This window comes from Comamonas composti DSM 21721 (assembly GCF_000429845.1).
GTDB lineage: Bacteria > Pseudomonadota > Gammaproteobacteria > Burkholderiales > Burkholderiaceae_C > Comamonas > Comamonas composti.
This window is the reverse complement of sequence record NZ_KE386972.1, coordinates 165,220-251,975: the sequence shown is the minus strand read 5'-3', so window position 1 is coordinate 251,975 and position 86,756 is coordinate 165,220. Positions and strand designations below refer to the sequence as shown.

63 protein-coding genes are annotated in these 86,756 nt (G+C 64.9%); 35 read left to right on the top strand and 28 right to left on the bottom strand.

What is annotated here, in order from left to right; genetic code table 11:
* On the top strand, positions 1-2,569 hold a 2,569-nt coding region (locus G486_RS0119735; RefSeq protein ID WP_027017083.1), incomplete at its 5' end, for an Ig-like domain-containing protein.
* Between the two features lie 328 nt (positions 2,570-2,897).
* Here G486_RS0119735 and G486_RS22935 read toward each other — a convergent pair.
* From G486_RS22935 to G486_RS22920, 7 genes are all read right to left on the bottom strand, one after another.
* The gene (locus G486_RS22935; protein WP_027017082.1) at positions 2,898-3,683 is read right to left on the bottom strand and encodes a LapD/MoxY N-terminal periplasmic domain-containing protein; all 786 of its coding nucleotides are present in this window, start codon (positions 3,681-3,683) and stop codon (positions 2,898-2,900) included.
* Positions 3,680-4,378 carry a transglutaminase-like cysteine peptidase gene (locus tag G486_RS0119725; protein WP_027017081.1) on the bottom strand — a complete coding sequence of 233 codons (699 nt, stop codon included), beginning with the start codon at positions 4,376-4,378 and terminating at the stop codon, positions 3,680-3,682. Before G486_RS0119725 ends, G486_RS22935 begins: the two co-directional genes overlap by 4 nt.
* Positions 4,379-5,149: 771 nt before the next feature.
* Positions 5,150-5,839, bottom strand: coding sequence for a response regulator transcription factor (locus G486_RS22930; protein WP_051303701.1), 690 nt, complete (start codon positions 5,837-5,839; stop codon positions 5,150-5,152).
* A 30-nt stretch (positions 5,840-5,869) separates the two neighbouring features.
* Complete coding sequence (locus G486_RS0119715) at positions 5,870-7,213, bottom strand: HlyD family type I secretion periplasmic adaptor subunit (RefSeq protein ID WP_051303692.1); 1,344 nt, start codon at positions 7,211-7,213, stop codon at positions 5,870-5,872.
* Between the two features lie 110 nt (positions 7,214-7,323).
* Positions 7,324-9,564 (bottom strand): type I secretion system permease/ATPase, encoded by a 2,241-nt coding sequence (locus G486_RS22925; RefSeq protein WP_084455457.1) that lies wholly within the window; start codon positions 9,562-9,564, stop codon positions 7,324-7,326.
* An 8-nt stretch (positions 9,565-9,572) separates the two neighbouring features.
* Positions 9,573-9,815 carry a hypothetical protein gene (locus tag G486_RS0119705; RefSeq protein ID WP_051303691.1) on the bottom strand — a complete coding sequence of 81 codons (243 nt, stop codon included), beginning with the start codon at positions 9,813-9,815 and terminating at the stop codon, positions 9,573-9,575.
* A gap of 42 nt (positions 9,816-9,857) precedes the next feature.
* Complete coding sequence (locus tag G486_RS22920) at positions 9,858-11,300, bottom strand: TolC family outer membrane protein (RefSeq protein ID WP_245587376.1); 1,443 nt, start codon at positions 11,298-11,300, stop codon at positions 9,858-9,860.
* Between the two features lie 616 nt (positions 11,301-11,916).
* On the opposite strand from G486_RS22920, the gene mnmA reads away from it, so the two are divergent.
* From mnmA to G486_RS0119650, 9 genes are all read left to right on the top strand, one after another.
* Positions 11,917-13,035, top strand: a complete 1,119-nt coding sequence (gene mnmA / locus G486_RS0119695) for a tRNA 2-thiouridine(34) synthase MnmA (protein ID WP_027017078.1) — start codon at positions 11,917-11,919, stop codon at positions 13,033-13,035.
* Between the two features lie 686 nt (positions 13,036-13,721).
* The gene (gene bcsD / locus G486_RS0119685) at positions 13,722-14,108 is read left to right on the top strand and encodes a cellulose biosynthesis protein BcsD (RefSeq protein WP_245587375.1); all 387 of its coding nucleotides are present in this window, start codon (positions 13,722-13,724) and stop codon (positions 14,106-14,108) included.
* Between the two features lie 34 nt (positions 14,109-14,142).
* Positions 14,143-14,739, top strand: a complete 597-nt coding sequence (gene bcsP / locus G486_RS0119680; protein ID WP_169728628.1) for a cellulose biosynthesis protein BcsP — start codon at positions 14,143-14,145, stop codon at positions 14,737-14,739.
* A complete protein-coding gene (bcsQ, locus tag G486_RS0119675) occupies positions 14,736-15,518 on the top strand; it encodes a cellulose biosynthesis protein BcsQ (RefSeq protein WP_027017075.1) in 783 nt (260 codons plus the stop codon). The genes bcsP and bcsQ overlap by 4 nt, the downstream gene beginning before the upstream one ends.
* An 8-nt stretch (positions 15,519-15,526) precedes the next feature.
* Positions 15,527-17,725 (top strand): UDP-forming cellulose synthase catalytic subunit, encoded by a 2,199-nt coding sequence (bcsA, locus tag G486_RS22915; RefSeq protein WP_051303689.1) that lies wholly within the window; start codon positions 15,527-15,529, stop codon positions 17,723-17,725.
* A 37-nt stretch (positions 17,726-17,762) separates the two neighbouring features.
* On the top strand, positions 17,763-20,078 hold the full coding sequence (bcsB, locus tag G486_RS0119665; protein WP_245587374.1) for a cellulose biosynthesis cyclic di-GMP-binding regulatory protein BcsB: 2,316 nt from the start codon (positions 17,763-17,765) through the stop codon (positions 20,076-20,078).
* Between the two features lie 27 nt (positions 20,079-20,105).
* Positions 20,106-21,320 carry a cellulose synthase complex periplasmic endoglucanase BcsZ gene (bcsZ, locus tag G486_RS0119660; protein WP_034388522.1) on the top strand — a complete coding sequence of 405 codons (1,215 nt, stop codon included), beginning with the start codon at positions 20,106-20,108 and terminating at the stop codon, positions 21,318-21,320.
* Entirely contained in the window at positions 21,290-25,594 is a 4,305-nt protein-coding gene (locus G486_RS0119655; RefSeq protein ID WP_027017072.1) for a cellulose biosynthesis protein BcsC, read from the top strand. Before bcsZ ends, G486_RS0119655 begins: the two co-directional genes overlap by 31 nt.
* 15 nt (positions 25,595-25,609) lie before the next feature.
* Positions 25,610-27,295: a hypothetical protein gene (locus G486_RS0119650; protein ID WP_034388520.1), complete on the top strand. Its 1,686-nt coding sequence runs from the start codon at positions 25,610-25,612 to the stop codon at positions 27,293-27,295.
* A gap of 124 nt (positions 27,296-27,419) precedes the next feature.
* On the opposite strand, the gene G486_RS0119645 is transcribed toward G486_RS0119650, so the two are convergent.
* Positions 27,420-28,259 carry an IclR family transcriptional regulator domain-containing protein gene (locus G486_RS0119645; protein WP_245587373.1) on the bottom strand — a complete coding sequence of 280 codons (840 nt, stop codon included), beginning with the start codon at positions 28,257-28,259 and terminating at the stop codon, positions 27,420-27,422.
* A 47-nt stretch (positions 28,260-28,306) separates the two neighbouring features.
* Here G486_RS0119645 and G486_RS0119640 point away from each other — a divergent pair, with 47 nt between their 5' ends.
* The 8 genes from G486_RS0119640 to G486_RS0119605 are packed head-to-tail and all read left to right on the top strand — an operon-like array spanning position 28,307 to position 37,194.
* A complete protein-coding gene (locus tag G486_RS0119640) occupies positions 28,307-29,275 on the top strand; it encodes a Bug family tripartite tricarboxylate transporter substrate binding protein (protein ID WP_027017069.1) in 969 nt (322 codons plus the stop codon).
* Positions 29,276-29,283: 8 nt separating this feature from the next.
* Positions 29,284-30,531, top strand: coding sequence for an aromatic ring-hydroxylating dioxygenase subunit alpha (locus G486_RS0119635; RefSeq protein ID WP_027017068.1), 1,248 nt, complete (start codon positions 29,284-29,286; stop codon positions 30,529-30,531).
* On the top strand, positions 30,528-30,992 hold the full coding sequence (locus G486_RS0119630) for an aromatic-ring-hydroxylating dioxygenase subunit beta (protein ID WP_027017067.1): 465 nt from the start codon (positions 30,528-30,530) through the stop codon (positions 30,990-30,992). Before G486_RS0119635 ends, G486_RS0119630 begins: the two co-directional genes overlap by 4 nt.
* Complete coding sequence (locus tag G486_RS0119625; RefSeq protein WP_027017066.1) at positions 30,989-31,948, top strand: PdxA family dehydrogenase; 960 nt, start codon at positions 30,989-30,991, stop codon at positions 31,946-31,948. The genes G486_RS0119630 and G486_RS0119625 overlap by 4 nt, the downstream gene beginning before the upstream one ends.
* A complete protein-coding gene (locus tag G486_RS0119620; protein ID WP_027017065.1) occupies positions 31,945-32,961 on the top strand; it encodes a 2Fe-2S iron-sulfur cluster-binding protein in 1,017 nt (338 codons plus the stop codon). Before G486_RS0119625 ends, G486_RS0119620 begins: the two co-directional genes overlap by 4 nt.
* 19 nt (positions 32,962-32,980) lie before the next feature.
* Positions 32,981-34,729 (top strand): thiamine pyrophosphate-requiring protein, encoded by a 1,749-nt coding sequence (locus G486_RS22910; RefSeq protein ID WP_084455455.1) that lies wholly within the window; start codon positions 32,981-32,983, stop codon positions 34,727-34,729.
* Positions 34,726-36,189 carry a benzaldehyde dehydrogenase gene (locus G486_RS0119610; protein ID WP_051303687.1) on the top strand — a complete coding sequence of 488 codons (1,464 nt, stop codon included), beginning with the start codon at positions 34,726-34,728 and terminating at the stop codon, positions 36,187-36,189. The genes G486_RS22910 and G486_RS0119610 overlap by 4 nt, the downstream gene beginning before the upstream one ends.
* 33 nt (positions 36,190-36,222) lie before the next feature.
* Positions 36,223-37,194 (top strand): Bug family tripartite tricarboxylate transporter substrate binding protein, encoded by a 972-nt coding sequence (locus G486_RS0119605; RefSeq protein ID WP_027017063.1) that lies wholly within the window; start codon positions 36,223-36,225, stop codon positions 37,192-37,194.
* A 475-nt stretch (positions 37,195-37,669) separates the two neighbouring features.
* On the opposite strand, the gene ssb is transcribed toward G486_RS0119605, so the two are convergent.
* Both ssb and G486_RS0119590 read right to left on the bottom strand, forming a co-directional pair.
* Complete coding sequence (gene ssb / locus G486_RS0119595) at positions 37,670-38,227, bottom strand: single-stranded DNA-binding protein (protein ID WP_027017061.1); 558 nt, start codon at positions 38,225-38,227, stop codon at positions 37,670-37,672.
* 103 nt (positions 38,228-38,330) lie between these two features.
* Positions 38,331-39,506 carry an MFS transporter gene (locus G486_RS0119590; RefSeq protein WP_027017060.1) on the bottom strand — a complete coding sequence of 392 codons (1,176 nt, stop codon included), beginning with the start codon at positions 39,504-39,506 and terminating at the stop codon, positions 38,331-38,333.
* A 154-nt stretch (positions 39,507-39,660) separates the two neighbouring features.
* Between G486_RS0119590 and uvrA the strand changes: the two genes are divergently transcribed.
* Positions 39,661-42,717 (top strand): excinuclease ABC subunit UvrA, encoded by a 3,057-nt coding sequence (gene uvrA, locus G486_RS0119585; RefSeq protein ID WP_027017059.1) that lies wholly within the window; start codon positions 39,661-39,663, stop codon positions 42,715-42,717.
* A 227-nt stretch (positions 42,718-42,944) separates the two neighbouring features.
* Here uvrA and G486_RS0119580 read toward each other — a convergent pair whose 3' ends face one another.
* The 13 genes from G486_RS0119580 to G486_RS0119520 form a co-directional block, all read right to left on the bottom strand.
* Positions 42,945-44,324, bottom strand: a complete 1,380-nt coding sequence (locus tag G486_RS0119580) for an LLM class flavin-dependent oxidoreductase (RefSeq protein WP_027017058.1) — start codon at positions 44,322-44,324, stop codon at positions 42,945-42,947.
* An 11-nt stretch (positions 44,325-44,335) separates the two neighbouring features.
* Positions 44,336-45,592, bottom strand: coding sequence for an acyl-CoA dehydrogenase family protein (locus tag G486_RS0119575; RefSeq protein WP_034388517.1), 1,257 nt, complete (start codon positions 45,590-45,592; stop codon positions 44,336-44,338).
* Between the two features lie 28 nt (positions 45,593-45,620).
* The gene (locus G486_RS0119570; RefSeq protein ID WP_027017056.1) at positions 45,621-47,300 is read right to left on the bottom strand and encodes a dipeptide ABC transporter ATP-binding protein; all 1,680 of its coding nucleotides are present in this window, start codon (positions 47,298-47,300) and stop codon (positions 45,621-45,623) included.
* Positions 47,297-48,166, bottom strand: coding sequence for an ABC transporter permease (locus G486_RS22905; RefSeq protein ID WP_084455468.1), 870 nt, complete (start codon positions 48,164-48,166; stop codon positions 47,297-47,299). The genes G486_RS0119570 and G486_RS22905 overlap by 4 nt, the downstream gene beginning before the upstream one ends.
* A 122-nt stretch (positions 48,167-48,288) precedes the next feature.
* Entirely contained in the window at positions 48,289-49,299 is a 1,011-nt protein-coding gene (locus G486_RS0119560; RefSeq protein WP_027017055.1) for an ABC transporter permease, read from the bottom strand.
* 166 nt (positions 49,300-49,465) lie between these two features.
* Positions 49,466-51,100 carry an ABC transporter substrate-binding protein gene (locus G486_RS22900; protein ID WP_051303686.1) on the bottom strand — a complete coding sequence of 545 codons (1,635 nt, stop codon included), beginning with the start codon at positions 51,098-51,100 and terminating at the stop codon, positions 49,466-49,468.
* 293 nt (positions 51,101-51,393) lie between these two features.
* On the bottom strand, positions 51,394-54,150 hold the full coding sequence (locus G486_RS0119550) for a nitrate reductase (RefSeq protein ID WP_027017054.1): 2,757 nt from the start codon (positions 54,148-54,150) through the stop codon (positions 51,394-51,396).
* A 10-nt stretch (positions 54,151-54,160) separates the two neighbouring features.
* Entirely contained in the window at positions 54,161-55,393 is a 1,233-nt protein-coding gene (locus G486_RS22895) for an NAD(P)/FAD-dependent oxidoreductase (protein ID WP_051303685.1), read from the bottom strand.
* Positions 55,390-55,725 carry a nitrite reductase small subunit NirD gene (gene nirD / locus G486_RS0119540; RefSeq protein ID WP_027017053.1) on the bottom strand — a complete coding sequence of 112 codons (336 nt, stop codon included), beginning with the start codon at positions 55,723-55,725 and terminating at the stop codon, positions 55,390-55,392. The genes G486_RS22895 and nirD overlap by 4 nt, the downstream gene beginning before the upstream one ends.
* A gap of 46 nt (positions 55,726-55,771) precedes the next feature.
* Positions 55,772-58,303, bottom strand: coding sequence for a nitrite reductase large subunit NirB (nirB, locus tag G486_RS0119535; protein WP_027017052.1), 2,532 nt, complete (start codon positions 58,301-58,303; stop codon positions 55,772-55,774).
* Between the two features lie 7 nt (positions 58,304-58,310).
* Positions 58,311-59,621, bottom strand: coding sequence for an MFS transporter (locus G486_RS0119530; RefSeq protein ID WP_027017051.1), 1,311 nt, complete (start codon positions 59,619-59,621; stop codon positions 58,311-58,313).
* Between the two features lie 288 nt (positions 59,622-59,909).
* The gene (locus G486_RS0119525) at positions 59,910-61,670 is read right to left on the bottom strand and encodes an MFS transporter (RefSeq protein WP_051303684.1); all 1,761 of its coding nucleotides are present in this window, start codon (positions 61,668-61,670) and stop codon (positions 59,910-59,912) included.
* 102 nt (positions 61,671-61,772) lie between these two features.
* Positions 61,773-62,255, bottom strand: coding sequence for an Lrp/AsnC family transcriptional regulator (locus tag G486_RS0119520; RefSeq protein WP_027017049.1), 483 nt, complete (start codon positions 62,253-62,255; stop codon positions 61,773-61,775).
* A gap of 337 nt (positions 62,256-62,592) precedes the next feature.
* Here G486_RS0119520 and G486_RS0119515 point away from each other — a divergent pair, with 337 nt between their 5' ends.
* From G486_RS0119515 to G486_RS0119495, 5 genes are all read left to right on the top strand, one after another.
* Complete coding sequence (locus G486_RS0119515) at positions 62,593-66,159, top strand: indolepyruvate ferredoxin oxidoreductase family protein (protein WP_027017048.1); 3,567 nt, start codon at positions 62,593-62,595, stop codon at positions 66,157-66,159.
* Positions 66,160-66,385: 226 nt separating this feature from the next.
* Entirely contained in the window at positions 66,386-66,718 is a 333-nt protein-coding gene (yajC, locus tag G486_RS0119510) for a preprotein translocase subunit YajC (RefSeq protein WP_027017047.1), read from the top strand.
* A gap of 85 nt (positions 66,719-66,803) precedes the next feature.
* Positions 66,804-68,702 carry a protein translocase subunit SecD gene (secD, locus tag G486_RS0119505; RefSeq protein WP_027017046.1) on the top strand — a complete coding sequence of 633 codons (1,899 nt, stop codon included), beginning with the start codon at positions 66,804-66,806 and terminating at the stop codon, positions 68,700-68,702.
* Between the two features lie 11 nt (positions 68,703-68,713).
* Positions 68,714-69,667 carry a protein translocase subunit SecF gene (gene secF, locus G486_RS0119500; RefSeq protein WP_027017045.1) on the top strand — a complete coding sequence of 318 codons (954 nt, stop codon included), beginning with the start codon at positions 68,714-68,716 and terminating at the stop codon, positions 69,665-69,667.
* 171 nt (positions 69,668-69,838) lie between these two features.
* On the top strand, positions 69,839-72,217 hold the full coding sequence (locus tag G486_RS0119495; protein ID WP_027017044.1) for a DUF1631 family protein: 2,379 nt from the start codon (positions 69,839-69,841) through the stop codon (positions 72,215-72,217).
* Here G486_RS0119495 and dprA read toward each other — a convergent pair.
* Both dprA and G486_RS0119485 read right to left on the bottom strand, forming a co-directional pair.
* Positions 72,214-73,437 carry a DNA-processing protein DprA gene (dprA, locus tag G486_RS0119490; protein ID WP_034388513.1) on the bottom strand — a complete coding sequence of 408 codons (1,224 nt, stop codon included), beginning with the start codon at positions 73,435-73,437 and terminating at the stop codon, positions 72,214-72,216. The two genes, G486_RS0119495 and dprA, sit on opposite strands and share 4 nt — an antisense overlap.
* Positions 73,438-73,604: 167 nt before the next feature.
* Positions 73,605-74,786: a LysM peptidoglycan-binding domain-containing protein gene (locus G486_RS0119485; protein WP_027017042.1), complete on the bottom strand. Its 1,182-nt coding sequence runs from the start codon at positions 74,784-74,786 to the stop codon at positions 73,605-73,607.
* A 195-nt stretch (positions 74,787-74,981) separates the two neighbouring features.
* On the opposite strand from G486_RS0119485, the gene def reads away from it, so the two are divergent.
* The 7 genes from def to G486_RS22890 all read left to right on the top strand — a co-directional run bounded on the left by def (position 74,982) and on the right by G486_RS22890 (position 80,657).
* Complete coding sequence (gene def, locus G486_RS0119480) at positions 74,982-75,494, top strand: peptide deformylase (protein WP_027017041.1); 513 nt, start codon at positions 74,982-74,984, stop codon at positions 75,492-75,494.
* Positions 75,495-75,503: 9 nt separating this feature from the next.
* Complete coding sequence (locus G486_RS0119475; protein WP_051303683.1) at positions 75,504-76,022, top strand: protein kinase family protein; 519 nt, start codon at positions 75,504-75,506, stop codon at positions 76,020-76,022.
* A 245-nt stretch (positions 76,023-76,267) separates the two neighbouring features.
* Positions 76,268-77,227: a methionyl-tRNA formyltransferase gene (gene fmt, locus G486_RS0119470; RefSeq protein ID WP_027017039.1), complete on the top strand. Its 960-nt coding sequence runs from the start codon at positions 76,268-76,270 to the stop codon at positions 77,225-77,227.
* Positions 77,224-78,054 (top strand): AzlC family ABC transporter permease, encoded by an 831-nt coding sequence (locus G486_RS0119465; RefSeq protein WP_027017038.1) that lies wholly within the window; start codon positions 77,224-77,226, stop codon positions 78,052-78,054. The genes fmt and G486_RS0119465 overlap by 4 nt, the downstream gene beginning before the upstream one ends.
* Positions 78,054-78,386: an AzlD domain-containing protein gene (locus G486_RS0119460; RefSeq protein WP_027017037.1), complete on the top strand. Its 333-nt coding sequence runs from the start codon at positions 78,054-78,056 to the stop codon at positions 78,384-78,386. Before G486_RS0119465 ends, G486_RS0119460 begins: the two co-directional genes overlap by 1 nt.
* A 328-nt stretch (positions 78,387-78,714) precedes the next feature.
* On the top strand, positions 78,715-79,908 hold the full coding sequence (locus tag G486_RS0119455; protein WP_027017036.1) for a phosphoglycerate kinase: 1,194 nt from the start codon (positions 78,715-78,717) through the stop codon (positions 79,906-79,908).
* Between the two features lie 152 nt (positions 79,909-80,060).
* Positions 80,061-80,657 (top strand): dihydrofolate reductase family protein, encoded by a 597-nt coding sequence (locus G486_RS22890; RefSeq protein WP_156920103.1) that lies wholly within the window; start codon positions 80,061-80,063, stop codon positions 80,655-80,657.
* Positions 80,658-80,811: 154 nt separating this feature from the next.
* On the opposite strand, the gene G486_RS0119445 is transcribed toward G486_RS22890, so the two are convergent.
* Positions 80,812-81,693 carry a DMT family transporter gene (locus G486_RS0119445; RefSeq protein WP_027017035.1) on the bottom strand — a complete coding sequence of 294 codons (882 nt, stop codon included), beginning with the start codon at positions 81,691-81,693 and terminating at the stop codon, positions 80,812-80,814.
* Positions 81,694-81,799: 106 nt separating this feature from the next.
* On the opposite strand from G486_RS0119445, the gene pyrF reads away from it, so the two are divergent.
* The 4 genes from pyrF to G486_RS0119425 all read left to right on the top strand — a co-directional run bounded on the left by pyrF (position 81,800) and on the right by G486_RS0119425 (position 85,765).
* Positions 81,800-82,624 carry an orotidine-5'-phosphate decarboxylase gene (pyrF, locus tag G486_RS0119440; protein WP_027017034.1) on the top strand — a complete coding sequence of 275 codons (825 nt, stop codon included), beginning with the start codon at positions 81,800-81,802 and terminating at the stop codon, positions 82,622-82,624.
* 13 nt (positions 82,625-82,637) lie between these two features.
* Positions 82,638-83,531, top strand: a complete 894-nt coding sequence (locus G486_RS0119435; RefSeq protein WP_027017033.1) for a LysR substrate-binding domain-containing protein — start codon at positions 82,638-82,640, stop codon at positions 83,529-83,531.
* A gap of 123 nt (positions 83,532-83,654) precedes the next feature.
* A complete protein-coding gene (locus G486_RS0119430; protein ID WP_027017032.1) occupies positions 83,655-84,638 on the top strand; it encodes a Bug family tripartite tricarboxylate transporter substrate binding protein in 984 nt (327 codons plus the stop codon).
* Between the two features lie 140 nt (positions 84,639-84,778).
* Positions 84,779-85,765 (top strand): M14 family metallopeptidase, encoded by a 987-nt coding sequence (locus G486_RS0119425; protein WP_027017031.1) that lies wholly within the window; start codon positions 84,779-84,781, stop codon positions 85,763-85,765.
* Between the two features lie 72 nt (positions 85,766-85,837).
* Here G486_RS0119425 and G486_RS22885 read toward each other — a convergent pair whose 3' ends face one another.
* Together G486_RS22885 and G486_RS22880 are read right to left on the bottom strand one after the other, a co-directional pair.
* Positions 85,838-86,260: a hypothetical protein gene (locus G486_RS22885; protein WP_051303682.1), complete on the bottom strand. Its 423-nt coding sequence runs from the start codon at positions 86,258-86,260 to the stop codon at positions 85,838-85,840.
* A complete protein-coding gene (locus G486_RS22880; RefSeq protein WP_034388508.1) occupies positions 86,257-86,640 on the bottom strand; it encodes a nuclear transport factor 2 family protein in 384 nt (127 codons plus the stop codon). Before G486_RS22880 ends, G486_RS22885 begins: the two co-directional genes overlap by 4 nt.
* Between the last annotated feature and the right edge of the window lie 116 nt (positions 86,641-86,756).

Here is an 86,756-nt window from a genome sequence, read left to right as displayed (position 1 = left end):
CGACCTGGCGGGCAAGACCTCGAGCAACGACCTGGTGATCCAGATCATCGACACGGCGCCGGTGGCCAACCCGGACGACAACGAGATCACGGAGAACACGGCCTCGGTGAGCGGCAACGTGATCACGGGCCAGGGCGGCACGGGCGGCAAGGACGACCTGGGCGCCGATGATGCCAAGGTGACGGGCGTGCAGGCCGACACGGCAACAGGCCACGTGGCCAACGGCGGCGTGGGTGTGGCGGTGCAGGGCCAGTACGGCACCATCACGCTGCAGGCCGACGGCAGCTACGTGTACGCGCTGGACAACACGCTGCGGGCGGTCAAGGCGCTCAACGACGGCGACACGCTGCTGGACGTGTTCAGCTACACGCTGACCGATGCGGATGGCGACCAGTCGACGACCACGGTCAAGATCACCATCCAGGGCAAGACCGATGCTCCCTTGATTTTTGCAAGCATGGAGGATGATGGGCCGGTCACTGGACAGTTCTCTTATACGGGACTGGATGCAGTCACGCCTTATGCCATCAGCCAGCAGCCAGGCCATGGTTCGGTCACGGTCGATGCCAGTGGCAACTGGATCTATACGCCACATGCCGACTACAACGGACAGGACAGCTTTGTGGTGGCCATCAAGGATGCGTCTGGCAAGACAACAACCGAGGTCATCACCATCAATCTGGCTCCCGAGCAGGATGCGTTCGATGACGTTGGCAGCATCGTGGGTACGAAGCCGCTAGTGATCGATGTGTTGGCCAATGACTTTTTTGAGGGAACAGGAAAGGTTGTCACCCATATCGATGGCCTGGCCATTGTGGCTGGAGGTGCAGCGATTGCCGTGGAGCATGGCAAGGTCATGCTGGGCACAGACGGAAAACTGACTTTTGTGGCCGATGCCGGTTATGAAGGGGCGGTTCACTTTACCTATACCGCGAAGACGGATCTGGGCACGCCGGAGACGGCTCATGTGAATATCGATGTGAATCCGGCTCTTTATGCCAGAGAGGACTCCATTGAAATTTATGAGAGCTCTATTACCACCAAGGCAGACATTGTGCTGACCATCGATGTCTCTACCAGCATGCTAGGCTGGGTGCCGTTTGAGGGCGATTGGATCACACGCATGGATATGTTAAGAAAGGCTGTCAAAGACTTGTTTGAATCGGATGGCGTGAATTCCGTGCGTCTTTATACGTTCGGCTCGGATGCGGTCTTCCACTCGTCTACCGAGAATAGTGGCTGGTTCACGGATCTGGACGAGGCCATGAATTTCATTGATGCTTTGCTCATTGATGGAGCGACTTTGTATAGCGAGGCGATTAATGAAATCATTAATACCTATGCACCTCCTCCCGCTGGTGGGGATCATCTGATTTCTGTTTTTCTGACCGATGGAGATCCTAATGAGGGATGGGGCGTCAATACCGAATTAGAGGAAAAGTGGATTGAATTCCTGGAGAGCAAGGGCTTCGATGGGTCCTATGCTGTCGGTATAGGCTCTCAGCTGGTTCCCGAAAGCAAGGATAATCTTGAGCCCATTTCATGGACCCCTGGAGAGACTGCAGGGTCGATTATTGACGGGGCCGATGACGATAAAACCATCTTGGTGGAAGATGACTATCAAAAACTGGTGGATACGCTGACAAATATTCTCCGAAAGGGAAATAGTGCCACCGGCAATGCAACTACCAATGACTCAGGTGGTTTTGTCGGATGGGATCCTTCGGGCTGGAAAATTGCTTCGATTGAATATCGGGCTGAAGATGGCAGTCTCCAGACATTCGTGTTTTCTGGGGCGCAGGCATCGACGACGATCGATGTCTATACCAACTCCGGGCTGCTCATCGGTAATTTCACTATTTCCGGTGACGGATCCTATGTTTTCAAGGGCCTTGATGGATTCAATACACAGCAGGACGTTTCGGCAGTCATGCATTACACAGCCAGGGATGCAGATGGGGATACGTTCCGTACGGACCTGACGCTCACGGTCAAGGAAGGCGCTCCCCCTGCATTCGCAGCCATGAGCAGTGAGACCGAGGGCAGCATGACCGATGGCTCTGTCGAGGCCGCGGCAGTCGCATCAACGGAGCATGACGATAGCGGTGCGAGTGTGACAGCTGCGAGCCTGGCCCACGAAGTGCGGGGCACTCCTGGTGATGATCTTCTGATCGGCACGGACGAGGATGACTTGTTCATCTGGAATCATGGTGATGAAGGTACCGTGGATGCCCCGGCCAAGGATGTGGTGCTGAACTTCGGCATGGGCTCTGGCGATCAGGCAGGCAAGGACACCTTGGTTCTGGATGACCTGCTGGAAGGCGAGGAGTTGGTGGATGACTTGAGTGTCTATCTGCATCTGGAAAAGAGCAGTGATGGCGTGGATACGCTGATCAAGGTTTCCACGGACGGCAAGCTGGGTGCCGATGGCAGCAACTTCAATCAGGAAATCACCCTCAAGGGGGTCGATCTGGTTGGCGATGCGCAGATCGGCACAGCGGCTGATCAGAATGTCTTGATCCAGCAGTTGATCAATCAGGGCAAGCTGACGATGGACGGCCATCATTGATGAGTGCAGCCCGATAGCGGGCTGGCTGCAATAGGGCACAAGGCGCCTGCATTCCTGGAGGAGTGCAGGCGTCTTTTCTTTGCAGAGAGTGCGGATCGGATGGACCTGGTGTGGGCATACAGCGCAATCGCATCTCAAAGCCCATGCCATCACAGTCTTCCCCCGGTGGGGGAAGGGGCCATACCGGCAAGCGCTCAGGCCGAGGATTCAGATGCAACCGCCTTGTGTGCACATAGAGTCTGCTCTCTTATAGATAGCGTGAACCGCTTGTCTATATTGGGCTTGATATCGTTTTGACTTGATTTCTAGTGATGTCTGTAGCAGGCCGTCAGCTTGGTGTTGCCGGCGTTGCTTGGGGCACCTGCATTTCCGTGGCCGCAGTCGTTCGGATGAACTGCCCTCGACCATGGAGGCTTTCATGCACGCGTTTTCGGGTGTCGTCGATGGTCTGGGCCAGAGAGTCCTGCTCCGTCAGACGTACATAGGCACAAGCAGGTGTCTGGTTACCGATTGCCTGGATCTGCTCCAGGACTTCTTCGTGCAGCAGGCGCTGAAACCAGCGCAGCAGCGATGCGGCAAAAACCGCCCAGAGCACGCCGGCTCCCAGTGAGAACAGGCTCATATAGATGCTGCTGTGCCAGAGAGCATTGCTGGCATGGCTGTTGTCTACTGCCACCGAGAGCCGACCGGTCTGATGCCAGCCATTGCTGATGGAGCGTTCGGCCCAGGGGCGAGTCAGCGGCAGCAGCTGTGAAAACCATTGAGGTACCTGTCTTGCGGGCCGGGCTTGTTCGCGGACGAAGAGGGCGGTGCCGTCGGGGGAGATGAGGCGTATATGGAGAAACTGCCCGCTATCGAACAAGGCCAGCATCAGCAATTCGCGGGTGACGGGGTCCTGGTTCGAGGGCTGAGACAGTGAGAGTGCCAATGACGAAGCAGCGTTTTCGCTGCCCAGCCGCAGTTGCGCATCGAGGTATTGCCGCGCCGCGTTGATGCCTAAAGCCAGGCTGCCGACCAGCAGGCCCAGCATGGCCAGGCTCACACCAAGCAAAAGCCGCGTAAGCAGCGACATGCGATTTTCGCGGAGGCTGGTGCGATGCGGTGCGGTGTTCATGGCATGAATCCTTCTTTGCGCATGCGCTCCACAAGTCCGCGCCAGCGGCTGATGCGCTCCACAGGAGGAGTCTGGTTGGCACCCGTCACATAAATACCCAGCTTGTTGAAGCTGAACACGGGCGTGAGATCCTGGCGCTGACTTGCGGGCAAGGTGTCGCCCATCAGGCTGTCCAGAATGAGCGGGTCGGCATCCGGTGTTTCGTAGAAGCCGAGCACCATGTGGGCCGTGCTGCTGCCCAGGCCGCTCTGATGTGCGCGCACATAAATGAGGCGCAGCTTCTCTGCTGGCATACCCAGGCGTATCAGGGAGAAATATTTGCCGATCACGAAGTCCTCACAGTCACCGGCACGCTTGCCCAGGCTTTCGAGCGGTGTCGCCCAGTGATCGATCTCTCCCCAGACGACAGAATCGCTTGAGCTCAGCATGATCTCGTTCCAGAAAGTGTTGACCGTTTGCAGCTGTAGCTGTTCTGACTGCTTCGCCCCTTGGTTCAGCATGCCCAGCCACGAATCAAGTGCCTGTACGCCCCGGGAGCCGTATTGCACCTGCATGAATTGCTGTAATTTGGCCGTGTCGAATCCCAGGGGGCTGCTGCATCCCGAGATGGGCAGCGGCCACAAGAGCAGCCATGCCACCGTGGTCAGCAGTGCATGCAAAAAAGCCGGTATTCCTAAAGAGGAGGACTGCTTCATGGTGCCGACGTACTCCCTGCGTGACTCGATGGGGCCTGTGCGCGCCCTCCTATCTCAAGCGACTGTGCGGTCGGGGTACATGCGGACAATAGAGCGCGTTATCCGCGATCAATGGGTCACAGGCACTTGCCTTCCACACCTAGGGATCGGCTTGCTCTCGCAGAACTGCATGGCTGGACGAGCTTGCTGCTGATTTCCGGAGAATGTTTTGCAATATGTGCGAGACAGGTGTGGGCTGTGGAGTGCCGGGTTTGCAGGTAGGGGGGAGCAAGCCGGCATGCAGGCTGAAGTGCGAGCGCTGTCTGTTGCGCGAGGCTCGATTCGTCCATGCAGGGCAAGCGCATCTCAAAATCGATGCCATCAAACCTGTGGTTTGCTGGGAGGTGTTGGCCGTTCTTAGATGCAATCGCCCGGCGAGCTCAAATCTGAAGTGCAACACCTTTCAGAATTGAGGCCGCCTAGCCAGAACAGGCACAGGCTGCCCGGGCTGGCACATGGCCCGGGCGTGGACTTTGACGGATGGCGCTGGCCAGGACGGTGGGCTTGAGAAGGCTGCCATCCCCGGTCACCGGCCAGACCTGACACGCTGCGGATTCGGCAGACCGTTCCCGGTGCACTGCCTGCGGCAAAACGCGCTGCCTGAGCGTATCAGCCGTTTTGATGAAAGACGGGAAGCCTTGGCCCTTCAGGCCTGGCGATCGCTGCGAGACCGGCGCCTGTTGAAGGCCTCACCTGAATAAGGGTGCCAGGCGATCTCGGGTGAGGCAGTGCTCAGCGGTCTTCCAGTGCAGGGGACTTGCGCGGGGCACTGGCGCCAGTGCTGCGCGGCGAATCATGGGCTATGCCATGTATCTTGAGCGCCAGCATGAGGCGGTCACTGACCTCGAGTTTTTCAAAAATCGCGGAAAGATGTGCACGCACCGTGCGTTCGCTGATGCCCAGGCGCTCGGCAATATCAGGGTTGCTGTTGCCCAGGGAGGCAAGGCGTGCGACTTCCTGCTCACGCGGGCTCAGGCTTTCGATCCAGCTTTGTGGCTCGGGTGGTGGCAAGCGGCTGTCGACGTCCTGCAGCAGGCGCTGCAACAGGCTGCGGCCCAGCCAGATGCTGCCCGCGCCGATGTTCTGGAGAACGGTGCTCAGTGATTCGGCCGATGCATAGGCGTGTGCGTAACCGCTGGCCCCCCGGGCCAGTGCTTGGCGGCCTTCGGAATCATTGGGCCGTGCATTGAGGACCAGCACTTTCATGCCCTGCAGCAACGGAGTCCATATGGCGTCATCCCAACTGGGCAGGCGTGGCAAGGCCGCATCAAGCATGACCAACTGGCGGGACTGCAAGGCCCAGCGCTGCAGGTCCTGCAGGTTCTGGCCACGGGTTGCCTGCCAGCGCGCAGAGCTCAGCTGCTGCCAGTGCTGCCAGAGGCTGGTGTTCTGCGTCACCATCAGTACCGGATGTGCTTGCATGGCGTATTCCTTCATTGTTGTTGTGTGATCTCAGCGCTCGATGAATGCATTGGATTTGGCTCGCAATATGGGTTTGAGCAGGTATTGCATCAGCGTGCGCTGGCCGGTGAGGACGTGGACCTCGGCTTGCATGCCCGGAATGACGGGGCGGCTGTCATCACCGACGTGGGCGCGTTCGGTACGAACCTTGACGATGTAGAAGGTGTTGCCACGCTCATCGGTGATGGTGCTGGCCCCGATCTGCTCGACCTTGCCGACCAGTCCACCGTAGATGGCGAAATCGTAGGCCGTGAACTTGACCTCGGCTTTCTGGCCAAAATGCAAGAAGCCTATGTCGCGGGGGCTGACCTGGACTTCGAGCAGCAAGCTGTCGTCGCTGGGCACGATGTCGAGAATGTCCTTGCCTGGCTGTACGACTCCGCCCACGGTATTGACCAGCAGATTGTTGATGGTTCCGCGCACGGGTGAGCGCACTTCGGCAAGCTTGACACGGTCGGCCAGAGCACGCTGGCCCTGCTCCAGCGTGGAGAGCTTGGTGCGTGTCTCGGAGAGCTCGGCACTCGCCTGGTTGCGAATCGTGAGCTCGGACTCGCGGATCTTGCGATCGGCTTCCGAGATCGCAGCGCGGATACGCTCCATCTGCGCACCGGCTGACCGGGCTTCGCCACAGAAGCGGGCCACATCGCGTTGCAGACGCAGCAGGTCGACTTCGGACACTGCTCCTGTCTTGAGCAAAGGGCGGGTGACATTGAGCTCGTCGTTGGTGAGGCTGCAACTGGCCGCTGCCTGGTCGCGCTGGGCCTGTGTGGCGCGTAGCTCCTGCTGCCTTTGCCCCAGCTGGTCGCGGGCGATGCTGACCGTGGTGTTGAGCTCCTGCGTGCGGGACTCCCAGACTCGGCGCTCCATGCCCACAGCGTCGGGAGCGGCCTTGACCAGCTCATCGGAAACGTGAAACGGCTGGCCCGTGGCCAAGGCTTCCAGGCGCGCTGCCTTGGCCTGCAGCGATAGTGACTCGGCCTTGTTTTCACCAAGAGAGGCGCTATAGCGTGTGGGGTCGATGCGCAGCAGGACCTGGCCTTGCTGGACGGTCTCCCCCGGCCGGGTGAGGATTTCCTCGACGATGCCTCCATCCAGGCTTTGCACCACCTGAATCTGGCGCGAGGGAACTACCTTGCCCTGGCCGCGCACGACTTCGTCGATACGGCCCAGACTGGCCCAGGTGATGAGCACGATCACCGTGAGCAACGAGGCCCAGAGCAAAAGGCGCGAGCCGCGGGCCTGCTGCTGGCCGACAGCCCATTGCGCATCGGCAGCGAGATCTGCGGGGTCATGCGTGCCTACGGCAGACTCGCCGTAAAGCAGCCAGCTTTCCATGCGCCGAAAATACTGGCGGATGCGACTTGGCTTGCGCCGAGGCTTGGGGGCTTGCTGTTTTTGCGAGGCTTGCTCAGGCGAAGACTTTGGGGGGGGGCTGACGGTGTCGTTCATGCCTGGCCTTTCAGGCTTGCGATCTGCCCTTGCTTGAGAGCCAGGATGACCTGTTCCTTGGGCCCATCGGCGACGATGGTGCCGTTATCTATGACGATGAGCCGTTCGACGAGTTCGAGCAGTGCCATGCGATGGGTGACGAGCAGCATGGTCTTTCCCGGGCTGGCCTGCAAAAGGCGGCGCCTGAGCTGGGTTTCGCTCTGATTGTCAAGGTTGCTGCTGGGCTCATCGAGCAGCAGGATGGTCGGGTCGTTGATCAGCGCACGGGCCACAGCAATCGATTGGCGCTGGCCTCCGGAGAGTGATTCTCCGCGCTCGCCAATGGCCATGTCATACCCCTGAGGGTGACGGGCTGCAAATTCGTCCACGCCTGCGATGCGCGCTGCATGCAACATGTCGGCTTCGGTCGCATAGGGGGCACCGATCAGCAGGTTCTGTTTGAGGCTTCCAAGAAACAGCAAGGGGTCCTGAGGGACATGGCCTATGGCGCGGCGCAGGTCGGTGGGAGCGATCTGTCGGGTGTCCACACCATCGATGAGGATGGCCCCCTTGCTTGGTTGGTAGAGGCCCAGAACCAGCTTTTCGAGCGTGCTCTTGCCCGAGCCTATGCGGCCTATGATGCCGACACGCTCGCCGGCCTTGACAGAAAAAGAGATGCCGTTGAGCGCAGCTTGCTGGCTTCCCGGATAGCTGAAGACGACCTGCTGGAATTCGATGGCTCCCTGGAGCTGCGGACGGGCGATGAAGTCTTGCCCGGCAGGATGCTCGACTGGCATGTTCATGTAGCCGTCTATGGAGCCCAGCGAAGTGCGAGCGCTGTGGAACTGCATCATCAGGCCGGCAACCTGGCCCAGCGGCGCAAGGCAGCGGCCGGCGATCATGGAGGCGGCGATGATGCCGCCCATGGACATGGCCTGGGCCTGCACCTGATAGACGCCGATGATGACGACGGCCACGGTCGTCAATTGCTGCATGGTCTGCACGAAGTTGACGGTCGCCGATGAGGTGAGCTTGGTCTTGCCCCCGATGTAGGCCAGGAACTGGGTGGAGCTTTCCCAGCGGCGCTGAACACCGCTTTGTGCGTTGAGGGTCTTGACGGCTTCGAGATTGGTCAACGACTCGACCAGTAGCGCATTGCGCTGGGCAGATGCCTGAAAGCTGAGCATGGTCAGGCGTTCGAGCTTGGCCTGGGCCACGAAGGAGACGGCAAGCACGATGACAATCGCGCAGATCGTGGGAATCAGCAGCCAGGGCGAGATCCAGGCCAGCACGGCGAGGAAAAGAAGTACAAAGGGCAGGTCCACCAGCGTCGTCAGACTGGCCGAGGCGATGAAGTCGCGCACGGACTCGAAGGAGCGCAGGTTGGCTGCAAACGAACCGACCGAGGCGGGGCGGCCTTCCATGCGCAGGTCAAGCACGCGCTCCATGATCTGCGCCGAGAGCTTGACGTCGATGCGCTTGCCTGCCGTGTCGACCACATAGGCGCGGGCCGTGGTGAGCAGGTAGTTGAAGCCCAGCACCAGCAGCATGCCCAAGGAGAGCACCCACAGGGTCTCGACGGCGTTGTTGGGTACAACCCGGTCATAGACATTCATGTTGAACAGCGGAATGGCCAGGGCAAAGAGGTTGATCAAAACGGCAGCGAGCAAGGCATCGCGATACAGGCGCCAGTTGCTGAGCACCACGGCCCAGAACCAATGGCTGCTGCGCGGGGAGGGAGCTGGCGAAGCCTCTACATTGGGCTCGGCCTGGAACTGAGGGCGTATGAAGCACAGCAGGCCTGCATATTGCTCCTGCAGTTGCTCCTGCGGCACGGTGACCGGGCTGCCAGCCTCGGGGTAGTGCACAAGAAAGCTCCCACCGGGCTGTTGCTGCAGCAACAGGCAGGCCCGGTTGCCCTTGAGCAGGACAAGAATCGGAAACAGTTCTTGAGGCAGGTTGTCGAGATGGCGCTGCACGATGCGCGTCGTGTAGTGCGCGCGCGTGGCAGCACGTTCCAGAAGCGAGGGCGTGAGCCGATTGTTGACCAGTGGCAAGCCATTGCTCAGGGCCTGGGCGGTCAGAGGGCGGCCGTGCAGGCGGGTCAGCTCGATCAGGCAGGCCAGCAAGGGGTCATCGTGCGTGGTATGCGGCGGTATGCGCCATTGCTTGGATGAGGCCTGCTTGTTGTCGGGTAGGGTTCGGGGTGTATCGGTATCCAGCGGCTTTGTGGGTAGGGCGGATTCCAGCGTCTGCATGGCAAGGCTCAGATAAGAGGGAGGTCATCGTCCAGGGGATCAAGGGCGTTTTGCAGTCGCTGGCGCTCATGTTTGCGCTGCTGGAGCTTGTTCAGCGCAGGCAGGGGGAGATCGGTGGGCCGTAGGCTGCCGTTGGCAAGCAGGGCATCGATCAGGTCCTCAAGAACGCGGGTGAAGTCAACGTCCAGCGCGCGCAGCTTGTGCTTCGGCAGGGAAGCCAAAGGCTCTTGCTGGGGTTGACGGTCGATCATGAGGACTTTTCTCGGATACGGGTCTGCAACAGACCCGCCGGTTTACTTGGCTTCGGCCTTGAGCACGGGGCTCAGGTTGCTGGTGTCCGGCACGTAGGCGCTCTGGCAGTCACGCAATGCATCTTCGGGCATGACCAGGGAGGACTGCTCCTCGGGGAGATCGCCAGCGTGAGGCTGGGCAATACCCAGGGCGGTCAGCACCTGACCAGACTGCATGAGCCACTGGTATTCGCTCTTTTTCAGGTCGTACTGAGCGTGAACGAGGGCACGGCGTGCATCGAACAGCTCGTTCTCCGTATTCAGCAGGTCGAGCAGCGTGCGCTGACCAATCTGGAACTGCTGCTGATAGGCTTGGCGGACCTTGGCAGTGGACTGGACATGCTCCCGCAGGAAAGGCATTTGTCCGCGCAGACGCAGGATATTGCCCCAGGCAATCGACAGCTCTTGCTGGACATTGCGGCAGGTGTAGTCACGCACGTCGCGTGCTGCATCGGCCTGGGCCAGGGTCTGACGGACACGGGCCTCGTCTGCGCCACCGCGGAAGAGGTTGTAGGTCAGCAGCAACTGGGCGCTGGTGTTTTGTATGTCGCGCAGCTGTGCGTCGGGATAGGAACGGTCCCGGCCAGTGCTCACGACCAGATCCAGCCGAGGCTTGTGGGCGGCTTGGGCAACTTCCTTGCCGGCTTGTGCGGCTTGGACCAGGGCCTGCTTGGCCAGTATGGAGGCGTTCTGGCGCACCGATTCATTGAAATTCTGAACCGTGCCGGGAGATGGCAGCTTGCCGCCGATATCCGGTACGGGGTCCAGCGTTGCCGCAGGCGGGGAGCCCGCCAGGCGGCGATAACGCTGTGTCACCGCATTCAGATTGTTGCTCTCCGTCATTACATTGGTCTGGGCCAGGGACAGACGGCCGCTGGCCTGTTCCAGGTCCACGCCACGGCCCACGCCGGACTGCGAGCGTTCGCGCAGCAGCTTGAGCGTGTTCTCGTGCATGACGAAGTTCTCGCGCGCCAGGCGCTCCGTTTCGCGGTAGCGCTGGACGTCCAGATAGGCGCCGGCAACGTCGTGGGCCAAGCTGTCGGTGGCTGCCACGAGGTCGTAGTACTTGGCCAGTTTGTCAAATCCCGACTGCTTGACGCTGTTCGACGTGGCGAATCCGTCGTAGAGCATTTGCCGCAGGCTGAGATTCCAGCCGGGGCGGGTCCAGTCATAAGAGGATGCGCCAGGGACATTGCTGCGCCATTCCTGACCAATCCAGCCCTGGGCCGTGACCTGTGGGCGCCAACCGCCGCGCGCGATGTTCTGGCCTTCCAGAGACGATGTGAAGTCGTGGAAGCGGGCCTGGATTTCGGGGTGGGAGCCGACGGCTTTTTCCACCACCTGCAGGAGATTGCTGCCGGGCGCCGTACTGGCTGAGGTGGGCGTTTGCTGTGTTTCGGAGGTCTGGGCGATGGCTGCTGCAGCCAGTGACGATGCGCCGATCATTGAGACCCATCGTGCAATTTGTCTTGGTTTCATTCTTGGCAAGGTCTGTTAGTCCAATCGCCAGTCAATATGAGAGACCTATCAAGAACTGATCGGGACGCGGCACTGACATGGGCTTGAAGCCGTTGGACGTGGAGGAGGAATCGCCCTTAAAGGCGTGTTGAGGACTGCTGGTTACCAGTGCGGCAGCAGATATGGGCTCTGCTTGACTTGAGGTTTCGTATCTGTTTGCAATTTCTGCCTAGCTTGAAGAAAGCCTCCGTTTCTTGAAAACATGTATCTATTTGTGTTAAGAATTGCCGATTGAGTCAAAATGTATCAAATTGCTGTTCGAGAAAACGCATTTTTTTGATGAAAACTATCAAAGAATGTCAATCGATAGAAAAATTTGCATTCAGTGTTTTTACGAGGCCTCACCGTGCAACTTCGCGCAGAAAGCTTTAGATCGTGAACACGCTCTTAGGAGATCAGGATTTGCTGATCTGGTTGATCAATGCTTTTGCCGGTTGGAAATGCATTGAGTGCGGGCCCCCCCAGAGGCCGCAGGCCCGGGGGTCTTGCTGAGGAAATCCTTACATCCGCAAAATCATGAAGGGACTGGGATAATTCCCGGCCTATGACAAAACACCGCGTCGTCGTGGGTCTGTCGGGCGGTGTGGACTCCGCCGTCACGGCCCATCTTCTCAAGCAGCAAGGCCATGAAGTGGTCGGCATCTTCATGAAGAACTGGGAGGATGACGACGACAGCGAGTACTGCTCCTCCAACGTCGATTTCGTCGACGCTGCTGCCGTGGCCGATGTGGTGGGCATAGAGATCGAGCATGTGAATTTCGCGGCCGAGTACAAGGATCGGGTGTTCGCCGAATTTCTGCGCGAGTACCAGGCCGGACGCACGCCCAACCCTGATGTGCTGTGCAATGCCGAGATCAAGTTCAAGGCTTTCCTGGACCATGCAATGCGCCTGGGGGCCGAGAAAATTGCCACAGGCCATTACGCGCGTGTGCGCCAGAGCCCTTCTTCCCGGTTGTTCGAGTTGCTCAAGGGGCTGGATCCTGCCAAGGATCAGAGCTATTTCCTGCATAGGCTCAACCAAGCCCAGCTATCCAAGTCCATGTTTCCTGTGGGTGAACTCAGAAAGACCCAGGTGCGTCAGATCGCCGAGGAAATCGGTTTGCCCAACGCCAGAAAAAAGGACTCCACAGGCATTTGCTTCATAGGCGAGCGACCATTCCGGGATTTTCTCAACCGCTACATCAGCAAGGAGCCTGGCCCCATTCTTGATGAGCGCAACCGCAAGCTCGGTAGCCATCAAGGCTTGAGCTTTTACACACTGGGCCAGCGCTCTGGCTTGGGAATTGGTGGTATCAAGGAAAAGGGTGCCCAGCGCGGGGGCGGAGAGCATGAGCCCTGGTTTGTGGCACGCAAGGAACTTGATAAAAACGTGCTGCGCGTGGTCCAGGGGCATGATCATCCCTGGCTGCTTTCGCAGGCGCTGATCGCAGATCAGGCCAGTTGGGTCTCGGGTCAAGCGCCCGATCCTGCGCGTATCTATGGCTCCAAGACCCGCTATCGTCAGTCAGACTCTGTCACTCATATCGACCAGGTGACGGCGAGCAGCTTCCGTCTGGACTTCCCCGAGGCCCAATGGGCGGTCACGCCAGGTCAGTCGGCCGTGCTCTACGACGGCGATGTCTGCCTGGGCGGGGGCATTATTGCCACGGTCAATTCTGCATAGGCGTCTCTGTCCGGGCGCATCAGAGGCGCATGCTCTTGTAAAGGGCTGGGCCTGACTTTCCGGTGCCGCAATGCGCGTGGAGCGTGCTGCTCCCCCTGTAAGAGCGTGTTCACGATCTCGACGCAGGCGCGTTGGAGCGCAAGCGGAATGAGTTCGAGTCGATGGCCCTTGCTTGCACAGGAGTGCAAGCAAGGGCCAGCGCCGAGAAATCGCCCGATTTCGCAAAGACACTGGCGCGCTGCGAGGAGATCTTGAACACGCTCTAAGTGCGGCTCCCTTTATCGTTGGTTTCTCACACTCCCGCCTGGGCAGCAAATGTCGGCGGGCTTTTATGCCTTGTGTGCGCAAAGCCCATGCTGAGTCGCATCACGTCCAGTGCATCCGGTATGCGTACCAACAACGGTAGCGCGCAGATCACCGGCGCCCTGTAACTCAAGCGCCGTGCCTTGACCAGATGCCAAAGACAGGGTTGGTTGTTATTGGCAATTGTTTGCAATTGTGATCAAATCACAACTTAGTTAAATTTTATTAAATTTCGTATTTGATTGAATTGTTTGCGGTTTGAACTGGTTTTGTGTGGTGGAGATATGAATCAAGCAGTGACCCAAGATGAGCCATCTATCGCTGGACTTGCTCACGTGCAGCAGCGGCAGTGTGTTCGTCAGTGGCTTGGCTTTCTGAGTGCCTTGAGCGCAGAGTTTGCCGAGGTTCTGCCTGAGACCCAGTTGCAGGAGCTCATGGCCCGTATCGGCACGCGCTTTGCTCTTGCGAATGCGCTGCCTTCCTCGGATACCGCAGCCGGGCTTCAAGATGCCATGAACCAGCTCTGGAGAGGCCTCGACTGGGGCTATGTGCAGCTAGAGCAAAGCGCGGACGGCCTGGAGATCACACATCACTACTCTCCGTTGGCCGCAGCCTTTGGTCAGGGCCATATGGAATGGGCTACAGGCTTTTTGCAAGGGGCGTACCAGCAGTGGTTTGAGATGGCCGGAGCCGCAGGGCTTGAGGTCCGGATCACCCAATCTGGCGATGCCTGGGGATCGGCCGGATTTTTGCTGTCGCCTGCCGCCTGAGTCGCGGCTCTGGGCGCTGATAGGAGTGGAAGTCATGCAGCAAGCAGACGATATCGTTGGTCTTTATCAGGAGTTTGGTGGTCAGGCCAACTCCTATCGCGAGCTTGCGCGCACCCAGGATGTGGCCAGTGCACGTGCACGCTGGCCGTTGATCTCGACCCTGGCGGCGCGCGCCGAAATGAACGATGTGCCAGCGGTTCAGCCGGGCGAGGATGTGAGAAGTCTCTCATCGACCTGGCATGCTGCGGTGATTCAGTCATCGGAGCTGATTCCCGAGCCTGCTGAGCCAGAGTTTTCACCGGCGTTGCCCATGCCTGCAATGGCGCCAGCCGTAGTCCTGAGCGGGCCTGCTCCTTCAGAGCCTGAGGCCGCTCCTGCCGATCAGGCGGTGCAGGCCGCGCCCGCAAGCACTGGCATGCGGGCTGAAGTCCAGAGCCCGGCCGAGGCTGTCTCAGTCAAGGCCCGCAAGCCAGCCAAAGGCCTCGAGGGAACTTCACCGCTGGCAATGCTGATCAAGCGCGATGATGCTACCGAGCCGCAAGAGGCGGAAAAGCCTCAAGAGTCTCAATCAGGACCTCTGCATTTGAGCCAGTTGTTCTCTCAATTGCTGGGGGCTGGGACGCGCCCATGAATATCCTGACCATCGCCTCAGCCAAAGGAGGCGTAGGCAAAACCACGCTGACGGAGAACCTGGCCGTGGCGCTCGCCCCTCGCTTGGGCCGAACGGTGCTGGCTGTGGACCTGGATCCTCAGAATTCGCTGGGACTGCACTTTGGCATGGATCCCATGGAGTGGGGTGGCCTGTCGCGTGCAAGTCTCTCCGGTCAGGATTGGCATGAGCTTTGTTTCGAGCGCCAGCCCGGGCTTTATGTACTGCCGTTCGGCGTACTCAGCGAGAACGACAGAGAGCGCCTGGAAGCGGAAATCGCAGCCGATCCCCACTGGTTGCAAGATCATTTGCGCGCGCTGAAATTGCCCGAGGATGCGCTGGTGCTGCTGGATACGCCGCCCGGCCCCTCTGTTTATGGGCGCCAGGCGTTGAGCCTCACGCACTGGCTGGTGGTCGTGACGCTGGCCGATGCGGCCTCCTATGCGACGGCTCCGCTGATGCAGCGCCTCGTTCATTCATACTGCCTGCCACGTGCCGATTTTCGGGGCGTGTTCCATGTGCTCAATCAGGTCGATCTTTCGCGCACCTTGTCGGCCGACATGCTGCGCGTGGTGCAGGCTGAGGCAGGAAAGTCGTTTGCGGGCGCGATCCACATGGATCAGGCCATTCCCGATGCGCTGGGCCTGGGCATGTATGTGCTCAATCACGCACCGCACAGTCTTGCTGCACATGATCTTGGCAGCTGCGCGGACTTTTTGAGCGCCCAGATACGAGCCGCTTCGGCGACTCCAAGCACCTGAGTCACATCATGAATCGCTCTGCCTCCAAGACCGCTGATACCGGCCTGGGCCAACGTCTGCGTTTGCAGATGAACCGGCTGGCCGACAGTCCCGTGTGGAGCCTGGGCTGGTTCCGGGTTGTGGCCGTGATACTGGCGGCTGTATTGCTGGCCGTGGTGATCAGCGTGCCCTTCGATCTTGAGGGGCAGTTCATCTTTTCGGCGGGGCTGTTCGTTCTGGCCATGGTGCTCAATCGCCGCACGCCGGGGCGCTGGGCCACGCTGGTGCTGATCGTGCTGTCGATCACCGTGTCCTCCCGCTACATGTACTGGCGTGCGACCGAGACCATAGGCTTTGACAACCTCGTGGACGGCCTGTTTGGATTTGGTCTGTTTCTGGCCGAAATCTATGCCTTCATGGTGCTGCTGATCGGCTACTTTCAGACGGCTTGGCCTCTGCAGCGTCGCCCCGTGCCCATGCCTGAGGATGTCGGAGCCTGGCCCACGGTCGATGTCTTCATTCCCACCTACAACGAGCCCATGGAAGTGGTCAAGCAGACCATCTTCTCGGCCATGCACATGGACTGGCCGGCTGACAAGATCAGGGTGTTCGTGCTTGACGACGGGCGCCGCGAGGAGTTCCGCGCGCTGTGCGCCGAGATCGGCGTGGGCTATCTCACGCGCGACAACAATGCCCATGCCAAGGCCGGCAACATCAATGAGGCCCTGGCCGTGACCGACGGTGAATATGTGGCGATTTTCGACTGCGACCACATTCCCACGCGCTCCTTTCTGCAGATCTGCATGGGCTGGTTCCTGCGCGACCCCAAGCTGGCCATGCTGCAGACGCCGCACACCTTCTTCTCGCCCGACCCGTTCGAGAAGAACCTCGATACCTTCCACATCACGCCCAACGAAGGCGAACTGTTCTATGGCGTGGTCCAGGACGGCAACGATCTGTGGAATGCCTCGTTCTTCTGCGGCTCCTGCGCGATCATCAAGCGCGGGCCCTTGCTCGAGGTCGGCGGTGTTGCGGTCGAGACCGTGACCGAGGATGCGCATACCGCTCTCAAGCTTGGCCGCCACGGCTACAACACGGCCTATCTGCACCTGCCCCAGGCTGCTGGCCTGGCCACGGAAAGCCTGTCGGGCCACGTGGGCCAGCGCATACGCTGGGCGCGGGGCATGGCGCAGATCTGCCGCGTGGACAATCCCTTGCTGGGGCGTGGCCTGTCGCTGGGCCAGCGCCTGTGCTATTTCAACGCCATGCTGCATTTCTTCTATGGATTGCCGCGCCTGGTGTTTTTGACGGCACCTCTGGCCTATCTGCTGTTCAGTGCGAATGTGTTCCAGGCATCGGCGCTGATGATTGCAGCCTATGCCCTGCCCCATCTGATGCATGCCAACCTCACCAATTCGCGCATGCAGGGCAAGTTCCGCTATTCGTTCTGGAACGAAGTCTACGAATCGGTGCTGGCCTGGTACATCATGCGGCCCGTGCTCATGGCCGTGATCAACCCCAAGCTGGGAAAGTTCAACGTGACGGCCAAGGGCGGCGTGATCGAGCAGGCCTATTTCGACTGGTCGATCGCACGGCCCTACCTCGTGCTGCTGATCATCAACCTGTTCGGCATGGGCGTGGGCATCTGGCGACTGTTCTCGGGCTCGCTGCTCGAAGACGAAGCCGTGACCCTGCTCATGAACATGATCTGGACGATCTACAACATCATCCTCATCAGCGCCAGCCTGGCCGTGGCCAGCGAGACGCGCCAGGTTCGCAGCACGCCTCGCGTCAAGGCCGTCATGCCGGCTGCCCTGCGCTTTGCCGATGGTCGCACCCTGATGTGCGAGACCGAGGATTTCTCCCAGGGCGGCCTGGGCCTGCGCATTCCGGAGTCCGAGCCGCTGGCTCAGGGGACGGCAGTCCAGGTGTCCTTGTTCAGCTCGGGTCGCGAGGGCAGTTTCCCGGCGCAGGTGACTTTTTGTGCTGCAGGCCGGCTGGGTTTGCGCCTGGATGAGCTGAGCCTGCAGCAGCAGTCGGATCTTGCGCGTATGACATTCGCGCGTGCCGACGCCTGGGTTGCCGACTGGGGCAATCGGGAGCAGGACCGCCCTCTTGCATCGCTGGGCAGCGTGACGCGCATAGGCTTGCGCGGTCTGCGCCAGGTGACGCGCAATTTGTTCAACATCGCGTTGGGACGCCGGCAGCCAGCAACCGACAAGAGCTAGTGCCCCGAGTTTGACTTCTTTGAGGAACGCCTGATTCATGTTCGTAGACAGCCAAATGACGCGCCGTGTGCCATCCGCTTTTTCGCGCCTGGCCCTGGCCTGTGTTGCAGGGGCTCTGCTGAGTGCTGCTCCTGGCCAGCAGGGAGCACTTGCCGCGCCAGCCTCCGTATCCGATGCACAAGCCCCGGCTGTTGCTGGAGCGCGCAATTACAGCGTGAGCTTTCGCCAGCTGGGCGCAGCCTATCCCTTGGAGCTGCATGGCGTACAGGGCACGGGCGGCGTGAAGTTCGGCGTGCGCAATGACGAAGTGGTCACGGCTGCGCGCCTGCACTTGAACTATGCGTATTCTCCGGCCCTGATCAGCCAGCTCTCGCACTTGCGTGTTCTGGTCAACGAGCAGGTCGTGGCCACGATTCCCGTGCCCAACGAGCACGGCGGGCGCAGCCTGCAGACCGTGGTCGACATTCCCACGCGCGTGATCTCGGAGTTCAACCGGCTCAACATACAGCTCATAGGCCACTACACCATGGAGTGCGAGGATCCTGCGCACTCCAGCCTCTGGGCGAACATCGGCAACGACAGCCGGCTGGAGCTCAGCGTGAAGTCGCTGGCCTTGAGCAATGACCTGGCCTTTCTGCCCGAGCCCTTCTTCGACCGGCGCGATGCCCGCCACCTGACCCTGCCCATCGTGTTTGCACGCAGTCCCGATGCGAGCCAGCTCGAGGCTGCGGGTACGCTATCGTCCTGGTTTGGTTCTCTGGCGGGCTTTCGGGGTGCGGATTTTCCTGCTGCCGTGGGCCAGATCCCGGAGCGCGGCCATGCCATCGTGCTGCTGCAGGGCAACGACAAGCTCGCTGGCGTGAGCGCTTCGTCCTCGAACGGGCCGTCGATCAGCGTCGTCGACCACCCCAGCGATCCCGGCAGCAAGCTGCTGCTGATCTCGGGCCGCGATAATCAGGAGCTCAAGCTTGCGGCCACGGCCCTGGCCGTGGGCCGGCCTGCGCTGTCCGGTCCCTCGGCGACGATTGCGCAGCTCACGCAGATCAAGCCGCGTCAGCCTTATGACGCACCCAACTGGCTGTCCAGCGAGCGAGCCGTGAAGTTTGGCGAGCTCGTCGAGCCCGAGATGCTCAACGTGTCCGGCTATTCGCCAGATCTGATCCGGGTCAACTTCCGCATGCCTCCCGATCTGTTCGGCTGGCGCAGCCCTGGCGTGCCCGTGCAGCTCAAGTACCGCTATTCGGCGCGGCCCGTGACCGACAAATCCTCGCTGAACATCAGCGTCAACGAGAGCTTTCTGCGTGGCCTGCCGCTGCGCGCCGAAGATGCAGGCGCCTCGGGCCTGCTGGAGCGGACCAAGCACATGCTCAAGCCGAAAAGCAGCGACCTGCTGCCGGCCGAGGAGTTCTTTCACATACCGCTGTTCAAGCTGCCTGCGCGCAACCAGCTGCAGTTCCATTACTACTATGACCTGATCAAGCAGGGGGCTTGCAAGGACGTGGTGCTGGACAATGTGCGCGGCACTGTGGAGCCCGACTCCACCATAGATATCTCGGGCTTTCCCCATTTCATGGCCATGCCCGATCTCGCGGCCTTCAGCAACAGCGGCTTTCCGTTCAGTCGCATGGCCGATCTGTCCGAGTCTGCCGTCATTCTTCCCGAGCGTCCCGAGGCCGGCGACTACTCGGCCTACCTGTCCCTCATGGGCCTCATGGGGAATGTCACGGGCTACCCGGCCCATGGAGTCACCGTGGCCCTGGGAGGGCAGCAAATCGATGCCCTGGCCGACAAGGATCTGCTGGTCATCGGTTCAAGTGCCAATCAGCCGCTGCTCAAGCAATGGGCCGACAACCTGCCGTTCAGCCTCTCGCCAGAGGCCAAGCGCTTCAAGCTCTCGGACTATGCCTCGCGCCTGATCCGCTGGTGGGAGCCCGAGCCGCGCAACCATGTCCATGCTGGCGGCAGCGAACTGATCTTTTCTAGCAACAGCAACGATGCCGTGATCGCAGGCTTTGAATCTCCGCTGCGCAGCGGGCGCAGCGTGGTCCTGCTGGCCAGCAATCAACCTGCGGGGCTGCAGCATGCGGTGGCGGCGTTGCTCGATGCCGACCGTGTGAAGGACGTGCAGGGCAGCCTCAGCGTGGTGCGTGGCTCCAAGGTCGACAGCCTGCTTGCCGAGCAAAGCTATTTTCTCGGTCGCCTCGGCCCGCTGACCTATCTGCAGTGGTGGCTGTCGCGCCATCCGCTGGCCACGGTCCTGCTGGGTGTGGCCCTGGCGGCCATCAGTGCCTTGCTGCTGTACATCGTTTTGAGGGCCCGGGCTCGCAGGCGTTTGCAGGCGCAAAAGGCCTGAGCGTTTGACGCCGGGATCTGTTCGGTCATGGAGCTTGTTGTCGGCACCAGGTATCTTTCGCATACGGCGCGTCTGGGCGCTCTGCTGCTGGGGCTCTGGCTGGGCCAGGCAGCGGCGGCCGGGCCTGCGGCCTGCAGCCAGGCTCAGTGGCCGCTTTGGGAGCGCTTTGCCCAGCGCTTCATCCAGGCCGATGGCCGGGTCATAGATTTCAGCGTGGCAGAGCAGCACTCCACTTCTGAAGGCCAGTCCTATGCCATGTTTTTCGCGCTGATCGCGCGTGATCAGGAGCGCTTCGACCGGCTCTGGGCCTGGAGCCTCAAGAACCTCGCCGATGGCGATGGCAAACGTCTGCCGGCCTGGCAATGGGGCAAGCGCAAGAATGGCTCCTGGGGGGTGCTGGATCCAAATCCCGCCTCGGATGCCAACCTCTGGTTCGCCTACAGCCTGCTTGAGGCAGGCCGGCTCTGGAAGGTGAAGCGTTACACCGACCAGGCTCATGGGCTGCTGAACCTGGTGGCCAGCCAGGAGGTTGCCGATGTGCCCGGGCTCGGACCTACGCTGCTGCCTGCAGCCAAAGGCTTTGTGTTGGAGGAGCGCGTCTGGCGCCTCAACCCCAGCTATGTTCCCGTGCCCTTGCTGCGGGCCTTCGAGCGCGAGCAGCCCAAGGGGCCATGGAGCAAGGTGCTCGCCAGCTTTGCGCAAATGCTCGAACAGGGCACGCCCAAGGGGTTTGCGCCGGACTGGCTGGGCTATGAAAAGCCAAAGAGCCCGCAGGACCGGGGCATGTTCATGGTCGATCCCGTCAAGGGCGATCTGGGCAGCTACGACGCAATCCGCAACTACCTCTGGGCTGGCATGACCGCGCCTTCGGACAAGCTGGCAGCTTTGCTCAAGCGTCGCCTCTCGGGCATGGAAAAGGTGCTCGAGATCGCCGATCTGCCGCCCGAGAAAGTTCATACCTCCATAGGCGTGACCGAAGGCATGGGGCCGGTGGGCTTCTCGGCGGCGCTGCTGCCCTATCTGAGCAGCCGCAAGGCCGGAGCTTCGTTGCAGACCCAGCAGTCCCGGGTACAGGCCCGGCTGATAGATGCTGCCGCCAACCCTGCCCCTGTTTACTACGACCAGGTTCTGGGCCTTTTCGGCACCGGCTGGATGGAACAACGCTACCAATTCCTGCCCACGGGCAGACTGCAATTACGTTGGGAGAAAGCATGCCCCGCAAACCCCGCCACAGTGCGCTGATCCTGAGCCTGCTGGCATCGCTGACCAGTCCTGCGCTGCAGGCCCAGGACCTGTCTTCGGCGCTGATCGAGCAGGGCCAGTACTGGCAGTCGCGCGGCGATGCGCAACGTGCAGCCGAGGCCTGGAACAAACTGCTGCGCGTGGACCCGGCCCAGCCCGATGCCTTGAACGGTCTGGCCCGTGCCGCGCTCATGAGCAAGGACTACGAAGCGGCCGAGCGCTATCTGGACCAGCTGCGACGCGCTCACCCCGGCCATCGCCATGTGGCCCGCCTGCAGCAGGATCTGGCTCTGCAGCGCAATGGCACACAGATTCAGAGCGCGCGCGATCTGGCCAAGGCCGGCCGCAGCGAGCAGGCCGTGCAAAGCTATCAGTCGGCGCTTGCGGACCGCGAGCCCACGGGGCCGCTGGCCATCGAGTACTACCAGACTCTGGGCGGCACGGCTGGTGGCTGGGATGCGGCCCGCCGTGGCCTGGAGCGGTTGGCCAAGGAGTCGCCCGAGGATGCCAAGATCTCGCTGGCCCTGGCTCAGCATCTGACCTACCGCGAAGCCACGCGCCGCGAAGGCATTGGCCAACTGGCGCGCCTGGCATCGAACCCCGATGTGGGCAAGGCCGCAACGGACAGTTGGCGCAAGGCCCTGGCCTGGACCGGCAGCCGTGCCTCGGATGCCCCGCTGTACCAGGCCTTCTTGCGCCAGAACCCGGGCGACGCGGCTGTGCAGGCGCGCCTGAAGGAAATCGAGGTGCGCCAGCGCCAGGAGCGTGTCGCGGCCACGGCCGTCACGCGCGACCCCTTGCGCCAGCGCAGCCAGGAGGGCTTCAAGGCCCTGGACGACGGCGACCTGGATCTGGCCGAGGCGCAGTTCCGCAGCGTGCTCGATGCCAGACCTGGCGATGTCGATGCCCTGGGCGGCATGGGCGTGCTGCGCCTGCGCCAGGAGGAATTTTCCCAGGCGCGCAATTACCTCGAGCGAGCGAGCAAGACTTCGCCCGCGCGCTGGAAGCAGGCCTTGCACAGCGCGACCTACTGGTCCCTGGTGGGGCAGGCGCGCACTGCGCACGAGACGGGCGAGACACAGACCGCGCGCCAGTTGCTGGAGCAGGCCTTGCGCCTCGATCCCAAGGAAATCTCCGCCGAAAACGCGCTGGCCGACCTGCTGGCCGAAACCGGCCACTACGAGGCAGCCGAGGCCGCCTACCGGCGGGTGCTCGCACGGCAGGCGGACGACCCGGAGGCCACGCGTGGCCTGGTCGGCGTGCTCGCCCAGACCGGCAAAGGCCCCGAGGCCTTGCGCCTGGTCGAAAGCCTGTCGCCCAGCCAGCAGGAAAAAGTTGGCTCCCTGGGCCGGCTGCGTGCCACCCAGGCCCTGGGCCAGGCACGCGCCGCCAGCGCCAAGGGCGATGACAATGCTGCGCGCATGGCGCTGGAAGACGCGCTGCTCAGTGACCCCGGCAACCCCTGGGTGAGGCTGGATCTGGCGCGCATCTATCTCAAGATGGGAGCCTCGGCCGAGGCGCGCGGCATCATGGACGGGCTGCTGATTTCCAACCCGCAAATGCCCGAGGCCTTGTATGCAAGCGCGCTGCTGGCCTCCGAAGCCCAGGACTGGTCGGGTGCCCTGGCCACGCTGGAGCGCATCCCCGAGCACAACCGCACGCGAGACATCGCGTCCCTGCAAAAGCGTGTCTGGGTCCATGTGCAGGCCGACCTGGCCACGGCCCTGGGGCGCGAAGGCCGCTACCAGGAGGCTCAGGCCGTGCTGGCCAGGGCCCAGCCCTTCGTGAACCAGGATGCCGAGCTGCTGGGCACGCTGGCCCTGGCCCAGGCGGATGCGGGTGATCCCAGCCGTGCCCTGGCCATGGTGCGCGAAGTTCTGGCCCGCACACCGCGCCCGGACACAGGGCTGCGCCTGCAATACGCAGCCGCCTTGCTCAAAACCCAGCAGGATGTGGAGCTGGCCGGCATACTGCGCCAGCTGCAAGAAGCCCCGATGTCGGCCGTGGAGCAGCGCGCCTATGAAGACATCCGCCGAGGCTACATCCTGCGCCAGGCCGATGCGCTGCGTCAGGGCGGTGATCTGGCTTCGGCCTACGACATGCTGGCGCCGCTGTTGGCCGAGCGACCCAACGACCCTGCAGTGGTGGGTGCGCTGGCGCGCATGTATGCGGACAACGGCGATCATGCCCAGTCCCTGGACCTGTATAACCGCCTCCTCGAGAAAGATCCCAAGAATCTGCGGCTGCTGCTGCCTGCCGCCGAGGCCGGCAGTGCGGCCAAGGATTTCGTGTTTGCCGAATCGGCGCTGCAGGTGGCCTTGCAGCTTGCGCCGAATGATCCCGAGGTGCTGACCGCTGCCGGGCGCGTCTACCGTGCCAAGGGTCAGCCCAGCAAGGCGGGCCAGTATTTTGCGGCGGCCGTGGCGGCCGAGAACCAGCAGCGCGCGGCCATGCTGGCCGCCAGCGGCCAGGGCGCCACAGCAGGCATGGTCGGCGGCAACCCGTTTCGCCGTGCTCCCGGGGGACTCGGGCCCAGCCCGGCGCAGACGGCCTTTGCGGGCTACGCCGGCGCTCAACGCCCCATGGGCGCAGCCCTGGCACCAAGTGTTGCACCGACCGTGCCGCTGTACATTCCCGCACCGGCGGGATCTGGCCGGGTGTCAGGCCAGGGAGCACAGACCTGGGCCGCCCCGCCCGTTGTCGCGCCCCAGGAATACCCGACGCCGGCCACCTACTATGGCGGAGCTCAGGGGGCGGCTGTTCGCCCGGCGGCCCAGCCTGTATCTGCGCCTGCATCCAAGAGTGCGGGTGTGCCGCAGAGTGCTGCGGCCTTGCGCTCCCAGTCCCTGCCCGCAGCCAAGGCGGCAGGCAAGGCCACGGGCGCTGCCTATGTGCCGGCACCGGTGGGTACAACCATGCCGCTGGCACCAGCGACTTCCCAGGCCGCACTGCAATCCGGCGCTTTGCCCGTAGCCGCCTATGCGGCGGCGGGCCGGCCCCAGCCATTGGCCGCCTCGCCCTCGTTGTGGGAGAGTGCGCCTTTGCGCCAGCCCGCTCCTGCGCGCGAGCGCACGGCGCTGGAAGAGCTCTCCGAAATCCAGCAGGACCGCACAGCCACGCTCACGGTGGGCGTGGCCGTGCGCGGCCGCCAGGGCGAGGCCGGCATGAGCCAGCTCACCGACCTGCAAGCCCCCGTGGAGTACAAGTTCAGCGCGGGTGACGGCATGATCTCGCTGCGGGCAACGCCTACCGACTTGAGCACGGGCACCATCGACTCGTCCTTCGGCAGCCTGAGCCGCTTTGGCGGCGGACCGGCCACGGCCCTGGACATGCCCATGCGCATGCCGGGCTCGCAGTCCTCTTCGGGCGTGGGCCTGGGCGTGGGCTATGAAAGCGCTTCCCTGTCCGTGGACCTGGGCACGCTGCCGCTGGGTTTCAGGCGCAACGATTTCATGGGCGGCGTGCGCTACAAGGGCTCGATCTCGGACAGCGCATCGCTGACCGGCGAACTCTCTCGCCGCCCCGTGACCGACAGCGTACTGTCCTTTGCGGGAGCCGAGGATGCGCGCACGGGCGAGACCTGGGGCGCAGTCGCGGCCAGCGGCGGGCGCCTGGGCCTGACCTGGGATGACGGCGAGTTCGGCGTCTACGGCTATGGCTCGCTGCATGGGCTGTCGGGACACAACGTGAGATCCAACAGCCGCGCGGAGGCGGGAGGCGGCATGTACTGGCGCGTGCACCGCGCGCTGGATTCGACCTTCACCGCAGGCCTGAACTTCACGGGCCTGGGCTATGACAAGAACCTGCGCTACTTCACCTATGGTCATGGCGGCTACTTCAGCCCCCAGAAGTTCTTCAGCCTGAGCGTGCCCTTCGACTGGTCCCAGCGCAGCGGGCGCCTGAGCTACCAGATCAAGGGCGCACTGGGCGTGCAGTACTTTCAGGAGGATGCCGCTCCCTACTTTCCTGGCAGCAGCACGCGCCAGGCGGCAGCGGTCCAGGCGGCAAGCGATGCCCAGGCTTTTGGCGAGTTCGTGAGCCATCCCACGGCGATCTACCCGGGCCAGAGCAAGACCGGCCTGAGCTACAGGCTGGGCATGGCCATGGAATACCAGCTCCACCCCCAGCTGTTCATCGGCGGCCACATGGGCATGGACAACGCACGCGACTATCGCCAGTTCTCGGGCGGCATCTATCTGCGCTATGCACTGCAGTCCATCACGGGCAAGCCCAGCCTGCCGCTGAATCCGCTCAAGTCGCCCTATGACTTTTAATTTCGACGCACGATCATGAACAAAAAAAAATGGCTTTGGACTTGCGCACTGCTGGCGGCTTTTGCGGGCTGCGGCGGAGGCGATGACGGTGATAGCACCAGCGGTCCCCCCCCGGGCGAGCAGCAATACCCGGGCGGTCTCTGGGAAGGAACGGTAGGCACGGGCGCTGCCCAGCGCACCATGCTGGGCTTCATCGACCCGGGCATAGACGGCAAGGGCGGCGAGTTCTATCTGGCACGCGGCGCCGCAGGAGCGGCCGGGTATGACTCGATTTACGGCCTGCTGCGCGCCAATGTGAGTGCCATACAGGCTACGGGCGTGACCTATTTCTCCGTGCAGGATGGCAAGTTCGCCACGGGCCTCACGCTGCGCGGCACGGCCAGTGCGAATGCGGCCACGGGCCGCACGGACAGCATCAGCGGCAACTACACCGATCCCAAGGGGACGGCTGCGGCGGCTGGTGCGAACATGAACTTCAAGCTGCGCTACAGCCCGCTCAACAACTACCCTGCGCGGGCCAGCCTGATAGAAGGCACCTACCGGGGATCCGGGGTGTTTGGCGGCGGCTGGGTGTTCACGGTCACGCACACGGGTACGCTGTCGGGCCGCATAGGCGGCTGCAGCGTGCAAGGCATGGCCACGCCCTGGGCCAACGGGTCGGCCCTGTACTCCATGAACCTGAGTTTCTCCGGTGACGAGACATCATGCGGCCAGCGTGGAACCCAGCAGGCCGGTGTGGGCGTGCTGCGCTATGATTCCGACAACGTGCCCAATGGCATCTGGGTGTTCTTGCGCAGCACCATCGGGCCGGACAGCACGTTTGTGCTCAACGGCCTGGCCGATCCGCGCCAGCCAAGCATTCCCTCTCCGACCCCTTTGTCAGCGGCAGGCAACTGGGCCGGCACGCTGACCCTGCCTGCAGGCGTGAAGGGCGACATGGCGGTCTGGGGCTCGGTGCTGCCCGACGGCGGAATGTTCCTCTACACCAACAGCAGTTTCAACCACAATGCGCTTTACGGTCGCCTGATCCGCTATGAGAACGACATCACGACCAACCGCTTCGTGACCGCCAACGACGGCGTGTTCTTCGACCGATTGCTCGAAGGTACCGGTGGCTACATGGGCGGCTATGTGAGTGGCGTGCTGGTGGATGCCCTGCTGGAGAACCTGAGTGCCCTGCCCGGTGCCGCGACGAGGCTGACCGGCACCTATAGCTATACCACCCAGCCCGGGGGCTATCCCACGGGCTTCACCCTGCAGCCCGATCCCATCTACCAACTCCCCGCAGGGCAGCAGGCGAATGTGAACATGATCGTGGGCAGCTACCGCATGGCGGGCAGCAGCTTTGGCGGCCATACCGTGGATATCGGCATCGCTGCCGATGGCTCGATCACGGGCAGCACCTCCAACGAATGCCTGATCGTGGGCAAGCTGCTGGGCAATCTGGGCAGCAACCACAACCTGTACCGGGTGGAGGCCTTTGGCTTCCTCGAGAGCCCGGGCATCACCACGGTGGAGGATGCTCCCGTCTCGCCGGGCAGCACCATAGGCTGCGAGCTGTCCTCGGGTCCTTCGCAATCCGGTTCGGCATCGGCCATCTTCGACTCCCATGGCCAGGTCATAGGCCTGCGCATCCTGACCGCCGGCCTGCAAAGCACCGGTGCTCGCGCACACACGGTGTTCGTGGGCAATCGGCGCTGATGCAGTCTGCACCTGACGAGATTTTTTGCTCGTCAGGTGCAGCTCGCAAAAGGCTGAAGGAGATGACTCTGCACTACGCTGGAGCGTGCTGATGCGTCATGGCATGAACGCAGCGGACGCCATCCTAGCGTCCCAAAACGGGAAACAGCTTCTTTTCGAGAGTATCCCGTGCTCTCATGAGCGCAGGAAGAAAGGCCTCGCGAAACTCCTGCATGCTCATCCGTTCGACGCGCACCGCAATGCTCATGGCCGCGAAGATTTCCCCCGCGCCGTTGTGTACGGGTACGGCCATGGAGCGAACGCCTGTTTCTAGCTCTCCGCTATTGCTTGCAAAGCCTTGGTCGCGTGCCTGAGCCAGGAGTTCCAGAATCTTTGGCGCCTCAACGATGGTGTCCGCCGTGAGCTTTTCGCGATTCATGGTTCGCACCCGGTGCGCAGCCTCGGCTGGAGGCAATCCAGCCAGCAGGACACGCCCCATGGCCGAGCAGTAGGCCGGCAGGCGAGAGCCGATTCCCAAGCCGGTGCTGAGGCTTCGCCTAGCCGTGGAGCGGCCAATGATGATGGCGTGGTCATCGAGCAATTGACCGAGGGAGGCCGACTCCCGTGTCCTCTCCGACAGCGCATCCAGCAGCGGTTGCGCCAGGGACGGCGCCGGCCTGGAAGCCAGAAAGGAATGCGCCACCAACAGAGCGCGCGGCAGCATCCAGAAGTGCTTGCCATCGCTGGCGAGATAGCCCAGCTCCTGCAGCGTCAGCAGCGAGCGCCGAGCCGACGCTGGCGAAACATCTGTCAGCCGAGCGACTTCCGACAGCGTCAGGCGGCTGTGCTGGCGGCCAAAGCAGGTCAGGGCCGCCAGGCCTTTCTCCAGCGAGTTAACAAAGTTCTTTTCGCTCATGCCGTATGCCAGTTCAAGTGGTCGAGAGGTTTTTTGCGCATACCGCAAATCTAGCTTGATGTGGCGCAAAGGGGAGGCTGATACTCAAGTCACCCCATGAAAACAAACGAGACATCATGACCGCCCTCATTACACGGCGCCAGGCCGCTGTTGCAGCACTTTCCTTTTGCGCCTTGCCGATGGCGGGCGCGCAACCGGCCCGGCCCCTGCACCTCATCGTCCCCTTCTCTGCCGGCGGAACGGCGGACATTCTTCCAAGAATTCTTGCCGAGAAGATGCGTCCCGCCTATCCCGCTGGTGTCGTCATCGAGAACCGTGTGGGGGCTGGAGGAAACATCGGAGCCGACGCCGTTTTTCGCGCTCCGCCCGATGGCGCCACGCTTCTCGTATCACCTCCGGGGCCTATTGCCATCAATCAGCATCTGTATCGCAAGATGGCCTTTGACGCCACACGCTGGGTGCCCGTGACCATCGTCGCGACCGTGCCCAACGTGCTGGCCGTCAGCCACAAAGTACCGGCGCAAAACTTGAGCGAGTTCATTGCCCACCTCAAGGCAAATCCAGGAAAGGTGAGCTATGCATCGCAGGGCAATGGCTCGACCTCGCATCTGACTGCCGCAATGTTTATGCAGCTCACGGGTACCGAGATGCTGCACGTGCCATACAAGGGAACCGCCCCCGCGCTGGTCGACATCGTCGGGGCCCAGGTCGACGTCTTCTTCGACAACATCAGCTCGTCAGCGCCGTTTCATGCTGCGGGCAAGCTGCGAATCCTGGCCGTGGCCGATGAGAAGCGCTCCAAGGCATTGCCGCAAGTTCCAACGTTTGCAGAAGCCGGTCTGGGCGCCATGCATGCCGTGACCTTCTTCAGCGTTGTGGCGCCTCCGGGGACTCCGTCTCGGGTCATTGCGGAAGCCAACAAAGCCTTTACCACGGCCCTCTCGCTGCCTGACGTGCGAGCTCGCTTTGAAGAGCAGGGGGCGGAGCCGCGTGGATGGACGTCTGAAGAAGCTAGCCGCTTCATCAAAACGGAGTCCGAGCGCTGGAGAAAAGTTATCAAGAGTGTCAACGTTACGCTGGAGTGAGTACGCAAATGATTGAGCAAGTGATTCAGTGGAAGGGCGCGGGGAATACTCGCATTCCTTACGCCTTGTATGTGGATGGTCAGACGGGAGCTCTTGAGCAAGAGCGCATCTTCCGGGGTGAGGTCTGGAACTATCTTTGCCTGGCGGCGGAGCTGCCCGAGGCCGGCAGCTACCGCACGAGCTTTGCCGGAGAAACCCCGGTCGTGGTCGTGCGCGACAGCGATGACGAAATCTACGCGTTCGAGAACCGCTGTGCTCATCGCGGTGCGCTCATCGCTCTGGAGAAGTCGGGCAAGGCCGATAACTTCCAGTGCGTTTATCACGCCTGGAGCTACAACCGGCAGGGAGACCTGACTGGTGTCGCCTTCGAAAAGGGGGTGAAGGGCCAGGGGGGCATGCCAGAGCACTTTTGCAAGAAGGAGCATGGGCCGCGCAAGCTTCGCGTCGCCACTTTCTGCGGACTGGTATTCGGCAGTTTCTCCGAGGATGTTCCCGACATCGAGGACTATCTTGGCGCCGAGATTTGCGAGCGCATTGAACGCGTGCTGCACAAGCCCGTCGAGGTCATTGGCCGCTTCACCCAGGCGCTTCCGAACAACTGGAAGCTCTATATGGAAAACGTCAAGGACAGCTACCACGCAAGCCTGCTCCATATGTTTTTCACCACGTTCGAGCTCAACAGGCTGTCGCAAAAAGGAGGGGTGATCGTCGATGAGACCGGAGGTCATCACGTCAGCTTCTCGGTGATTGACCCCGGGGCCAAGGATGACACCTACAAGGACCAGGCGATTCGCTCGGACAACGAGCAGTACCGCCTCAGGGATCCCAGCGTGCTCAGCGGATTCAAGGAGCATGACGATGGTGTGACCCTGCAGATTCTGTCGGTGTTTCCGGGCTTTGTGCTGCAGCAGATCCAGAACTGCTTGGCGGTCCGCCAGGTGCTTCCAAAAGGCATTCACAGAACCGAGCTCAACTGGACCTATATCGGATACGCCGACGACACCGCTGAACAACGCAAGGTACGCCTCAAGCAAGCCAATCTGGTGGGGCCAGCGGGATTCATTTCGATGGAGGACGGCGCGGTTGGCGGCTTTGTGCAGCGTGGCATTGCCGGCGCGACGGACATGGAGGCCGTCGTTGAAATGGGTGGTGACCACAGCGGCTCCAGCGAAGGCCGGGCAACGGAGACATCGGTGCGCGGATTCTGGAAGGTGTATCGCCAGCATATGGGCCAAACGCAAGAGGACAAGGCGTGATTGACGTACTACAAATCGCCGCATTCAATGCGGCCTATTCCCAGGCCATCGATAGCGACTCTCTTGAGCAGTGGCCCATGTTTTTCGCGGCGGATTGCCACTATCGGGTGACCCATGCCGAGAACGAAGCACAAGGCCTGCCGGCAGGTATTGTCTGGGCGGACTCGCGTGACATGCTGGTTGATCGGGTTGCGGCACTGCGCGAGGCGAATATCTACGAGCGTCATCGCTATCGCCATGTGCTTGGCATGCCCTTGCTCAAATCGGCGACGTCCGACACTGCCGAGGCCCAGACACCGTTTCTTGTTGTCCGGATCATGCACACGGGCGAAACCGTGGTGTTCGCCACTGGCGAGTACCGCGACCGTTTCGTACGCCAAGAAGACAGGCTTCTTCTGGCCGAGCGCGTTGCCGTTTGCGACAGCACGGTCGTCGACACACTCCTGGCGCTGCCGCTGTGACCAAGTCATTGAATCGGCTAGCCCTTGCGACGGGCGATCCTCATGGCATTGGGCCGGAAATCGCGCTCAAGGCACTCGCGGCGCTGCCTGAGCGCGAGCGCCGCCGAATCTCTGTGCACGGCCCTGGGCGTGTGCTGGAGCAGGCGGCAGACGTTCTTAACCTGGGGCATGTACTCGGCAGTGTGCAGCTGGTTGAGGCGGGAACACTGGCGGACAAGGCGAGGTTCGGGGTGGTTGAGGCGTCTGCTGGCGTATCGGCGGTGGCTGCGGCTACTTCAGCCATCGAGGCGTGCAGGCGAGGGGAGGCGGATGCGGTGATCGCGTGTCCGCACCATGAGACAGCGATCCACCTGGCGGGGATTGAGTTTTCCGGCTATCCGTCATTGGTCGCACATGTCTGCGAGGTGCCGCAAGACGAGGTCTTTCTCATGCTGGTCGGTGCAGGGCTACGCATCGTCCATGCAACCCTTCATGAAAGCGTGCGCTGCGCTCTTGAGCGGTTGAGCCCGGAGCTGGTGATACGGGCGACCAAGGCAGGCCTTCGCGCTTGCGAAATGCTCGGCGACCCTGATCCAACTGTCGCGCTTTTCGGCATCAATCCCCATGCCTCCGAAGGCGGGCTGTTCGGTCCGGAGGACGGCGAGGTCACCATTGCGGCCGCTGCCATTTTGCGAGCCGAAGGCATTGCGATCGAGGGACCGGCCGGCGCCGACATGCTGCTTTCCCAGCGCCGGCACAGGCTGTACGTGGCGATGCTGCATGACCAGGGCCACATTCCCATCAAGCTGCTGGCACCCAAGGCCGCGAGTGCACTTTCCATCGGAGCGCAGGTGCTGCTGTCCAGCGTCGGGCATGGCAGTGCCATGGATATCGCGGGCCGGGGAGTCGCGAGTCCGCAGGCGCTGCTGCGCACGATAGCCCTGTTATCGGGGGCAAGCGAAGAGGCTCAGGCATGACTTACCAAATATCCATTGAGGGCGCGGATGTCAGCTTTGACTGCGCCCCGGGTCAGAGCATTCTGGATGCGGCTTTGCACGCCGGCGTGGAGCTCTCCTACTCGTGCCGAAAGGGAAGCTGCGGGAACTGCGCCGGGGCCGTGGTCAAGGGCGAGGTCGCGGCGCGCCCTGGTGCTGCAGCCTCGAACGAGACCTGTCTGCCGGGCCAGGTTCTTTACTGCGTCTGCGTGCCCAAGAGCGACGTGACTCTCGCTCCCACAAGCTGGAGAAAGCTGGATCCTGCTGCGAGAAAGACGTTCACTGCCAAAGTGCACAGCCATGACCGTGTCGTGCCTGAGGTGTCGGTGCTGCGTCTTCGCCTGCCGGCCGGACAGCGCGCAAAGTTTCAAGCCGGGCAGTATCTGCAGGTGTTCCTGGAAGACGGCAGCACCCGGTGCTACTCGATGGCGAATCCGCCTCACGAAAGCGACGGCGTGACCCTGCATATCCAGCATGTCCCTGGTGGCCAGTTCACGCATACCCTGCTCGGGCTCAAGCAGGGCGATACGCTGAAGATTGAACTGCCCTTCGGAAACGTCGCCCTGGCTGCGGATGACCCACGGCCGCTGGTGTGCGTCGCCGCAGGCACGGGCTTCGCGCCGGTCAAGTCCATTCTTGATGACATGGTCAAGAGAAGGGTGCAGCGCAAAGTCACTCTGATCTGGGGCGCGCGCGAGCCGTCCGGGCTGTATCTCCAGGCGGCGGTAGACAAGTGGAAGCGCCAGTGGCCGGACTTTCGCTTCATCCCGGCAATCTCGCAGGCACGAGATGCGCTTGCGCCCGGCGTCTTCCAGGGACGGGTGGACCAGGCCTTGCGTGCCCAATGCCCCGATCTCGCCGGCCATGTGCTGCATTGCTGCGGCTCCCCGGCCATGGTTGCGGCGGTGCGCCAAGCGGCCGTCGAAATGGGCGTGCTGCCACAGGATTTTCAAGCAGACGTTTTTGTTCCGGGCCCCGCTGCGGCGCCCCTGTGAGTGACTTGGAGAAGAGACGATGGAAGTAATCACCGCAACCGCGGCGCGACGTTTGCTCGAGGAGGCCTCACGGCTGGGAGTCGAGTACATCTTTACCAATCTGGGAAGCGACCATCCTGCCTTCATCGAGGCCTTTGCGGCAATGGATGAAGACGGCGCTGCCATGCCCGAGATCATTGCCTGTCCCCATGAGATGACGGCACTTTCGGTGGCCCATGGCCATGCCATGAAAAGTCGCCGGCCGCAGATGGTGCTGGTCCATGTGGATGTAGGCACGCAGAACCTGGGATGCAGCATGCACAACGCTGCGCGAGGCCGCGTGCCGGCCATCATCGTCGCAGGGCTCTCGCCGGTCACCGTGAGCGGCGAGCGGGCTGGATCGAGAACCGAGTTCATTCACTACACCCAGGACTCGACGCGTCAGCACGAGATCGGCGGGCAGTACATGAAGTGGTCCTACGAGCTGCGCGCGGGCGAGATGGCCGACCAGGTGCTGATGCGCGGGGTACAGATCGCCTGCACTGTGCCCGAGGGGCCGGTGTACATCACGGGCTCGCGCGAGGTCTGGGAAGAGCCTTCGGGAGGCGTGAGTCAGCCCATAGCCCACTGGCCTGCGGCCCGCACGGCGGGGCTGCCAGCAGGAGCTCCCGAGGAGTTGACGGCAGCGCTCATGCAGGCACAGCGCCCCCTCGTCATCACGACTTACCTGGGGCGCCAGCCGGAAGCGGCCCGCCTGCTTGCGAGCCTGTCCGAGCGATTTGGCATCGCGGTCTGCGAAGTCAACCCCCAGTACGTTAACTGTCCCGGCGATCACCCCAACCACGTGGGGTACCGGCGCAATACGCTGGTCAAGGAGGCGGACCTGATCCTGCTTCTCGACGTCGATGTGCCGTGGATCGTGGCACAGGTGGCACCCGCCGAGGGGGCACGTCTTTTCCATATCGATTGCGATGCGCTCAAAGAGAGCATGGGCTTTTGGCACTTTCCCGCCGAGCGCAGCTGGCAGGCGGATAGCCTGGCGGCATTGCAGCAGCTGCTCATGCAGCCGGAGCTTCCTTCGGCTCAGGCCCTGGCGCAGCGCCGGGAGTGGATTGATGCGGCCAAGGCGCGCCTGACGCTACCGGGAATGCCGGCGCCGGCCGATGGCGCCATCAACCTTGAGCAGCTGGCGCAGGCCGTTGAACGACTGGTGAACGAGAAGACCGTGGTGGTCTACGAGGAGCCCACGGCGACGGACTGCGTGCTCCATACGCTTCGCATGAAAAGGCCTGGAAGCTATTACGCCAATGGCGGCAGCGGGCTGGGCTGGGGCATTAACGCGGCGATTGGCCTGAAGATGGCCGACCCTGGAGCCGAGGTCATCACCCTGGTAGGAGACGGCAGCTTCATCTTCGGCGTTCCGGATAGTGCCTACTGGGTCGCGGAAACCTACGGGTACCCGCAGCTGACCATTGTCTTCAACAACGGGGGCTGGAACGCCCCCAAGGCCTCCACGCTGCTGGTACATCCGCAAGGCCACGCGAAGCGCCGCGATCGCTACTGGATCACGACGACTGCGCGCGCCCGCTTGGCTGAAATCGCAGCGGCCGCGTCGGGCTGTGCGGCGTACCGGGTCGAGAAGTTCACCGAGCTCGATACCACGCTGGCTCAAGCCATGGAGACCGTTCGCGGCGGGCGTAGCGCCGTCGTCGAGGTGATGCTGTTGCCCATTTCAAGCCAGGTGCTCGGGAATCCGCGCGACGGCTCCAAGACCAGGGAGGTTCAATGATGACCGAAATGCTCATGCCCGAGGAAGTCTGGAAGGGCTGCTGGTTCAACGGGCGCTGGACGCAAGCGGAGCACACCGGCGCAGTTCTGGACAAGGCGAGCGGCGAAGAGATCTCCCGCATCGGTCTTGCCACTCCCGCGGACCTGGACAGAAGTGCCGCGGCCGCGGTGCTTGCCCAAGCCGCATGGGAAAACACTTCGCCGGCGGAGCGGGCCGCCATTTTCAGGCGGGCTGCAAGCCTGGTGGAAAAACATTGGGACGAACTGACGGTCTGGATCATGCGAGAAAGCGGTGGGGTGCGCGCCAAGGCCGACACCGAGCTTCGCTCGACCACTGCGGTGCTGCACCATGCAGCGGGCATGATGGGCGAGCCCCATGGCTTCGTCATGCCTGCCGAGCCTCATAAGATGAGCTTTGCGCGCCGGGTGCCTCATGGTGTCGTCGGGGTTATTGCTCCTTTCAATTTCCCGCTCACCTTGGCCATCCGCTCGGTGGCGCCCGCGCTCGTCACCGGGAACGCCGTCGTGCTAAAGCCGGATTCTCAGACGGCGGTCTGCGGCGGCGTGCTGATTGCGCGAGTCTTTGAGGCAGCAGGGCTGCCAGCCGGGCTGTTGCACATGCTCCCGGCCGGCTCTGACGTGGGCGAGGCCATTTGCACGGACCCGCGCATCTCCATGGTGTCTTTTACAGGCTCCACCCAGGCGGGCAAGAGAGTAGGCGCCTTGTGCGGGGGCAGCCTCAAGAAGGTTTCGCTGGAGCTGGGCGGCAAGAACTCGCTCATCGTGCTGGATGACGCCGACCTGGAGGTCGCGGCAGCTGGCGCGGCGTTTGGTTCCTGGATGCACCAGGGGCAGATCTGCATGGCGACCGGGCGCATTCTTGCCCACGAGAGCATTGCGCAGGAGCTGCTTGAGCGATTGAAGCAAAAGGCCTTGTCAACCCGTATCGGCAACCCGATGCACGAGCGGGTTGGGTTGGGCCCGGTGATCAACGAGCGGCAGCTCAAGGCGATCGACGGCATTGTTCAGGCGACGATCGCGGCGGGGGCGACTCTCCATGCCGGCGGCAAGGCCGAGGGGCGCTTTTACCTTCCGACGGTTCTGGGCGGCGTACAGCCGGGCATGCGAGCTTTTGATGAAGAGGTGTTTGGGCCTGTCGCATCGGTCACGAGCTTTGCATCGGACGATGAAGCGGTCGAGCTCGCCAACTCATCCGAATACGGGCTGGCTGCTGCCGTGATGTCTGCTTCGACGGGGCGTGCGCTGGCCTTGGGAAAGCGCCTTAGGACAGGGCTTTTGCACATCAACGACCAAACCGTTCAAGGCGATCCGCACATTCCCTTTGGAGGCCGCGGCGCCTCTGGCAATGGCAGCCGGATCGGAGGTCCTGCGAACTGGGATGAGTTCACCCAATGGCAATGGATCACCGTGCGTGAGACCGTTGCGTCCTATCCCTTTTAAAGCCATCCATCTACCCACCATCGGAGACAACTCATGAATAAACGAGAACTTCTGGCCGCCGCACTCATCGTGGCGTCCGGGCTTTCACAGGCTCAGGACGCGGCAAGGAGCTTCCCAAGCAAGCCGGTGCGAATCATCGTCGACTTCCCTCCTGGCGGCACGGTCGACGTGCTCACCCGGTCGGTTGGGCAAAAGCTCTCGGAAAAATGGAAGCAGCCCGTTGTGATTGAGAATCGGCCCGGAGCGGGTGGCAATATCGGCGCCCAGGCGGTGGCCGTTTCCTCTGCCGACGGATACACGCTGCTTGCGACTCCTCCGGGTCCCCTGACCATCAACCAGTACTTGTACAAGGAGATGGCGTTCGATCCGGCGAAGTTCGAATCGGTCGTGCTGATGGCTGCCGTGCCAAACGCAATTACGACGCGGGCGGAATTTCCCGCGAGCTCGGTCCAGGACTTGGTGGCTTACATCAAGGCCAATCCCGGGCGCGTGACTTACGGGTCCCAGGGAAACGGCTCCACCTCCCATCTCACAGGGCAGATGTTCGAGACGATGATCAAGGGCCAGATGACCCATATTCCGTTCAAGGGGGAAGGCCCGGCGCTGACCGAGCTGTTGGGCGGGCGGGTTGACCTGTTCTTTGGGAATGTATCGGCGGTCCTCAAGTACCGCGATGGCGCCAAGCTCAAGGTGCTCGGGCTGGCATCCGATCAGCGCGGCTTCATGGCGCCGGATGTGCCGTCCGCCAAAGAGAGCGGTGTCCCCGAGTTCATGGCCTCGGCGTGGTTCGCGATTGCGGCTCCGCATGGGACTCCTTCGGGCATCGTGGCCAAGCTGAATCAGGCCATTAACGAGGTGATGCAGAACGCCGAGGTGAAGAAGCAGTTCGCGACCCAGGGGGCGGAGGTCGTAGGCGGCTCGCCTGCGGACATGGAGCGCTTCATGAACACCGAGCGTGTGCGATGGAAGAAAGTCATCGAAAGCGCCAACGTGAAGCTGGACTAGTGTCCTGCTTCGCTGATTACGGCCGGCTGCGTCATGCAGTTTCTCGGGAAAGAGCGGACAGACGGGCAGAAGCTCTCGGATCGATGCGGCTTTAGCCCAAAGAGCTGCGTAGGCCGGTCTCGGCAGCCACGGTGCGCACGCTCCAGTGCGTCGCGAGATGTTGGCGGGGCAACTTCAGCCATGCGGCAATCGCGTTGCTCGGCTCGGCTCGTCTGCGGCGCTGGCCAAAACCAGGCGCGCGATTGCCCAGGGCCGCCGGCAAAGAGCGGCTGTGCGCAAACGATTGCAACCGTGCTCGCTCGTCCTCGCTCTGTTCTCATCGTGGCATCTCCAGGTCCAAGATGCATGCATTCGCATGCACGATCAATGCCAGTGATTTGCGGGACAGGGCAGCCGACAAGAAAAAGCCCTAAACAAAAAGCCCTAAGCAACAAGTGCTTAGGGCTTTTTGTTTACAGATACGGATAAGGTGGTTTTAGAACGGAATATCGTCGTCCATGTCGTCAAAGCCCGAGGCGGCGCGCTGGGGGGGCGGGGCCATGGGGGCGGGTGCTGCAGGGCGTTGCTGCGGTGCTGCGGCAGGGCGCTGTGCGGGCTGCTGGGGTGCGGCGCGGCGCGGGGCTTGAGGGGCTTCGTAGCCGCCCGCATCGCCATAGCTGTCATCGCCATAACCGCCGCCCTGGCCACCGCCTTGCTGTCGGCTGCCCAGCATCTGCATGCTGTCGGCGCGGATTTCGGTGGCGTAGCGTTCCTGGCCCGAGGCCTGATCGGTCCATTTGCGCGTGCGCAGGCTGCCTTCCACATAGACCTGGCTGCCCTTGCGCAGGTACTGGCCCACGATTTCGGCGAGGCGGCCGTTGAACACCACGCGGTGCCATTCCGTGGCCTCCTTGTTCTCGCCGGTGTTCTTGTCGCGCCAGCGGTCGGTGGTGGCGATGGTCACATTGGCCACCTGGTCACCGCTCGGAAAGGTGCGCATTTCAGGGTCGCGCCCGAGGTTGCCGACGATGATGACTTTGTTGACGGATGCCATGTGTGAATACCTTTACAGAATAAAAATGGTCCGGGCATAAAGCTGGAGGATCCCGGTCCAGACGCGCCATTGTGCCGCAAGCGACAGGGCTTGGCTGTGCGATTTATCCGTGGCGGCCCACAGGTCTCAGCGGCCAGGTGATGAGCAGCCACAGGGCCGTCAGAGCCGTGGTCATGGCAAACAGTCCGGGTGCGCCCGCCCACTTGAGCAAGGCTCCGCCCAGGGCGCCGCCCGCGAACAGGCCCAGCGACTGCAGTGTGTTGTAGGCGCCCAGGGCTGCGCCGCGCAGCTCGGCCGGCGCCATGCGCGAGACCAGGCTGGGCTGGGTGGCCTCCAGCGTGTTGAAGCCGCAGAAGAACGCGAACAGCAGGCCGGCCATCAGCCACAGCCCGGGCTGGCCGTCGGCCGCCGCGACCAGGCCCAGGCCGGCCTGTACCAGGGCTACCAGGGCAATCGCGCCCAGCAGGGCCGCGCGCAGGCGGCCGCGTCGCTCCATCGCGAACAGGCCGCCCATGGCCAGAAAGGACAGGAGCACGGCCGGCAGATAGACCTGCCAGTGCACGTTCTTGGCCAGTCCCGCCTGCACCAGCAGGGCGGGCACGACAACCCACATGGACATCTGCACCGTGTGCAGCACGAACACGCCCAGGTTCAGGCGCAGCAGGTCGCGGTGGCGCAGCAGTGCGGCCATGCCTGCGCGCTGCCCGGGCGCGGCCTGGGCGGGCTCGGCGGGGACGACCCACAGCACCACGGCCACGCCGGCCAGGGCCAGGGCACAGGTCAGGCCGAAGATGCCGGGCAGGCCGCCCCAGGCCGCGAGCAGCGGGCTGAGCACCAGGGCCAGCGCGAACATCAGGCCGATGCTGGCGCCGACCAGGGCCATGGCCTTGGTGCGCACGGCATCGCGCGTGAGATCGGCCAGCAGGGCCGTGACGGCGGCCGAGACCGCGCCCGCGCCCTGCAGGCCGCGGCCCCACATCAGGCCCAGCAGCGAATCGGCGGTGGCCGCGATCAGGCTGCCTGCCGCAAACACCACGAGGCCGGCGACGATGACGCGCTTGCGCCCGAAGCGGTCCGAGGCCAGGCCCAGCGGAAGCTGGAACACGGCCTGGGTGAGGCCGTACAGGCCCATGGCCAGGCCGACCAGGGCCGCGTCATCGCCGCCCGGGTATTTGTGCGCCTCCAGCGCGAAGACGGGCAGCACCAGGAACAGGCCCAGCATGCGCAGCGCAAAGATCAGGGCCAGGCTGGCGCTGGCGCGTCTTTCCTGCGGTGTCATGGTGGTGGCGGAGGCGGGCTGAGTCATGGGGCGGACAGAGGGCGCAAAAGGGAGGATCCCGAAGGCAAAACTGGCATTGTCGCCCATGGAGGCCAGATGCGTCGGCTTTGGCTTGTGGCCTATCATGTCAGGTTCGATTTTGATGCGGTGCGCAATGCCATCTCACGTTTTTCCCGACGATCAGGCCCAGGCTCGCGGCCAGGAGCCAGGCCAGGAGTCCGGCCGCTATCTGGGCCAGGCCCTGGCGCAGCAGCGCATCAGCATTCGTGGTGCGCGCACGCACAACCTCAAGAACATCGACCTCGATATTCCGCGCAACCGCCTGGTGGTGATCACGGGGCTGTCGGGCTCGGGCAAGTCAAGCCTGGCCTTCGATACCCTGTACGCCGAAGGCCAGCGCCGCTATGTGGAAAGTCTGTCGGCCTATGCGCGCCAGTTCCTGGGGCGGCTGGACAAGCCCGATGTGGACCTGATCGAAGGCCTGTCGCCCGCGATCAGCATCGAGCAAAAGGCCACCAGCCACAACCCGCGCTCCACCGTGGGCACGGTGACCGAGATCAACGACTACCTGCGCCTGCTGTTCGCGCGCGCGGGCACGCCCTATTGCCCGGAGCACGATCTGCCGCTGCAGTCCCAGACCATCAGCCAGATGGTGGATGCGGCCCTGGCCCTGCCCGAGGACACGCGCCTCATGGTGCTGGGGCCGCTGGCGCGCAACAAGAAGGGCGAGTTCGCCGAGCTGCTGGCCCAGATGCAGGCCCAGGGCTATGTGCGCTTTCGCATCGACGGCAAGATCCATGAAGCCCATGCCCTGCCCGCGCTGGAGAAGAACGAGCGCCACGACATCGATGTGGTGATCGACCGCCTCAAGATCCGGCCCGATGCCCAGCAGCGCCTGGCCGAGAGCTTCGAGGCCGCGTTGCGCGCGGGCGGCGCCGAGGCTGGCGGCCGCGTGATTGCGCTGGAGATGGACAGCGGGCGCGAGCATTTGTTCAGCGCGCGCTTCGCCTGCCCGCTGTGCAGCTACGCCCTGCCCGAGCTGGAGCCGCGCCTGTTCTCCTTCAACTCGCCCATGGGCGCCTGCCCCAGCTGCGACGGCCTGGGCTGCGCCGAGAGCTTTGATGCCGAGCGCGTGGTGGCCTTTCCCACGCTCTCGCTGGCCAGCGGCGCCGTCAAGGGCTGGGACCGGCGCAACGGCTATTACTTCTCCCTGCTGGAGAGCGTGGCCCGGCATTACGGCGCCGACATAGAGCTGCCGTTCGAGGAGCTGCCCGAGAAGGTGCGCCGGGTGATGCTGCACGGCTCGGGCGAGGAGGAGGTTGCGTTCAACTACGTGCTCGACAGCGGCGCGCGCAAGGGCGAGACCCTGGTCAAGCGCCATGCGTTCGAGGGCATCATCCCCAACATCACGCGGCGCTGGCGCGAGACCGAATCCAGCGTGGTACGCGACGATCTCGCGCGGCTGCGCAGCATCAGCATCTGCCCCGACTGCGAGGGCACGCGTTTGCGCCGCGAAGCGCGCTTTGTGCGCGTGGGCGAGGGCGACCAGGCGCGCGCCATCTACGAGGTGGGCCGCTCCACGCTGGCCCAGGCCCAGGCCTGGGGCGAAGCGCTGCAGCTCTCGGGCGCCAAGGCCGAGATCGCGGGCAAGGTGGTGCGCGAGATCGCCTCGCGCCTGCGCTTTCTCAACGACGTGGGCCTGAGCTATCTGAGCCTGGAGCGCGGCGCCGACACCCTCTCCGGCGGCGAGGCCCAGCGCATACGCCTGGCCAGCCAGATCGGCTCCGGCCTCACGGGCGTGATGTATGTGCTGGACGAGCCCAGCATAGGTCTGCACCAGCGCGACAACGACAAGCTCATCGCCACGCTGATCCGGCTGCGCGACCTGGGCAACAGCGTGATCGTGGTCGAGCATGACGAGGACATGATGCGCGCGGCCGACCAGATCATCGACCTGGGCCCGGGCGCGGGCGTGCACGGCGGACGCATCATGGCCCAGGGCACCTATGACGAGGTGCGTGCGAATCCCGACTCGCCCACGGGCCGCTACCTCGCAGGCACGCAGGCGATTGCCCTGCCCGCGCGGCGCCTGCCCTGGCAGCCGGTCATCGAAACCGAAAGCGCCGAGCCCGCCAAGGGCAAGGGCTTTCCCAAGGGGCCGGCCCGCAAGGCGACCAGCACCAAGGCCGGGCCAGAGTCTGGCGAAACGCCCCGGCTGCAGGCGCTGCGCGTGGTGGGCGCGCGCGGCCACAATCTCAAGAGCGTGAGCGTGGACTTCCCCGTGGGCCTGCTGACCTGCGTGACCGGCGTCTCGGGCTCGGGCAAGAGCACCCTGGTCAACGACACGCTGTATGCCGAGGCCGCGCGCCAGATCCACCGTGCAGGCACCGAGCCTGCGGCGCACGACGAGATCCTGGGCATGGAGTATTTCGACAAGGTCATCAACGTTGACCAAAGCCCCATAGGCCGCACGCCGCGCAGCAACCCCGCCACCTATACGGGCCTGTTCACGCCGATACGCGACCTCATGGCCGAGACGACGACCGCCAGGGAGCGCGGCTACGGGCCCGGGCGCTTTTCCTTCAACGTGGCCGGCGGGCGCTGCGAAGCCTGCCAGGGCGACGGCATGGTCAAGGTGGAAATGCACTTTCTGCCCGATGTCTATGTGCCATGCGACATCTGCAACGGCCAGCGCTACAACCGCGAAACCCTGGAAGTGCAGTGGAAGGGCAGGAACATCTCGCAAATCCTGGAGATGACCGTGGAGGACGCTCACGCCTTCTTCAAGGACGTGCCGACCATTGCGCGCAAGCTGCAGACGCTGCTGGACGTGGGCCTGTCCTACATCCGCCTGGGCCAGAGCGCGACCACGCTCTCGGGCGGTGAAGCCCAGCGCGTCAAGCTCGCCCAGGAGCTGTCCAAGCGCGACACGGGGCGCACGCTCTACATCCTCGACGAGCCCACGACTGGCCTGCACTTCGCCGACATAGACCTGCTGCTCAAGGTCTTGCAGCAACTGCGCGATGCGGGCAACACCATCGTCGTCATCGAGCACAACCTGGACGTGATCAAGACCGCAGACTGGATCGTGGACATGGGCCCCGAAGGCGGCTCGGGCGGCGGCCAGGTCGTGGCCACGGGCACGCCCGAACAGGTGGCCGCAAACCCGGCCAGCCATACGGGGCGCTATCTCAAGCCCTATTTGAAATGATGAAAAAGGAGCTGTTAGCGCTTGCTACATAAGGATTTCAGATGGTTCTGCATCTGAAATCGTTGGTAACCAAGCGGTAGCCGCTCCTGTTTTGAATATCCTCCCCTCGCGGCGCTTGCAGCCGGCGCGCCCCAAGACAAGGGCTTCGAGCAAGAGCCGCCTTGTACCCCAGGTCAGCGAGGACGTCGTCCCCCTCCCGAAGAGAGAGGGGGAAGCGGCGCAGCCGCTCAGGGGGTGTATCGATACCCTGCTCCTGGATGATCACTGCGCAGCCGGCGCTGGCCCGGGCCCTGCAGACGCTCTCTCAAGGTTTGCGCCTGCTCGGGGCGCTTGCGTATGCGGCCTCGGCGGCGCAGCTCGGGTGAGAGGTGGCGCGCAAAGTCCTCGAAGCTGCCGGGGCTGACCGCATAGGCCACGTTGAAGCCGTCCACGCCTGCGGCCTCGGCATAGGCCTCCAGCGCATCCGCGACCTTGGTCGGCCCGCCCACGAACACCGGGTGCAGGCCGCCCACGCAGATATAGCGAGCAATCTCGCCCAGCGTCCAGCGTTTTTGCGCATCGATGCGCGTGAAGTTGGCCAGGGCCGAGCGTATGGCATTGGTCTCTATGTATTCCAGCGGATGGTCCAGCGGGTACTGTGACCAGTCGATGCCGGTCCAGCAGGAGAACAGCACCAGCGCGGCTTCGAGGTCGGCGGCCTCCAGGTACTCGCGGTGCTTGGCTTCGGCCTCGGCGTCGGTGGCCGCCGTGATCACGGTCACGCCCGAGATGAAGCGCATGGCCTCGGGCGCGCGCCCCAGCGCCAGGGCCTGTGCGCGGGTCTGATCGATGCTGCGGCGGATGTCGGCGGCCGTGGCCCCGCCCAGAAACACCACCTCGGCATTGCTGGCCGCAAACGCCCGCCCGCGCGTGGACGAGCCGGCCTGGAACAGCACGGGCGTGCGCTGCACGCTGGGCTGGCTCAGATGGGCGTCATGCACGCGAAAGTACTTGCCCTGGTGACGTATGGGGTGGACCTTGCTGGCGTCCACATAGATGCCGCGTTCGCGGTCGCGCACCAGGGCGTTGTCCTCCCATGAGCCTTCCCAGAGCTTGTAGCCGACCTCCAGAAACTCCTGGGCGATCTCGTAGCGCTCGTCATGGTCTATGGCCTGCTCCAGCCCCAGATTGCGTGCGGCCGAGTCCAGGGCCGAGGTGACCACGTTCCAGGCGATGCGTCCCCGCGTCAGATGGTCGAGCGTGGTGAACTTGCGCGCCAGCAGATAGGGCTGCTCGTAGGTGGTGGACACCGTGACCCCGAAGCCCAGATGCCGCGTGGCTGCGGCCATGGCCGAGACCAGCAGCATGGGGTCGTCCACGGGAGTCTGCACGCCGTTGCGCAAGGCGGCATCCGGCCGGCCCTGGTAGACGTCAACCGGCCCCAGTACATCGGCCAGAAACATGGCATCAAAGCCGCCGTCTTCGAGCAGGCGCGCCAGCGCTATCCAGTGCTCGAGCTCGGTATGGCGGTGGGAATGGTCGGCCGGATGACGCCACAGGCCGGCGCTGATATGGCCGGGCACGTTCATCGCAAAGCCGTTGAGGATCCAGGGCTGTTTGTCGTACATGTCTTCCCCGTTCAGGCTGCGGCCTTGAGCGCCGGGCGCACCACGCCAATACCCCATTGGTCGGGCGCGGGCGTGCCGTTGACCGCAAAGTCGCCCGCAATGCGCGTCTTGTAAATGCGCGGATTGTGCGTGGCCAGCGTGCGCACATTGCGCCAGAAGCGGTCCAGGGCCAGCGGCACCAGGGTGGAGGAGGCGCCCAGCGCATCGAACAGCTGGGTGGAGGCGTTGAGCACCAGCTCGAAGACGATGTGCTGGGCCTGGGCGATTTCCAGGTCGGCCGTGGCGCGCGCCTGCTCCAGCGCGGCGGCGTCGCCCTGTTGTGCGGCCTGCCACACGCGCTCCACGGCGCGCGCATTGTGCTGCACGATGGCGCCGCTGCTGTAGGCAGCAGCGCGCAGCTGGCCCACGACTTCCAGCACCTGGGGGTCATGGCGCACCAGGTCTGCATTGCCGTTGCTGAAGCTGCGCGTGCGCTCGCGCACGGCCAGGGCCGTCTCGCGGCTGATGGCGCGCGCAATGCCGGCGGCATTGGCCAGGTGCACGAGCTGGTAGAAGGACTGGTAGTAGGCAAAGCGCTCGCCGTCCAGCCGGATCTGGGCCGGGTCCACCTCCACGTCGCGGTAGTGCGTGGTGCCGCTGGAGGTCAGGCGCTGGCCGAAGCCGTTCCAGTCGTCCAGCGGCTCCACGCCGGGCGCATGGCGCTGGACCAGGGCCACGTAGTCGGTGCCGTCGGCACCGGTGGCGCCCACGTCGATCCAGTCCGCATACAGCGCACCTGTGGAGTAGAACTTGGTGCCGCGCAGAATCCAGCGCCCGTCCTGCTGCAGCAGCCGCGTGGCGCGCTTGCCCTGGGTGACCTCGCCGCTTTCGCTGCGGCCCGGGCCGACCAGGGTGCCCAGTGCCAGGCGCTGCAGCCAGCTCTTGCGCCAGGCACTGGGGCTGGCATTGAGCACCTGCTCCACAAAGCCCAGATGCGAGCGCAGGGCCTGGGCCACGTTGGAGTCGGCCTCGCCCAGCTCGACCAGCAAGGCAAATAGCTCGGGCAAGGTGGCGCCGCTGCCGCCGTCTTCCTCGGGCACGCGCAGCGCCGTGAAGCCGGCCCGGGCCAGCGCGCGTACCTGGTCGTGCGGCAGTATGCGCTGCACTTCGCGCTCGGCGGCGCTGGCGCGGATGTCGTCGAAAATGCCGCGAAAGCGGCTGGCCAGGGCGGCGTAGCGGGCCGATGGGCCCTCGCCCCAGCCGTCTTCGATGTGTGCGTCGTATGTCATGCGGATGCTCTTTCCTGTGGTGGTTTTGTCATGCGGCCAACTGCCGGGGCTCAAGCCGGGGCAGGGCTGCGAGAAGTGCGCGGGTATAGGGGTGGCGGGGGGTGGTGAACACGGAATGGGCGCTGCCGCCTTCCACGATTTCGCCGTTGTGCATGACCAGCACGCGGTCGGCGATGTGGTGGATCACGCCCAGGTCGTGCGAGATGAACAGGATGGACAGGTTCAGGCGTGTGCGCAGATCGGCCAGCAGGTCCAGGATCTGGGCCTGGATGCTCACGTCCAGCGCCGAGACGGCTTCGTCGAGGATCAGCACCTCGGGCTTCACGGCCAGCGCGCGGGCAATGGCCACGCGCTGGCGCTGGCCGCCGGAGAGCTGCAGCGGATAGGCATCGGCATGCAGGGCATCCAGCCCCACGGTGCGCAGCAGGCGGATGACATCGCTGCGCTGCACGGGCTGGCCGTCGCCATGCAGCGCGAGCACGTCGCGCAGAATGCGCGCCACGGTCCAGCGCGGATCGAAGGAGCTGTACGGGTCCTGGTAGACCATGGCGATCTTGCCGCGCACGCGCCGCTGCTCCCGGGCATCGCCGTTCAGCCATTGCCGGCCATGGAACAGCACCTGGCCGCTGTCCACGGGCGTGAGCCCCAGCAGCACGCGCGCCACCGTGCTCTTGCCCGAACCCGATGCACCGACGATGCCCAGCACCTCGCCGCGGCGCAGCTGCAGCGAGACCTGGCGCAGCGCATGCAAGGGCTGTCCATCGGGCGCCTTGAAGGCCTTGTTCAGCGCCACGGCTTCGAGCAGCACCGGGGGCTCGCCGCTGTCCGGGGTGAGCGCTGTGGCCGGAGCTGCCGCAATCGCCGGTGCCGGCAGGTCGCTGAGCCGCTGGCCGCGCGTATCCGCGCCCGGGATGGCCTTGATCAGCGCCCGCGTATACGGATGTTGCGGGCGGCCCAGCACCTGGACCGCAGGGCCGGACTCCAGCACCTGGCCGTTCTTCATCACGAGGATGTGGTCGGCCAGGCGCGCGACCACGGACAGGTCGTGGCTGATGAGGATCAGGCTGGTGCCGCCCCGTATCAGCTGCTCCAGCACTTGCAGCACCTGGGCCTGGACCAGCACGTCCAGCGCCGTCGTGGGCTCGTCGGCAATGATGAGCGGCGGGCTCTGGGCCAGGGCCGTGGCGATCAGCGCGCGCTGACGCAGGCCGCCCGAGAGCTCGCCCGGATACTGGTGCCGGCGTACTTCGGGCTGGGGCACGCCGACCTCGGCCAGCAGCTCCACGGTGCGCGTGGCCGTGTGTGCGGCGGTGCGGGGCACGCCGGGCCGCGCATGGGCCAGCAGGGCTTCGGCAATCTCGCGGCCCACGGGCCGCAGCGGGTCCAGCGAGACCAGCGCATCCTGCAGCACATAGCCGATCTGGGCGCCGCGCAGCGCCCGCAGATCGCGCGCACCGGCGCCTAGCAGCGAGCGGCCGTCAAAGCGCAGCACATCGGCCTGAATGACCGCATCGTCACCGGCCAGCCCCAGCAGGGCGCGCGTGGCCACGGTCTTGCCCGAGCCGGATTCGCCCACGATGGCCAGGGTCTGGCCCCGGCGCAACTGCAGGTCAAAGCCCCTGACCACGGGCTTGAAGCCCCGGGGCGTCTCAAAGCCCACCTGCAGGTTTTGCACATCCAGCAGCAGTGCGTTGTCGGCATGGCTCATGGCTGGCTCCCTTCGGCACGTGCCTGGACATGGCTGAACAAGGTGGAAAAGCTCAGGGCCACCAGCACCACGGCCGTGCCGGGCACGATCATCAGCCAGGGCGCCTCCAGCAGCTGGGCCTTGCCGGCGGCCAGCAAAGCGCCCCATTCCGAGGATGGCGGGCGCACGCCCAGGCCCAGGAACGACAGGCTGGACGACCAGACGATGGCCTTGCCCACGCCCAGCCCGGTCACGGGAATCAGGGGCCGTATGGCATTGGGCACCACATGCTGCAGCAGCACGCGCGCATGCGAATGGCCGAGCGCCACGGCGGCCTCCACATAGGCGCTGCTGCGCACCAGCAGGGTCTGGCCGCGCACCAGGCGCGCATAGCCGGGGGCCGATCCCAGACCCACGGCGATGGCCACGTTGAGCGGGCTTTGCCCCAGCAGGCTGACCAGCAGCAGGGCCAGCAGCAGCGTGGGAAAGCTCAGCAGGATTTCGATCAGCCGGTCCATGAGCGCGCGCAGCCAGGGCGGCGTGAGCGCCGCTGCAAAGCCCAGCGGCAGGGCCAGTGCCAGCGCAATCGCCATGGCCAGCAGGCCGATCAGAAACGACTCGCGTGCGCCATGGACCAGGCGTGTGTAGAGATCGCGGCCGATCTCGTCCGTGCCCAGCCAGTGGCTGGCCGAGAACGGCGCCAGCGTGTTGAGCAGATCGGTCTCCAACGGCGAATGGCGTACCAGCGTGGCCGGGGCGATGCTGGCCCAGGCGGTGAGCACGATCACGGCCAGGCTCAACCAGGCCAGCGGCGGCAGGTGCCTGGCTTCGCGCAGCAGCCGTGAGCCAGGGGAATGTTCAGAGGTGAGAGGTCTTGTGATGTTCATGGCAGTGATGCGTGGTGTGTGCAGCGGGCGCAAGCCGCAGCGTGATGGGCGATCAGGCCCTCACCCCAGCCCGCTGCCCGTAGGGGCAAGGGCGCAAAACCAGGGGGAAGGCGCAACGCGGCTCAGGGCCGTGCACATCGCCTGTCCACCACGCCATAGAGCCAGTCCGTTGCAAAGGTCAGCAGCACATAGACCAGGCTCACGATGAGGATCACCCCGGAGATCAGCTCGAACTCCTTGAGCTCCACGGCACTGACCAGCAGGGCGCCCAGGCCGGGGCGGGAGAACACGTTCTCCACGATGACTGCGCCCGAGACCAGGGTGCCCAGGGCCCAGCCCGAGAGCGTGATCCCCGGGATCAGCGCCGGGCGCAGGGCATGGACGATGCGCACCCTGAGCTCGGCCGTGCCCCGGGCGCGCGAGGACAGCACATGGGGCTGGCGCAGCGCGCGCTCGTACTCGGTGCGCATGGCCTGGCCCAGAAAGCCCGACAGCGGCAGCGCCAGCGTCAGTGCGGGCAGCCACAGCCCGCTGAGGCCCGAGCCGCTGACCACGGGCACCCAGTCCAGCTCCACGGCAAAGACCAGCAGCAAGATCAGGCCCAGCCAGTAATAGGGCATGCCCGCGAACAGCGACTCCAGCGCCGGACCCAGGCGCGCCAGCCAGCGCCTGCGGCCCGCCGTGGCCAGCACCCAGCTCACGGAGAACACCCAGGCGAGCACGATGGCCAGCAGCGCCAGCTCGGTGGTGGCGCCGATCTGCTCGCCAATCATCTCGGTCACGCTGCGGCGCGACTGCAGCGCAATGCCCATATCGCCCTGCAGCAGCCCGCCCAGATAGCTGGCGTACTGCTGCCACCAGGGGCGGTCGAAGCCGAACTCCTGGTTGATCGGAGCCAGCTCCTCGGGCGTGCGCGCCACGCTCTGGCCTTCATAGACGTTGAGGTAGATCGTGGCCCGATCGCCCGGCAGAATCATCTGGGCCAGAAACAGCAGCGTGACCGTGACCCACAGCATGGCCAGGGCCTGGGCGAGCCGGCTCAGCAGCTTTTTCACGCGGGCAAGGCCTGGGCTTGGTATGGCTGTGGAGTAGGGGGGTGGGAGCTGCGCAGGCAAGGAGGCGAAGGTGCTCATGGCTCTAGTTCTCCAGGAGGCCGAGCGTTGCCCGTGGCCCATGAAACTGGCGCGGCGCAAAGGCGGGGGACAGCGAGCAAGGGCCGTCCTGTCCCCCAGGTTGGCGAGGCTGTCGTCCCCCTCCCGAAGAGAGAGGGGGAAGGCGCGAAGCGACTCAGGGGGTGTCTCATTTCCTCACCTCATAAAACCAGGGCGCATCCGTGTTGTGCAGCAGGCCTTGGAGGTACTTTTGCTGCACGATGTTGTAGGCCGATGCATAAAAGCCCACGGCCAGGGCCTGGTCGCTGATCTGGCGCTGGATCTGCGCAAACCGGGCCTGGCGGGCGGCGGGGTCGGCGGTTTCGTGGGCCGCGATGATGGCGTCCTGCAGCTTCTGGTCCTGCGAGCGCACGCGGTTGTGGATGTTGGGCCGGCCCTTGTCGGCGGCGAACTGGTTGATCTGCTGGCGCCCGTAGATCGAGGCCGTGCTGCTGTTGTCGCCGGCCGGGCGGTAGTTGATGGACAGCACCGTGGGCGCATACCAGGTCCAGTAGCCGTTGTAGATGTCGTACTCGTCGGCCTTGGTGTAGCGGCCTGCAGCCAGCTCGGTCTGCGTGAGCATGCTGGTGTCCAGCTTGAAGCCGGCCTTCTTGACCTCGGCCTGCAGCGCCTGCGCGGCGATCACGCCCTCGGCATTGATGACCGTGGGGTAGAGCGGCAGCACGGCCTGGAGCAGCCGCCCTTCCTTGTTCACGCGGTAGCCCTGGGCATTGACCTGGTCATAGCCCGCTGCCTTGAGCAGGGCAATCGCCTTGTTCAGATCGTGGGGGTACTGGTCGTCGAGATTCAGATAGTCCTGCGTGGTCCGGGACAGGGCGCCATTGCCCTCATAGGGCGTGGCGCCCCGGAACACGCTGCTCACGATCTGCTGGCGGTTGCTTGCATAGGCAAAGGCCTGGCGCACGCGCTGGTCGGTGAAGATGCCCTGCTCCACGTTGAAGGACAGCGATTGCGCGCGCCCCGGCGCGAACTGCTGCGAGGTGGCGTACCTGGCCTGGGCCTGCTTCCATTTGACCGCTGGCGGGTCGTAGATCACATCGGCCTCGCCTTTTTCCAGCGCCAGCCAGCGCGCATTGGCGTCGGGCACAAAGCGCCAGTGCACGGTCTTGAGATGGGCCGGCCCGCCATGCGTGCCCCCGGGACCCCAGCGGTAGGCGTCGTTGCGCTCGAAGACGAACTCCTCGCCACGCTTCCACTCCTTGAGGACGAAGGGGCCGCTGCCTATGGGCCGCTCGCCCAGTTCCTTGAGATCGCGGTCCAGCGAGGGGGCCGAACTCACGCCGAACGAGGCGCTGGTGAGCAGCTGCGCCAGATAGGGCTGGGCAATGCTGGTGTGGACTTCCACGGTGTGCGGGCCCACGGCCCTGGCGCCTTCGATGAAGGAGTCGGGCACCGAGGTGGTGAGCTTTTTCCAGAACTCCACGTTCTTGACCACGGTGGCCGCATCGAGCTTGCTGCCGTCGCTGAAGACCACGTCATCGCGCAGCTCGAAGGTCCAGACCTTGCCCTTCTGGCTCCAGCTCCTGGCCAGCCAGGGGTGGAGCTTGAGCTGGCTGTCCAGATAGACCAGGCTGTCGAGGATCTGGCGCTTGGGATAGGCGGCCTGGGTCCACCATTGGTAGAGCGACTTGGGCTCTATGGAGTGCAGATAGACCAGCGTATCCGGCTGCTTTTGCAGCGCGCTTTGGGCGAGAGCGCTGCCTTGGTTCAGCCAGGCTGCCAGGACCGCAGCCGCCAGGGCCGAGCGACGGGAAATCTTCATGGGGGCTCCAGACAAGAAACACAGATTCCATGCCGGGGCCGAAAAATGCCGGCCCCGGCAGAGTGCGAATGTCTGGATTGTTCAGAGCCGGTTTCTTCTTGGGAACGTCGTTTTTTGCATATGCATGCTCGGAAAGACCGGCAAGCATTCGTATCTGCTTCAAAATTCAATAGAAAGTGCCTGTAGCCCTTGATGGGAAAGCGCTGGCAGCTATCAATTTGATTTTTCTGCGGCTTGCTTGTCCAGCCGTCCCGGCACGTGCCGGGGCTCCCCGGAACTGCGCGGGGCACCCGTCAGGCCATGAGCAGGTGCTTGAGCTCGGGCAGACAGGAGCCGCAGTTGCCGCCGGCCTTGAGGCAGGCCGTGACCTCGGCCGTGGTCTTGAGGCCCTGGCCCGCAATGGCGGCGCAAATCGTGTTGCGGCCCACGCCGAAGCAGGCGCAGACGATGGGCCCGGCATCGGCCCGGGCCTGCAGGGGCTGGCCCAGCATGAGGCTGGCGCGCTCCGGGTCGCCGAGCCGCTCCTGGGCGAACAGGCTGCCCAGCCAGCGCCGTGGCGGCAGGTCGGTGCGCGGCGAGAGAAACACGCAGGCCTGCAGGCGGCCCTGCTCCACATGCCCGGCGCGGTAGATGCCGGCGCCCGCATCCTGGTACTCGATCCAGTCGGCTTGCGCGGGCGCGCCCAGCAACTGGCGTGCCCAGGCGCGTGGCTCGGCCAGGGGCCGCAGGCCAGCAAGCTCGCAGCGCTCGAAGTCCCGGCCCTGGATGCGCACCCACCAGTCGGCCTCGGCAGGCGGGCGGCAGGCCTGGCGCATGAGCACAAAGCCATGCCAGGCGGCCTCGAAGGGCTCGATGCGCACGGGCGTGTGCTTGAACTCGGGCTCGCCCGAGAGCGGGTCGGTCACGGGGTTGACCAGGGCGCCCACGCGCGCATCGGAGGCGAACTGCGCATTCCAGTGGATGGGCACGAAGACCGTGCCGCGCGCCATGCCTGCATCCAGGCGCACGCGCGCCACCATGGCGCCCCAGTGCGTGTGCAGGCGCGCGAGTGCGCCTTCGCGCAGGCCGCTCTGCAGGCCGTCGTGAGGGTGCAGGGCCGCAAAAGGCTCGGGGCTGTGCTCGGCCAGGGTCGGGGCCTGACCGGTGCGCGTCATGGTGTGCCACTGGTCGCGCACGCGGCCTGTATTGAGGATGAACGGGTAGCGCGCATCGGCCGCATGGGCCGGCGCGCGTGCCGGCGTGGCGACAAAGCGCGCACGCCCGTCTTCATGGGCGAAGACGCCGTCGCCGAACAGCTGCCCGCTCCCCGGCGCTGATGCCATCCCGGACGGCGGCACAGGCCAGTGCCGGGGCTGGAAGGCGTCATAGGCTGCGGCATCCATGCCGGCCAGGCCGCCGATGTTGAAGCAGCGCCGCTGCTGCCCGTCTTCGGGGCCCGGGTGGTTTCTGTAGGCGGACAGGCGTGCATGCTCGTCGAAGATCTGGCTGGCATGCGTGTAGTCAAAGCCTGCAAAGCCCATGCGGCGCGCGACGCCGGCCAGCATGTCCCAGTCGGCGCGCGCTTCGCCGGGTGCGGGCAGAAAGGCACGCTGGCGCGAGATGCAGCGCTCGGAGTTGGTCACCATGCCGCTTTTCTCGCCCCAGGCCAGGGCCGGCAGGGCAATGTCCGCGTAGGCGAGGGTGTCGGTGGCGGCCATCACATCGCTGACCACGACCAGCTCGCAGGCCGCGAGCGCACGCCGCGCCTGGTCGGCATCGGGCAGGCTGACCACGGGGTTGGTGCCCATGATCCAGATGGCCTTGATGCGCCCGGCCTCCATGGCCTGGAACAGTTGCACGGCCTGCAGCCCGGGCCTGTCGGCCATGCGCGGCGACTGCCAGAACTGCTGCACCAGGGCGCGGTGCGCGGGGTTGGCCAGCTCCAGGTGCGCGGCCAGGGTGTTGGCCAGGCCGCCGACCTCGCGCCCACCCATGGCATTGGGCTGGCCCGTGATCGAGAACGGCCCCATGCCGGGCCGGCCTATGCGGCCCGTGAACAGGTGGCAGTTGATGATGCTGTTGACCTTGTCCGTGCCTGCCGAGGACTGGTTCACGCCCTGGGAGAAGACGCTCACGCAGCGCGCATGGCCCGCGAACCAGCGGTAGAAGGTGGTCAGCGCTTCCTGGCTGATGCTGCAGGTCCGGGCCACGGTCGCGAGGTCGCACGCATCGGCGCGGGCTGCGGCCAGGGCCTGCTCCAGGCCCCGGGTGTGGCGGGCCACGAAGTCGGGCTCGATCTCGCCCTGCTGCGCGAGAAAGGCGAGCAGGCCGTTGAACAGCCAGACATCGGTGCCGGACCGTATCGGCAGGTGCAGGTCGGCAAACTCGCAGGTGGCCGTGCGCCGGGGGTCGATGACGACCAGCTTCATCGCCGGGCGGGCCTGCCTGGCGCGCACCAGCCTCTGGAACAGCACGGGGTGGCACCAGGCGAGGTTGGAGCCCACGAGCACGACCAGGTCGGCCTGCTCCAGGTCCGCATAGCCCACGGGCACCAGGTCTTCGCCGAAGGCGCGCTTGTGGCCGGCCACGGCCGAGGACATGCACAGCCGCGAGTTGGTGTCTATGTTGGCGCTGCCGATAAAGCCCTTCATGAGCTTGTTGGCCACGTAATAGTCCTCGGTGAGCAGCTGGCCCGAGAGGTAAAGGGCCACGGCATCGGGCCCGTGCCGCTCGATGGCGCTGCCAAAGCCCCGGGCCACGGCCTCCAGCGCCTTGGGCCAGCTCAGGTCCAGCCAGGGGCCGGATTGCGCGCCTTGCGGGTGCGGGTCCTGATGCTGGCGTTGGCGCATGCGGGGGCGCAGCAGCCGGCCCTGCAGGCCCAGGGTCTCGCCCAGGGCCGCGCCCTTGACGCAGAGCCGGCCCGCGTTCGCGGGGTGCTCGGGGTCGCCGGCCAGTTGCGGGCTGGCGCCGGCGCGCGGCGTGGCCAGCAGGCCGCAGCCCACGCCGCAATAGGGGCAGGTGGTACGCACCGGGGCCGGTGCGCGCAGCAGGGGGATGGTCGTGCCGTTCATGGTGCAGGTCCTAGCCGGCCAGCGCTTCGTGGTCTGCAGGCGCGCATATGGTCTGACCGAACAGCAGACGCTGGCGCAGTCCGGCCACCGGGGTCTGCTGTTGTATGAGGTCGAAGTACCAGGGGCCGTCGGCCACATCGCCATAGAGCACGGCGGCGGCGAGGCGATCGCCCTGCAGCAGCAGGCGCTTGTAGATGCCGCGCCCGGGGTCGCTGAGCACCAGGCTGTCGCAGCCCTGCGCCGCCGCGAGGTCGCCGGCCGCGTACAGGTCCACATTCCTGACCTTGAGCCGGGTGGCCTGGGCCTGCTGTTGGTAGCGCCTGTGGCCGGCCCCCGCGAGATGGGCAGCGCAGACGCGCGCCTGCTCCCACAGCGGCGCGACCAGGCCGAAGGTGGCCTGGCGGTGCTGCACGCATTCGCCCACGGCGTAGATGCGCGGGTCGTAGGTCTGCAGCGTGTCGTCGACGACGATGGCGCGCTCGCAGTACAGGCCTGTGTCCCGGGCGAGCCCGATGTCGGGGTGCACGCCTGCGGCCATGACGACGAGGTCGGCCTCGATCTCGCTGCCGTCCTCGAAGCGCAGGCCTTGCACGCGCGGCCCGCCAAGAAGGGCTGCGGTGCGCGCGCCCAGCACAAAGCGCATGCCGTCCGCCGCCAGTTTTTTTTGCAACAGGCCGGCGGCTGCGGGGTCGAGCTGGCGCTCCATGAGGCCGGCATGCAGATGCACCACGGTGACCTGCATGCCCTGGCGCAAAAGGCCGCTGGCCGCTTCCAGTCCCAGCAGGCCGCCGCCTATGACCACGGCCTTTCTGTGCGTGCGCGCGGCCTGCTGCATGGCCTGCACGTCGGCATGGTCGCGAAAGCCCGTCACGCCCTGCAGATCGCAGCCGGGAACGGGCAGCACGAAGGGGCGCGAGCCCGTGGCGATCAGCAGCCTGTCATAGGTGAACACATGATCGCTGCGGGTGCGCACGCAGCGGCGGCCCCGGTCGATCTGTACGGCGGCGTCGTCCAGGTGCAGCGCGATGCCGTGCTGCGCATACCAGGCGCGCGGGTGCAGCATGATGTCATGCAGCTGCTTGTCGCCGGCCAGCACCGACGACAGCTGGATGCGGTTGTAGTTGCCATGCGGCTCCCGGCCCAGGACCGTGATCTCGTAGAGGTCGGGCGCCAGGGCCAGCAGCTCCTCCACGGTGCGCATGCCGGCCATGCCGTTGCCTATGACGACGAGCCTGGGTTTCATACCGTCACCCAGATCTGTCCGTCTTCCAGCCTGGCCGTGTAGGCGGCCACCGAATGCTCGGGCGCCTCCAGGCACTCGCCCGTGGCCAGGTCGAAGTGCTGCTTGTACAGCGGCGAGGCCACGACCACGCGCTCGCCCAGGCTGCCCACCAGGCCGCGTGCGAGCACGCTGGCTCCGCTCCTGGGGTCGATGTTGGAGATCGCATAGAGCCGGTACCGGCCCACGCGGAACACGGCCACATGCCGGCCGCGCACCAGCGCGCAGACGCCGGTGTCGGGAATGATGTCGCTGGCGGCGCAGACGGCGGTCCAGCCCTGTTCGGTGTGCGGCATGAGGGTGCTCCTTGCTTGATGGCTGCTGGCGCTTGATGGGCGGGCGCTACATGGCGGTTTTCTGGATGAGGCCCAGGCGTTTGCGTTCGGCCTCGCGCGCAGGCCTGATCTGGCCGCGTTCGTCCACGAAGATGATGTGCTCGTCGACCTGGTCGCTGTTCACGAAGCTGCGAAAGCGTTGGCGCACGGCGGGGTTGCTGACGGCGCTTTGCCACTCGTCCTGGTAGCTGTCCACGATGGACTGCATCTGGGCTTCGAGCGCGCTGCCCAGGCCCAGGCTGTCATGCACGATCACATCCTGCAGATAGGTCAGGCCACCTTCCAGGCTCTCGCGCCAGCTGCTGGTGCGCTGCAGGCGTTCGGCGGTGCGCACGTAGAGCATGAGAAAGCGGTCCACGAACCTGACCAGCGTGGCCTGGTCGAGGTCGGCGGCCAGCAGCTCGGCATGGCGCGGCTGCATGCCGCCGTTGCCGCAGACGTAGAGGTTCCAGCCCTTGTCGGTGGCGATGATGCCCACGTCCTTGCCCTGGGCCTCGGCGCATTCGCGCGTGCAGCCCGAGACGCCGAACTTGATCTTGTGCGGCGCACGCAAGCCCTTGTAGCGGTTCTCCAGCGCGATCGCAAAGCCCACCGAGTCGCCCACGCCAAAGCGGCACCAGGTCGAGCCCACGCAGCTTTTGACGGTGCGCAGCGACTTGCCGTAGGCATGGCCGGATTCGAAGCCTGCGGCAATGAGCTCCTCCCAGATCAGGGGCAACTGCTCGACGCGCGCGCCGAACAGGTCCACGCGCTGGCCGCCCGTGATCTTGGTGTAGAGCCCGTACTTCTTGGCCACCTGGCCCACGGCGATCAGGCCGTCGGGCGTGACCTCGCCGGCCGGCATGCGCGGCACCACGGAGTAGCTGCCGTCCTTCTGGATGTTGCCCAGGTAGTAGTCGTTGCTGTCCTGCAGCGCGGCCAGCGGCGGCTGGAGCACGAACTCGTTCCAGCAGGACGCGAAGATGCTGGCCGCCACGGGCTTGCAGATCTCGCAGCCCAGGCCCCGGCCGTGGCGTGCGAGCAGCGCGTCAAAGCTCTGGATGCGGCCCAACTGCACCAGGTGGTAGAGTTGCTGGCGCGAGTACGCGAAGTGCTCGCACAGATGCTGGTTCACGGCCAGGCCCTGCTGTTTCATGCGCGCCTGCATGACCTGGGTCATCAAGGGCACGCAGCCGCCGCAGGAGCTGCCCGCGCAGGTCGCCTTTCTGAGAGCGGCCAGGTCGCGGGCGCCGCCATCCACGGCCTCGCACAGCGCGGCCTTGCTGACGTTGTTGCAGGAGCAGATCTGGGCCGAGCCGGGCAGGGCGTCCACGCCCAGGCCTGGGCGCGCCGAGCCCTCGGCCTGGGGCAGGATCAGGAACTCGGGCCGCTCGGGCAGGGCCAGGCCGGCGCGCAGCATCTGCTGCAGCTGGCCGTATTCCCCGGCCTCGCCCACAAGCACGGCGCCCAGCAGGCGCTTGCCGTCTTCGCTGAGCACGATCTTCTTGTAGACCTGGCGCGCCTCGTCCAGGTACTGGCAGCTGCGGCTGCCCGGCGTGCGGCCATGGGCATCGCCCAGGCTGGCCACCTCCACGCCCAGGAGCTTGAGCCGGGTGCTCGAATCGGCGCCGGCGAACACGGCGGCCGCATCGCCGCCCAGATGGCGGGCCGCCACGCGCGCCATCTCATAGCCGGGTGCCACCAGGCCGAAGACCTGCTCGCGCCAGCTTGCGCATTCGCCAATCGCATAGACATGGGCATCGCTGCTGCGGCAGTGCTCGTCCACCTGCACGCCGCCGCGCGGGCCTATGGCCAGCGCGCACTGGCGGGCCAGTTCGTCACGCGGGCGTATGCCGGCCGAGAACACGATCATGTCGGCCTCCAGGTGGCTGCCGTCGTCGAACTGCAGGCGGTGGCGCGCGCGGGCACCATCGGTGATTGCCACGGTGTTGCGGCCCACATGCACCTGCAGGCCCAGCTGCTCTATGCGCTGGCGCAGCATGCGCGCGCCGCCGTCATCCATCTGGGCGGCCATGAGGCGTGGCGAGAACTCCAGCACATGGGTTTGCAGGCCCAGGTCCTTCAAGGCCTTGGCGCATTCCAGGCCCAGCAGGCCGCCGCCCACGACCACGCCGCTCTGGCATTGGGCGCGCGCGGCCTGCATGGCCTGCAAGTCCTCGATGGTGCGGTAGACAAAGCAAAAGCCGCGCTCGCGCCCGGGCACGCCGGGCACAAAAGGGCTGGAGCCCGTGGCCAGCACCAGCTGGTCGTAGCGCAGCACCCGGCCCGAGGCCGTGGCCACCGTGCGCTGGCGCCTGTCTATGCTCAAGGCCTTGTCGCCCAGCAGCAGCGCATGGCCGGTGCGCTCGAAGAAGCCGGGCTCGACCAGGCTCAGGTCCTCGGCGCTCTTGCCGCTGAAGAATTCGGACAGGTGCACGCGGTCGTAAGCCGGGCGCGGTTCCTCGGCGATCACCGTGACATCGGCCTGTACGCCGCCTTGTTCCAGGCTTTGCAGAAACTTGTGGCCCACCATGCCGTGGCCTATGACGAGGATCTTCATTGCCATTTCAAGCCCCTGCCAAACTGTTGTCGTACAAGGCCTGCTCGCTGGCCTTGTGCTCGGCGGAAAAGCGCACGGCCAGCGCGCACAGGGCCGAGATCGCGACCAGCACGCCCAGCAGCGTGAGCGTGTGCTGCATATCGCCCAGGCCCTTCATCAAAAAGCCTGCAGCCACGGCGCCCACATTGCCGCCCGCGCCGATGATGGCGGCCACGCCGCCCAGGGCGCGCCGGTCTATGAAGGGCACGAGCGCATAGGTGGCGCCGCAGGCCATGTGGGTGAACAGGCCGAAGCCCAGCATGGCCAGCAGGGCCAGGGCCGTGCTGTCGGCGCGTGCAAAGCCCAGCAGGCCCAGGCCCTCGCCCAGCATCAGCCCGCACAGCAAAAGCGTGCGCCCGTCCAGCCCGCGGCGGCGTGCCAGGCGGTCCGAGGCCATGCCGCCCAGCGCGCGAGCAAACAGGGCCAGCAGGCCGAAGCTTGCGGCGGCCATGCCGGCCGAGGCCAGGGACAGGCCGAAGCGCTCCACGTAGTAGATGGCGGCCATGTTGTGGATGAACAGCTCCACGCCAAAGCAGGCGCCGTAGGTGATGAACAGCAGCCAGACGCGGTAGTTGCGTGCCGCGCTCGCAAAGCTGCTCCAGCCGCCCTTGCTGCCTTCGGGGCCCTGGCCCGCGGCGCGCAGATCGGAGAAGTTGCCTTCGGGGCAATCCTGGGTGTAGCGCCAGTAGAGCCAGGCCACGACGAGCATGGCCAGACCCGGCACCAGCATGGCCAGGCGCCAGCCCAGGCTCTGGCTGACACCCAGCATGAGCATGGCCGTGAGCAGCAGCGGCATGCCGGCCTGGGCCACGCCCGCGCCTGCATTGCCCCAGCCGGCCGTGGTCGCGTTGGCCGTGCCCACCACATTCGGCGCAAACATCATCGAGCTGTGGTACTGGGTGATCACAAAGCTTGCGCCAATCGCGCCTATGGCCAGGCGAAAGAACAGAAAGGCCTCGTAGCTCTGGGCCAGGGCCACGCCCAGCACGGGGATTGCGCCCAGCACCAGCAGCCCGCAATAGGTCTTGCGCGGCCCCAGGCGGTCGCACAGCGGGCCCACGATGAGGCGCACGAGAATGGTCACGGCCACGGCCGCGATATTGATGTTGGCGATCTGCGCGCTGCTCAGGCCAAACTCGCCCTTGAGCACGGGCATGAGCGGCGCGCAGGCGAACCAGGCGAAAAAGCAGACGAAGAAGGCCAGCCAGGTCAGGTGAAAGGCCCGCATCTGCGGCGTGGCCAGGCTGAACAAATCGATGCGGGTGGCTTTGCCTGTCATGGAGCGCCCTCGGGTTGAAGGGCCGTCCGCACGGTGCGGGATCGGCCTTGGGCGGTTCATTGCAAGAGGCATGCCAGCCGCGCGCATCAAGGCGCAGCAAGGCGGGGGCGCGATCGGCCGGCGCGCGCAGGCAGCGGCAGGAGCGTTTGTGGTGCAGCCCGGGCGCAAGCCTGGTGCAGGCTGCCGAGTAGTTATCTAAAACAAGAGCTGCCAGCGCTTGCTAGATAACGATTTCAGATGGATTCATGCCTGAAATCGTTGAGGGGCAAGCGCTAACAGCTCTTGTATTTATATGGAGTCTGAGAAGTAGCGCGTGACGCGCGGCGGCTCCTTGCCCTTGTGGTAGGCGAGCTTCTTGTCGCGCAGCGCCACGTCGTCGGCGGTGACGCGGTCGAAGCGGCGCAGGTGCTCGGTCCAGGACTCGTCCACGATCTGCTCCACATAGCGCTCGGGGTGGCTCATGCTGTGCAGCAGATGCCAGGACAGCGCGCCCTGGCGCATGCGGCTGCGCCGGCTCTCCTGCATGAGGGCGCGGAATGCCGGGGCCTGGGCCGGATCGATCTGGTATTCGATGGTCACGACCACGCGGCCGGCCTCGGGCTCAATGCTGGCCTCGGGGCGCTTGAAGGCCTTGGAGGGGCTCAGGTCCTCCTCGATCTGGCGGTCGCGCACCAGCTTTTGCACGAGCAGCATGCAGGCCACGCCGCTGAAGGCGGCCACCACCAGGCTGGTGCGCACGCTGCTCAGGCTCGCGATCTGGCCCCAGAGCGCGGCGCCTGCGGCCGTGCCGCCCATGATGGACATCTGGTAGACCGACATGCCGCGTGCACGCACCCAGTTGGGCAAGGCCATCTGTGCCGAAACGCCCAGGGTGTTGGCGGTGCTGATCAAGGCCATGCCGGCAAGCATGAGCGCGGGCACGGCCACATAGAGGTCGGGTGCCACGGCCACGCCCAGCGTGGCCAGCGCCTGCACGGCCGTGCCCCAGCGCACCAGTTGCTCCTTGGCAAAGGCCTGGCGCAGGCGCGGCAGGAACATGGCGCCCACGATGGCGCCCGCGCCCATGGAGGCCAGCAGCAGCGTGAAGGTGTTGGCGCCGCTGCCGTCCTCGGCCGGGCCGTGCAGGCGCTGGGCGATCAAGGGCAGCAAGGCCATGACGGCCGTGGTCTGCAGAAAAAAGCTCACCGTGCGCGCCAGCACCGCGTGCATGCGCGGTGACTCCTTGACGAACTGCAGGCCCACGCGCATGGCGCTGGGCAGGCGTTCGCGGCCCAGCGGGTTTTCGTTGTGCTTGCGCTTCCAGCGGATCAGCACAAAGCCCGAGATGATGGACAGCGAGGCATTGAGCACGAACACCCAGGCACTGCCCAGGCTGGCGATGATGGCCCCGGCAACCAGGGGGCCGATGATGCGCGAGGCATTCATGGCCACGGCATTGAGCGCCATGGCCGAAGGCAGGTGCTGCCTGGAGACCAGCTCGGGAATCAGGGCCGAGAACACGGGCCAGCGCATGGCCAGGCCGATGCCGTTGGCAAAGGTCAGCACCAGCAGCCACTGAGCCGTCATGCGGCCCGAGAGCACGACCAGGCACAGCACCAGGGCCACGGCTGCAACCCAGAACTGGGTGACGATGAAATAGCGGCGCCTGTCGAGAATGTCGGCCAGGGCCCCGCTGGGCAGGCCCAGCAGGAACACGGGCAGGGTCGAGGCCGACTGCACCAGGGCCACGAGCACGGGGGAGGTGGTCAGCGAGGTCATGAGCCAGGCCGCGGCCACATCGTTCATCCACATGCAGGTGTTGGCCGCCATCCAGATCAGCCACAGCATGCGGAAGGTGGAGCCGGACAGCGGCGCCCATACGGCCTGCGAGGCCTTGGCGGCCTCGCGCCCCTGGGCTGCAGCGCCGATGCGCTCGGCCTCGCTCATGCCCGCAGGGTCCTCCAGCAGCATGCCGGCCGGCGCTGCCGCCGGCGCAGAACCATCGCCGGGCGGGGTCACGGAAGAGGCAGGTGGGGTGGTGGGATCTGGGGAGCGTTGTTCTTCGGCCATGTGGACCGATTCTCGGGGCAAACGCGGCTCGGCGCCATGCTTGCCGGCTGTGTCCGCAGACGGCCCCGGGCCTTGGGTCCGGGGCGGCAGCGGCGCCGCGGATCAGAAGTCCTGGCCCAGATGGGTCAGGGGCAGGGCGTGGCTGGACTTGATCTCGCCCAGCGAAAAACTGGTCTGTATGTCCTTGACGTTGGGCAGGTTGAGCAAGGTGGTGCGCGCAAAAAGGGCAAAACTCTCCAGATCGCGGGCCACGACCTGCAGCTCGAAGGTGCCCGTGCCGCTGATGTAGTGGCAGGAGACCACCTCGGGCAGCTTGCGGATCGCCTCCTCCATCTCCAGCGTCAGCGCGCCCACGGTGCGCACCGCATCGAGGCGTACAAAGGCCAGCACGCCCAGGCCGATCTTGTGGCGATCGATCTCGGCGTGATAGCCGCGTATGAAGCCGGCTCTTTCCAGCGCGCGAACACGGCGCCAGCAAGGAGCTGCCGACAGACCTACGCGCTGGGCCAGCTCGGCATTGGTCAGCCGGGCATTGGCTTGCAACAGACCCAGGATGGCAATATCGAACTTGTCTAAAGTATTCATTAATACCTGCTTTCAAGAAAGATTATTGCTGAAGAAAGCGTTTATAGCGCAAAGAAAGCAAACACTTATCGAGAACGCCCGAATACACTGAATGCTGCGGTCAGACGCAATAACGAGCGGTGCGCATGCCTACCCTGCATGACGCGCAGCCACATCAACGGAGACAAGCCATGAATACCCCACGGCTCCCAGACATCCGGCGCGCGCCACAAGCGCCCGGTATCGCATGCAGGCCCGGCCACGGTTTGCAGCATCAGCGCGCAGTGTATGGCGATGCCATGCGCGCAACGAAACAGGCAGGCTCCGGCGCTCGCCACATCGGTCTGGGAGGTGCGCTATGAATGCCCCACTGCCCGATGCGGTCCGCAAGACGCTGGAAACCGCGACCCTGGATGACAAATACACACTTGAACATGGCCGCGCCTTCATGAGCGGCGTCCAGGCCCTGGTGCGTCTGCCCATGCTGCAGCGCCAGCGCGATGCGGCACGGGGCCTGAACACCGGCGGCTTCATCAGCGGCTATCGCGGCTCGCCCCTGGGCGGCTACGACCAGGCGCTGTGGGCGGCCAAGAAACATCTGGAGGCGAACAACATCGTGTTCCAGCCCGGCGTCAACGAGGAGCTGGGCGCCACCGCAGTCTGGGGCACACAGCAGCTCGACCTCTACCCCGAGTCCAGGAAGTTCGACGGCGTGTTCGGCATCTGGTATGGCAAGGGGCCGGGCGTGGACCGCTGCTCGGACGTGTTCAAGCACGCGAACATGGCGGGCACGGCAAGGCACGGCGGCGTGATCGCGCTGGCCGGCGACGACCACATCAGCAAGAGCTCCACGGCGGCCCACCAGAGCGACCACATCTTCAAGGCCTGCGGCACGCCGGTGTTCTTTCCGAGCAGCGTGCAGGACATTCTGGACATGGGTCTGCACGCGATCGCCATGAGCCGCTTCTCGGGTCTGTGGTCGGGCATGAAGACGATCCAGGAAGTCGTGGAGTCCTCGTCCAGCGTGGCCGTCGATCCCGACCGCGTGAACATCGTGCTGCCCGAGGACTTCCAGATGCCGCCGGGCGGCCTGCACATACGCTGGCCCGATCCGCCGCTGGAGCAGGAACAGCGGCTCATGAACCACAAGTGGTATGCAGCCCTGGCCTATGTGCGTGCCAACCGCCTCAACCACAACGTGGTGGCCACGCCCAATGACCGCTTCGGCCTGATCGCCAGCGGCAAGGCCTATAACGACATGCGCCAGGCGCTGGTCGATCTGGGGCTGGATGACGACACCTGCCGCCAGCTGGGCATTCGCGTGCACAAGGTCAACGTGGTCTGGCCGCTGGAGGCCACGATCACGCGCGACTTCGCGCGCGGCTTGCAGGAAATCCTGGTCGTGGAGGAAAAGCGCCAGGTCATCGAATACCAGGTCAAGGAAGAGCTCTACAACTGGCGCGACGATGTGCGCCCCAACGTGGTCGGCAAGTTCAGCGACGAGCATGGCGGCGAGTGGTCGCTGCCCAACCCCAGCACCGACTGGCTGCTGCGCCCGAATGCCGATCTCACGCCGGCCCTGATTGCGCGCGCCATTGCCGCGCGGCTGCACAAGCTGGGCGTGCCCGCAGACATCGAGGCGCGCATGCAGGAACGCATTGCCGTGCTTGATGCGCGCGAGGCAGCGCTCAGGAGCGCGCAAAGCCAGCCCACGGGCGACCGCCTGCCCTGGTTTTGCAGCGGCTGCCCGCACAACACCAGCACGCGTGTGCCCGAGGGCAGCCGCGCCGTGGCCGGCATAGGCTGCCACTACATGACGACCTGGATGCCGGAGCGCAACACCAGCACCTTCACGCAGATGGGCGGCGAGGGCGTGAGCTGGATAGGCCAGGCGCATTTCACCAAGGACAGGCATGTGTTCGCCAACCTCGGCGACGGCACCTACTTCCACAGCGGGCTGCTGGCCATACGCCAGAGCATTGCGGCCGGGGTGAACATCACCTACAAGGTCCTCTACAACGATGCCGTGGCCATGACCGGCGGCCAGCGCGTGGGCGAGCGCCCCGAGGGCCATTCGGTGCTGCAGATCATGAACAGCCTTTTGTCCGAAGGCGTGGCCAGGCTGGTCATCGTCACCGACGAGCCGGGCAAATACCATGGCGTGGCCCTGGCTCCCGGCGTGACCGTGCACCACCGCGATGAGCTGGACCGCATACAGCGCGAGTTCCGCGAGCTCAAGGGCTGCACGGCCATCATCTACGACCAGACCTGCGCCACCGAAAAGCGCCGCCGCAGAAAGCGCGGCACGCTTGCCACGCCCGACAAGACCGTGGTCATCAACGAGCTGGTCTGCGAGGGCTGCGGCGACTGCGGCGTGGCCTCCAACTGCCTCTCGGTCGAGCCCGTGGAGACCGAGTTCGGCCGCAAGCGGCGCATCAACCAGAACAGCTGCAACAAGGATTTCTCCTGCGTCAACGGCTTTTGTCCCAGCTTCGTGACCGTCGAGGGCGGCACGCTCAAAAAGCCGAGGAAAGAGGCAAAGGGCGATTTGTCCCAACTGCCGCCCATTCCCGAGCCCAGCCTGCCCGTGGCCGAGCAGGCCTTTGGCATCGTCGTGGCCGGCGTCGGCGGCACGGGCGTGATCACCATAGGCTCGCTGCTGGGCATGGCTGCCCATCTGGAAGGCAAGGGCGTGGTCACCCAGGATGCGGCAGGCCTGGCGCAAAAGGGCGGCTCCACCTGGAGCCATGTGCAGATCGCCAACCGGGCGGATGCGATCCACACCACCAAGGTGGACATGGCCAAGGCCGATCTGGTGATAGGGTGCGACCCCATCGTTGCGGCCACGCCCACGACCATGGCCACCATGCAGCCGGGCCGCACCTTCGTGGCGCTCAACAGCCATGGCACGCCCACGGCCGCCTTTGTGACCAACCCCGACTGGCAGTCGCCCGACCAGGGCTGTGCGAATGCGCTGGCCCAGGCCGTGGGCGCACCCATGCTCGGTGTCTTCGATGCCGAACAGGTGGCGGTGCAACTGCTGGGCGACAGCATCTACACCAATCCGCTGATGCTCGGCTATGCCTGGCAGAAGGGGCGTGTGCCGCTGTCGCATGCAGCGCTGATGCGCGCCATGGAGCTCAACGGCGTGCAGGTGGCCAACAACCAGGCCGCATTTGAATGGGGCCGGCGCTGCGCGCATGATCTCGCGGCCGTACGCGCCCTGTTCCAGGCGGAGCAGGTGATCCAGTTCGTCAAAAAGCCTTCGCTGGCCGAAATGGTCGCCAGGCGCGTGGAATTCCTCACGGCCTACCAGGATGCGGCTTACGCCGGCGAATACCAGCGCTTCGTGGACAAGGTCCATGCAGCCGAGCAGGCCCTGGACCAGGGCACGCGCCTGTCCGAGGCCGTGGCCCGCTATCTGTTCAAGCTCATGGCCTACAAGGACGAGTACGAGGTCGCGCGCCTGCATACCGATGCCGCCTTTACGCGGCGCCTTGGCGAGATGTTCGAGGGTGACTACAAGCTCGTTCATCACCTGGCGCCGCCATCCACGGCAGGCAGGAACGCACAAGGCCACCTGGTCAAGAAAAGCTATGGCCCCTGGATGCGCAAGGCCATGGGCGTGCTTGCGCGCATGAAGGGCTTGCGCGGCACGGTCTTCGATCCTTTTGGCCGCACCGAGGAGCGTCGTGGTGAGCGCGCACTCATTGCAGAGTATCGGCAGTGCATGGAGGGCCTGCTCGATGGCATGGGCGCGGGCATGGACGGCCAGCGCCTGGCCCTGGCCGTGGAGATCGCCAGCATCCCTGAGCAGATTCGTGGCTATGGCCATGTGAAGGAGCGCAACCTGGCCGCGGCCCGCAGCAAATGGCAGGCCTTGCTGGAGCGAGGCCGCGCCAAGCGCGTAGACGCGCGCTCATAATGCTCTGCAGAAGGCCGCCAGGCCTTGGCGAGAGACATGAAACCGCCCGCAGCCCATGGCATGGGCGGTTTTTCTTGCCCGTGAAAAACCCGGGGCTGCGCAAGCCCGGGTCCTGGGAGGCCGACCCCCACGCATACAATGCTTTGTTAATCTGCCGGGGCGCGGAACTTGTATCGCCCTGTGCAACCCCTATATTTCTGAATCAGTCCATTACGGAGTCTTGACCGTGTTTATCTCCTCCGCTTTCGCCCAAACCGCCCCAGCCGCTGCCGCCGAAGGCGGCTTCATGGGCTCGCTCACGGGCATGCTGCCCCTGGTGCTGATGTTTGTGGTGCTGTATTTCGTGATGATCCGCCCCCAGATGAAGCGCCAGAAAGAGCACCGCGCCATGGTCGAAGCCCTGGCCAAGGGTGACGAAGTGGCCACGGCCGGCGGCATCATCGGTCGCGTCACGCGCATGTCCGAGCAGTTCCTGCACATCGAGGTGGCTTCCGGCGTCGAGGTCCAGATCCAGCGCAGCGCCGTGGTTCAGGTCCTGCCCAAGGACACGCTGAAATAAGCCTTGTCCTCTTGTCTCGCGGGTGTGATGGCTGCTGTTGTGGCCCCACGCCCTTTGTGCGTTGCTGACTACTAAGAGCGCGATCATGAACCGATATCCGGTCTGGAAGTACGCGATCATCGTGATCGCGCTGCTCGTTGGGGTGCTCTACACCCTGCCCAATTTCTTTGGCGAGGCGCCTGCCGTGCAGGTTTCCTCGGCCAAGTCCACGATCAAGGTGGACAACGCCGTGCTGGAAAAGGTCGAGGCTGCCCTGGCGGGCTCCGGCCTCAAGCCCGATGTGCTCAACCTGGAGGGCAATTCGGTGCGTGCGCGCTTCAACACGCCCGACGAGCAGCTCAAGGCCAAGGACGTGATTCAGAAGGCCTTGATCCCCGATGCCGAGGATCCTGCCTACATCGTGGCGTTGAACCTGGTTTCGCGCTCGCCCCAGTGGCTGTCGGCCATTGGCGCCAACCCCATGTACCTGGGCCTGGACCTGCGTGGCGGTGTGCACTTCATGCTGCAGGTGGACATGGAGGCCGCGCTGACCAAGAAGGCCGACTCCTATGCCAGCGATCTGCGCACCATGCTGCGCGACAAGAACATACGCCATGGCGGTGTCTCGCGTGACGGCAATACCGTGGAGATCCGCGTGCGCGACGAGGCCACGCTCACGGCTGCGCGCAATCTGGTCGTCGACCAGTTGCCCGACCTCACGGCGACTTCGGTGCCCGACGGCGAGGGCTTCAAGCTGCGCGCCACGATCAAGCCCGAGGCCTTGCGCAAGGTGCAGGAGCAGGCGCTCAAGCAGAACATGGTCACGCTGCACAACCGTATCAACGAGCTGGGCGTGGCCGAGCCCGTGATCCAGCAGCAAGGGCTGGACCGCATCGTGGTGCAACTGCCTGGCGTGCAGGACACGGCCAAGGCCAAGGACATTCTGGGCCGCACGGCGACGCTGGAAGTGCGCATGGTGGACGAGTCCTCGGAAGCGCGCGGCGCCGAGATGGGCACCGGCCCCGTGCCCTTTGGTGCCGAGAAATACCTGGACCGCAACAGCCAGGCCGTGATCGTGCAAAAGCAGGTGGTGCTGACCGGCGAGAACCTCACCGACGCCCAGCCCGGCTTCGACGGCCAGACCCAGGAGCCCACGGTCAACCTGGTGCTGGATGCCAAGGGCGCGCGCATCTTCAAGGACATCACGCGCGAGAACGTGGGCAAGCGCATGGCCATCATCCTGTTCGAGAAGGGCAAGGGCGAGGTCGTGACGGCGCCCGTGATCCGCTCCGAGATCGGTGGCGGCCGCGTGCAGATCTCGGGCCGCATGACCACGGTGGAAGCCAATGACACGGCCCTGCTGCTGCGCGCCGGTTCGCTGGCTGCGCCCATGGAGATCATCGAGGAATACACCATCGGCCCCAGCCTGGGCGCCGACAACATCAGCCGCGGCATCAACTCCGTGGTCTGGGGCCTGGTGGCGATCGCGGGCTTCATGTGTGTCTACTACATGTTCTTCGGCGTGATCTCCACGATTGCGCTGTCGGTGAACGTGCTGCTGCTGCTGGCGATTCTGTCCATGCTGCAGGCCACGCTGACCCTGCCCGGCATCGCGGCCATGGCGCTGGCGCTGGGCGTGGCCATCGACTCCAACGTGCTGATCAACGAGCGCATCCGCGAGGAGTTGCGTGCAGGCGCTTCGCCCCAGGCTGCGATCCATGCGGGCTACGAGCATGCCTGGCACACGATTCTCGACTCCAACGTGACCACGCTGATCGCGGGCCTGGCGCTGCTGGCCTTTGGCTCGGGCGTGGTGCGCGGCTTTGCCGTGGTGCACTGCATCGGCATTCTGACGAGCATGTTCTCGGCCGTGTTCTTCTCGCGTGGCCTGGTCAACCTCTGGTATGGCCGCCGCAAACGCCTGCAAAGCCTGTCCATAGGCCAGGTCTGGAAGCCCGAGGGCGACGAGCACCGCTCCGTGGCCAGCCGCGGCACTAGCAACTAAGGAGAAAGAGCATGGAGTTCTTTCGGATCAAAAAAGACATCCCGTTCATGAAGTACGCGTTGATACTCAACGCGATCTCCTTCATCACCTTTGCGCTGGCCGTGTTCTTTCTGCTCACGCGCGGACTGCATCTGTCCGTGGAGTTCACGGGCGGCACGGTCATGGAGGTGGCCTATACCCAGACCGCCGACATCGGCAAGGTGCGCGATACGGTCTCCAAGCTCGGCTATGCCGATGTCACGGTACAGAACTTCGGTACTTCGCGCGATGTGATGATCCGCCTGCCGGTGCAAAAGGATGTGACGTCGGCTCAGCAAAGCGAGCAGGTGCTGGCCGCGCTCAAGGCCGAGGATGCCGAGGTCACGCTGCGCCGCACCGAGTTCGTGGGCCCGCAGGTGGGCGACGAGCTCATGCACAACGGCCTCATGGCCCTGGGCTTCGTGGTGCTGGGCATCGTGATCTATCTGGCCATACGCTTTGAGTGGAAGTTCGGCGTGGCGGCCATCATCGCCAACCTGCACGACGTGATCATCATCCTGGGCTTTTTCGCGTTCTTCCAGTGGGAGTTCTCGCTGTCCGTGCTGGCCGGCGTGCTCGCCGTGCTTGGCTATTCGGTGAACGAGTCGGTGGTGATCTTCGACCGGATCCGCGAGGCCTTCCGCAAGTTCCGCAAGCTGTCCACGCCCGAGGTCATCGACCACGCGATCACCTCGACCATGAGCCGCACCATCATCACCCACGCCTCGACCGAGGCCATGGTGCTGTCCATGTTCTTCTTCGGTGGACCCAGCCTGCACTACTTTGCGCTGGCGCTGACGATCGGCATTTTGTTCGGCATCTACTCCTCGGTGTTCGTGGCTGCAGCCATTGCCATGTGGCTGGGCGTGAAGCGCGAGGACCTGATCAAGGCGCCAAAGGGCTCGCAGCAGGATCCCAACGACCCCAATTCAGGGGCCGTAGTCTAGAAAAAGGGAGCTGTTTGCGCATGACACTCAATGATTTCAGACCGAAATCATTGAGAAAACCCGGCGAGGATAGCGCTAGCAGCTCACTTTTTTTGCTAACTCCAGGGCCTGAGGCCTTGCGAGCCGCAACAGCCTGCGCCTTTGCGTGCCTGGCCGCTTAAACTGGCGCCCATGTCTTTGCAGCCGCCTGTTCCACCAAGCCAGCCAGCCAGCGTGCAGCAACTGGGCTGGCGCCTGCGTCAGCGCTGGGTGCATGGGCTTTGCAGCGGTCTGCCCGAGCTGGCCCGGCAGATCGATGCGGCATTGTCCGAAGAGCCGGCCACGCGGGGCACGGCGCGCGAGATGCAGGCGCGCCAGGAAGCCTGGAGCCGCTTTCGTCAGCACCAGAACGCCTGGCTGAATGCCTGCGTGCGAGTGCTGGGCCAGGCCTTGCAGGAGGGCGGGGCCGCATCTGCGCCCAGAAACCAGGGCATGCCGAAGTTCGAGCTGCTCAGCGACGAGGTGGTCGAGGCCAAGCTCCAGGCCTCGCGCCTGGCCCTGGCCATGGACGAGGCCACAAGCTCCGTCTTCGATACCCTGCGCCTGCGCATACAGCATCTCGAGGGTCGGGAGTTGCCGGCCGGCGACCTTCTGCGTGTAGAGACCGTATGCCTGGTATTCATCGAGCAGTGGGAGGTCGCAGGCCTGCCGCGCGCCGATCTGCAGCGGCTGCAGGATGTCCTGATCAAGGGGCTGGGCAGCCTGTTTGCTGCCCAGTACAAGCTGGCCCACGACCTGCTGGATGCCCAGGGCGTGCAGCGCTCCTACGACATGGCCATGAAGGTCAAGCGCAGCGAATCGGGCCAGAGCAGTGCCAACATGGGCTTTTACGCCAGTGCCAGCATGTCGCTGTCCCAGACCCAGCCGGGCGCCTTGCCGGGCCCGCTGCCGGACTCCCTGTCGGGTGTCATGCGCGGCGGCGCCCAGGTGCCTTTGGGCATGGCCGCGCTCGCACTGGCACGCCAGCGCACCCAGGAGGTCGCCAATCAGCTCAAGCGGATCTTCCTGACCCAGTCCCGGCCGGGCATGGCGGGCGCGACCGCGCTCGACTCGCCGCTGATGCAGGCCACGGCCTTGATGCCGCACACCACCATTTCCCCGGCCCTGACCCAGGCGCTGTATGAGCAGCAGCTCATGGCCCAGGCGTTCTACCAGACGCAACTGCACAGCCGGAGCCTGGGCGCATCCTCGACGGCGGACTACAGCTCCGCCGCCGTGGGCCGGCTCGCCGACGAGGCGCGTCAGCGCTCGGTGGACTGGAAGCGCAAGGCTGCGACCACGGGGGAAAAGGCCACGATCGAGATCGTGGCCCTGATGTTCCAGAGCATTCTGAGCGAGGACCGCATACCGCCTTCGGTGCGCGTGTGGTTTGCGCGCCTGCAGGTGCCCGTGCTGCGCGTGGCCCTGGCCGAGCCCGAGTTCTTCAGCGATCTGCGCCATCCTGCGCGTGTCCTCATAGACCGGCTGGGCTCCTGCGTGCTGGGCTTTGATGCCAGCAGCATAGGCGGCAGTGCGCTGGAGACCGAGATCAAGCGCATCGTCCAGGTCATCGAGCAATACCCGGAGACCGGGCAGAAAGTCTTTGTGCTCGTGCTGCGCGAGTTCGAGGAGTTTCTCGCGCGCTACCTGACCGAGACCCAGGATAAGACCAAGATCATCACCCTGGCCCAGCAGGTCGAGCAAAAGGAGACCCTGGCCGTCCAGTACACCATCGAGCTGCGCAATCTGCTCACCGACATGCCGGTGCGTGAGGAGATCCGCGAATTCCTGTTCAAGACCTGGACCGAAGTGCTGGCCCTGGCAGCCGTGCGCCATGGCGCTCAGGACGAGCGCACCATGCGGCTCAAGCAGGCGGCCAGCGAGCTCGTCTGGGCAGCGAGCGCCAAGCCTTCGCGCCATGAGCGCAGCCAGGTCATCCAGGCCTTGCCCGCGCTGCTGCAGACCTTGCGTCACGGGCTGGAGACCATAGGCATCACGGGGGAGGTGCAGTCCGCGCGCGTCAAGCAGGTCACCGATGTGCTGGCCCAGGCCTTTACCTCGAAGACCGCGGCCATTGCGCCTGAGCGCATCGAGGCCATGGCCAAGCGCCTGGCCCATCTGGAGGAGTTCATCAGCGCCGATGGACGCATAGAGGACACGCCGCTGTCGCCGGAAAACCTGGAGGCCATTCTGGGCGTGGAGACTTCGGGCCTGACGGTTCTCGCAGGCACCCAGGCTGCCGTGGAGCCTGCGATCCAGGAATGGGCGCGTTCACTGGCCCTGGGCCGATGGTTCACGCTGGACCACAACAATCTGCGCGCGCAACTGCAATACGCATGGAGCAGCCGCCGCAAGCAACTGCACTTGTTCGTGGCCCAGGACGGGCACTGCTACCTGCTGCAACTGCAGCGCCTGGGCGCCTATCTGCAATCCGGCCTGCTGACCGCCCACGACGAGGAAGCGCTGACCGTGCGTGCCACACGCGACGCCCTGCAGAAAATCCAGGCGAATCCCGAGCGGCTGGAGGCCTAGCCCCGCTCCAGACGCTGGTAGAGACCGCCCGGCAGGCGCGCGACCAGCCCTTCAAGTTCCAGATCCAGCAGGCGTGCCTGCAGCCGGGCTGCACCAAGGCCGGTGCGCTCCATCAGGCTGTCCAGCAGCAAAGGGTCGTGGCCAAGCGCCTGCAGCACGGGATTCTCGGATGCCGGGGCCGTTGCGGGCGGCGGTTGGGGCGGGGCCTTGGCTTTGGCCGGGCCTGGGGGGCGGCGTATGGCCAGGCCTTGGAGCTCTTCGAGCACATCCTGGGCCGTTTCCACGAGCTTGGCGCCTTCGCGCAGCAGCTTGTGGCAGCCGCGTGACTGGGGCGCATGGATGGAGCCGGGAATGGCAAACACTTCTCGCCCCTGCTCGGCCGCGAGCCTGGCCGTGATCAGCGAGCCCGACTGCAGCGTGGCCTCGACCACCAGCGTGCCCTGGGCCAGGCCTGAAATGATGCGGTTGCGCTGGGGGAAGTGCCGGGCCAGAGGCGGGGTGCCCAGAGGGTATTCGCTGACCATGAGGCCGTGCCGCGCCACTTGCAGCGCCAGTGCCTGATGCTGCAAGGGGTAGACCTGATCCAGGCCCGTGCCCACGACGGCAATCGTGGCTGCCGCCGGCGATGCGCTGTGCGTGCGCTGGCGTGCCGCCCGCAGCGCGCCCTCATGGGCCGAAGCGTCCACGCCCTGGGCCAGGCCGGAGACGATGCACAGCCCGGCCTCGACCAGGGCCTGGGCCATCAGGGCAGCATTCGCCCTGCCCTGGGCCGTGGGGTTGCGGCTGCCGACCATGGCCAGGGCCTGCGGATAAGGGAACCAGGGCGCGTTGCCATGCAGGCGTGCGGCACTGGCCTGCACGAACAGCAGCAGCGGGGGGTCTTCGGTCTGCAACAGGGATTCGGGATATTGGGCATGGCCCAGCGGAATCAGTGCATGGGCCAGGTCCTGGGGCGGGCTGGCCAGCCAGAGCCGTGTTGCGTCGAGCTGCTCCTCGAAGCGCGGCGGTGCCTCGCTCAAGGCCTTGGCCTGTGCGCTCGTGAGCCCTGGCGGCCACAGCGAGTGCGGGCCCTGCCATATGGCTTGGGCGCTGCCGCAGGCCGCGAGCAAGCATCTGGCGCTGGCTCGGCCCACGCCCGGAGTGAGCAGCAGCCTGAGCCAGGCCGAGAGCTCTTCCTCGGATGGATGCAGAGATGAGGGCTGGGGCGGGGCGGCAGTCATGGTCCTGGATGCCGCTCCATGGTCTTCAGCGAGCCGTGGCGCCGGACGCGAACCCCGCGCGCCCGGGGGGCGAGAGTCGGGGCTGAGCGCTTTCCGGGCAGGCGAGCCAGCCGCGCCCTTTCCCGGTTTCAGGGAAAGGCGCGCAGCGGCTCAGGGGAGGCCTCATCTCAAGGCGCAGGAGAGTTCAGGCGGTCGCCGACCTCGACGCCCCGGCGTGCCTCAAGGATGAGTGCATAGGAGACGCGCTCAAAAGTGCGGAACACCATGGCATAGCCATTGTGTTCATCGGGCAGTTGCACCCATTCCCTCTTGTCGCCGGTCTTGTCGAGAACGCGTGCGCCGCGGGTGATCAACTCCAGCACCGCGCCATCGTCAAGACCGTCGCTGCTGCCCTTGTTGATGGCCACGACCTGGTTGTGGGCCGCCCATTGCACGGCGAGATCGCCATAGAGCGAGACCACGCTGGCCTGGGTCGGGGTGGTCGGCGCATGAGGCGCGTAGTTCATGTAGCCGCGTTCGGGCGTGGGCAGCAGGCGGTCGCCGGCACGCATTTCCATCTTGACCCGGGTCAGCTCCACCGTGGCCGGGGAGCTCAGGACCTGGCCCTTGTCGCCCTCGATGGTGGCCTCGCTGCTCAGCAGATCGGCATTGCCCAGGTATTTGGCTTCATAGCCGAGGATCTCGCCGCTGACCGGGTCTTTGAGCGCCACTGCATCACGGAACACGCGGAACTTGTAGGGCAGGCCATTGCCCCGGACCAGGGGCGCATCTTCTGTGCCGCGTGCATAGGCACGATCGCCATTGGCCATGAGCATGCGCTTGTCCGGCATGGCGATCAGGCGCGGCGCACGCTGCAGTGTCTCGGCGTCCACGACCAGGGGCTCGGCCAGAAAGGGCTCGATCAGATGCGGTTGCAGCGTCGGCAGGGCGGCCGAAGCCAGGGATTCGCTGCGTGTGCGCGGCGAGACGCGCACCACGCCACCGTCGCCATGGGCGGAGGTGCTCAGGCGCGCATAGCCATTGCTCTTGTGCAGATAAAGCACCTGGCCGGGATAGATCAGATGCGGGTTGGCGATGCTGGACAGGTTCATGCCCCAGAGCTCGGGCCAGCGCCAGGGGCGGCGCAGGAAGACGCCCGAGATGCCCCAGAGCGTGTCGCCTTGCTTGACGGTATAGCTGTCGGGCGCGCTGGGAGCCAGCTCGCTTTCGGGAATGCCTTGCTGAGCCACCTGCTGGGCCGTGGCGCGCTGGGCAGGCGTCACAGGGTATGGCTGGGCATGTACGCCTGTGAATGCAGCGATCAGTGCCGATGTAACAGTCCAGGCACGAACGGTGGCGTATGCTGTCATGGATATCCTTTTACGAGTAAACACAGCGTCCCTCTCTGCGCTGCGGCGCCGCCGATCTTGACACAGGCGGTCGCGAGTCTTTACGAGTCAGCGCCGATTCTCATTCCAAGGCCTTGACGGAGCAATGCTTATTGCAGCATTGCTCTGCGGTACTCGGGAAAAGTGGCGAAAATAACTACATTTTGCACGTCAACCATGGCTATTCTTCCGATTCTCTGCTATCCCGATCCTCGTCTGCACACCGTGGCCAAGCCCGTGGCCCAGGTGGACGAGCGCATACGCACCCTGGTGCAGAACATGTTCGCGACCATGTATGACGCCAACGGCGTGGGCCTGGCGGCAACCCAGGTCGATGTCCACGAGCGCGTCGTCGTGGCCGATGTCTCCGAAGAGCGCAACCAGCCTTTCGTGCTGATCAATCCGGAGCTCCTCTGGGCCAGCGAGGAAAAGCAGCTGGGTGAAGAGGGCTGTTTGTCCGTGCCCGGCATCTACGACGGCGTGGAGCGTTCGGTGGCCGTGAAGATCAAGGCCCTGGACGAGAACGGGCAGGAGCGCATCATCGAGGCCGAAGGCTTCAAGGCGATCTGCATACAGCACGAAATGGACCATCTTCTGGGCAAGGTGTTCGTCGAATACCTGTCCCCTCTGAAGCGCAACCGCATCAAGACCAAGCTCGTCAAACAGCAAAAGCAGGTTGCCAAGGCCTAAGGAGTCCGTATGGAGTCTGCCAACAACGCCTCGTGGGTCGGCCGTCTGGCGAGACTCTTGCTGTGTGCCAGCATGCTGGCGGCTTTGGCCGGCTGCATGGTGCCGCAGTGGCAAAAGCCGGGCACAGCCAGGGCTGAGATTGAAGAAGGCATGGGCCGGCCCACGCTGAGCGTGCCACTGTCCGATGGGGGCACGCGCCTGGTCTACAGCGGCCAGCCTGCGGGCCAGCAGGTCTATCACATGGATTTCGATGCCGGCAACCGCCTGGTGCGCGTGGACCAGGTGCTGGATCTGGCGCACTTTTACACGCTGCGCAACGGGGTGGATACCAAGGACGATGTCTACCGCACCTTCGGCCCGCCGGCCAAGGTGGAGCGGGTCTACAGCTTCAAGGGCGATATCTGGACCTACCGCTTTCTGGACAACGGCAATCCTCGGCGAGCGCATGTGCACATCGATCCGCAAGGCGTGGTGCAGAAAGTGATGTTCACCGACGAGAGCATGTATTGGCGGGATCCGTCCCGGTGAGACCCCCTGAGGCGCTTTGCGCCTTCCCCCTGGAAGGGGGACGACGTCATCGCAGCGGGACGGCTCTTGCCCGGCGTCTTTGAGTTGGGCCGCGTTTGTTTTGAGCGCTGAGCCCTGACTTTGATCTCGCCTCCTTCGAGAAGAGGGCGAGGGTGACGGCTTGTCCGGGACAGGGCTTGATGTCGCGCGGGGCGTGTCAGCTGTCAGTAGACAGGCAGTATTTCTAAAACATTGGTTTGCAACGCATGAGAGTCATTTTTGCCGGCACCCCGGATTTTGCGCGTGTGGCGCTGCAGCGGCTGCTGGCCGCTGGCTTTGAGGTTCCCCTGGTCCTGACCCAGCCCGACCGGCCTGCGGGGCGCGGCATGAAGCTGCAGGCCTCGCCCGTCAAGCAGTGTGCGCTGGAACAGGGGATTGCCGTGGCCCAGCCCATGAGCCTGCGCCTGGATGGCAAATACCCCGAGGATGCGGCGGCGGCCCAGGCTGCGATAGCGGCCGCACAAGCCGATGTGATGGTGGTTGCGGCCTATGGCCTGATCCTGCCGCAATGGGTGCTGGATGCTCCGCGCCTGGGCTGTCTCAACATCCATGCAAGCCTGCTGCCGCGCTGGCGCGGCGCGGCGCCGATTCACCGCGCCATCGAGGCCGGCGATGCCGAGACCGGCGTGACCATCATGCAGATGGATGCGGGTCTGGACACCGGCGATATGTGCCTGGTCGAGCGCCTGGCGATTGCGCCCGATGACACCACGGCCAACCTGCACGACAGTCTTGCCGACCTGGGTGGGCGCCTCATCGTCGAGGCCCTGGAAATGGCGGCTTGCGGCAGCCTGCCGCGCACGCCCCAGCCCGCAGAGGGCGTGAACTATGCGCACAAGATCGAAAAGGCCGAGAGCCTGGTCGACTGGAGCCAGGATGCGTCCACGATTGCGCGGCGCCTGCGCGCCTTCAATCCGTTTCCGGGTGGCGCCACGGATTTTCAGGGCGAGGCCATCAAGCTGTGGCAGGGCCAGGCCGAGCCCAGGACTGTCGATGCCGCGCCGGGTACCGTGCTCTCGGCCGATGCGGACGGCGTGCGCGTGGCCTGCGGCCAGGGCCAGCTGTGCCTGAACCTGTTGCAGCGCGCGGGCGGAAAGCGCCTGGGCGCGGGGGATTTTCTGCGCGGCTTCGAACTGCCCGTGGGCGCCGTTCTGGGCCAGCCATGAAGGATTCGCCCCTGGTCCTGCGTGCGCAGGGCATTGTGCGCGACCCCGCGTTCCGCCTGGGCGTGCAGGACATGCTGGGCACTTCCATTGGCATTGCGGCCTGGGGCCTGGTCACGGGCGTGGCCATGATCAAGGCCGGCCTGTCCCTGCCCCTGGCCCTGGCTCTGGGGCTGCTGGTCTATGCGGGCAGCGCCCAGTTGGCCGTGCTGCCGCTGATGGCCGTGGGGGCGCCGCTGTGGGTGATCTTCTTCACCGCCATCTGCGTGAACCTGCGCTTTGTGATCCTGTCCAGCATGTGGCGCAGCTACTTTGCCCATCTGCGCCTGCGCCATCGCATGACGATCGGCTATTTCAGCGGCGACGTGATCTTCGTGGGCTTCATGAAGCGCTACCCCGACGCCACGCCCCGGCCCGAGCAGGTGCCCTACTTCTGGGGCGCGGCCATCAGCAACTGGCTGGCCTGGCAGATTCCGTCCACGCTGGGCATCTTGCTGGCCAACCAGGTGCCCCTGTCCTGGGGCCTGGGCTTTGCGGGGGTGCTGGCCTTGCTGGGCGTGCTGTTGTCCATGCTCAAGGACCAGGCCTCGTGGGTGGCTGCGGGCGTGGCCTGCACGGCGGCCGTGGCGGCGTTTGCGCTGCCGCTCAAGCTCAACATTCTCGTGGCGATTGCGGCGGCCGTGGCCGCAGGCCTGCTGGCCGAAAGCCTGAGCCGCCAGCTCAGGAGCCGGCCCGAGGTCTTGAGCGCTGGCGCCCGGCCCGGCCTGGCCGCGCCGGATGCGGCTGGCAACCCCGTGCTGATGCGCGAAGAGAACAAGGAGAGGTTGTGATGGATGACTGGCTCTGGGGCCTGCTGGCCTGCCTGGGGCTTACGGCGATCACCGTGGTCACGCGCGCCTTCTTCATGATTCCCGAGCGCGCAGTGCCCATGCCGCGCTGGCTCAAGCGTGGCCTGCAATATGCACCTCTGGCGGCGCTGGCCGCCGTGATCGCGCCCGAGATCGTGATGAGCAATGGCCAGCTCATCTCCAGCCTGGTCGATGCGCGCCTGCCGGCCGTCGTCGTGGCTGTGGCCTATTTTTTCTGGCGCCGCGACATCATGGGCACGATTGCGCTGGGCATGCTGGTCTATCTGCCCCTGCACATTGGGTTGGGCTGGTAGCAGCTCGCCCCCGGGCGGTTGGCGCTGCATCTTCCCGAGGGGGCGACAGCTTCGCAGCGGGGCGGATCTTGCACGCTGTCTCTGCATTAAAAGGTGAGCTGCCAGCGCTTGTCTCCAGGCGATTTCAAGGCTTTATATGCCTGAAGCTGGCTGTCAGAAAGCGCTGGCAGCTATTTCTTTGTGAGTGCCCTGCCATGCCCTGGGGGAATCCGCAAAGGCACTGGCCCCAAGGGTTGGAGCGAAATCGGGCTCTAGGACCTCTACAATGGCCGCGGCTTTTTCTTTACCCATCCAAGGTGCGGCTGCGGCTCGCTCTCCCACTGTTGCCATGAACATTCTTCGTTTTTCCGATCTGTGCGCCCAGGGCAAAGCCCAGGGCCAACGTGTTTTCATCCGCGCCGACCTCAATGTTCCTCTGAACGATGCCGGCCAGATCACCGAAGACACGCGCGTGCGCGCCTCGGTGCCCGCGATTGAGATGGCACTCAAGGCCGGTGCGGCCGTGATGGTGACCAGCCACCTGGGCCGCCCCACGGAGGGCGAGTTCAAGCCCCAGGATTCGCTGGCCCCCGTGGCCCAGCGCCTGGCCGAGCTGCTGGGCCGTGAAGTGCCCCTGGTGGCCAACTGGGTGGACGGCGTGCAGGTGGCGCCCGGCCAGGTCGTGCTGCTGGAAAACTGCCGCGTCAACGTGGGCGAGAAAAAGAACAAGCCCGAGCTGGCCCAGAAGCTGGCCCAGCTGTGCGACATCTTTGTGAACGACGCTTTCGGCACTGCCCACCGCGCCGAAGGCACGACCTATGGCATTGCCGAATACGCCCCCATTGCCTGCGCCGGCCCGCTGCTGTCGGCCGAGATCGACGCCCTGAACAAGGCCCTGGCTGCCCCGGCCCGCCCGCTGGCCGCCATCGTCGCCGGCTCCAAGGTCTCGACCAAGCTGACCATCCTCAAGAGCCTGGCCGACAAGGTGGACCAGCTCATCGTGGGCGGCGGCATTGCCAACACCTTTATGCTGGCCGCCGGCCTCAAGATCGGTAAATCCCTGGCCGAGCCCGACCTGCTGGCCGACGCCAAGGCCGTGATTGACGCCATGGCAGCGCGCGGCGCCGAAGTGCCCGTGCCCACCGATGTGGTCACCGCCAAGGCTTTTGCGGCTGACGCCCCTGCCACGGTTAAAAAGGCCAGCGAAGTCGAAGACGACGACATGATTCTGGACATCGGCCCCGAAACCGCCGCCAAGCTGGCCGCCCAGCTCAAGCAAGCCGGCACCATCGTCTGGAACGGCCCCGTGGGCGTGTTCGAATTCGACCAATTTGCCAACGGCACCAAGGTGATTGCCCAGGCGATTGCCGAATCCCCCGCCTTCAGCATTGCCGGCGGTGGCGACACCCTGGCCGCCATTGCCAAGTACGGCATTGAAAAAGACGTGGGCTATATCTCCACTGGTGGCGGCGCTTTCCTGGAAGTGCTGGAAGGCAAAACCCTGCCGGCCTTCGAGATCCTGGCCAAGCGCGCCAATGGCTGATGGCCGCTGATTCATAGCGAAATCCGGCTCCAGCGCTTGCTGTATCAGCGCTGGCAGCTAGCAAAAACAAAGCCCGTGGACTGCAAAGCCCACGGGCTTTTTTGCGGCCAAAAACAGACGCTACACCGCCAGCGATGGCCTAAAATATCTGTATGAAAACCCAGTATTACACCGCAAGCAGCCTGGACGGCTTTCTGGCCACCGAGGACGACAGCCTGGACTGGCTGTTCCCGCTGGGCAGCCTGGAGAGCTCCAGCTACCCCGGCTTCATCGCCGAAGTCGGCGCCCTGGCCATGGGCTCGGCCACCTATGAATGGATGCTGCGCCATGCCCAGGAAGCCATGGCCGAAACCGGCGCAGCCTGGCCCTATACCCAGCCCTGCTGGGTGTTCTCCAGCCGCGAGCTGCCGCCCATGCCTGGTGCTCAAGATGCAGAAATTCATTTCGTGCAAGGCGATGTGCGCCCCGTACACGCCGCCATGCGCGCGGCCGCCGGCGACAAAAACCTGTGGGTGGTGGGCGGGGGCGATCTGGCCGGCCAGTTCCACGACGCCGGCCTGCTCGACGAAATCATTGTGCAAATCGGCTCCGCCACGCTGGGCCAGGGCAAGCCGCTGTTCCCCCGTCGCGTACTCAGCCCCAGGCTGCAGCTGGAAGCTGTCCGGCATGGCCGAGCTGCGTTATCGCGTGCAAAAGAGCTAGCGCCGTGCTTGGCGACCTGCTGGCAGGGCTGCCTTCCCCAGAAGTAGCATGCGCGTCCCAATGGACAAGTCTGGCTGTGGCAGGGTAATGCCACGGTGCACTGCCCATAAAACGGGCGGAGCCTAGATCAGGGACAGCGAGCAAGGGCCGCCCCGCCGCGAGGCTGTCGTCCCCCTCCCAGGGGGAAGGCGCGCTAGCGCCTCAGGGGGTAGCCTTTTTCGGCCACAGCACCGATGCAATGGCCAGCATGATCAGCGCCACGGCGGCCCAGTCCTGCCAGCGCAACTGCTCGCCCAGCCACCAGGCGCCGCTGAACACACCGATCACGGGGATGAGCATCACGCTCAGCGTGGAAGCCACGGGCGGCAGGGTGCGGGCCAGAAAGAACCAGGTCACCTGGGCAAAGCCAATGGCCAGCGGGCCGTTGTAGAGGATGGTGACCAGGGTCGTGTGGTCCGGCCAGTGCCACAGCTGGCGCTCGAACAGCGTGGACAGCAGGCTCAGAAAGATGGCCGTGAGCAGCACCATCCAGAACGACAGCGTCATCAAGGGCACGGGCATTTCGGTGCGGCGCAGCAGCTGGGTACCCATGGCCCAGCCGGCCGCTGCCGTCAGAATCAGGGCCACGCCCAGCGGGCTGCCCAGCGAGGTCACGGCATGCCACAGCAACAGCACCACGCCCAGGGCGGCGGCGGCCACGCCGGCCCAGGCCCGGCCGGCCAGGTGCTCGCCAAACACCACCACGCCAATCACGGCCGAGAAGATGGGCATGGTGTAGCCCAGAATGGCGGCCCGCCCGCTGGACAGCAATGGCATGGACAGAATCATCAGGCAGTGCCACATCAGCATATTCGTCAGCGTCAGCAGGGCCAGCTTGCCCCAGGCCGCGCGCGGCACCGTCCACGGCGCTTTTTGCTTCCACAGCACCAGCGCCAGCACCGGCACGGCCAGCCACATGGCAATCATGCGGAAAGTCAGCGGAGGGAAATGCGCCACGCCCACTTTCATGATGGGCCAGTTCAGCCCCCAGACGATGGTGAGCAGTACCAGCAAGACAAGCTGGCGCGAGGTAAAGCGGGGCAAAGAGGCAGACATAGGTAACTGATTGTGCCGACAAGCAGGCCCGCGTGCAGGGACTCCCCGGGCCGCGCAAGCCGGCATTCAGGCCGCCCATTTAAAATCACGCCCCATGAATTTTCTCGACATGCTGCGCGACGCGTCCACGCGCAATGACTCCATGCTGTGCGTGGGTCTGGACCCCGAACCCAGCCGCTTTCCTGCCGCCATGCAGGGCGACGTGTCGAAGATTTACGACTTCTGCGCCGCCATCGTCGACGCCACCCACGACCTGGTGAACAGCTTCAAGCCCCAGATTGCCTATTTCGCCGCCCACCGCGCCGAAGACCAGCTGGAAAAGCTGATGGCCCATATGCGCCGTGTGGCCCCCCATGTGCCGGTGATTCTGGATGCCAAGCGTGGCGATATCGGCTCCACGGCCGAGCAGTACGCCAAAGAGGCCTTCGAGCGCTACGGTGCCGACGCCGTGACCCTGTCGCCCTTCATGGGCTTTGACTCGATCACGCCCTATCTGAAGTACGAGGGCAAGGGCGCCTTTCTGCTGTGCCGCACCTCCAACCCCGGTGGGGACGACCTGCAGGCCCAGCGCATGGCCGATCTGCCGGGCCAGCCCGCCATGTTCGAGCATGTGGCCAAGCTGGCCCAAGGCCCGTGGAACACCAATGGCCAGCTGGGCCTGGTGGTGGGCGCCACCCGCCCGCATGAGATCGAGCGCGTGCGCGCCGTGGCTCCCAGCCTGCCGCTGCTGATCCCCGGTGTGGGCGCCCAGGGTGGCGACGCCGTGGCCACGGTGAAGGCCGCCAGGATCGGCGGCGGCCCCATCATCATCAACTCCTCGCGCGCCATTTTGTATGCCTCGCAAGGCGAGGACTTCGCCGCAGCCGCCCGCAAGGCCGCCCTGGACACCCGCGCCACGCTGCAGGCTGCGGGGCGCTAGGACAGACGCCCGCATGCAGGCCAAGTGGCTGGAGGACTTCGTGGCTCTGGCCCAGGAGCGCAGCTTTACCCGTGCGGCCGAGCTGCGTCATGTCACGCATCCGGCCTTCGGGCGGCGCATTCGTGCGCTCGAGGCCTGGGCCGGAACCGCCCTGGTCGATGCCGGCGCCGGGCCCGTGCGGCTCACGGCAGCGGGTGAAGCCTTTCGCGATACGGCCGAGCAATTGCTGCGCACCCTGGCCCAGTCCCAGGCCGAGCTGCGCGCCCTGGGCGGCCAGCAGGCCCACAGCATCACCCTGGCCACGGGGCGCACGCTGGCGCGCACCATGGTCGCCGACTGGCTGGCGCGCTGCAGCGGCGTGCTGCAAACGGCCGAGCTGCGCATTCTCACGCGATCGCTGGAGGAAACCGTGCTCATGCTGCAGCGCGGTCAGGCCAGCTTTGCGCTGCTCTACCACCACGCGGCGCTGGCCGTGCGCCTGGATGCGCGGCAGTTCAGCCATCTGACCGTGGCCAGCGACAAGCTCGTGCCCGTGTCCCGCGCCGATGCCCAAGGCCGTGCGCTGCATGACCTGTCCACCCAGGCCGCCGTGCCCTATCTGGCCTATTCGCAAAGCCTGGCCCTGGGCCGGCTGGTGCAGGACCATTTGAGCCAGCACCCGCTGGCGCCGCGCCTGCGCCGCTGCATGGACAGCGACTCGGCCGACGCGAATTACGAATACGTGCGCAAAGGCCTGGGCCTGGGCTGGATGCCCTGGTCCATGGTGCGCGCCGACTGCCTGAGCGGCGAGCTGGCGCCGGCCGCCGATGCCAGCCTGGAAGTGCACTTCGACGTGCGCCTGTACCGGCCCAAGCGTCATCTGGGCCAGGCGGCCGAGCAGTTCTGGCGCGATATCACCCGGGCCTGAGAGCGTATTCCAGCCCTTGCTTGCGCCGTGCGCGAATGGCACGGACCCGTGCCCCATAGGCACCGACCCGGGCCGGCGGTGTTTGCACAATCCGGGCAGATCACAACAAATGGAGACACAGCCATGCCTGCCACGAACTTCCCGCGCCGCGCCGCCTTGCTGGCCGCGGCCCTGCTTGCTGCCTGCGGCAGCACCTTTGCCGATGAGGGCGGCACCTATCCGAGTCGCGCCATCACCATGGTCGTCGGCTATCCGCCCGGTGGCAGCACCGACCTGGTCGGCCGTCTCGTGGCCGATGGCCTGGCCTCGCGCCTGGGCCAGCCCGTGGTCGTGGAAAACCTGGGCGGCGCCGGCGGCGCCATCGGTGCGCAAAAGGTCGCCAAATCGCCGGCCGACGGCTACACCATCTTCGTGGGCGCGAACAACGAGCTCGCGATTGCCCGGCTCATCAACAAAAGCATCAAGTACACGATTGGCGACTTCACGCCCATAGGCCTCGTGGGCTCGCAACCCATGGTGCTCGTGGCCTCGCAGAAGACCGGCGTGAAGAATGCCGGCGAGTTCACGGCCCAGGTGGCGAAGAACCCCGGCAAGTTCAGCTACGGCAGCTCGGGTGTGGGCACGGCCCTGCATCTGGCCGGTGAAATGGTCAAGGAGCAGGGAAAGCTGCACATGACGCATATTCCCTACCGGGGCGTGGCGCCGCTGACCACGGATCTCGTGGGCAGCAACATCGAATTCGGCGTGTTCGTGCTGTCCTCGGGCCTGCCCCAGATCCGCGCGGGCAAGGTCGTGGCCCTGGGCACGACCGAGGCCAGGCGCTCGGCCATCACGCCCGATATTCCGGCCCTGTCCGAACAGCCCCAGTACAAGAACGTGGACATCAACGTCTGGTTCGCGCTCATGGCGCCCAAGGGCCTGCCCGAGCCCATCGCCGCCAAGCTCAAGAAGGCCCTGGACGAAACCATGGCCTCGCCCGAGTTTCGCAAGAAGATGGAGGACACCGGCAACGTGGTCGCCGATCCCGCGACCGATGCGGGCAAGTACATCCATGCGGAGATCGCCAAGTACGCAAAGATCGTGCAGTTCGCACATATAGAGAATTAAGCCCCCTGAGTCGCCTGCGGCGCCTTCCCCCAGGGGGACGAGGCCTTCGCCGCGAGGCGGCTCTTGCCCGGCGTCCCTAAGAACGTGTTTACGATCTCTACGCTGGGCCGCGCCGGTTTCATAGGCCGTGGATGACTGAAATGAGTGATTTGAGATTTGAACTGCCCCTGCCCGATCTTGCGCCCTGGCGTGCGGGCAATACCGGGGTGGAGGGCGTATGGCGCTTCGACTCCGGCCGCCCCGGGCGCCGGGTCATGATCTCGGCCCTGGTGCACGGCAACGAGATCTGCGGCGCCTGGGCCGTGGCCGGCCTGCTCGAGGCCCTGACCCAGGGCCGACTGGCGCCGCACAGCGGCAGCCTGTGCCTGGTGCTGGCGAATCTCGAGGCCTTCGACCGCTTCGACGCGCGCGACCACGATGCCTCGCGCTTCGTGGACGAGGACCTGAACCGCCAGTGGCAGGACGTGCGCATGGACGAGGGCGGCACGCGCGAGCGCCGGCGTGCGGCCGCGTTGCGCCCCTTTGTGCGCGAGGCCGACTGGCTGCTGGACCTGCACTCCATGCACGAGCCCTCGGCGCCGCTGCTGCTCACGGGCCTGCAGCCGCGCAACCGCGAGCTCGCACGGCGCATGGGCGCGCCCGCACACATCGTGGTCGATGCAGGCCACAAGGACGGTACGCGGCTGCGCGACTACGGGCGCTTCAGCCTGCCCGATGCCCAGGCCGGGGACTCGCGCTCCCTGCTCGTGGAATGCGGCTTTCATGGCGACCCCGCCAGCCGCGACGTGGCGCGCGACCAATGCCTGCGCTTTCTCGAGGCTGCGGCCATCTTCGGCGCTGCCGAACTCGCAACAGCCCTGCCCGGCTGGAAGCAGGCCGATGCCGCCGAACAATGGGCGCTGGAAGTCACCGAGCCCGTGGTCGCAAAAAGCAGCGGCTTTCGCTTTGCCGCGCCCTATACGGGGCTGGAATGCTTTGCCAAGGCCGGCAGCGTGATCGGCGACAACGACGGCCAGCCCGTGACCACGCCCTATGACGACTGCGTGCTCGTCATGCCCTCGGTGCGCCAGGCGCGCGCAGGCGTGACCGTGGTGCGCTTTGCAAAGCGCCACGCTCTAAGACCATAGTTGCAAGCGCTTGCCACATCTTGGTTTCAATGGAAAAACCATCTGAAATCCATACAGGGCAAGCGCTGGCAGCTATTCTTTTAATTGTGTTGCTGCGCCCAGAGATCGGGGCAGGACACTCACCAGACGGCTCATGTCAAGCGACAGCTCCAGCTCGTAGAGTTTGCGTGCAGCATGCACGGCCACGGGCCGGGGCAGGCGCCGGATGTTCTCCAGTTGCCAGGCGTAATAGCCTTCCTCCCAGCCGCTGGAGCAGGCAGCCTGGACCTGATCGGTCCTCCATGGCGCGGCCCAGGCAATGTCCACCAAGGCCACGGCCTGTGCATGCGGGTCTGCAGGCCTCTCACGGGTCAGGTATTGCCGGTTCTCCACGATGAGCACATTCCTCAGCGGTAGCGAGGCCGGCAGCCAGGAGCGGACTTCCAGCGTTTTTCTGCCCCAGGCAATGTTCTGGCCATGGGGCGCGACGATGGACAGGGCAAGAAAAGTGCTCATGGTGTGATGGAAGGCGCCGCAGCCGGCGTGCCCTGGTGGTAGCGCAGCCGCCACTGCGTGCCGCAGCGCAGCCAGATCGAGGAGCGCAGCGTGTGCTGGACCAGGGCTCCGTCGGCCTCGCGCAGCGCCGAGCCATAGTTGAGCAAGGCCAGATCGGGCCCCAGCCAACGAGCCGAGAAATCCGTGGATGCCACGGGCGCCCGGCTTTGCTGCCCCGCCAGAAAGTCGATCACCGTGGCCCGGTCATAGGCCAGGCCCGAGCGCCCGACTTCATGAAACTCCGGGTGCAGCAACTGCTCCAGCCGGGCCCGGTCGCAAAAGGTGCCTGGGTGGTGAAGCTCCTGCTCCAGGGCCTGGAGCTCGGCGGTCAAGGCCTGCATCTGAATCCTCCGTGAATCATGTGCTGCACGCGCCCGGCCCGGGGACGCCGAGCAAGAGCCGCCTCGCGGCGAAGGCGTCGTCCCCCTTCAGGGGGAAGGCGCAAAGCGCCTCAGGG

Excerpts from the sequence above, each read along its gene's own strand:
- G486_RS22935 (WP_027017082.1), bottom strand. The coding sequence starts at position 3,683 with ATGAACACCGCACCGCATCGCACCAGCCTCCGCGAAAATCGCATGTCG.
- G486_RS0119725 (WP_027017081.1), bottom strand. The coding sequence starts at position 4,378 with ATGAAGCAGTCCTCCTCTTTAGGAATACCGGCTTTTTTGCATGCACTG.
- G486_RS22930 (WP_051303701.1), bottom strand. The coding sequence starts at position 5,839 with ATGCAAGCACATCCGGTACTGATGGTGACGCAGAACACCAGCCTCTGG.
- G486_RS0119715 (WP_051303692.1), bottom strand. The coding sequence starts at position 7,213 with ATGGAAAGCTGGCTGCTTTACGGCGAGTCTGCCGTAGGCACGCATGAC.
- G486_RS22925 (WP_084455457.1), bottom strand. The coding sequence starts at position 9,564 with ATGCAGACGCTGGAATCCGCCCTACCCACAAAGCCGCTGGATACCGAT.
- G486_RS0119705 (WP_051303691.1), bottom strand. The coding sequence starts at position 9,815 with ATGATCGACCGTCAACCCCAGCAAGAGCCTTTGGCTTCCCTGCCGAAG.
- G486_RS22920 (WP_245587376.1), bottom strand. The coding sequence starts at position 11,300 with ATGATCGGCGCATCGTCACTGGCTGCAGCAGCCATCGCCCAGACCTCC.
- mnmA (WP_027017078.1), top strand. The coding sequence starts at position 11,917 with ATGACAAAACACCGCGTCGTCGTGGGTCTGTCGGGCGGTGTGGACTCC.
- bcsP (WP_169728628.1), top strand. The coding sequence starts at position 14,143 with ATGCAGCAAGCAGACGATATCGTTGGTCTTTATCAGGAGTTTGGTGGT.
- bcsQ (WP_027017075.1), top strand. The coding sequence starts at position 14,736 with ATGAATATCCTGACCATCGCCTCAGCCAAAGGAGGCGTAGGCAAAACC.
- bcsA (WP_051303689.1), top strand. The coding sequence starts at position 15,527 with ATGAATCGCTCTGCCTCCAAGACCGCTGATACCGGCCTGGGCCAACGT.
- bcsB (WP_245587374.1), top strand. The coding sequence starts at position 17,763 with ATGTTCGTAGACAGCCAAATGACGCGCCGTGTGCCATCCGCTTTTTCG.
- bcsZ (WP_034388522.1), top strand. The coding sequence starts at position 20,106 with ATGGAGCTTGTTGTCGGCACCAGGTATCTTTCGCATACGGCGCGTCTG.
- G486_RS0119655 (WP_027017072.1), top strand. The coding sequence starts at position 21,290 with ATGCCCCGCAAACCCCGCCACAGTGCGCTGATCCTGAGCCTGCTGGCA.
- G486_RS0119650 (WP_034388520.1), top strand. The coding sequence starts at position 25,610 with ATGAACAAAAAAAAATGGCTTTGGACTTGCGCACTGCTGGCGGCTTTT.
- G486_RS0119640 (WP_027017069.1), top strand. The coding sequence starts at position 28,307 with ATGACCGCCCTCATTACACGGCGCCAGGCCGCTGTTGCAGCACTTTCC.
- G486_RS0119635 (WP_027017068.1), top strand. The coding sequence starts at position 29,284 with ATGATTGAGCAAGTGATTCAGTGGAAGGGCGCGGGGAATACTCGCATT.
- G486_RS0119620 (WP_027017065.1), top strand. The coding sequence starts at position 31,945 with ATGACTTACCAAATATCCATTGAGGGCGCGGATGTCAGCTTTGACTGC.
- G486_RS22910 (WP_084455455.1), top strand. The coding sequence starts at position 32,981 with ATGGAAGTAATCACCGCAACCGCGGCGCGACGTTTGCTCGAGGAGGCC.
- G486_RS0119610 (WP_051303687.1), top strand. The coding sequence starts at position 34,726 with ATGATGACCGAAATGCTCATGCCCGAGGAAGTCTGGAAGGGCTGCTGG.
- G486_RS0119605 (WP_027017063.1), top strand. The coding sequence starts at position 36,223 with ATGAATAAACGAGAACTTCTGGCCGCCGCACTCATCGTGGCGTCCGGG.
- ssb (WP_027017061.1), bottom strand. The coding sequence starts at position 38,227 with ATGGCATCCGTCAACAAAGTCATCATCGTCGGCAACCTCGGGCGCGAC.
- G486_RS0119590 (WP_027017060.1), bottom strand. The coding sequence starts at position 39,506 with ATGACACCGCAGGAAAGACGCGCCAGCGCCAGCCTGGCCCTGATCTTT.
- uvrA (WP_027017059.1), top strand. The coding sequence starts at position 39,661 with ATGCCATCTCACGTTTTTCCCGACGATCAGGCCCAGGCTCGCGGCCAG.
- G486_RS0119580 (WP_027017058.1), bottom strand. The coding sequence starts at position 44,324 with ATGTACGACAAACAGCCCTGGATCCTCAACGGCTTTGCGATGAACGTG.
- G486_RS0119575 (WP_034388517.1), bottom strand. The coding sequence starts at position 45,592 with ATGACATACGACGCACACATCGAAGACGGCTGGGGCGAGGGCCCATCG.
- G486_RS0119570 (WP_027017056.1), bottom strand. The coding sequence starts at position 47,300 with ATGAGCCATGCCGACAACGCACTGCTGCTGGATGTGCAAAACCTGCAG.
- G486_RS22905 (WP_084455468.1), bottom strand. The coding sequence starts at position 48,166 with ATGAACATCACAAGACCTCTCACCTCTGAACATTCCCCTGGCTCACGG.
- G486_RS0119560 (WP_027017055.1), bottom strand. The coding sequence starts at position 49,299 with ATGAGCACCTTCGCCTCCTTGCCTGCGCAGCTCCCACCCCCCTACTCC.
- G486_RS22900 (WP_051303686.1), bottom strand. The coding sequence starts at position 51,100 with ATGAAGATTTCCCGTCGCTCGGCCCTGGCGGCTGCGGTCCTGGCAGCC.
- G486_RS0119550 (WP_027017054.1), bottom strand. The coding sequence starts at position 54,150 with ATGAACGGCACGACCATCCCCCTGCTGCGCGCACCGGCCCCGGTGCGT.
- G486_RS22895 (WP_051303685.1), bottom strand. The coding sequence starts at position 55,393 with ATGAAACCCAGGCTCGTCGTCATAGGCAACGGCATGGCCGGCATGCGC.
- nirD (WP_027017053.1), bottom strand. The coding sequence starts at position 55,725 with ATGCCGCACACCGAACAGGGCTGGACCGCCGTCTGCGCCGCCAGCGAC.
- nirB (WP_027017052.1), bottom strand. The coding sequence starts at position 58,303 with ATGAAGATCCTCGTCATAGGCCACGGCATGGTGGGCCACAAGTTTCTG.
- G486_RS0119530 (WP_027017051.1), bottom strand. The coding sequence starts at position 59,621 with ATGACAGGCAAAGCCACCCGCATCGATTTGTTCAGCCTGGCCACGCCG.
- G486_RS0119525 (WP_051303684.1), bottom strand. The coding sequence starts at position 61,670 with ATGGCCGAAGAACAACGCTCCCCAGATCCCACCACCCCACCTGCCTCT.
- G486_RS0119520 (WP_027017049.1), bottom strand. The coding sequence starts at position 62,255 with ATGAATACTTTAGACAAGTTCGATATTGCCATCCTGGGTCTGTTGCAA.
- G486_RS0119515 (WP_027017048.1), top strand. The coding sequence starts at position 62,593 with ATGAATGCCCCACTGCCCGATGCGGTCCGCAAGACGCTGGAAACCGCG.
- secD (WP_027017046.1), top strand. The coding sequence starts at position 66,804 with ATGAACCGATATCCGGTCTGGAAGTACGCGATCATCGTGATCGCGCTG.
- secF (WP_027017045.1), top strand. The coding sequence starts at position 68,714 with ATGGAGTTCTTTCGGATCAAAAAAGACATCCCGTTCATGAAGTACGCG.
- G486_RS0119495 (WP_027017044.1), top strand. The coding sequence starts at position 69,839 with ATGTCTTTGCAGCCGCCTGTTCCACCAAGCCAGCCAGCCAGCGTGCAG.
- dprA (WP_034388513.1), bottom strand. The coding sequence starts at position 73,437 with ATGACTGCCGCCCCGCCCCAGCCCTCATCTCTGCATCCATCCGAGGAA.
- G486_RS0119485 (WP_027017042.1), bottom strand. The coding sequence starts at position 74,786 with ATGACAGCATACGCCACCGTTCGTGCCTGGACTGTTACATCGGCACTG.
- def (WP_027017041.1), top strand. The coding sequence starts at position 74,982 with ATGGCTATTCTTCCGATTCTCTGCTATCCCGATCCTCGTCTGCACACC.
- G486_RS0119475 (WP_051303683.1), top strand. The coding sequence starts at position 75,504 with ATGGAGTCTGCCAACAACGCCTCGTGGGTCGGCCGTCTGGCGAGACTC.
- fmt (WP_027017039.1), top strand. The coding sequence starts at position 76,268 with ATGAGAGTCATTTTTGCCGGCACCCCGGATTTTGCGCGTGTGGCGCTG.
- G486_RS0119465 (WP_027017038.1), top strand. The coding sequence starts at position 77,224 with ATGAAGGATTCGCCCCTGGTCCTGCGTGCGCAGGGCATTGTGCGCGAC.
- G486_RS0119460 (WP_027017037.1), top strand. The coding sequence starts at position 78,054 with ATGGATGACTGGCTCTGGGGCCTGCTGGCCTGCCTGGGGCTTACGGCG.
- G486_RS0119455 (WP_027017036.1), top strand. The coding sequence starts at position 78,715 with ATGAACATTCTTCGTTTTTCCGATCTGTGCGCCCAGGGCAAAGCCCAG.
- G486_RS22890 (WP_156920103.1), top strand. The coding sequence starts at position 80,061 with ATGAAAACCCAGTATTACACCGCAAGCAGCCTGGACGGCTTTCTGGCC.
- pyrF (WP_027017034.1), top strand. The coding sequence starts at position 81,800 with ATGAATTTTCTCGACATGCTGCGCGACGCGTCCACGCGCAATGACTCC.
- G486_RS0119435 (WP_027017033.1), top strand. The coding sequence starts at position 82,638 with ATGCAGGCCAAGTGGCTGGAGGACTTCGTGGCTCTGGCCCAGGAGCGC.
- G486_RS0119430 (WP_027017032.1), top strand. The coding sequence starts at position 83,655 with ATGCCTGCCACGAACTTCCCGCGCCGCGCCGCCTTGCTGGCCGCGGCC.
- G486_RS0119425 (WP_027017031.1), top strand. The coding sequence starts at position 84,779 with ATGAGTGATTTGAGATTTGAACTGCCCCTGCCCGATCTTGCGCCCTGG.
- G486_RS22885 (WP_051303682.1), bottom strand. The coding sequence starts at position 86,260 with ATGAGCACTTTTCTTGCCCTGTCCATCGTCGCGCCCCATGGCCAGAAC.
- G486_RS22880 (WP_034388508.1), bottom strand. The coding sequence starts at position 86,640 with ATGCAGGCCTTGACCGCCGAGCTCCAGGCCCTGGAGCAGGAGCTTCAC.